The organism is Variovorax sp. 01T432, from assembly GCF_056398605.1.
In genome coordinates, this window is the sequence record NZ_JBFTPS010000023.1 from 1 (window position 1) to 105,913 (window position 105,913).

Below are 105,913 nucleotides of genomic sequence, written 5' to 3' on the forward strand. Positions count from 1 at the left end.
CCTGCATGCCTACTTCGTGACCGGTGCACGCGTTCAGAGCGGCAGCGTCGAAGCCACTGTCGTTCCGCTGAAGAAAGGCTGAGCGCCATGGCCTTCGGAACTCAAGACGAACCCGATGAGGTGATGAACGAGATCAATATGACGCCGCTGGTCGACGTCATGCTCGTACTCCTGATCATCTTCATCATCACAGTTCCGGTGATGAAACACGCGGTCAACATCGACCTGCCTCGCGCCAGCAGCGAACCTGAGCAAACCAAACCCCAGAACATCCTGTTCAGCGTCGCTGCGGATGGCAGCTACTACTGGAACGACCAGAAGATCGGGGATGCTGAACTCAAGTCGCGGCTTGCCGCCGAGGCCGCCAAGGAACCCCAACCCGAGTTGCACATCCGCGGCGACAAGGCGGTGCGCTACGAGCGCGTCGCCCAAGTTATGACGGCGGCGCGCGAAGCTGGCGTTCGCAAGATCGGTTTCGTCACGGAACCGGAGCCAAAGTAAGGGGCGGGCGCAAGGCTCAAGGACGGGCTTTGCCGATTGACTTTCAAATGATAATGATTATCATTTGATCACCGCCCAAAGCGCAGAAAAGGATTATTGATGCCCGCCACCTCCAACGTCTTCACTGTCTTGAGCCGTCCTTCCGTTGACCCTGGCGGCGCTGGCTGTTCGCCAAATGAAGCATCCCGTCCAACTGCACTCCTCGAAAGTGCAGAGCTCCTGAAGGGAAGTAAGACCGTGGGCATCCTGCACAATGGCTCGCTCTACCGCCTCCAGGCCACCAAGCTTGGCAAGCTGATCCTCACCAAGTAGCAAGCGATCAGCCTGACTCTCGCGCAAGTTCATCGTGGGCGACTCGAGGAGATTCATCTCTGAAGGGTCGATTTTGCTAGCCAACGGTTCGCCAACTAGCCAAGCCTTTTTTCACCTTGTGCCATCAGAAATGCCAACCTTCAGGTTGGCGTTTCGCTTCCAGCGCTCACTGGATCAGAGGCCGAGCGCGGCAATACCGGCCTTTGCAATCTGAGCGTCTTCGTTCGATTTGACGCCACTGACGCCAACCGCACCGATGACGTAGCCGTCCTTGACGATAGGCACCCCCCCTTCTAGCAGCCCCTCAACGGCAGGCGCTGTCAGGAATGCGGTGCGGCCGCCATTGATCACGTCCTCATAGGTCTTGGTTTCGCGGCGTCCCATTGCTGCCGTGTGGGCCTTGGCGGGCGCGATGTGCGACGACAGCGCCGCCGCGCCATCCAGTCGCTGGAGCCACAGCAGATTGCCGGCATCGTCGGCGATGGCGATCGTCACGGCCCAGTTATTCTTGACGGCTTCGGTTTCGGCTGCCGCAGCGATGGTCTTGACGTCGACGAGTTCGAGGAAGGACTTGGTCTTCATGATCTTCAAGGAAAGTTGTGTAATCTTGAAGCATAGCGTCCGCCCCCGCCAAGGGTGGCTCCGACGCGTAGGAACGTCCCCGTGCGGGTCTTTGTCGAGCCCCCTCTTGCGCGCCCTAGAATGCCCCCCAACTGCATCCTGCAGTAAACATCAGGAGCTTCAGCAATGGACGACCGCGTCAACACCCTCGACACTTCCGTCGGCTATGGCCAGACGCTGCCGCAGGCAGAGCGACAGCGCGTTCTGCGCAATACCTACTGGCTGCTCGCCCTGAGCCTCTTGCCCACAGTGATGGGCGCGTGGCTCGGTGTCGCCAGCGGCGTGACGCGTTCGCTCACGGGTGGACTCGGTCTCGTCGTCTTCATGGGCGGCGCCTTCGGCTTCATGTTCGCCATCGAAAAGACCAAGAACTCCGCCGCCGGTGTGCCGGTTCTCCTGGGGTTCACGTTCTTTATGGGGCTGATGCTGTCCCGGTTGATCGCAATGGTGCTGGGTTTCAAGAACGGCTCAGAACTGATCATGACCGCGTTCGGGGGCACCGCAGGCGTGTTCTTCGTGATGGCGTCTCTGGCGACAATCATCAAGCGAGATTTGTCAGGGATGGGCAAGTGGCTCTTCGTCGGCGCGATGGTGCTCCTGTTTGGCGCGATTATCAATGTCTTCATCGGGTCTAGCGCCGGCATGATGGCCATCTCGGTTGCGGCGATCGGCATCTTCTCCGCTTTCATGCTGCACGACCTCAAGCAGATCCTGGATGGCGGCGAGACCAACTACATCAGTGCGACGCTCGCTCTGTATCTGGATCTATTCAACGTATTCCAGAGCCTGCTGGCCCTGCTTGGCATCTTCGGGGGCGAGCGCGACTGAACGCGCAATATCTCCCAGCAAGAAAAGAAGGGCCAATGGGCCCTTCTTTTCTTGCCTCTTCATTCCCGATCAAACACTGCGATCGATTCAATATGGGCCGTGTGAGGGAACATATTGACCACGCCCGCAAAAGCACAACGGTATCCCGCCTGATGTACGAGAAGCCCAGCATCGCGCGCAAGCGTTGATGGGTTACAACTCACGTAGACGATACGTTTCGGCGGCGCCCATCCATCCTTGTTCGGCTCCGCCTGCTGATGGAGATCGGCGAGCGCCTTTGCCAAGGCGAATGCGCCTTCGCGCGGTGGATCGACCAGCCACTTCTCGGCCGCCCCGTCCGCCACCAGCATCTCTGGCGTCATCTCGAACAGGTTGCGAGAGACGAAGCTTGTCTGGGCCAGCGCGCGACGACCAACTGCTGCCGGACGATTTCGCCCAAAATTCTCCATCGCGCGTGCGACCAGCGTGTCGCTCCCCTCGATGCCCAACACCTCCCGCGCGCGGCTCGCGAGCGGCAACGTGAAATTGCCGAGCCCGCAGAACCAGTCGATCACTCGTTCGTCCGGCTGCACGTCGAGAAGGCGCAGCGCGCGGCTGACCAGCATGCGGTTGATGTGCGGATTGACTTGCGTGAAATCAGTGGGCTTGAACGGAATCGTGACGCCAAATTCCGGTAGCTCATAGGAGAGCGTCGGTCCGCCTTCCTCAAGAAGCCGGACCGTTTCTGGACCCTTGGCCTGCAACCACCACTGGACGCCTCTGTGCTGCGCGGCGAAGGCCTTGAGCCGTGCGATGTCTGCGACCGACAGGGGCGCGAGATGCCTCAGCACCAGCGCAACGACGCCAAGGTCGGTGATTCCGTCGAGGGAATCCCCACAGGCTAATTCGATCTGCGGACAGGTTTCGCGCGCGTCCATCGATCCAATCAGCTCGCGCAACGGCATGAGCATCCCGCTCACCTGCGACGGCAACACCGGGCACACTTTCATATCCGCCAGGTAGCGGCTCTTGCGCTCGTGAAAACCGATAAGGACCGTTCCCTTCTTCGCGACATACCGCACGGAAAGACGGGCCCGATAGCGATAGTGCCATGCGGGTCCCTCAAGTGGACGCAGCATGTTCTCTGGACGCACTTTGCCAAGGTGCCAGAGGTTGTCTTCGAGCGCGCGCTGCTTCACCGCGACTTGCGCAGCCGCATCGAGGTGCTGCATCTTGCAGCCGCCGCAGGCGCCGGTGTGCAGGCCGAAGTGAGGACAGCCTGGTCGAACGCGCTGCGACGATTCGCGGCGAATCTCGGTGACCGTGCCCTGCTCCCAGTTGTTCTTCCTGCGATGCACGTTGAAGCGCACCTCTTCGAATGGCAAAGCACCTTCGATGAACACCACCATGCCATCTGCCTTGTGCGCCACGCCTTGAGCGTCGAGATCGAGCGACTCGACCTTCAGCCATTCATCAAGAGGTTGCGGGGCTTCTCTAGTTTCTGTCAGATCCGTCATGCCCGGATTGTCTCAGGGCCGGGGCGCTCATCCCGCGCCAGCCCTAAAGCAGCGCGTCGCGCCCTACCCCTGCGCGGGTCAGTTGCCGCCGCATCTTGGCAAGCGCCTCGTTCTGGATTTGGCGAACTCGTTCGCGCGTGAGGCCCAGCCGCACGCTTAACACTTCAAGCGTTTCCGGATCGCGATCGTGCAAACCGTAACGGCCTTCCAGCACTTCGCGCTCGCGTTCGTTGAGAACGAGGATCCACTGGTCGAGAAGCTTCTCGACCTCATGCGTCTGCGTGACCTCCGTGGGGTCACCGCCCTCATCTTCCGAGGCGACCGTATCCGCGAGCGTGAAGCTCTCGTCGCCTCGCTCGCTGGCCGCGTCGAGCGAGCGCGGCGCTTCGGAGAGCGCCATCAGTTCTGCGACCTCTTCCACCTCACGCCCCAGCAGAGCCGCGACATCCTCGACTCGCACTCCATCGGGCCGGCGGGCTATGAATTCGGAATCGCCTTCTAGTGTGCGCCGTGCGCGAATGACTTGTTGCAATTCGCGGACCACATGCACCGGCAGGCGAATCGTGCGCGCCTGCATCATTGCCGCTCGTTCGATCGATTGCCGGATCCACCAGGTCGCATATGTCGAGAAACGGAATCCCCGCTCCGGCTCGAACTTGTTGATCGCATGCATCAGGCCCAGGTTGCCTTCCTCGATCAAATCTGCGAGTGGTACCCCTCGCCCTAGATAGGCCTTGGCGATATTGACGACGAGCCGAAGGTTGTGTTCGATCATCGATTGCCGCGCTGCGAAATCACCACTGCGCGCCGCACAAGCGGTCCGATATTCCTGATCGGGAGTGAACAGTTGAGTGCGGCGGATCTCGCGCAAGTAGAGCGTCAGCGAATCACCGCCTTCGCTTACGAGCTCGGCCGGGACCGGATCGCGCGGATGCTGTTCGGGAAAGAACTCTTCGCCAATGCGATCTGCCGGCTCGTCACTGGGGATGGCGGCAGGCGCCGCAGGCCACGTCGTCGCCTTGAACACTGCTGCGCCACCGTTGCCCGCCCCGCCCCGCACGACCGGGGTGCGACGCGGGCGGGAGCCGGCCATGGCACTAGCGCGCGGGCAGGTAGCGAGCCGGATCGACCGGCTTTCCCTGGCGGCGGATTTCGAAATGCAGTTTCACCCGATCGGCATCGCTATTGCCCATTTCAGCAATCTTCTGGCCCTTCTGCACGGACTGGTCTTCCTTCACGAGCAACGTGCGGTTGTGCGCATAGGCAGTGAGGTAGGTGTTGTTGTGCTTGAGGATGATCAAATTGCCGTAGCCACGCAAGCCTGCTCCGGCGTAAACCACGCGGCCATCCGCAGCGGCGAGTACTGAATCGCCAGCCTTGCCGCTGATGTCCAGCCCTTTGTTCTTGGCCTCGTCGAAGCCCGCGATCAGGGACCCCTGCGCCGGCCAGATCCAGCCCACATCTTCATCGCCCGAAGTTGCTGCGGCTGCGGTTGCCGAGGGTGCAATCACCGTCGGCGTAGGCTTGGACTGCGCACTTGCCGCGGGTGCGGGCGCCGTGGCCGGCGCAACCGTCGTCTGCGTGACTGGCCGAGTCACGACGCCCGACGAAGTTTCGGTGGTGCTGGGAGCCGTCGCAGGAGCCGCCGCGATGCTACTGCCACCGACCGGCGGAACGACGCGCAGCACCTGCCCAACCTCTATCAGATCGGGATTGTCCAGATTGTTCCAGCGCGCAATATCACGCCAGTTCTGGCCGGTTTCGGTCCCAATGCGGCGGATCGTGTCGCCCGGTCGAACGGCGTAGTAGCCAGGCTTTCCATAGTTCTCAATGCCTGGCAGGGGCTTGCCGTTGGCATCGGTGGTGATGGGAGGCAGCCCAGCGCCGTTCGGCGCGGTACCAGGTGCACGGGCCATGGTGCCACGGTCCTCGACCGGCACAGGACCGCGTGGTGCGCCGCACCCCGCAATCACGAGCGTCACCACCAGCGTCACGCCGGCAAGCCAGCTCCGATTGCCAATACCCTGCATGTGTTCTTCCTTCAAGCGATTCCCGATTTTAGGGGGACAAAGTGGACCGCCTCAAGAATGCGACGCTCCAGCCCCCGTGTGGTTTTGTCTATGACGACCAGGGCTTGGCCGCCTGCCGCCGAGTGCGTCGGAGCCACGATTCGCCCTCCTACTGCGAGCTGATCGATCCATGCTTCAGGCACCGCCTCTCCACCAGCCGCAGCGATGATCGCGGCGTAGGGTGCGCCCTTCGGAAAGCCAAGCATGCCGTCCCCGAGGAGCAGATGAACCGTCGCGAAGCGGAATGGACGCAGGTTGGCGCGCGCCCGCTCGTGCAGGCCGCGCAGCCGCTCGATGCTGTAGACCTCCTGCGCCACATGGCTCAACACCGCTGCCTGGTATCCGCAGCCCGTGCCGATCTCCAGCACTCGGCCCAGACGATGGTCAGGTTTGTTGGCCAGCGCGGGGGCACCGAGAAGCAGTTCGATCATGCGTGCCACGACATTCGGCTTCGATATCGTCTGGCCGAGTCCGATCGGAAGACTGGTGTCCTCGTACGCCTGATTGACAAACGCGCTGTCAACGAAAAGGTGGCGTTCGACCGCACCCATCGCCCGCAGCACCCTGCCGTCGGCAATGCCTTGCGCCGCGGCGAGCCGTTGAACCATGCGCGCGCGCACAGCATCTGAAGCCATCGGCGGCGTGCTATGGACGATCGGCTTCGCAGGCACCGCTGGCATCCGCCCTCGCGTCGCGGCGGACGCCGTGGGCGTCAACTGCACGGGAAATCCGGGACGCTGGCTCGCCATGTCAGGAGGGCTCACGCAGGCGAGCCACCGTCTCGCGCCACTGTCCAAGATTGGCGTGGTCGGTCAGGTCGATCTGCAATGGCGTGAGCGATATGTGGCCCGCTGCGGTCGCATGGAAGTCAGTACCTTCGCCGCTGTCCTTCGCACCGCCTGCACCGGCGATCCAGTACATGGTCTCGCCCCGCGGACTGTCCTGCGTGATCACCTTTTCAGCGGCATGGCGTCGACCAAGTCGGCAGACCTTGAGCGCCTTCAGCTCGTCGAACGGCAGGTTGGGCACATTGACGTTGAGGAGAAATGCGCCGCCCTCGAGCATGCGTTCGCGTTCGATCTGCTCGACGAGGCGGCGGGCGGCGCGCGCTGCTGCATCGATGTGGGCCCAGCCTTTCTCTATCTGTGAAAACGCGATGGCAGGAATGCCGAACAGGTAGGCTTCCATGGCTGCGCCAACGGTGCCCGAATAGATCGTGTCATCACCCATATTTGCACCGTTGTTGATGCCGGAGACGACGAGGTCGGGCCTGTAGCCAAGCAAGCCTTTCAGCGCGATGTGCACGCAATCCGCCGGAGTGCCGGTCACATAGCGAAATCCGTTGTGCGCGGAATGCACGTAAAGCGGTGCCGCCAGCGTCAGCGCATTCGACTTGGCGCTGTTGTTGTGCTCGGGCGCGACCACCTCGACCTCCGCCACATCCTTCAACGCATCATGCAGCGCAACAATGCCGGGAGCCTGGTATCCGTCGTCGTTCGAAATAAGTATCTTCATGGCGTCTGTCAGTGCGCGCGATTGTAGGCGGCAGGGACGTCACGACAGGGACAATGCCGCTGGAACAGCCCGCCTATCATGGCCCGCCTACATTGCCCCCAGACCCGTCCAAAGGAGACACGAAGCATGCATGCATGGCTCTGCGAAAACCCCATCGGCGTCGACGCGCTGACCTGGAAGGAACTCCCGACACCGAAGCCGGGCCCCGGTCAGGTACTGATCGAAATCAAGGCCGCGAGCCTGAACTTCCCTGATCTTCTGATCGTGCAGAACAAGTATCAGATCAAACCTCCATTGCCCTTCGTTCCAGGATCTGAGTATGCAGGCGTCATCGCTGCCGTGGGCCAAGGCGTGACACACCTTCGGGTCGGCCAGAACGTCGCCAGCCTTTCGGGCACAGGCGGTTTCGCGACCCACACGCTCGCGGCGGCAGCGCTTTGCATGCCATTGCCGGAGGGATTTGGGTATGTCGACGCCGCGGCATTCATCATGATCTACGCGACGTCATGGCACGCGCTGATGGACAGGGCGCAACTCAAGGCGGGTGAAACCGTATTGGTGTTGGGCGCCGCGGGCGGCGTGGGGACCGCAGCAATCCAGATTGCAAAGGCGGCGGGTGCCAAGGTAATCGCGGCTGCATCGACCGATGAGAAGTGCGAACTTTGCAAATCCATCGGCGCCGATCTGACAATCAACTACACGACGCATAAGTTGCCCAATGGCTTCCGCGATGCAGTGAAGGAGGCAACGGAAGGCAAAGGGCCGGATGTCATTTACGACCCGGTCGGCGGTGAATTTTCTGAACCCGCGTTCCGCTCGATTGGCTGGCGTGGGCGCTATCTTGTGGTCGGCTTTGCCGCAGGCCCGATCCCATCGCTGCCTTTGAATCTGATGCTGCTCAAAGGTGCTTCGCTCGTGGGTGTGTTCTGGGGTGATTTCGCCAAGCGCGAACCCAAAGCCAATGCGCAGATGATGAACGAATTGGCGAAGTGGTATGGCCAGGGCAAGATCAAGCCAGTGATCGATCAGACCATGCCGATGGCTGAGCTGAGAGCAGCCTATGAGCGAATGGGTTCGCGCAGCGTCAAGGGCAAACTCGTCCTGATCAACTGAAGGCCTGCACCAACGCTAAAAAGCCCGCAAAACGCGGGCCTCTTGCTTTGAGCGCCAAAGCGCTACTTGATCTCGAAGTCCGACAGCGATTTGCCGGCCGCGATCGCCTCGGTAATCCAGCGAGGCTTGCGACCGCGGCCGCCAGACCATGTTTCCCCCGTCGGGCTGCGATACTTGGCCGCCGCTTTTGTGGGGGTCACACTTGCGCTGCGCTTTCCGCCACGGGCGGAGAGTTTAAGGTCCGCCGCAGTCAAACCATATTCGGCGATCTTCTTGCGGAGCTCCTCGACCACGCCCGCGCGCTCTTGATTGCGCAGATCCTCGGCTTGCTTGCGCAATTGCGCAATCTGCTCGTCATGCTTCTTGATCTGAGAATTGATGTCGGCAAGGGTTGAGGCCATTGGTGCGGCTCCTCCAAATTGGAAAGTGAAAATTTTAATTCAAAATTCAATTGTCGCAAGTACTTGCCCCCAAAAAAGACGGCGACCGAATGGGCGCAGCGCATTTGCTCAACGCGGTTTGAGGGCGTCCAGCCGGGCACGAATCCACCACAACCCGAATCACGAGCCAGGGCAAGAATCGAGGCCTCATGCAGGTCGGACCGATGTGCATTCCACGGGCTTCGGCCCAATGCCCTGCAGCTGTTCGTCATTCGCCCGCCTGCGGAATTTGCCACCGAGAGACCGCAGTTACGCTCAAACCCACGAACTGACCAGAGCCCGACGCCAACGCAGCTATAGCCAACGATTGCCCTCGCCATGCGAAATATTAGGGGTCAAGGAAGGCAGCGCGGGCCCGGCACGGGCTGTCTTTCACAGCAACAGCCAGTAGACGTCGGAGGTATCAGGAAACTGGCTTGATCAGCCGGACGATCCCAACATCAATTTGAAAGGCGTGAGGCGGACACAGTCATGGCGGTGCCGTAGGTTATCGCCGACTCCAAGCGGCCGCAGAAGAAGGCCCGCGACTGAACCAGCGCCCCAATGAAGTAAATGGCATCAAGTGGGAAGAATCGCAAACATGGTCCACCATAGAGTGGCCGCGCCTCGATTAATGCCCCCCCTATTCGTGAAGAGGCCGTGCGGGGGAGTGATGAAAACGACGAACAATCGGGATTGCAGAGACGCAAATTCCGCTTCACCAGACGAGCAGCCATAGCTCGACTGCAAAGGCTCTCCACGTGGGCGAACTGCCCGAATTGCACGCACCGCCAAATCGCTATCAGCTTGATAGTGAAGAATTGGGCTATACGTTGGGGTGGCTGATGGGACTCGAACCCACGACGACCAGAATCACAATCTTAGCATCGAACCCAGCATCCATGCGGGTTTGCGCGGTGTTCGTGGGAATTTTTGACCTCCCCCGAGCCACGTGTGCATGCGGTCTGTCGCGGTGTCGTTCCCACGCGATGAGGGGTTGGAAAGCCCCCTCATTCAAATCGGACACCCTCAACAGTAGGGTATGCCATGTTGGGGGATTGGAGCAAGGGGACCAAGAAGCGCACAGCGTTGGCTTGGATAGTCGGGATCTACATCGCGTTGCTGCATGCGGCCGTCGTCGCCCTGGTCGTGCAGTTCGACGTGCTGCCAAAAGCGATCGAGCGCATCCAAATGGAACTCGCGCGCCGTCGGCACGCGAAAATCATGGAGCGCTACAACAAGGTAATTGACCGGCCAGTGGTTCTGCTGGGCGATAGCAATATCTGGCTCTTCGGGCCGACACCGCACAGCGTCAATTTCGGCGTCTCCGGAGAGGTCACGGAAGGCCTCCTCCGTTCGATGCCGCGCTACGCGCCATCGGTGCGCAAGGCCGGCGCGGTGCTGCTCATGATCGGCATCAACGACCTGTGGGCCCACAAGACGAACGGCCTTGCAGAGCGCTTCGGCCGGATCGCCTCGGCGGTTCCCGCGGACGTGCCCCTGGTGTGGAACTCGATCGTGCCGGCCGAGGACTTCCGCATTGACCCGGCCGACATCAAGGCCGCGAACGCCGCCATCGCCGCGCTGTGCCGGGCCCGCAGTGGCTGCACCTACGTGGACACGTGGAGCTTCCTCGCCAAGGACGGCAAGCAGATCCCGGGCCTCTTCCGGGCTGATGGCGTGCATTTGAGCGCTGAGGGCTACAAGCAGTGGAGCGCGGCGCTCCGTGGCGCCCTGGTGGCAGCACCGGGGGGCAGCGCCGACCAATAGCCCCTACGGGGCGATCAAGGCGTCGTAGCTGCGCTCGCAGAGCTTTCCGGCGACTCGGGCACGGTCAGCATAGGCAGCCAGGAATCCCGCTCGGCGGTCAGCGCGTCCGAGCACGTCGGCCAGCACGCCAAGGGGATCGGCTCCTGCCGCGCTTCGCTCGAGAGCGGCGGCACGATCGCTCGCTGCACGGGCGGCGGCGGCGTAGCGCTCGGCCTGGAGGCGCACGCGCTCATGAGCAGCATCAGCGCGAGCGCGGCCAGCCTGGGCAGCACGGGTTTCATTCGCGGCTTCATCAAGGGCCTTTCGTTGGGCGGTGTTGCGGCGCGCCTCCTCGAGGCGCTCCGCGCGTTCAGCCAGGCGCGCCGTCTCGGCGGCCGTGGCCTTGTAGTTGGCAAGGTCGAGGCGCGCATCGGAGGTTGCAGCTCGAGCCGTACTGACTTGGACCTGCTTGACGCCGATCAGCGCCAGGGCGCCGGCCAGCAGCAGTGCCCATAGCGCGCCGGGCAGGAGGTCGAAGGCCCCCAGGAAGGCCTTCACTCGTCGTCCCCTGGGAGGTCGGGCCAGGAGAACGGGTCCATCGCGCACATCCACATCAGGGGCCAGAAGATGATCAGCATCAGGAGGGCTCCTTCTTCGAGGCAACGTAGGTGGCAACCCATTCGCCGGCCTTGGCCGTGACGTTGAAGCCGCAGTAGAGCCCGAAGATCCACTTCAGGTAGTCCACCAGCAGCGGCGTGAGCTTTCCGGCCAGCTCCAGGCCGACGCCGGCCGCCACCAGCAGCAGCGCAAAACGCCACTTGCGCGAGGCGTAGCGGCTCGCCGCGGGGTCCGGCTTGGCCGCATCAGTCACGGGGTCAGACATAGAGCCTCCTCTGCGGCGCGGCGCCGCGTCAGTCCTGGCAGGGTGATGAGCGCGCCGGCGACGGTCGCCTTGTCCCACCGCGGAAGCTGGCGGCAGGCCTCGAGCCACTGGCCCGCCTTGAGCAGGCGCGCGGCCGTCGACCGCTTCAGGTCGCACACAAGGTGGTCGCCCAGGTTGTAGATAGCGCTGGCCCAGGCCGCGAGCATGTTCACCGGCAGCCCGGGCACGCAGCGCTCCACGGTGACGACGCGCTCCCACATTTCCGCGCCGAGCAGCTTCTTGCACTCATCGGTGGTCTTGTAGTCGCCGAGCTTGACGCCCCGAACGCTGCCCATGCAGATCGTCGGGATGCCGGCCGGGTCGAGATAGGCGTAGTTGCGCAGGCCCTCGAAGCCGCCCGCGAGCGCGGTGGCGATCGCGAGCGCGGCAACTCCGCGTTTGCCTGGGGCGATCATCAGTCTTCGGCCCCGAGGTCTTCGAGCGGCATGCGGCCCGAGTCGCGCGCCAGCTTGCGCATGCGCGCCAGGTGCTCGGCCTGCTCGCGCTCGTCCTGGCGGCGCTGGAAGTCTTGGTCGCGCCGGTCCTGGCGCCGCTTGAAGTACCAGTTCACCAGCAGGCCGGCCACGCCGAGGAACAGGCCCGCCAGCACGCCAAACTCGGACGAGAGGATCCAACTGGCGACTGTGGCGCCGGCGCCGGTGTAGGTGACTTTGCTGCTGACGGCTGCCACGCCGGCCTCGATCGTGTCGCGGCTCATGGCAGAAACCCCCAGGGCTGGGGGTTGAGGTTGACGGATGCGGCCGTCGCCGTGGATTGGGTGGGCATGTGGGTCCTTGGTGGACCGCGTGCCCCGGTAGGTGTGCCCTGCGTTTATAGGTGCAGGGCTATGCCCCGATCAAGGGGGGTCGCTCTTGTCGGGCCAATACCACCACACCGCCCCCAGGATGACCGCCCCCACGGTGACGCGCCAATCGACGGTCACCGCCATCACGATTCCGAGTACCACGCTTGCTGCTGCCCACATCAGTTCGCCCCTTCTTGAAGCTGTGCCTTCACATCGGCCCGGATGGCTTTCGGCGCCGCGTGAGCGAGCCGGGTAGCGCGGTCCTGGCGCATCGCCATGACACGACGGCGGACGCCGGCCATGTCGATGGTCATCGGAGAGTGTGGGTTTTTGCGGTTCCACTCGCGCACTTCATCGCGCACCGCTTGCTGTGCTGCAGCATCCTTCTCATAGACCGCTTGCGCCATGTCTGCCGCGAAGTCCTGCTTGACCATGCGATTTTGCGACACCATCGTCTGCGTCGTAAAGGCCCTCTCGGATTCCTGCGCCACCGCGGCGGGCTGGAACCCGAGCATCTTGACGAGGCCCTCCGTCGGGGTCGCGTCCATCACCTTGCGGCCCTTGGCGTCCTTGTATTGCCCCTCCACCATGACCTCGAGGCCCTTGCGCACGTTCTCGGCCGCCTTGGGGAGCATCCCCACGACACCCTGCACCGGCTTTCCGTCGAGCACCATGCCGGCGCCCTGGTAGCCGCGCTGCACCAGATCTGCGGCCGGCCCGAGGAGCTCGGTGACGTCCTTGGTGTGGTCCTGCTTCTTCACCAGCAGGCCGGTACCGGGGATGAGGTTGCCCATGCCCAGCCGGCCGGCAACGTCGATCGGCACGCCCGGGACGCCGGACACGCCACGCTCCACGAACTCGGCCGCGCCGGCGCCCAGCGTGTCGATCAGGAACTGCCGGCGCGCCTGCTTGGTCGAGAAACTGTAGCCCAGGCGCTGCATGATCCCGTCCACGACGTCTTCGGCATCGCTCATGAACGGCACGCCGCCCGCGCCGGACATCAGGAAGAGCATCGCCAGGGCGAAAAGCGCCGCCTTCTTGCCCTCGGGCCCGCCCTGGGTTGCCATGCGGTGCAGGAGTTCGACGTAGCTGATGCTGTACTGCTTGAACGTGAAGACGACACCGCCGACAGCGCCGCGCGCCCACTGAGGCTTGTTCCCCTTGTTGTAGACGAATTGCGTGTCGGCGATGGCCTGCTCGGCAAACTTCGCCGGGTGGGGAATGCCCTGCTCCACCGCCGTGCGGTAAGCCGCGATGAAGGTCACGCGCCGATTGAACTGCTCGGCCAGGCTGAAGGGCTTCCCCCACGCCACCATGACCTTGGACGCGACGTTGCCGGCCATCGCCCGGGCGTCACCCAACCGGGTGCCGTCGCCGGCCTTGAGCGCGCCCTGGCCGCGCGCCTGCGCGAGCAGCTGATGCACTTCCTGCGGCGCCACGATGCCCTCGGCCTCGGCGTGCTTGAGCGCGGCGTCGAGGTTGGCGTCCCCGGTGGTCTTCTTGATCACGTCGGCCACGGCCTGCTTCATGCGGGCTGCCGACTTGGCGATGCCGCCGTACTGGCTCAGGTAGGGCATGGTCACGGCGAAGGGCTGCGTCATGTTCACCATCGCGGAGGCGATCGACCCGCCGATGTACTGCGCGAAGAGCATGCCCCGGATCTGCTGTGCCTCTTCCTGGGGGTTGCGCACGTAGTCGGAGAGCTTGACGGCCATGTCCTTGAGCTGCCCTTCGCTCTTGGGAATGTCCTGCGTGGCCTGCGCAATCTCGCCAGCGTGCAGGTTCTGCGACGTCAGCCGCGCATTGGAGTAGACGAAGCCCGCCAGGACCCGGCCGGCGTCCTCGTTGAAGCCGGCGATGCCCTTGCGCTCGATGAGGCGCTTCATGGCCGAGCGGTTGCTCTTCGCCAGCTTGAGGTACTGCTGGAACATCTGGTGTTGCACGTCGTCGCCGTCGGACTCCAGGCCCACCATTTCCCCGAACAGCTCGAGCGTCTCCGGCGTGATGCCGTTGAAGAGCTTGTAGCCCTGCTCGCTGACGGTGCCTTGGTTGATGGTCGCGTCGGGGAAGTTCTCGCGCATCTTGCGGGCCATGGCGCCGCGCTCGAGCCGGCCCTCGAACATGCCGAAGTAGACCCGCTCGCCGTTCGCGTCCACCACGTCGAGCGTGTACTGGCCATAGCGCGACAGCGGCGCGTAGCCGCGGTCGATCAGGGCCTGAATCTTGTCGCCCTTCTCCACCATCTTGTTGGCGGTGTCCATGAGCACATCCCGGCGCTCCGGCTGCTCGTCGGCGAGCGCCATCAGGTGGTCGCGCAGCAGGATCGAGGCGTCGGCGGCCGTGGGCGCGTCGAGCACCATGTCGCGCAGCGCGGCCGTGTCCTTGCCGCCGAAGCGCAGCATTTCGGCCACGCCCAGGCGGTTCAGGCTCTTGTCGATCGCGGCGCGGAACTCCTTGTAGAGCCCGATGTGCTGCGGGGTCGAGCCAAACGTGGCCTTGAGCTCGGCGTCGGTGAACACCACGCCGGGCTTCAGGAATTCTGCCTCGAAGCGGTTGCGCACCGCGCCCTCGTACACGTCGATCTTGGAGGCCTGCCAGCGTTGGAGCTGCTCGGGGGTCACGATCCGCTTGCGCAGCAGCATCTGCGCCTTTTGCTCGGTCGACAGCGCCTCGTAGCGCTTCTGCAGATCCTCCATCTTCACCAGCCGGCCGGCCTCGTCGCGCCCCCACACCAGCGTTCCCTCGAAGACCGGGCGGCTCAGGCCCTTCGTGTCTTCGGCGGACAGCGCGCCCTTCTTCAGGTCGCGGAGGGTTTCGAGCTTGGGCAAGATTCGCGGCGCCAGGTCGGCGGCTTCCGTGGCGTAGTAGCTCACGTCCTGAAGGAAGGTTTGCACCGCGTCGTAGACCCGCTTGAACGCGGGCGAGCGCTGCGCCAGATCGTGCATGGTGCCGACGGTCTTGTGCCACCAGCCCACCACGCCCGGCGACTTGAACAGGTCCGAGGCCAGATCGTTGGCCTTGGCGCGCCAGTCGCGCGTGTCGTTCAGGCCGGTACGGGTTGCCCCTGTTGCGCCCGGAACTGGGCCAGAAGCTCCTGCCTGCGCAGTGCGCCCAGTCGCCCGTGCTCCGTCCTCGTCGCCTTGAATTCCGCCGCCAGCCGCTTGGCTTCGGCTGTAGAAGATTCGTTCACGAGGCGCGTTGGATCCGAGCCCGGTCGCATGACGAAGAAGCCCCCCCAGTAGCTCATTGGGTCGCCCGTCAGAGCGTGCTCCCGCGCCGCCTTCTCCGCGTGCCAAGGCACGGAAGACAGCAGTTCGCGCGACAGTTCGCCAGCCAGATTCACCAGCTTCTGCCATGCGGCCTCTTGCAGCGCTTCCGTCGGCGTCGGATTCTCCCAATCCGGCAGCCAGTTGTCCTCTAGAAAGCGCTCTTCCGGTGTCGGTGCGTTGGAAAGTTCCATTTGCGGCGTCGAAGGTGATGCGTTTCGAGTTGGGATAGGCATTATCCATACCCTTCACCGAAGCGGCAATCATCCGCTCCACGTTGCCCACATCGTCCCCGTAGACCCACTTCAGCCCCGGGACGCCCTTGCCGCCGCGCACTTGGTCGGGGTGCGGCGCCAAGTGGGCCGTGGTGCCGAACTTGAGCGCGCTGGAAATCATCTGCTCCAGTCGCCGGCGCAGGGCATGGTCGCTCAGGCCTGCCGGGTCGCCGATGAAGATGCGCCCGGTGTTGTGAGCGTAGGTGGCCGCAATGTTGTAGACCTCGGACCCAAAGGAACTCCCGCCGCGATCGAGCAGCGAAACGTCGATCCACACATCACCCGTCGGCGGCACGTCCTCGGGGTTCTCGCCAGGGCGCTCGGTCAGCTGCCCGTTCATCTCGCCGTCGAGCACGTCATAGCCGTAGAGGCTCGGCCCGTAGGGGTTGGGCTCCCGCACCATCAGGCGAGCGGTCATGCCATCGGGCGCCGTCAACTGGTAGTCGGTGCGGCCGGCGAACGGCGGCAGCTTCCGGACCTTGATCCCAGGGTCGTTGTCGGCCGCGATTCCCTCCACGGTGGTCTTGTCGGACTTCGGCAGCGCGAAAAGGTCGTCGGCCTTGCTCAGTTCGGCCAGCGCGGCCGCGCCGGCAGCCGGCTCCTTGCTGTACGCGATCGTCTCGGTGCTCGGCGCCTGGCTGGCTTGGCCGCGCTCCACCCAGTCGCGCGCCGGCAGGATGTAGTTGCGCAGGATCTCCCCGTCGGTCAGCTCCAGGCCCTTGAACATCGGGACGTGGGCGCGCAGCCACGTCCGGATGGCGGCGATGGCACGCTGCACGAAGCCCGCTTCAGGGTGGGTCTGCGCCATTTCGGCGAGAACTTCCTCGGCAGCCATCAGCCGATCGCGCTCGTTGTTCATGTCGAGCCCGTACTGGCGGGCCTTCTCTGCCACGTCCCCACGGCGCATTGCCGCCAACTGCTGCAGGATCGGCTTCAGGTTCTCCCCGAACACGCCGCGCAGGCCGAAGTGCCCCAGGGCTTCGTGGAAGAGGACGCGCGCCACGTCCTCTTCGGTCGTCATCTTGTCGGCCAGGATGTAGACCGTCCCCTTGTAGAAGAAGGCCTCCGGCTCGCCCTCGGCGCCCTGGGCGTTCTGGCCGGCGTTGTGTCGGCGCACGGCCTCGGGCACTTCAGGATCGCTCATGCTCGCGGCGATCACGATGGGGGGCGGGTTCGTCCACTGCGACACCATCGCGTCCACCGCCCGCTTCACGCCGGTGACGGACATCCCGCTACCGTTGCCCAGGCTGAAAGCCGGCGCCGCTTCGGGCGCCGCGCCCCCGGGGGCCTTCCCAGCCAGGCGGCCGAGCACTTCCTTGTGCTTCGCACGGGCCTGCTCGAGCTTCGGCTGATCGGGCCATTCGCCCATGTCGTCAGTCTCGGCGAGGTCTGCCTGCTCCTTCTGCGCCTGCGCGAGCTGCCGCTTCAGGTAGTTGTGGTCGCTGGGGATGCTGTGCAGCATGCCGCCCACGAGGCTGACGACGCGCTCCGGCGCCTTGCCGGTGTCCTGCACGTGGAAGTCCCGGGTTGCGACGGTCTTCCCGTCCTTCGAGAGCGTCACGTCCATCATGACCGTGCCGGCCTTGTCCATGGAGCCTTCCACGGCGACGTCATAGCCGGCGATGGTGCCCACGGGCTTCTCGGTCTGGTCCGCGATCGCGTCGATCACGCCCTGGCGGATGGCGGTGCCGATCTTCGAGCGCCGGCGATAGTCCTCGCCGTTCACATTCCAGACGATCGGATCCACGTCACCGCGAAGCTCGGCGAAGGCGTCGGCCATCGCGGCGCGCGCCGTGTAGGTTTCCCCGTTGATTTCGACGGAGATAGGCGCGGCCCGCTCAACCTCGTTGCCTGCCTTGTCGACCGTCTTGACCGTCGATTCGTCAATCTCGCGCAAGCGCGCCGCGGCCTCGCGCCAGTCGGTGTATTCCTTCCCGTCGATGGTCGCCTTGAACGAGTCGAGGCGCGCCTGGGCATCTTGGGCATAGGCGTTGACCTGCTCGGCATTGGCCTCGCCCTTCTTGATCTTGGCCGGCAGCTCGGCCAGCCGCTCCGCGTTGCGCCGGCGCCGCGTCTCCAGCTCGTTGCGGTTGGCGTCGAAGGAGCGCTTGCGCTGCTCCAGCTTCTTCACGTCCGCGCGCAGCTGAATCTCGTGCAGCAGGTCGATATTGCCCGTGGCCGCAGCCTGCATTTCGCCGGCCGACAGCTCCAAATCCTCGAAGGCGTTGTCAATCTCGCGGCCCACCTTGCGGGTGCGCAGCTGGTTGATCATCTTCAGCTTCGTCTCTTGGACCTGCCACATGCGCATGTCCAGCGTGTCCTTGGTCACGTAGGCTAGGATTTCGACCTCGAAGTCTGCAAGCTCCTTCATCAGGGCATTGCCCTGGCGGATGATGCGGCCCTCGCGCTGCTCCACGTCCGACGGCCGCCAGGGCACGTCAAGGTGGTGCAGCGCCACAAGGCGCTCCTGCACGTTGGTACCGGCGCCCATCTTCGGGGTCGAGCCCACCAGCACGCGAATCTCGCCGGCGTTGACCTTGCGGAAGAGCGAGGCCTTCTGGTCGTCCGTGTTGTAGTCGTGGATGAAGGCGATTTCCGCCTCCGGGATGCCCTTCTCGATGAGCGCCGCGCGCAGGTCGTCGTACACGCTGAAGCCGCGCTCCGCAGCCTTCACGGCGTCCAGCCAGTCGGGGCCCTTGTTGTCGAGCTCTTCCTGGGCTGCCTCCGCATCCTCCGCGATCGCCATCGCCGCCTCGTTGCCGAGGGTCGCCGAGGCCAGCACATCGTCGGTGGCCAGCGCCACGCGCGCGCGCAGCGCCTCGTACTCCTTCAGTTCGGCCTTCGCATGCTTGATCGGCGTCCCCAGGTCGGAGAACACCAGCTGCGTGCCCTTCACGGCTTGGTACTTGCGGTACCGCTCCAGAATCGCGTCGCTCGAACGGTCGATGCGCCCGCCCGGCTCCCGCTCGGTGCGGTCGAGGTCGACCAGCCGGATATCCATGGCAGCCTTGCGGCCGTCGCCCATGATGACCAGCACGTTGTCCTCGCCCTTCTTCGGCGGGCCCTTGCGTGCCTCGAGGATCTTGGCGCGCTCGGCCAGCTCCTGCATGTAGGCTTCCTGCGCCGGCGTCTTGTCGAGCGACACCGGCGTGCGGCGGTCGCCCTTGAGCTTCGGGATAGGGAACTCGGCGCCGTCGTTCTCCTCGCGGTACGCCGCCTTGATGTCGTCCATCGTCACCGTGTCGCACACCTGGTCGAACATCTTCAGCAGTTCGGGGGTGTTGACGAAGTTGCTCATGCGGCTGGAGGCCTTGAAGCCGTCGCCGCTGGGCTTCTGCATCCAGACCTGCTCCACGCTCGCGAAGGTGTTGGCCCAGGCGTCGAAGCTCTCGAAGCCGAGCTCCTTCATGGCCGTGGGCATGAGGTACCGCATCATGTGGTACATCTCGGCCAGCGAGTTCGACACCGGCGTGCCGGTTGCCGCGACAAAGCCCTGGTCGCGCCCGTTCTTCGCGAAGATCTGGTTGATCTTCACGTACATATCGTAGGCACGCTGGCTGCCCGCCGCGTCGCCAAGCCCCTGGACGTTCTGCATCTTCGTGCTGAACATCAGGTTCTTGTACATATGGAACTCGTCGACAAAGAGCTGGTCGACGCCGATCTGCTCGAAGTCGAGCAGGTCATCCATGGGCTTGTCGCGCAAGGCCTTGATGCGGTTTTCCAGCTTCTCCTTCGCTGCCTCGAGCTGCTTGATCGTGCGCTTCTTCTGCGGCTTGTCGCCGTCGCCCTCTTCGACCGCGTTGATGGTCGCGACGATCGTCTCAATCTCGCGGCGATTGAACGCGGCCTCGAACTCGGGAGCAGGCTTGATGAAGCCGAACGACGAGTGCGCGATGACCACGGCATCCCAGTCGCCGGTGGCGATCTTGGCCAGGAATTTGCGGCGGTTCGCCTTCTCGAAGTCCTTCTTCGTGGCCGTCAGGATGTTGGCGCCAGGGTAGAGGCGATAGAAGTCCGCGGCCCACTGCTTCACCAGATGGTTCGGCACCGCCACCATGTTCTTCGCAGCCAGGCCCGTGCGCTTGAGCTCCATGGCGCTCGCCACGACGGTGAAGGTCTTTCCGGCGCCGACCACGTGGTCATAGAGCGCCGTGCGGTCCTGCACGGTGCGCGCGATCGCGTTGCGTTGGTGGCGGCGGAACTGGATGATTTCATCGGGCACCTTGCCCGGGAAGTCCATCATTGAGCCGTCGTAGACGCGCGTGACGTAGTTGTTGTTGGTATCGTTGTAGGCGCGCACCAGCTTCTCGGCGCGCTCGCCGTCGGCGAAGAGCCAATCCCCGAACTTGTCGCGCAGTTCCTGGGCCTTCGCGTTGGCGAGGTCGGTCGCCTCCACGTCGGTGTGGGTCTTCCCCTCCGAGTCGCGATAGGTGACCTTGATCGCGCGGTTGTTCATCAGCGCCGCGAGGATCTCGCCCCCGTTCATCTTCGGCGTGCCGAAGGTCGTGCGCCACGCGACGTCGTTTGCCGGCGTGATGTCGACTTGGAAGCTGCTGTTGAACTTCATGTAGCGGACGCGCGCCTTGGTGCCCTCGCCGAAGAGCATCATGGCGAAGTCCTCGTAGGCGGATTCGGGCACCCAGGGGGAGCCCACACGCGCGACGATCTGGCTTGCGCCCACGTCCTCGGGCTGCACTTCCTCCAGGGCGCGCGCGTTGGCCGACATCCCCGCTTCGCGGGCCTGGGCCAGCTTGGCGCGCACGTTGCCGGACAGATAGGCGTCCCGAAGCACGTACTCATCAGTCGCCGGGTCGCGGAAGAGCGCGGGTTTCTCGCCGTTGCTCAGTTCGCGCAGCACGTCGTCGGGGTCGCGGCTCAGGAGCTTGCCGATGTAGGCCGCGTCCAGCTTGCCGCGCTCGGCCATGGAGACGGCGAGCGCATCGGCGGGCGTCTCCACCTTGCGCACCTGGGTGCGGGCGGCGACCACGCGGCGGTCGAAGATGGGAGCCTTCTTCGCGGTCGACTTCGTGGGCTTGATGCCCTGGCGCTTCGCCGCGGCCGGGCCCACGCCGGGGGTGTAGTTGTGCTCGAGCGAGGCCAGCAAGGGGAAGTCAGGGTCATCGTCGAACACGCGCAAGGTGCTCGGGTCGTTGATGAGCCCGTGCTCCTTGCGGTAGGCGTCGTACTGCTGGTTCAGGGTGGCGCGCAGCTGGCCCATGCCCTTGTCGTCGTCGGCCATTTCCGCCGCGATCAGGCCGCGCAGGGTCGAGCGCATGTCGGCCAGCGCCTTGATGCGGGCGAAGCCGGATTCCCCGAGCGTGGTCTTCTCGGTCCACTGCGTCGACGGGGTAATTTCGGTGCCGCGCGCCTCGCCGCCCAGGTCGGGCAGGCGCTGCATGAGTTTGCCGCCCTCGTTGAAGAATCCGCCCTCCTGCACCGTCGGGTTCTTCAGCGCGACGATGGCAGCCTTGGTCTTGTCGGCAGAGCCGGTGTCAGCGATGGAACGATAGACGCCCTCGGGCAGCTTGCCCACGGACTCCTTCAGCATCGCGAGCGTGTCCTGGCCGGCGCGCGCGACGAGCGCCGGCTGGTCGGGCCCGTACATGGTGCCGAAGGCGCCGAAGTCGCCCAGCATCATGTGCGGGTTGTCGATGAAGTACTGGTTGAGCGCGACCTGCTTGCCCTGGCGATCGGTGTACGTGCCGGTGTTCAGCCAGCGCTTCGCATCCAGGCGCGCGGCCTTCCCGCCAACCTCCGAGTCCGGACGCTTCTGCAGGAAGATGATGTCCGTCGTCACTTCCGTGTTGGCGTTCTTGGCGAAGGCGCTGTTGGGCAGCCGGATCGCGCCCAGGAACACGGTGCGGTCGCTGATGTACTTGCGCGCGGCGTCGGTCTTCGCATCGAGGAACGAGTTGGTGACGACCTGGGCCATCACGCCACCCTCGCGCAGCATGTCGACGGCCTTGGCGAAGAAGTAGTTGTGCAGGCTCAGGCCGGAAAGGTGCTTGCGCCCGCTCTGGTCGGTCTGCGGATCGCTCGCGAACGGGGGGTTACCCACGGCCGCGTCGAAGTAGGCATCGTTGCCCTTGAACTGCGTGAAGTCCTCGCGCAGCACGATCTGGCGCGGGTACAGGTGCTTCGCGATGGCACTGGAAAACGGCTCGCGTTCGATGGCCGTGAAGCGGCCGGCGCTGCGCATGTCGGCGGGCATGAGGCCCAAGAAGTTGCCAACGCCGGCGCCGGCCTCCAGGGTCTTGCCGCCACTGAAGCCGAAGCGGCGCAGCGCGGCGTAGATCCCGTCGACGATGATGGGGCGCGACGTGTAGTGCGCATACCTGGTCGAGCGCCGCGCGTCGGCCAGATCCTCCGGGCTCAGGAGGGACGTGAGTTCGGCGTGCTCCTTGGCCCAGTCGGCATTCTTCGGGTCGAAGGCCTGCGGCAGGCCGCCCCAGCCGACGTACTTGGCGAGAACCTTCTGCTCTTCAGGAGTCGCCAGTCGGCCGGAGGCCTCGAGGTCGGCGAGCAGCCGAATCGCGGCGACATTGTTGCGGTACTTGGTCTTCTGGCCACCTTCGCCCAGGCCGAGGTCATCCTCGATGGTGAAGTCTTCGGCCTTGATCTGCGGCGCCGCGATCGGGGGCGCGTTGGGGGCCTCATTCGGCCCCGTTTCAAGGTTCAGTCCCGCTTGTTGGGGTCGAAGTCCGACTTTGCCTGCATCAGCTCGCGGTGCGCTAGGTAGCCTTGGCTTCTTCGCATCCGGGGCTGCTGCTCGGGTTCCTCCGGCAGGAACAGATACGTCTCCCGAACCTGCTCCCACGCTTCCTGCCAGGTCGCGCCCTGCGTCGTCAGCACGCGCATCCCCGCCGCCGTCGCGTCCGCGGCGTCCGTCAGCGCCTTCTCCAGCTTGCCCGCCTTCTCCAGCCGGGCGTACATCTTCGGAAGGTGCTCCTTCCAGTGCTCCCTGGCCTGGGCGATCCACGTTGCGTGCTGCATTTCCATTCTCCTTGCCTCCAGTATCAGCGGCCGGCGCCGCAGGTTCAATGCTGTCTACATCCACAGCCTCAACGGCTGCAGCACCATCCAAGCCTTCCAGGGCGGTCGCGCGCGGGTCGAACTTGAGCGCCATATAGAGCTGCTTGAGGTAGGGGCGAATCCCCTCCCCCATGTCCTCGAGCATGGCCTTGGCGTAGGCGGCGAAGGTGCGCGCGCCGCGCTCGATGTGATACCCGGCGAGCGTGATGCCGTCCTGCAGCAGCTCGGGGTCGATGCCGCTGTTGACGGTGCCGAGCTTCTTCTTCATGCGGGCGCGCGCGGCAGCCGCGGCGTCCTCGGTGAAGATCTTGTTGGCCGATGCGGCGGGCGCTGGCGCGGCGGCGGGTGCGTCGGCCGGCGCCTTTTTCTTCGTCAGCACCACGCCACCATCGGCGGTCGGCTTCATGGTGTAGCCGGGGTCCGAGCGCCGGTCCGTCTGCGCGCGCAGGATCGCCTCGGGCACCTCAATGCCCTTGGGCACCGTGACGGATTCCGTCTTGCTGCCAGGCGCCAGCATTTCAGCGACCTGGGCTTCGATGTCGGGGGCGTCCGGTGCCGGCGCCGCGCCGCGCTCGGCCGCAATGTTCGCCTGCGCCTTCTTCCACAGCGCATCGTGCTTGATCTTCAGGCCCGCGCCGAGCCCGGGCCCGCTAACGGTCGTCTCGCTGTCCTTGTTGAACGGAGCGCCGCCCACCTGAAAGGTGTGCTTGCCGGACATGCCGGGCATCGGCTTGCTGGCACCCTCGCGGGCCTGCTTCTCGAAGAACTTCAGGAGCGCGCCTTCAGCGTCGGCTTTCTGCTGCTTTGCATCGACGATCGGCGCTGCTTCCGTCGCCGGCGCAGCCTCGGGCGCGGAGTCCGCGTGCGAACTCTGTTCAGCGGCAGCGAGAGGCGGCAGCTGCTCGAGGTGCTTCTCGCGAATGAACCAGCCCTTCCCCTTCACGCTCCACGTCGAGGGGTCGATGGCCTTGGCCTGCGCCTCGTCGAGGTCGGCGCGCCACACGCCGCGCAGCACGCGGCCGCGCCCAGTCGTGTGCTCAACAACCTCGCCGCGATCGGCTATTGCGGCCGGCGCGGCAGGAGCATCAGCGGCCGGTCGAAGTGCTGCAGCACTGCCGCTTGGTCCAGCAGCGAGTTCTTCAGCTCGGGGCTGAACAGGGGCTGGCGCCGGGGCGGGCGCTTCGATGGCCTTTTCGGCGGGAGCGGTTGCAGGTTGGGTTTGGTCACTCTTTACCTCTGGTTGTGCGGCCGACTTGCGCACCACGAAGCCACCTTTGACGGCCACAACCTCGTGGCCCGGGCCGGCCTTCTTCATGGCGTTGGTCGCCGGCAGCTTGATCGTGAAGGGGGCGCCCTTGCCGTTCAGGATGTCGCCGTCGAGGATGCCCGCGTCAGCGCGCGCCTTGGCCGCGCGGCGCTCGTCGCGCAGCTTCTCGCCGTCGGCGTATTCCGGGGTGCCGCGCGCCGCCAGGATGAAGCCGCCCTCCGTGGGCACGGGCAGCGCCGTGATGGTCGCGCCGCGCGCCTTCTGCTCCTTGCGGAAGGTGTCAGCCTCTTCGTAGGTGGGGAACACCTGGGGCGCGGCCGGCTCGGCAGCCGGCGCCGGCGCTACAGCGGCAGGTTCGGGACGCTGTTCAGGAGCTTGGTCAGCGCCGACGGCCGGCCCTTGTCCCAGCACGCCCGGCGCCACGCCGTCAGCCACGACGGGTTCTGCAGCTGCGGCAGCAGCGTCCGATAGCTGCGCTCCACCCGCACCGGGAAGCAGTTGGCCGACTTCATCAGCCGGCGCTTGATCGCCCGCACTTTCACTGGGGACTCCTTGGGGGTTGATGGTCGCGGCGGCCTTCGCGAGCGCGCCCGCGGGCTTCGCCTCCACGTCAATGACTTCGCCGGTGGCGGTCTCTGCAGCTCGAGCCAGCGGCCCCTTCTCAATGATGTTGCCCGCGCGGGCTGCGCGGTCGGCCAGGACCGAGTTGCGTTGATCGGTCGTGGTCGCGGTGCCGTCGGCGCCGACATTGATGGTTGGCGCCGGCAGCGCGAAGGTCGGGCTGTTCGCGGCCGGTACTGCGGTGTCGCTGGGATCGTTCGCAGCGCCCGCGTGCTGGTGGCCCCCGCCGAGCACGTTGGCCCCGCCGCCCATCGCGGCGCCGGAGAGCAGGCCAAGCACCGCGGCCTGGTCAACGCCGTCGTCCAGCGGCTTTCCGAGCGCTGCGTTCTGGAGCACTTGCTCCTGAATGGACTGCGGCAGCTCTTCTAGGATGCCTTCGGACATGGCGCCCTCAAGCACGCGACGCACGACGCCCTTCGCCTTGGCCGGGTTCTGCACCGCACCAACGAGCATGGTGTCGACGTCGTGGATACCAAGGGCCTTCGCCACCTTGCCGCCGAGCACGGAGAACGCCGTGGTACCGGCGCCGGATGCGACGGAGAGGCCCGCCTGCGCCGGCGTGAGGAGACCGTCGGGAGTCTGCTGGCGGGTCTGCTCGGCCGCGCTGCCGCCACCTACGACACCCTCGCCGAGCGCCCCCGCCACTGCGGCACCGACGCGCGGCGCGACGGCCAGGACGCCACGGCCGACGACACCACCAGCACCCATGCTCGGCAGCGATTCGACCACGCTGTGACCGATGACCGACGGGTTTTGCAGCGCCGCGACGAAGGTGTCGCCCACGCCCTGGGCATCGTTGACGGCCTTGAACGCCTGCTTCTGCTGGTCGGTGTAGCCCCGGTCCAGCATGGCCTTGGCCTCCTTCGGCCGAAAGCCGATGGTGCCGCCCTCGTTTTCGAGGAACTTGCCCACCGCGCCGCCCGTCGGGATGTCGAGCAGGCCCACCGCAGCTTCGGGTACGCCGATCGCACCCTTGAGCGCGCTGATGCCGACGTCGGCGGCGATACCGCCCAGGCCGCGTGGCTTCACCGGCGCCACGGGCGCCTGGGCGCCAATCGCCTTCGCGATCGCCTCCGGGGCCATGTCTTGGTAGTAGACCTGATGCAGCACATTGACGATCTGCTGGTCGTCGAGGTTCGCCCACTCGGGCTGCTGCGCGCGGATCTCTTTGATGTTCATGAGGTTGGGTGCTGGGGTTGATCGGGGCTACTTCGAGGTCGCGATGAGCTCGCGAGACTTCTTCTCGGCGTCCAACTTCTCGCGCTGCAGGAACGCGGTCTGCGCGGCGTTGAAGCGGCGCTCTTCGTCCTTCGCCGCGCGCTCCTTGTCCTTCGAGGCCTCGGCGTCCTTGGTCTTGCGCCAGTTGGAGACGTCCGGGCTGAACTCCACGCGGGTTCCTCGGTTCATCTCGGCGACTTGGCGCTTGTAGAGAGCCTCCATCGGGTCCGCGGCGCCCTGCGTCGCGGCGAGCGCACTGCTGGTCCGCTGCGAATAGTTGCGGTTCTCGGCGGTACCGTTGGTGCCCTTCTCGGCCGACACGCCCCCGTTGAAGCCCGCCATCGCCTTGTCCCACGAGCCCGTGCGGTCGTAGCTCTCCTTCAGGTGGTAGGCAGCCGCGAGCGCCTGCTCGTTGGGGTCGGTCGAATAGGCGTCGACGCCGTACTTCTTCTTGAAGGCTTCGCGCGAGCTGGGGATGAACTGGTAGACGCCCTGCGCGCCCGCCGACGACACCTGATTGCTGTTGCTGCGCTCGCCGACGGTGCGGATGATGCGCATGACCTCCGTGGGCACGCCGGTCTTCTTCGAGGCCTCCGATTCGGCCGAATCCCACACCGGGTCCTTGTAGCTGGCCGGAACGGAGCCGCGACCCGAACCGCCGCCCTGCCCGCCATTCGCGCCGGCGTTGCGGCCCTGCGGCTTGAGGTTGAAGGGGTCGGTGGCGGCCGCCTCCTTCATGTAGGGCTGAAGGTGCTTGCCGATCTGCGCATTCACGATCGCCTGCCGCTCGAGCAGGGCCTTCGCGCCAGGTGCATCCGGCTGCCAGCTGCCGTCGGCCTGCGCCTTGGCGATCGCCGAGCTGATGGTGTCCTGCTCCTTGCGCAAGCCATCGACCTGCAGCTTCACGGCCTGCGGGATCTTGGCGCCGCGCAGCGCCTCTTGATAGGCGAGGTCTTGCGTCTTGATCTGCACTTCGGCCAGCTTGTCCTGGCGGTCGGCCGAGCGCGATTGAAGTCCGAACGACTGGTTGAACTGGCTGGCCTGCTGGTTGAAGGCGCGATCGGAGTTGGCCTGCGCTTGCGCGCGCTGCTGCTGCTGGTCCAGATGCGCCATGCGGGCCGACGGGTCCACAGTGCGGTCGAGCATGTACGCGGCCTGGACGAGGCCATTCTGGTCGTTCGAGAACTGCGGCAGGCCTGGGATCGGCGCGACGTTGCCATCCTTGTCGACGGCCGAGTACGTCACGGTCTTTCCGTCCTCGCTGACGACGGCCTGCACGTTCATGCCCTTCATGGGTCCGGCCTCCGAGGAGGTCGCCAACGAAGCGAGCCCGGCGTGGCCGTTGCGCATGGCGCCGCCCAGGTCGCGCTTCCACTGTGCGTCGGCGAGCTGCATCTTCTGAAGCTCGGCCGTGCGTCCGCCAGCCTCCATCGCCATCGCCTTGTCGAACTGGCCGGCCCTGCGGTAGGCGCCCGCGACGCGCCCATTCACCGCGTCGGGCGAGTTCTCGGCCGCCGCTGCGGTATCAGCAGCAGCGCGGTCGGCAAAGGCCTTGCCGGCGACGGAGAAGCCGCCTTGCTGAAGGCCCTGGTTCGGCAGCGCAGCGTTCTCAGGCAGGCCCACATCACGGTTGTCCATGGTGTCGGGCTTGACCATGCCGCCCGCGCCCTCGGTCACGCCGACGGTCGCGCCGGCACTCTGCAAGTCGCGGTCGAGCGAATCCTGCTTGGCCTCGTCCTTGCGCACGCGCGCGCGGCGCTCGTCGCGCCATTCCTTCTCGTCCTTGCGGTCCTGCTGGTCCTCGACGATGTTGGTTCCCTTCAGATAGCCGCCCACAGCAGCTGCGAGTGCGTTGCCCCATCCCATGTCAGTTCTCCAGTTCGCCGGCCAACGTCGCGGCCTGATGGTTGATTTCGTCGCGGATGAGCTGCAGGCGCACCGCGCGCTTGGCGTGCTGCTCAGGGTGATGTCGCCGCAGGTACTGGGTCAGGCCATCGCCCCACCACGCCGTGCATGTCATGCAGTCGCTGGCCCGCGTGATGCCTTCGCGGTAGAAGTCGGCCACCGGCAAGCCGTTGGCGCGCAGGTAGTTCTCGACGTCATCGCCGGTCCAGTGCTGGATCGGGTACAGGACCTCAAAGCCATCGGCAGCCTGGCCGGAGCGCAGCGGGGGCGCGGCGTAGTCCTCGTCGCGCTGCCCACGAACCAGCAGGGTCACGCCGTCCGCCTCCATGCGCGCGTGCAGCGGGTTCATCACGACGGCAGTGCAGCATTCGTAGCGGCCGATGATCTTGATCGACCGGCCCGACACCATGCGGCCGATGTGCGTGTTGTCGGCCGGCACCAAGTCGCTGGCCAGCCCGTGAGCCTCGCGCAAGGCCTCCACGTCGCTGCGAATGATCGTGATGGGCACGTCCCGCGCCACGCGGTCGACCACGGCGCGCGTCTCGGGGAACTGGTCGCCGCTGTCCACGTGGTAGACCGTCAGGCGGTCCCAAAACGGCCGCAGCAGGTACAGCGTGGCGGTGGAATCCCGCCCGCCAGAGAACTGAAGCGCGATGTTCTCGTGCCGACGGAATGCCGCCACCACCGCGCGCGAGTCGATCGTGGGGTGCGCCATCGAGGTCATCAGATGGCAACCGCCGCGATGGTGGCGATCGCGCCGATGCCCGCGCTCGTGTTCGCGCTATCCGCGTTGGCTGCGGACTGCTGCTGCGAGGCGATGTTGCCGTACATCTGGCCGGCGCTCGCAAGCCCTTGCTGCGCGCCCTGGAAGCCGGCCTGCATGCCGTTGACGCCAGCCGAGGCCGCGTTCAGCGAAGTGGTGGAGTTCCCGACGGAGCTGTTGCCCTGCTGCATGGCCAGGGCTGCATTCGTGGCCTGGCTGGATGCGATGCCCCGGCCGAGGTTGACGGCATCGGCCTTCTTCGCCGCACCGATCGTCTCCACTTGGCGCATGGCCGTGTTCGCCGCGCCCGCCTTGACCTTGGCCGCGCCCAGGTCGATCCCGCTCTGCATGGCGATCGTCCGGCCGCTGGCGGGATTGACGCCGGCACGCTCCATCTCGCGCATGGTGGCGCCGCGCTGCGCGGCGATCGCCGTCTCGGCGTCGGCCGAAGCGGCAGCCGCAGCGGCCGCGCGCCGCTCGGGCGTGTCGTAGTTCTTCGCCTCCTCCACCATCGACTGCTCGAGCGGACGGTAGGTGTTGTTGTAATCGTCCTGCGCCTGCCGGGCGATGGCCGTCTGCTGCTGGGACTGCTCGAGCTGCGAGCGCGAAAGCTGGTTCGCCAGGTCGGACGTCGTTGCGCGCTCGTCGGCCGTGCTGGCGTAGATTTCCTTCGCCCAGTCGAGCTGCTCGCGCGAAAGGTCGGCCTGCATGCGCGCGGCGTAGTTCTGGCCGCTGTTGTCGACGCTGCCGCCGCCGCCCATCGGCGTGAGGCGGTAGCCCGCGCTGTGTCGCTGTTCAAACGAAAGAATCACGAGAGACCTCCTTGTGCCGGGTAGGCACGTCGGCGAAGTTCTCGCCGTCGTGGGTCTTCGTAACCCTGTTGGAAACACTGCGGTAGCCGAGGAACTTGGCCATGCGGTCGGCGCCGTTCTCGAGCCGGAAGTGGAACGTGGCTTCGCGCACCCCCAGGGCGAAGACGCAACGCTCGGCGTACTGCACAAGATGAAGCCCGACCAGCCCGCCGCGGTGCGCGCGATCGACATACAGCAGGTCGTCGGTCACGGCGAGCCGGCCGGTGTCGATGTTGTCGCCCACCAGCAGCCATACGCTGCCCACGAGGGTTCCGGTCGACGTGCGCACGGTGAAGATGACGAGGCGCCCCTGGCGGGACATTTCGATGAGGCGCGCCCAGTTCGTGCGGATCGGAGCGCCGTCGCTCGTCTCGTAGAGGTAGCTGGCGCGCTGCTGGCGAAGCTCGAGGCCCCCGTCCATCAGGCGCTCACACTGGAAGACGTAACCGCCCTTGTGCTCAGGCTCGAATTGCCACGGGTCAATGCTCAGGTCGGGGTCGCTGCAGGCCTCCCGCGCAATCTCGCAGGCGAGCTCAGGCGTCAGGACATTCCCGATCTGCTTCGCCAGCGCCACCGCGAGCATTGCACGCACGTTCCAAGCCCCTCAAGTTGAATGCCCGCAGCTCGGGCCGAACGAGCGTAAAAGGCGGGTATTGGGAAAACAAGGGGGGTCGAAAACCCGGTTACTCCGGCCACCGGATGGCCGCGAGCCCGTCCATAGATGACTCGTCGATCTGGTCGCGCAGCCCGCGGGCGATGTCATACGCATGGTTCACGTGGCCGAGCACGGCCAGCGCGACCTCCCTGAACTGGTCCTTGGTCAAGGTGATGCTGCTGTTGTCGAAGCGGGTCCAGACTACGGTCCAGTCCTCGGGCAGGGCATCGAGCGCGGCGTAGGTCCCGGTGATGTTGACGGCCGCGCTGGGATCGGCGTCGAAGCGACCGAGGGCGCCCACCACCACCCCAGCGGCGATGAAGCGCGTGCGAGCGGCCTTGATTTCCTCCCACTTCTCGGCCTGGAGCACGGCGAGGGAGCGGCGATCGACCCAGGCATGGATCGACCAGTCGTACTCATGCACGGGGCTCGGCTGGGCCGGGATCTTCACCCAGGACTCGCCGGAGCGGTAGGTGTCGAGCGGCGCCTGCTCCTCGATGACACGCTGCCCAGGCGCGAGCGGGATGTCCAAGTGCTGCGTGATGCCGGTCATCATGACCCGGCCCCACTCGTCGAGAATCGTGAATTCCATGTCAAGGCCTCCGGGCAATGCTGCACACGAGGGTGGCGTCACAACCGCTGTTGGTGTTGGCCGTGACGATGTAGTAGCCGGGCCCGAGCGCCAGGAGCGAGGTCATCGTCACGGGTGGTACGGTCCATGTCGTCGGGCCGAATCCGCCAGAATCGCCGCCGTTGCCGTCCTGCGTGTACGTCGTCGGGATGACGCTCTGGTCCGGGACACCCGTGAGGGTGAACACCGATGGCCCGATGTACTGGTTCGGAAAGCCTTGGCGGGCCTGCCAGGAAGCCGTGCAATGGACGTAGTGAACTTCGCCAGCTGGCACCGAGATTCCGACTTGCGCGAGCTGGACACCACGTGCCCAAGCCATCGTGGTCACGGCGCCGCCCTGGATCTGCGCCGTGCCGATGATGTTCGCGGCGTAGACGGTCATGACCCCGTTCTGCACGTAGAAGCCTGGCGCGTACAGATTGCCGCCGCGGTCGACTTGGAAGTACTGCCCGGTGTTGTAGTTGCCGAGCAGGAGCCCATTGGGGCCGAGGTAGAAGCCCCCGTCGCCGTTGGTGGGCCAGCCATAGCCCGTGTACGACCCCCCGCGCAGCGAACCGGCATAGCAGTCCCCCAGGATCGCATTCAGGGCCGCGAGGCTCGGCGTGCTGATACCCCCGGGCGTGATGACCGTTCCGACGCCGCTGGGCGAGTAGTCCGAGAACGCCGTCTGCTTGGTGCGTGCGAGGCCCACGAAGGGCTGCAGCCAGAAGCCATAGCTGCTCGTCTGCCCGGCGCTGGTCTGCCCCTTGATGAGCCGGATGACCCCGTAGGAGGCGGTGCTCGGCGCCACGCCGAAGCAGCCCACTTTTTTGAACTGGTCAAACCGGGTGCCGCCGCCCAGGCCGACATTCAGCCCGTTGTCGTTGGTGACTTGGTTGTCCGACGAGGTGCCGAGGGAGGCCTGATTGCCGTCGAACCACTGGATGTCGACGTAGCAATTGCAGCGGTGCGAGCCGTTGAGCGCATGGGCCTCGTAGCGCCGGCCTGGGATGGCCGGGAAGCTGCATTGCGCGAGCATGTAGGCGTTGGCGATCGGGCCATTCGAGGCCTCCATCACGAGCCCCTGAGCCGATGGCGGGCACCACGTCGGGAAGCTCACAGGGGAGCGATAGAACTGCGGCACCGACTCGGCGTTCCCGGTGGCCCAACCGATCGGGATGGCCGCGTTCTGCCCGCCCCGGTCGATCCACGTCGAGTTGTTCAACAGGTTCGCGCCGTTGCCCACGTTGAGCTGCTGCGCGTTGACGGAGCCGCCCGGCAGGTCCAGCGTGCCATCGGCGCCCAGGCGGAAGCCGGTGCCCGTGCCGTTGTAGTTGCTCGATTGGATGTAGTCGGGGGCAACCAGAATGCCACCCACCGAGCCGTTGCCGACGAACGCGCTCCCTCGGAAGACCGCGCTGTTGAACTCCACATTGCCGATGCCGTTGATCTTCCAGCCGCTTTGGCCGGCGACATAGTTGGTCGACTGGATGTACTGGCCAATGGCGATGGTGCCGGCCGTGATCTTGTCCGCGCTGACGTTGGCGACCTTGAGGTTGTCGATCGCGCCGTTGGCCACCTTCAGGTTGGTGATGGTGCCGTTCTGGATGAACGCCTCGCGCAGGTAGACGCCGACGGGCACGGCCACGCCGTTGAGCGTAATCGGCGAAGTGACGACGCTGAACATGGGCGCGGCGGCCGGGTCGAGGTCGCTGGCCACATAGAACTGCGTGGCCCGGAAGGTGACGCGGGAGTATGGCGAGGTCGGATTCGTCGCCGCCGCCGTGAGCGCATCGAAGAGCAGCCGCACGTCCTGCCCGGTGACCGCCACCAGACCATTCGTGCCGCCTGCGGGCGCGGGCGACTCCACGCCATCCTTCGTCACCCAGGTAATCCACAGGTGCCACGTCGTGTTGGGGTCCGTGGGATAGGCATAGACCGTGCCCCCGAAGGTCGAGAGCAGCACGGCATCGGAGAACGTCGGCACGGGCCCGCCCGTGCGCTTGGCGCCGTAGAGCTTCGTGGTGCCATGCCCATGGCCCACGGTGTAGACCTGATTCGCGCACTCGATGTAGAGGTAGCTGATGCCCGCGCCCACCGTGAACCCGCTGGGGCTCGGCGGTGGCGTCAGGTCCGGCTCGTAAGTGTCGCCACCAACGACGATGGTCCCGCCCGAGCCCGGCGTGCCGATGACGGTGTTGACGCGCCCGATGGGGTTGCGTGAGCCCCCCGCAAGGTAGGTCTTGCTCACGTCGATCAGGCCCGCGTTCGCAAGATCCCGCACGGTGATGCCGCGGTCGAGCTTGTCGCCCTGGAGCCCGAGGTAGGTCTGCACGGACTCGCGCAGCGTGTCGAGGATGTTGCCGGCCTTCGTGCCCGGCAAGCTCTTGCGGTTGTCGGGCTTCATAGGGGCGCCAGCTCCCCCATGCTCTGCACCATCGCGAACTGCTGCACGGGCTGCGTGGTGGCGAGCTCAACCTGGCACCGAAGTGCCTCGAACTCGCCCGGCAGCCGGAAGGGCTCGCCGTCGATCACCGTCTTGGTGTAGCGCAGGGTCGTGGCATCGGGGCTGGTGAAGAGCCCGGGACGCCGCGCCATCACCTTGGGCACCAGCTCTGCATCAACCCCAAGGTAGTCGATCTTGACGGTCACGGGGAAGGCATCGGCCACGACGCGCGCGCTCGAGAAGTTGGTGCGGGGATGGCGAAGCACCCCCGAACGGAAGGTGGCAGTCATCACGTCGGGGCCTGCGTCCCACTTGCGTACGGTCGAGCCGTCCAGCACGTAGAGCGCGTCCTGCAGCTCATCGAAGTAGAGCGCGTCGTAGCCCTTGTCGAGGAAGAACAGGCCCGTCGGGTTGAGCGGATCCACCAGAAAGCCCTTCGTCACCCCGCCCTGCGTGAAGAAGCCGATGTAGGCGCCCTCGTAGCAGCCGCCGACGATGCTCTCCGGGTTGATCGCCTGCCAGTCGTCGCGGGTCATGAGCCCTGCGGTGATGATCTTCGCGCCGCTGGCACCGTAGTAGGCGAGGCCATCGGGGCATGCCCAGGCCACGCCATGGCCCAGGCTGACGACGGAGCGCGGCGCCACGCACGCCTCGGCGAACTGGATCGGCTCCTCGGACAGGGAATCGGGAGACGCGCCCGACACCAGCACCGGTTTGGCGGTCGTGAGCACGAGCAGCGCCTGGCCGAAGCGCCCGAGCGCCACGGCCTTTGCGTCCGGAGGCAGCGTCTCGAATGCCGGGGGCCACGCATAGGGCTTGTAGGCCACGCAATACCGCACCGAGCCGCTGCTCGCGTCGATCGCCGCAGCCATGCCGTTCCACATCGGCGTGAGGTAGCTCAGATCTGCCGGGGGCGGCAGCCAACCGTCCGTGGGCAGCACTTCGCCGAGCGCGCGGCCGTCGTCGGTCGTCGTGTCGAGGGTGGAGACGATTTCGCGCAGGAAGAAGAACTCGGTGTCGCCCTGCTGCCCGGTCTGCGTGCGGTAGATCCGGATGCGGTTGATGCCATACGGGCCCGAAGGAGGCGCGGCGAGATTGCTGATCGTCCAAGTCGCGTCGGTCTTGCCGCTCACGGGCAGCGAGACGGGGCTGGGAGCGCTCTCTTCGCCCTTGTCGGTCACATAGGTGAAGACGTAGTAGCGGATTTCCGTGTCCGTGGCCGCGCCGGCGTCGAGGACCGTAAGCGCGGGGACGGCGGTGGGCACCGGGACGCCCAGCGCGCGCCAGGCGGTCGGATAGGGGGTCGAGGCGAGCGCGATCGTGTTGTCGGTCTGCTTCGGGATGCCGTCGCCGGTGTAGAAGGTGCGCTCCGTCGTGTCCTCGGTGATGAAGCCGCGCATGGCATGCACCACGCCGGTCCACGAGAACCAGTAGTCGGCATCGCTCGCCACGTCGCGCCCCATGCGGTAGATGGTCGAGCGCCCCGAAGGCACGGTGGCGACGTCGAGCGGGTTGCGCAGCGGCCGCAGGTCGCCGCGCCCCGGCTTCTGGTTGCGCGAAGACACGCCCGCGCCTTCCGGGAGCAGGGTCGGGTGAACGGCCCGATTCTCCCCAGTGAAGCCCGCCAGGACAATCTTCATGCGGAGGTCCCCCTGACCTTCAGGACGAAGTGGTCCACCAGAATCCGCCCGCCCGCGCTGGTGGCCACCACGGTGATGAGGTAGTCCTTCTTGTCGGTGCCGTCCGCCAGCCACACCTTGGAGCGGCGATTCGAGAACGTCACCACGCCCACGGTCATTGCCGTGTTGGTGAGGTCGCCGATGCACTGCGCCGTGGCCTGAGCGTCGGCGATGCTGTCGCTGGCCGGCAGCTCGGTCGTGGGGTAGGCGATGTCGTAATCGAAGACCTCGCCCGGGTCCTTCGTGAATCTCGCAAGAATGGTCATCGTGTGCTCCGAAAATCAGGTTTTGACCATCACGCGCTGCTGCTCAGGCCGCGTCATAAGTCGGGGCTTCTGCGGCCGATACATCGTGCGCAGGGCCGGTGCCGCCAGGAAGGTGCCGCCCGCGCCCGGGGGAGTTCCGCCGTTCGCGTTGAAGACCAGCTCGAGCACCGCCTCGGCTACAGCGCTGCGGATCACAGAGAGGCGGAAGTCCGCATCGGCCTGGGCATCGAGACTTGCGGTACCGGCGTTGATCGCCCCGCCTTCGGCGACGAGCCCGCCAATGGCATCGAGGACGCCAGATCCGCCAGCGATGCCAGTCGCGATGAAGGCAACGTCGGCGCTCGCCCGCATGTCGAACTCGCCTTCGGTGCCCACGATGGCGTTCGAGTTGAACGCGCCCGCGGCATCGGCCGAGGCCTCCCAAAGTGCCGAGGCGATCGCGCCACCGGCGCCGGCGCCCGGCGCATCGCCCGTCAGCGCGCCAACGGCGCCCGCGATCGAGGTTGCGGTGAAGGCAACGTTGTTCGGCCCGCCTCCCCCGCCGATGTCTCGCAGGAACCGGGTTCCAGGGATCACGCCGCCGTCGAGCCACGCGAACTGCGTCGTGCGCACGTCATCGCCCAGGTCATAGGTGCCCTTCGAGTCGTAGCGCATCGCACTGATGGGCTTCTGCCAGTTCGCCTCGGCCTCCGGGAAGGAGGAGTTGACGGCCAGCATCGAGAGCCGCGTGGGATACACGAGCAGGTTGCCGAACGGCACATCAATCGAAGTGCAGTTGAAGACCGCGCCGCCAATGTAGTAGGCATTGCTGAAAGGGACGTTGGCCAAGTCAAAGAGAACGGCGTTGCCTGCGCCGCGCGAGAGCGTGCAGCCCTCGAGGATGGCCGACGGCGAGACGAGCGCCGTGTTCGCCGCGCTGCCCACGATCTGGCAGCCCACCAGCATGACCTGGTTGAGCTTCGCGTCGACGGCCACCGTGCCGCCGTTGTTGATGAAGGCGCAGTTCGTGAAGGTCGGGTAGTTGTGCCCGCCCACGAGCATGACCGCGCTGCCGGTGTTGTCCTCGAAGTAGCACTCGGTCCACGTGTTGAGGTTGTCGGCGCGGCCGCACTCCATGTCCAGCGGCAGCCCGCAGCTCGTCCACTGGCACCGGAAGAAGTTCGTCTTGTCGATGTAGGCGATGGTCGGGCCGGTGCCGTCGCCGATGGTCTGCCGCTGCTTGACGCCAGCGCCGCAGTTATGGAAGTTGCAGTGCTGGAACCAACCGTTGTCCCAGGCGTAGGCGTTGTCGAGGAAGGTGCCCGCCTCCACCATGTCGCGGAAGGTGACGTTGACGAACCAGAACTCGTTCAGCTGCGTGTTGCCCTCGGACTGGTGCAGGCCGTTCTTGCCGCCCTGCATCACGAGGTCAATCATCGTGAGTGCCGCCGTGTAGGGCGAGGCCAGCGCAGAGCCATTGCCCCAGTTCGTCTCGATCATCTGGAGCGAGCTGTCCTTGGCGACGAAGGCGGTTTGCCCGGCCACGCCGTTGAAGACCTGGTTCGGGCGCACCTTGAGGGTCGAGCCGAAGTAGTAGATCCGCGGTTCGAGCTCAACCACCAGACCGGCGTTGCACAGCGCCTGGAGCGCGGGCACGTCGTCGGCCTTGCCGGCAAGCCCCACATTCCAGTTCGGGCCGGCTGGGTCCGGCACTGGCCGGCGCTGCGGCCCGCCCCAGGCCACGGAAGTGGGGGGTAGCGGCGGGACGAAGTGCGCCAGCGCGGCAGCGCTCGTCAGGCTCGCCGGCGTGATGCCGTTGGCCTGCAAGGTGAAGTTGGCCGTCTCCGTCACGCGCAGCGCGCCAACGGCCGCATCGGCGGGCGCCGAGTTGTTCGTGCGCCACCATGCGGCCGACGCTGCCTCGGCCTGAAGGCGAATGCGCTTCCCGCCCGAAGTCGCGGTCTGCTGGTGATAGATGATGTTGGTCTTGTCGGCGCCCGAGTCGACGCCATCGTTGCCGTACACCACGCCGCCCACACCCATGACGTTGAGCGTGCCCACGTCGCGCGCCACCAGCGAGGCCTTGCCGTCCGCGTGCGGCGCATAGCTCTCCTCGTCGAAGCCCACGACGCTGAACGTGTCCTGGCCGCTGACCTCGAGGCCGGCGTTCACGGCGCCCAGGGTGTTGAAGCCGACGATCGTGTTGTTGAACGAGGTCCGCCCAGCGCCGCCCTTGAGCAGGAAGCAGGCGAGGCCGTCGCCGCCCAGGCCGTGGGTGTGCGTGCGCACCCATCGGTTGTTGCGGGCGTAGCCGCCTCCGCTGTTGTCGATGCGCACGACGCCGTTCGAGCTGGCAATGAGGTTCTGCTCCAGCGTAGCGCCGGTGGCGATCATGTCGCCGCGGATCATGCCGAAGGCGTTCTTGACGGTCGGCGTGCTGGAAGTGGGGAAGTTGAAGCTGTCGCCCGAGGTCACTCCCATGACGGTCGCCGCGCTGCACCCAGCCTGGATCGTGATCTTGGGGACGATCGACACGCCGGGGATGCCGATGAGCTTCTGCCCCGGCTTGATCACGACGTTCGCCGGCCCCCCGGTGTAGTAGTCGCCCGCGTCCAGCCGCACGACGCCATAGGTGTCGAGTGCGGTCTGCATCTGCGCGCGATTGGCGACGGTCAGCCGGTAGGCGCCGGGCGGGAAGTAGGCCGCAGGGTCGCCATAGGCGGGCACATAGGGCAGGTTCTGGTCGGCGATCGTGGCGACGGCGCCGAGCAGGAGCTGGCTCCCCGCCGCTGCCTGGCCGTCGGCGGTCGCTGCGCCGAGGCCCGCCACGATCTGCGCAGAGCCAGCCGAAGCCGAAGCATCAGCGGTGACGGTGGCCGAGGCCTCCACGATCGTGCTCCCGCCGCCGAGCACATCGTAGGGAGACGGCATCGTGGCGATGTCGGCCCAGGCCCAGCGGCTGCCGCCAGAGGTCACGCGCACACCACCGAACTTGCCCACGAAGCGCCGGTTGGCCGGGTCGAAGCCCTGGCGGCCGAGCAGCACGGCCCCTGCCGTCAGGTGCAGGTTGGTCGAGTCGGCGACATCGCCGTAGGTGAGGTACTTGACCGCGCCGCCATTGCTCCCGAAGAAGACGCCCACGCGCGTGCCGATGCGCTGGAAGCAGACATAGCAGAGTCCCGCATTCTTGAAGTTGAGGCCCAACGGCGAGAGAAAGGTCTCAAGAAACAACCCGCCGTTGCTGTAGATGAAGAGCGAGGGGTTGCTGCCGCCCGCGGCCATCGCCAGTCGGTAGCCGCCCACGCTGTCGCCGTCGGACGCATCCAGCAGCGCCACATCGTCGGCGCTCGTCTCGAACCACACTTCCACGGCGAAGTCGCCAGCGCCGAGCTTGTGCGCGGCGCCAGCGTCCGACGTGAAGTAGTCGCCTGCCGCAGCGCAGAGCCCGCTCGCCGGCGCGAACAGGGGCGAGGTAGTGGAGAGCTTTGCGCCCCCTCCGCTCGTCCAGGCGTTACCCAGCGTGTCGCTGAACGACGTCGCGTTGTTCGCGCCCGCGAACGTGAGGCAGGCTTTGACTTTGGGATCGGCCAATCACGCGCCCTCGCTCAGGCGGTAACGAGGGTGATCGTGCTCGTGGACTTCACGCGCGGGGTGACGCCAACCGCAACGACGATGTTCGGCGTCAGCGTGCCGCGCACCAGCACCTTGCCGGCGCCAGCCGCCGCGGTGCCGACGGAAATGTGCGTGACGGTGCCGCCTGCGCCCGCAGTCATTTCGCCGAAGTCGACGTTCGCGGCCGGGCTCACGATGTTGCCCACGACCGTCCATCCCGCGGCCGTGCGCACGATGGCCATACGCGCATAGCCGGTGTAGGCAATCTCGTTGGTGATCTGCGTTCCACCGGCGCCAGGGTCTGCGGTGTGCAGGCCGAGATAGAGCGTGGTCAGCGGGCTCGATGCCGCGTTGTCGGCGAGGCCGGCGATCGCAATGGCCTGAAAGATGAGCTTCGCCAGGTCGTTGGCAAAGGTGGCGTTGAAGGACATTTCGGTACTCCCTTGAAGGTCAGGTGTTGGAGAGGAGGAAACCTTGCGTACCGATCGCGTCGCGGAAGTCCACGCCGGCGAGGGTGATGGTTCGGACGCCGCTGGCCAGCGCGAACGTCGCGCCCGTCAGGGGCAGGCCCATGTAGCTGTCGGCGCCGCCGCTCGTGGCGCCACCCTCGATGCCAGGAAGGCAGAGCAGGTCGCTGGTGGTTGGGACGTGGGAAGTGCCGGTGTCGCCCGAGACGGCGCCGACCTCGCCGCCCACGCCCCGGTACTGGAGCGAGCCGTCAGCGGTCGCCACGACGGTGATGCGGTAGGCGTTCTTGAACGCGCTCTGCGCCTGCTCGATGGTCCCGCGCTTGAGCTTGAAGTCGTTCCACCGCGCCGCGATCGAGCCCGCGTACTTGCTGCGGTAGACCACGCCGGTGTCGCCGACACCGTTGGGCGACGGGAAGCCCTTGTTGGACCAGTCATCGCCGTCGTAGATCCGCAGCAGGAAGCCGGCGGGGTTCTGGTTGGGGTAGCGCTTGACGGTATCGACCTTCGTCGGCGTGCTGGCCCACACCACCTTGTCGCCCAGGCTCAGGCCGGGAGGTGTGGCCGAGCCCAGCGCCACGTCGCCCACGCCGCCCCATGCGTGATTCACGCTATTGTTCGTCGGGCCCAGGATCACGTCCCAAAACACCGAGTTGCTGTCGACGGTGGTGGTGTAGGCGCGCTTGTACTCGGTGCCGTGCTTCATCGCCTCCGGGTCGGCGATCGCGGTCCCCGAGGCAAGCGCGCGCTCGAAAGCTGCTGCCTCGGCCGCCTGCTCTGCGGTGGCCAGCGTGTTCGTAGCCGGGCCTTCGAGGAGCGCACCGACGAGCATGAGCAGGTTGATCTTCGCGGGGAAGGTCGGATGCAGGCCGTCGTTGGGCTGGTTGATCAGCGTGGAGCTGTTCGCCGGCTGCAGCGGGAACAGGCTGGCGAGCGTGTCGACCACGAGCACGCCGTCGGCGAACGTCTCCGGGCTCGGCACGCCCAGCGCCGGGTCACCGCGATAGGACAGGCGCACGAGGTTGTTCAGGTGCAGCGGCTGCACGCCGTTGGCCATGTAGGCGCAGTTCGGCGTTGCCGTGTTCGGCATCACCCACACGATCACGCAATTCGGGTTCTGCGCCCTGAGCCGGGTGATGACGAACTGCATCCAGAACTGGAAGACGAGCGCCATCTGCACCATGCCCGGCTGGCCATAGGCCACGCGGTAGTCGGGATAGTTGCCACCCAGGGGGTTGCCGGCGCCGCCCGGCGTGACGCCGCCGCGGAAGTCGTTCAGTCCGTAGGTCCCCAGGTACAGGTCCGCCTTGCGGGCGGCCACCGTGTCGATTCCGGTGTAGAGGAGAGAACCGTTCTGGTCGTGGTCGCCTGGAGCGACGAAGCCGCTCATGGTCTGCCCGTTCTTGCCGTGGTTCGATTCGAGGCACGAGCGCAGCGCCGGGTAGATCTGGCCCAGGCGCCCGATCGGCCCTTTGTCGACGGCAGTGAGGCCATCGCCGATGAGCTGCTCGCGCGTCGAGTCTCCGAACCAGCAGATGTGCTTGCCGGCCACGCCACCAGCGTGCCACTTGGCGAGCTTGCGCGTGTCGACCACGCTGGAGCCGCCGCCCGAGGCCGTGGCGCCGCCGTTGCGAGTGGGGTAGAGCGTGACAGTCATCAGGCCCCCACCAGTGCGGAGACAGAGGCACCGGTGCCGCTGATGCTGTTCACGCGCGCCCACAGAAGGCGCCACGGCGCGGTGCTCGCGAAGCCCTCGCCCTTCGGCACGGTGCCGAGCGTGAGGCTGATGGTGCCCAGCAGCACGGCCTCGTTCACGTCGTCGCTGTTGCTGCCCAGGATGTCGACCTCGGCCGCGCCGGCGCCGGCCGTGGTCTTGCCCACGACTTGGAAGGTGCGGGACGGCCCCTCGGGCGACATGGCAATCTGCGACGTGGCCGGCGCCGTGGCACCGCGCAGCAAGAAGAGGGATTTGACGTTCTTGTTCATGGCGCCTCAGAAGAATTGCGCTCGCGCGCGTGGACGGACGGCCGCATTGCCGCGCCAGAGGCGCGTCTTGATGCGGGCGACCTGGTTGTCGTAGTCGTCGCGCTTGGTCGGGTCGCTGGTGAGCTTCACGACGGCGCCGAGCGCGATGACGGCGGCGTAGCGGTCATAGAGGGCGTCGTCGACACCCATGGCGCTGTTGCTCGGCGTGACGCTGCACGTGAGGACCAGCGGCAGGCCCGGCTCCGGGTTCTCCGCGAACATCACGGTCTTGCCGTCGGGCGTGTAGACGTAGCGCCCACGCGGGCTGTCACCGGCGCGCCAGATCGCGTAGTCCTGGCCGTTGAGCGTGGCACTCTCCAGCCGCACGACCTCGGCGTTGTCCAGATCGAGGTCATAGGAGGTCACGCCCTCCTGCGTCGTGATCGGGTCCAGCAGCACCTTCCACGCGCGCGTCTCGGTGCAGAAGGTCTGAAGGGCGCGCAGGATGGCGTGCTCGATGACGGGCTCGGCCTTGCCGGGCGCATCGGGACGCACGTCCTTGAGGAAGGAAGACCACGGCTTCATTTGCGGGCAGGCGTCGAGGCCTGGTCGGATTGGGTCTTGCCCGTCAGGGCCTGCATGAACGTGGCGAGCGCATTGGCAGCGCGCGGCGCGTCGGTGGAGTTGTCGCCGTCCTTGATCCAGGCGCGGTAGCACACCCAGTCGATGAGCGGCCCCTCGTAGATCGGGTCGAGGTCGATGTCGTTGTCCAACGTGGGGCAGTCGGTGGGCACCGCGGCGTAGAGGATGCGCACCTTGTTCCCGGCCGTCGCGGGCGGATAGACCTCGAACGACTTGGGATCGCTCGCGTCGAAGGTGTAGTGCTTCTGCTGGTCGGTCGGATCGGCGATGTACCAGTCCGGATCGAACTCGTTGAGCTGGTCCCGGTTGATGAGCGTGATGGCGCGGCCCCCGACGTTGCGAATCACGTCCAGCAGCCGCGTGCCGCCCGCGGGGATCCGCTGCTCCACGCCCTCTTCCAGCGTGAGGTCGGCTTTCGTGGCCTTCGCGTCCGGACGCACGGCAACGATTTGCAGCTGCGCGCCGTTGAGCCAGCCGAGGAGCTCGGCGTCAGTCCAACGCACGGCGTCCGCATCCTTCAGCAGGATGCGGGCTTGGCCGATGACGCGAGAGGCCTTCATGGCATCAGGCCTGGAGTGCCTTCGCCACCATCAGGCGCAGGTCGCCCACCTTGGTGCTGTTGCCGCCCGGCAGTTCGATGTCGTTGGCCGCGGCGAACTCGCGCAGCTTGGTCGCACTCAGCGTGCCCAGGTCGAGCGTCTGCTCGCCGTTGGTGATGATGAGCGGGTTGACTTCGGCGGCAGGAGCAGAGGCAGCGGGCGCCAGAGCAGGCGCGGCGGCTTCGGCAGCCTTCGCGGCCTCTTCCTCGGCGGCCGTGATGAGCTTAACCACTTCGCCCTCGATGAGCGCTTCGCGATCGTCCTCGTCGTTCAGGTTCCACTCTTCGCGGTCCATGCCGCTGCGAGCGAAGGCTAGAGCCACGACCTGGGCCTGCGTGTAGGTGACGCCGAGCACGTCGAAGGTCGGCGGCAGGGACTCGGAGCCGAGCAGCACCGTGTCGAACACCTTGTCGCCCTCGCCTTCATCGCCACCACCGGGAGGCGCGGCAGGCGTTGCGGTGGGCACAGCAGGTGCGGCGACGGGCGCTGCCGGAGCCGGAGCGGGCACGCCTTCGCCGCTGTACGGGCGGTAGGCATCGGAGATCTCGAGCAGGCGATTGATGGCGCGCTCGTCTTCTACTTCGCACACGACGTCGCCGGCCGAGTTGGGCACGAACGCGAGGCTCAGGCCGAACAGTTCAACAGGCGTCTTTGCGGTGCGGCGGTAGGCATGGATTTGCATCTTGCAGTCCTGGGGGTTGGGTTGAGGTCAAGAAAAAGGGGCCACACCGCTGCGGCCCCTTGCACACGAACCGGGGCGCGCGATCAGCCTTTGAGGGCGAGAAGAACGGTCACGGTCTTGCCCGCGCCAGCCCAGGTCGCGGCGATCGTGGTCACCTTGAGGGCGATCTTTCGGGCGACGGAGTTGTCAGCGTTGAGGGCAACGGCATTGCCGCAGCGCGACACCGAGCCGTTGGCCGTGCGGCCGGGGGTCAGGCCGGCCTCGTAGACCACGCCCAGGTCATCGCCAGCAGCGTTCTCGCTGCCGATCGAGAGCGCGAGCGCGGGAGCGCCATTGCTGTCCAGCTGCGGCGCGAACACGTCGTAGTCCACCAGCGTGACGCCGGGCGGCAGCTGGATCAGGCTCAACAGGTCGCCGGCAGCCAGCGCGGCGACGGGCAGGACGATGGATACGGGGACGCGATCGACATCGGCGTCGTCCGGTTGGGGGACCGAGCGCTTGCCGGTCATGATTTCGGAGAGGAACTTGGCCATGGTGGGCTCCTGATATGGGTGAGAAGTGGTCGAACGTGCTGAACCGACACCCCGGGGTGAGCCGGGGCGTCAGGTCATCAGGCGTTGGGGTCGACGTTGTAGGTGTCCATGGCCACCACGCCGAAGTCGCGGACGGTCGCGCCGTCCTTGGACTTGTAGGTAGCCTTCTTCACACCCATGATCGAGTGCGTGCCGATGGCAACGGAGTTGCCGTGGTCCTTCGTCTCTTCGGTCCAGCGATACCGGGTGCCGGTTTCGTTGTCACCGAAGGCCACGAGGGCAGCCTGCGAGCCCAGGAACAGGGCACGAGCGGCCGGCAGGTTGGCGCCAGCGCCGTAGTCCGAGAACCGGATCACGTTGCGGTGCTTGTGCAGGATCACATCGTTGTACATGCCCATCGCGCCCGTGAAGATCGGGTTCTTCGCACCTTCGGCAGCAGCAGCGGCCTTCTGGATGTCGAGCCAGCCGCCCGTGCCGGCGTCCTTGCGCATCGCGTCCGCCTGGTAGGTGTGCATCAGGGCGATGTAGTGGTCGCCGCCCTCGATCGACACCGGGATCATCGAAAGCTCGTCCGAGCCGTCGCCGCCCATCGTCTCGGCCTTGGCCACGGCCTTATCGATCAGGCGCAGCGTGAAGCCGTCGGCCGTGGTCAGCGAAGCCTTCGACGTGGCGGTGCCGCCATACATCTGATGCATCGCGTCGGGCGCGGTGAGCGCGTTGACGTTGAAGATGGGGTTGCCGGCGCTCCACACCATGCCGCCGCCCGTGCCGCGAGTGCCCGAGAGGTAGATGAAGTAGAGCTCGTCCTGCAGGCGCTTCCACCAGTCGGTGGACACGCGCTTCGCGTCCTGGCGCAGGTTGCGCAGGGTGCGCTTCTTGGTCATGCGCGAGCCGAGGTCGGCGCCACCGCGCACCTGGTCGATGCGCAGGCGGTCGGTGAAGTACTTCAGCGCCTGCTCTTTGCCGTCGAGGGTTTCGTCACCGATCAGCGGCTCCATGTTCATGGGCATGAGCAGGTCAACCATGACCTCATCGCCCGCGCCGGATTCGAGGTCGTCGATGCGCTGGATGGGGAGGCGAGCGTCCTTGCCCTCGCCGACGAACTTCTTCGCCCAGTAGGACGCTTTGTTGATGGCGACGGCCATCAACGAGGCCCACTTCTTGACTGCTTGTGGGTCGTTGACCCCGATCAGAGTACGCACAGTACACGCTCCTTTGCCGACTCAGCGGCGAGGTAGCGCGTCTTGCGCATAACCCGGGACAACCCCCGGTGGCCTGAGCCCGCTCCCGCTTGCGCGCGTCTGCGGACTCAATTGCTCAGTAGCCTATATCAGACTTTTCTAAAATCAACACCCCTCGGGGATCGCTGCTGCAGAGATGGGGACTCGGCAAAACGCGCCCGGTACTCCGCAGCGAGAGCCAATTCACAATACGAGCGGAGTTCTGGCAACAGCCGCAGCAGGTTCGAGATACATCACCCACTGTCAGTCCAAACGCGCATTAATGACCGGCCAGTCAGAAATAAGTACTGGTTTCTACGGATAATAATCACTGGATGCATGAACAGGCCTCATAATCCTGGAGGCCAAAAAAAATGCCGCACCCATTAAACAATGGGTGCGGCATTTTTGAAGCTACGAGGTGCCCGCTTGAATCTTGGCGGATGGGCGGTCACCACTTGTTTGTGCGCCTGTGATTATATGAATCCCGGAATCCGGGGTCAACGGCTGTTACACGACGGCCGCAGGCGCTAGCATTGTTAAGGATGCCCTGATGCGCCCAGAACTCCCAACGGCACTTGAAGCCGACGCCACGATCCATCTCATCGCTTACTGTCCCTTCGAGTCCCAGTTTCGATCCCCCGTGGCCGACGTCGTTATTCAGGTCGAAACTACGGAAGCGTTTGCTCTCAGGCCGCTCTACTCCAGCGCATTGGTGATTGCGCCGGACGAGTTTGGTCAGATCTTCGGCAAGTACGAACTCCCCGAGGCGGAATCCTCTTGGGCAACGTGCGGATTGAACGGGTGCACGAAGCGCCATCGCTTCGGCTACCTAATCCGAAAGACGAACGGCCAGGAAACGAACTGCGGTCAGGACTGCGGTCTGCGCAAATTTGGCGTCAAGTTCACCGAAGTGGTCGCGCAAATGGAGCGCCAGTTCAGCGAGCAAGCCCGCCAGAGAGTGCTGGTCGATTTAATTGAGCAGCGAGCGACTCTGGTTAGACGAGCGGAGCTGCTGTTGCCGCGAGTCAAGTCTGCCGCAGAGGCGATGCGGAAGTTCTTCGCCGATTTCCAGAGTAAGGATCGATTCTGGGCGCAGCTCCAGGGAGTTGCTCGGCTGAATGGCGAGATCCGAACGGCCCAAGACGAAACGCAGCGAGGTGGGTCGGGCCGCGCCGCAGTGTCGATGGTGACGATCGGTCGCCTAGAAGGCGCGTCGGTGCTCCTGTCGTCGAATGTGCAGGGCCACGAACGCGGCATCGCCTTCCGGGTGCTCCCATGGCTTCGAGACGTCCTTGGCGCGCCCGGCATCGAATTGCTTAATCAGGATGCGCTGGAGAAGTTGCTTGGCGACGCCGGCCCGATGCGGGACGTGCTGACGGGGGCGGAGGATTTCATCGCGGAGTCGGCACGCTTTCTCCAGCCCAGAAACCTTGCCCAGCTGGAGCTGATCAGGACACACCTCATGCCGAGCCATGGCGAACAGAAGGCGCTCAAGCGCGCGGTGAAGCGCTGGGTTGAAGGCATTCGGGAGCCGTGAAGGGCAAAATCTGCGCGGATCAAAGGAGACTCTTTCGGACGACGGCAATTTGCTCGACCCCGACTATTTCTCGACGCTAGCTGGCCTACATGCAGATCCCAGCCAACCTACCGGCCGTCAAAGCGGAGCGCATAACACGGCACGCCGGCAAGCACGAAGGGTCCCTCGGAAGATGCTCAGAGGCGGCATGGGCCCATGCCTACCCTTCATTTCTGCCGATAGCTGCCGTTCGCCGACGGGTCCGGGGTCGCTCAGTCACAGGCCGTCGATCACGCCTCGCGCGCTGAAAGCAGCAACCCGTTCTTCGGCTCGTCGTTGGCGCTCACGCTGGGCTTGTCGACCACCACGTCCTCAGCGAGGGTCAGCTTCAGCCGCGCGGTGCGGCCTGACTTGTCCTCGAGGCTGAGCGAGATGCGTCCGTTGTCGAACGAGACGCGCTCGCCGGAGCGCAACCTGCGAGTGAGCGTGTGCGTCTTCGCGCGGTCGCCGGGCTCACAGGCCGACGCTTGCTCGCCGTGAGGGCGTATCACCAGCGATCGAAGAGTACTTTGCGGAGTTCTGAGCGTCGCCGATTCGTATCCCCGACGCTGCATGACCCTTTGGCGTCACACGCATTACCGTGGCGTGGCCCGAATACTTGGCATGACCCCGCGCGCCCAAGAAAGTGGAATAAGGAGGGATATCCGCCTCAATCAGTTCGGCGGCGCGAAGCGCGCAGCATTTCTCAATGTCATCGTCTTCCTCGATCTTCATGGGAAGCTGAGCGCAGCAGAGTTGCGCTAACAAATGCATGGGCATTGATCGCCTCCTGATTCTGACCTTGCTTGGATTCCCATTTCGCGACTACTAGGCCGACCACCGCCTGACTTTCTCTCAAGCGCCCTGCCTCCTCAGAATGCGTGCAATGGAGGCGCCAGTGTTCGCCTCGACTCGAGTCGGCACTCATCGCCAAGCTGCTCGGCGCTCGCCCTGGCGCCGATCTCATGAGCCTAGATTCAGGCCTTGCTTGCCCCCGCGGAAACGTATTGCCGCTCTGTGTGATCTGAGGGGTGGCGTGCATGGGCCTCCAACGTCAAGCAGGATGCCGACGGAAATCGCTCGGGGGTGGACTCCCTTGGGCTAGGTGAGCATGCTGGCCGTGGGCAGAACCGCCGACGACGTGCGTCAGAATTGAGTGGCGGCCGGCGAAGCCGGCTCTGGCGAAGGTTCCCGGCGCAGGGATGCGCTCTTGACATGGGCCGCAGCTGCACTCCCAGACTCGCTTTAGATTCCTTTGTCAGTCGAGCCTTGAAGCAGGCGCTGCATCCATTCGCCGAGTCTTGCTAGGCGGCCTCTGACAGTGGCCGCAGCCGCCCTCCGAGATCGGTGCGCTCGGATTTCGTCACAAAGCGCGGCGTTGAGGTTCTCGAGGCTCTCGGAGTTGCGCGTCCAGACCCCATATACCGTGAAATTGCCTCGATTTGAGGGCTCGGTACTGGGGATGATATTGATCTGTTGTGCACCGATCCGACGCAGGAGATGGGCACGGGCGCTCGCGACCTTGAGGATGTCGTCGTGCGTTTCAACGGGCGACCTCAAAGAAACCCTGATCGTCGCTACTGTCGCGAAATGGTTGGCCAAGAATGCGACTATCTCAACGACCACAAGATTTCTCGACACCCGGCTCTGGCGCATTGATAGGGCTGCGGGTACGAAGCGATCGATATGAACGTCGTGCCCATCCCGTAATACGGTCACGGCTTCGACGGTCCCGACATGTGATTCGCCATCGTACAAGTACATGGGCTTCCCGAGTTGGTACGGAGCAAACTCAGGCCCTGCAATGCGGAGCTCGGCGAGGGTGAGAGCCTGCCCTGCACGCGAGTTCCCGGCGACCCGTGAAGGCATGTCGGTCAACCTCGCCCTGCCTGGCCCGCGGCGGTCTTCTTCATGGTTCCTGCCTAGTGAGGGAATCGCCAAAAAACAAACCCCGCAGAAGCGGGGTTGGGTGAACTTGCACTGACTGGCGTTCTGCTGATGATAGGCCATCTTCGGCGAAGCGCTCCTCAGTTGCCGAACGCCCCGCCTCGACGCTTCTCACCTGCTGAAGGCAACGGTTCGTCGTTTGCAGCGGCCCGTGGCTTGTCGACCACGACATCCTCGGCAAGGGTCAGCTTCAGGCGCGCCGTGCGCCCTGATTTGTCCTCCAGGCTGAGCGCAATGCGTCCGTTGTCGAACGAGACGCGCTCGCCGACGCGCAGCATCCGAAAGAGCGTGGTCTGCTTTCTCATGCTCCGAGGTACCGCTCTTGAGCCTCGGGCGACAGCTTCGCGAGCTCGCGCTCGAGGGCCGCGGGCTCGGTGATGCCTTCGAGGTGTGCGAACTCCGACGTGATGCGCGCATCCGCCGCGGCAGGCACGCCGGCCAGGGTGACACCGAGCTGCGAGCGATCGGGCGCCGGGCGGGGCTTCGCTGCGGGCGGGGCTGGAGCGGGCGCAGGAGCCGGTGCAGGCGCCGGAGCTGCCGCAGTCTTGCCGTGGCGGCGCAGCATCAACGCATGGGCCTCGGCCAGCGCCTGCTTGCTGTTGGCGAGGTCGCCCGGCTTGTCGTAGATGCCCTGCTCGGCAAGCTCGGTCGAGAACATGCGCACGGCGCGATCGAACTGCGTTTGCAGCTTCTCGTCCTTCACGTAGTCCAGCCCCGCCGCCTTGCCGAGCTTCACCGTCTCGCGCAATTCGACCTGGTAGACCTTCATCATCTCGTTCTGCTGGATCTGCTGGGTCGCGCGGTCGGTCGCCTCAGCCACCAGCAGTTCATCGAGCTTCGCGCGAACCTCGTTCTTGACCTTCGAGTGGTCTTCCTGGGTGATTTCGCCGTCCAGCAGCTTCTGCATGGACTCGTCCTCGCGGGCATTCAGGGCCGCGCGCTGCTCGGCGATGTCGGCGGGCGCCGCACGCGGGGCCACGAGGTCGGCTTCGGGCTCTTCCTCGGTCTTGGCGCCCTCCCCCTCGGCGGTGGTGGTGGCGGCTTCGCCTGCCGGCTTGTCGGGCGTGGGCGGCGTCGTGGTTGCAGCGGCGGCGGCAGCAGCAGCGTCGTCGTCATCGTCCGTTTCCGCGCCATCGCCAGGCACGGTGGTTTCCTTGCCGGCAGCCGGTGCGGGTGCGTCAGCGGCGCCGCCGAGTTCGCGCGCGATGTCGCCGTCGGTGTCATCGGCCTCGGCCGCGATGAGGGTTTCGCGTTCAACGGCGCTCAGGCCACGCAGGTCATCTTCAGAAATTGCCATCTTGGCTCTCCAGGTTGTGATTGGTGCCCGAATCAGCGGGCGGTGGGGGAACGTTGTCGGTAGGGATCTGCGTCTGCATGCCGCCCTCCACACCAAGCAGCGGGCTCGGGGGAGCGCCGGGGTCGGCCGCGGGCGGGGCGGCATCGGCGGGTCCAGGCACGGCCGGCTGCGCGCCGCCCATCACGCGCTGCGCCATGGCGGCGGGCGCGGGGATGCCTCCGGGATGCTGGTCTTCGAGGCCGGCGCTCTTCGCAATCTCGTCGGCTGCCGGCGTGACGCCTGGCGTGGTGGCGACGATCTGCGCGGCCTGCAGCGCGGAGTACATCGCCTCAACGCGGCCGAGCACGCCGTCCACGTCCAGCTTCGTCATCTGAGAGCGCAGGAGGTCGACCTTCGCCTGTATCTCGGCGAGCGCCGCCTTCGCGGTGTCGGTCGCAAGCTGCTCCTGTTCCTGCTGCTTCGCGATGGTCGCCTGCTCGATCTGCTGCTCTTCGGGCGTCGGCGGCTTGCTCGGGTCGCGCTGGCCGGTGAGCTTGCGGATCCGCGCAACCCACTCGTCCTTGTCCTTGATTTCAGCGCTCTCCACCACGAGGTCCAGCACGTTGAGAACAACCTGGGGGGCGAACACGGCGATCTTGCCCAGCAGGTCGAACATCTGTTCGAGCGCCGACTGCGCGAGCGAGGCGCGGTAGTCCTGGGTGTCGACGATGAAGTCGGCCTCGCGGGCGGTGACGTCGTTGAGGATCTGGCCGGTCGCGGGGTCCAGCTTGTTGACCTGCAGCCACTCGATGGGCCGGCGCTTGCCCACGATGCGCACGGCCTTCTCCTCGGTCCAGAACTGCTCGATGTGGGAGAGGCGCAGCTTGCCGGCTTGCTGGATGGCCAGGAGCAGGTTGTCGAAGAGCTCGCCGGTGACGAGGCCGCCTTGGTCCTGCTTCAGGCCGATGGCCTTTCCGGACTGAGCGTTGGTGTCCTGGCCCAGGTTCTCGTTCGTGACGCCACCGGCGTTGCGCATGAGCTGGCTGTCCTGAGCGGCCAGCTCGAGGTTGCCCTGGTAGTCGCCCATGGCCTTCTCGAACTTCAGTTCCTTCCCGAAGGTCTTCACGATGATGCCGTCGGGTCGCGCTGCCTCCACGCGCAGATCCTCGATGTCGTCGACCGCGCCATGGTCCATCACGATCTTGTTGGCCGAGAGCGCATAGAGCGCCTTCGAGCGGCGCTTGTTCAGGTCGTCCTGAATGTCGCGCATGCCGCGCATCGGGCCGTAGGCGAGGCCATCGCGGGCGCGGCGGTAGGCGTAGATCGGGACCAGCAGAAAGCGGCCATGCGCATACGGGCTCGCCATGTCGATCATCGGCGCCTGCTTGGTGGCCACCATGAGGCGCATGCGCATCTTGACGGCCTCGTAGGTCGGGACGCGCTCGGCGATGGCCTGGGCGTGGCGCTGGTCCTTGGGGTTCACGATGCGGCCCTGCACCTTCCCGGCCGCGAACACCTTCACGCGCTCAGGCACGCGGTACCAGCACTCCAGCAGCTCAACGGAGCGACGGCGGCTGATGTCGTGATACCCGCTGCGGTGCATGTAGGCCGCGCGCTCGCCGAAGCCGGACAGGTTCGAGGTCCCCCACTCCGTGTCGCTCGCTCCCGTGAGGCGCTCCCCCAGGTACCAGATGTCGTCGCCCTGCTCCATCTCGTCGTGGCGCCCGGCCATGGCGCGCAAGTGGGCCTCGTGGCCTGGCAGGAGCGCGATCGCATAGTCGAGGTCGATCACGCGACGGCGGAACAGGTAGCGCGCGTCGACGTTCATGTCGAGGTTGCGGGAGTGGCTGTCGCGGTAGACGTTGCGCCAGTCCTCCATGCCGCTGTAGACGATTTCCTGCTCTGGGTCGGGGTTGATGCCCTCCTCCAGCCAGGACAGGCCCGCGGTGGCTGCCTGCTTGAACGCCTTCGAGCGGTGCCACTGGGTGAGGTTCACGTCGTCCGTGTACTTCACCAGCTTGGTCTTCAGCTCGGCGCCCTGCTCGTCGTCGGGCTCGCGCGGCAGGATGCGGTAGTCCTTGCGCATGCGCTTCTCGGTGCCGCTGATCCAGTCGATGGTCTGCCGGGCCTCGTTGAAGACGAGCGGCGCCTGCCCGCGCTCCATCAGCTCGCGGGCATCCTCCGGACGCCACTGAAGGTGGTCGTAGTAGTCCTCGTCGATCTGCATCTGGATGCGCTCTTCGGCCTGGCGCTCCGATTCGTACTCCAGCAGGTCCATGAGCACGTGGTGGCGGTGCTTCGCCATCTCGTCGCCGCTCGCGTCATTCGGGTTGGCCGGGCCCTTGAGGGTCTGCGACACCGGGTTTTGCGCAATCTCGCCCTCGGTGGGGGGCGCGCTGGTCGTGCTGGAGAGGTCGTCGAACATCAGATCACCTCGCTATGCAGGGTTTGGCTGCCGTTGCGGGCCGTGACCTCGATCCCGAGGCGGTGGCGCTTGATTTCGAGCGCGCTGGGCTGCTCGGACGGCATGAAGATCAGGTCGGGCATGGCCTCGACGACCAGATCCATCATTCGGAACTGCGCGGCCTTGTCGTTGCGGTCGAAGCCCAGCGTCTCGCAGGCATTGACCACACCGGAGAAGAAGTACGGGGTGGGCTTCCCCTCACGGGCGCCGTAGAGGTAGGCGTAGCGCTGGGGGATGACGTGCGCGCCGGTCTCCAAGCGCCGGAAGGCATGGAAGAGCACCATGCAGGGGATCGGGCCGTCCTCCGGGAAGTTGGGATCGTGGGCCTTGAGGTCGAGCCACTGCAGGCTGCACACCATGTCGCCCTTCGTGTACTGGCGCCAGGCGCGCTCGCCGCCGAGTTCGACCATTGGGGTGCCGCGCGGGCCGAGCAGGGAGACGTTGGTCATACGGGTACTGCCTGATGGGGGAAGAGACGGTTGAAGGTGAGCTGCCACGCACGGGCCTCGGCGCGGCGTTGCGCCTCCTCGGCGGCCGCACGGCGCCAGCGCTCGCGCTCCTCCTCGAGGTCGATCGGAGTTGGGACAGGCGCAAGTGCGGCCTTGAATAGGGATACGGTCATGTCGTCGGCTTCCTTGGGGGTCACACGGTTCTCCATGAGCCCTGGCGCGTGCCTTCGCGCACACGGGGCTTCACGCGGGCCAGGGAAAGGCCCGTCTTCACGAGGTAGCGGGTCGCGTCCATCAGGTGGTCGCGCTCCTTCACGATCCGGCCCTTGTCGTCGCGCCGGTAGATGCGGTACTCGTCGACCCAGTTGCGGCAGGACTTGAAGACCTTGAGCCGGCCGGTCGACAAGCGCTCCCACACGTCGTAGAGGCCCGACTCCACGCCGTTGTCCGCGTTGGCGATGAGCAGGCCCAGGTCGGTGTAGCTCTGGAAGAGCTGCTCGCCGTCCTTCTGCTGGCGGCCGTGGCTCGCGGGGTCGATCGCGCCGTGGATCCAATCGCCACGGGCCTTGATGGCAGCCGCATGCACGCTCGGCTCGGCTTGGCCCCGGTAGTGCTCGGAGTAGAGGTAGGCGACGTCCGCCTCACGATCGAGCGCGGCCCACACTGCAGCGGTGCGGTTCCAGCCCACGTCCAGGCCATAGGCACGCGGCCAGTGGTCCGGGATCGCCATGTCGGGAATCACGATGTCCGTCTCGGCCACCGGGTAGATAGCACCCGAACCCAGCGCGGGGATGCCCTTCGTCCGCGCGTCGCGCTGGTGGGGCATCAGCTTGGACAGCAGCTTCGCCTTCGCGGCCTCGGACAGGTGGGGCACGTCATCCCAGCCGCACTGGATCACGTCGCGGCTGATGGCCGGCTTGTCGGGGTTGTTGCTGGTCAGCGCCTGAACGAGCGTGGTGAGCCCATTGAGCGGCGTGAAGGTCAGCATCGAAATGCCGCCCGTCGTCAGCAGCCGGACCTGCCCTTCTTCATACACGTCCTCGGGGCATTCCTCATCGGGCCAGAACACGTCCAGCTCGAAGCCCTGGAAGATCTTGCGGCCCTGCACGTAGCTGCGCAACCAAAGCTCGCTGTTCTCGCCGCTGACGTGCTTGACGGTGATCTTCTCCACCGCGCCTGGCACGCCCATGCGCTTGGTCCAGCCCTCGATGCAGTCGCCAGGGATCAAGCCGGTCCCGTACAGCGTCTCGTCGGTCGTGCCGCCGAGCATCTTGTCCTGAATGATGTCCCGCGTCGTGTCGTGCGTGTCGCCGCTGGCCAGGGCGCGGATGGCCTTCTTGAAGCGCCGGCCCTGCCACCAGTCGGGATAGCGCCCAGTCAGGTGGTAGGTGAGTTCGGTACCGGCCGCGACGGTCTTCCCAACGCGGTTGCCCGCCATGAAGACGCGCTCGTCGTTGAGCGCGCCCGACATGAAGAACTCAAGGTGCTTCGGGTACAGCTCGCGCCGAAGCGGCCCCGTGTCGGGGAACATCGACTCGATGAGGCGCGTCTTGCGGCGGCGCTCCAGCTCGTCGATCAGGCTCGAAAGCTCCACGCGCTGGTCGTGCGTGAGCGTGGCGAGGTCGAACACCGGCGCCTGGCTGGGTGCAGCGAGTTCAAGCATCGTCGCTCGCCTCCTGCGCCTGCGGCCTGATCGCCGACAACTGGATGCCGAACGCAGCCAGCCGGGCCAGCAGCTGCTCGTCGCTGATGGCCTTGTGGTTGACCGTGCCGCCCAGCTCGAGCTTGTCCCCGTAGGTGCGCGGCTTCAGCTTCGAGGCAGCCCATTTCCGGGCGTCCACGCGCAGCTTGTTCCGCTGAACCGCCGTCGGGTCCAGTTCGAGCACCACCTCCCCGTTCGCCCTGGTCTTCGCGACCACCTCGGTTTCGTCCGAGATAGCCACAATCTCGTCGGCCAGGACATCGGCCCTGTCTTCCCTCCCTCGCGCGTACATCTCACTTCGCGACGGATCGGCGCAGATGAACTTGAGGAAAGTGGTGTAGTTGATCCCCCTTTCCTTGCAGAAAGCGTGAAGGTGTCCGCCCCCCGCGATGTAGCCGATGAAGTCGTCGAAGGACTGGGGGAGGTCCGCCTTGAACTGTTGCCACGGCGTCAGCGGCTCGGGCTGCGGAATGACCATGAGAGCCCGCCCTGGTTCACGGGGAACCTCGGGGGTCTGCTCCGGCTCTGCAGTGGCTGCCTGTGCCTGTGGGGACGCCACGCGCCACTTCGTGGCTTGTGGCGTGGGGGATGCGGGGGCCTTGGGCTTCGGTGCCTTCTTGGCGGGGGATGCCTGCTTACCTACTGGCTTCTTCGGGGATGGCTTCGCCTTCGGCTGGGGCAGTGCCTTTTTCTCGGTTTGAGCGCGGGACGGTTTCTTCTGTGGCAAGAAAAGCCCACCGGCGATTAGCCGGTGGGTGAAAGTGGGCGCGTCGTTCCCACAGACAGCAAGCAATCAAAACGCGCTCGCATTGCAGCAATTGCGCGCGCCGGGCGCAAGGGGGGTCGGGTCAAGCCCGTTTGCCGGCAGCCGGGGTGTCACGCGTCTGATTGGTTTCACCTCCTGCCCCCGGGCCGAAACGCCGCTCATCGAATGGGGGAAGGCCGCGTAGGTGCAACATCGCTGCAAGGCGCACCGCTCGCCTACAGACCGCCGGTCAGCGGAAGCGCAGACTACGCGCCATGAAGGAGCGCAAGTACCGTTCGAGACTTATCCAGGTGCTGTCGGCGTCCGAGCGACTGTGGCAGCCCGAGCCCAACGATTGGCTGAAGGAGCACGACATGGCAGAAGACAGGTCGAAGGTGGGCGGGCAAGACCGCAAGCGCATCAACCTCAACGAGGACTACGAAGTGAGGGACTGGATGAAGAGCCTGGGCGTGACCGAAGAGGAGCTGCGGAAGGCGGTCGCCACGGTGGGCGACGAGGCAGACAAGGTACGCGAGCACCTCGGCAAAAAATGAATCTGGCCCGGCCTTTCGAAGCCGCGGTCGGTGTCCAGCTCACGCACCAGGCTCATGCGACTACGGGATCCTCAGTGGATCCAAGCGTCCTGCAGAAGCCCAGGAACTCTTCCAGCTCGGTGGACTTGTCGAAGATGGCAGTCGCACCCGCATCCATGGCGCGCTCACGGATACCCCGGGGTGCATAGTTTGTGAGCATCGCGAGCGGCAGCACGGGAAGCGTCTGCCTGAACTGTCTCAAGACGCCAAGGCCCGAGCCCTCTCGGAGCAGGAGGTCGATCACAGCCAAATGTAATGGGCCGGCGTGCGTTGCAAGCCAAGCCGCCGCATCGCGCTCTGTCTCGACGAATGCAACGACCTCGACGTCGGAGAAGTCCAGCAATGCGGGTATCAGGCTGGCCCGGATAACAGCACTGTCTTCGACAAGAAACGTTTTAACGGACACGGACTGGCCCAAAGATGAGCCATGAGCATGTGCGTCTTCTACACCAACCCCCGTGGGCCTTCCGCCCCTGGTGTTGTAAGCCTAGGGCTACATCGCACCGCCTTCCGTGAGCCTACGAGCCTTCAATTCGTCGGCCAATTTTTCGTTCACGTCCTCTAGCTTTTCGGCCGCGGTGGAGAGCTGCTTCTCCAGCTTCCTTGCCTTCTCTGCGGCGAGGTCCAGGTCCCCGGGGGGTGCGCCGTTCGGCGCTTGGTCGAGCACCGCGTGCACGACCGCCAGGTTGTCTACCACGTGCTTGACCTCTTCGGTCGCTTCGACATTCTGAGCGAGCGCTTCTTCTAAGGGGGCCGACCTTTCGTAGTCTGGGGTATTTGCCATCGTGGACCTCCGTGAGTTTTGCCGCTAATGGTACTGCGCACCCCTTCGCCCCGGAAGGTGCCTTAATGCTCAGGCACAGTTTCATGGCGCGCCGGGCTCCTGAAGCCGGCCATCGCCGATGTCGCGAGAGGTCCAGTCATCGATCCAAGCCTTGGCCTTTAGCTCAAGCGCAGCTCTTGCAGTTGGCCAATCGCGGTTGGGCGCAGCCAGCACGAGCCTGCATTTGTGCTGGCCGTTGCAATGCAGCTCGGCTCTTCCCGAGATCGTGTCCCCGGCAGCAAGGATTTCGAACGACACCAGCCATCCCTTGTATTCGAGGCTGTCTGGTCCTGGTGGCATCGTCATGATGGAGGATAGGCCATGAGGCTTCGCCTGCTAGACAAACTATCAATCCGTGCGGGATTAAGCCTCCCTACCCCCAGGGCTAAGCCCCATATCGCGATCGCACTGGGTCTGGGCCAAAGTATCGCAGCGCCTTGAGGCCAAGTGCCGTCACGAGATCGACCCGAACAGCCTGAGTTCCGGCCAGCGCGAGTGGGGGAAAGCCACAAATGATGTAGCCGGCGTCGTGAAGAATCCGTAGTTCCTCCTTAACTGCTGGGTTGACAATTTCCAGCGGCAACTCCGCGTCGGCAAGCGTCTGCATCAATTGCATGGGCATCGCGGAACTCCTCAAACGACGGACCAAATCTTTAATCTAGATTAGTCCAAGCAGAACGGAAAGGATAGCGGAACTATCCCCGACTGCATGGAAATGCGACGCCGAAATACTGTATACTTATCCAGTGTTCTGCGTGGTCTTTCAACTCCGTCGCAACGGGGAAAAGCTCCCCGTCGGTATCGTCCGCTCGGGCCCAACGCAGGGCTATCTGGTCTTGCAGCAGCGAGCCGGTTGGCCGATCCACGACGCCATGCTGCTCAAGGCCCGGGGCTCGACAACGGAGCTTCTCCAGCGCCTCGAATATGCCCAGGTGGTCAAGGTCCGAGGCGGCATCCTGATGCGTGGGTTCGAGATCAAGAAGTTCCACGAGAACATCCCCCAGGCTTGGTGGTGTGTGCCTGGCCGGCTGGACGATCTGACGACCGCCCTATAGGGCGGCGTGCGCCATCAGTCGTTGGATGGTCACAGCCAGGGCGTCGAGCTCGTCCATCTTCTTGATGGCCCACATGCGGCGCTGACCGTGCAGCCCCAGGAGAGGGCCGCGGTGGCAACTCGGGCACAGAGCCACGCTGGTCCACCACTGGCCTTGCTTTATCTCATGAGCCTCGCTCGGCCCTGATGCATCGCAAACTGAGCAATCGAGCGCTTTGACCATCTCGATGTGCACACGTTCGGCGGCCGTGGGCCCCTTCTTGTTCTTGGACTGCATCAGCGGGGGTTGTCGGCGATCCAGCCGTTGTAGATCTGGTCGAGCAGTTCGAGCATGCGGGCCTTGTCGAACTGAGGGAGGATGACCTGCAGCACGCCGTCGAGCGCAGCGTCGTAGAAGCGCTCGAAGTCTTCTTGGCCCATGCTCTCGAAGGCGATCGAGTGCGGCACCTTGAGGACTTCCATGGTGGTGGGGTCGATGTGTGGGTCGAAGAAGCCGGCCGCGAGCTTGATGGCCACCAGCGCCTTCTCGGTCGTGTCATAGACCTCGTGGTTCTTCTGGATGAAGGACAGGAGCGCGCCGAGCTTGCGGTGGTGCTTGGGGTGGCGGGGGCTGGACCACTCGAAGCGGAACCAGCGGCCGGGCTTCGACCTAGCGAGGCGGCGTTTGAACTTCTCCCACGCTTCCTGATCGGCCGGCGTCGCGCCGCGCAGGCCCTTGTCGGTGACTTCCAGGATGGCTTTCATGGCAGGCCCACCACGTGGATCTCAACTGCCCACGGACCCTCTCGCTGACCGTAGTCCCAGGCGATGGATGGGTCGGCGTCGTCGCGCCCCAGCCATGCGGCGACCTGATCCACGGGCGCCTTGAGCGAAGCCCGGAGGTTGTCGTGCGCGTCGAGGGGCTTCCACCCAGTTGCCGATCGCGGCGACACCCGCACGAGCAGCACCCGAACGCGGCCAGCGGGCGCCGGGATGCCGTTGAGCATCCATTGGACCGCCTCACGCTCGGACTTCACGCGACGTTGACGGGCTCGGAAGTGCTCGCGGTCGTTCTGCCCTCTTCCGGTCTTGAGGGGCACGCTGACGCTCGCCTGAAAGCTGCATCGAACGGTCATAGGGTGTCGTGGAAGAAGCGTTGCTTGGGGAGTCCTCGGCGCCCCTTCGTGAGCGCTGGCACCTTGCTTGCGGGCTCGGCGAACGGGAGCGGGTACTTGATGCCCCTGGCGATCAGCTCGGCGTCCAGGCGCGCCAGAAGGTCGCCGTGCCATTCGGGGTTGTCCTTCGCCATCCTCCCGGCCTGCCAGCGGGCGTAGGCGACGTCGAGCGGGACCCAGGAGAGGATGTGCCGGAAGGTCGCCTCGCGATGCGCTGCAGGGTCAGGCGCCCGCGCACCTGGGAACAGGAGGGGGTTGCCGGCGTCATCGCGGGGGTAGTCCATCACCGAGCCAGATCCCACACCGACTTCGGCGCGTACTTGATGGCGTGCTGCACGCTGCTGACCGGGACGTAGACCGGCGCGGGCGGCTGCTCGTTGCGGAGGTAGCGCGCCGGGTAGTGGTCGCCGGCCTCACGCACGCGGCCCGCCACGACCAGTCGGCGCATCGCCTTCTGTGCCGACACCCTCTCGATTCCGGCGAGGTCGCCTGCCTCACGGGCGGTGATGGAGGGCTCGGCCAGGGGAACCACGGCCGCCAGGCGCTCGAACAACGTCATGGCGCAACCTCGCCGAGCAGGGCCTCGAAGTCGTTCCAGTACACGTGCCTGCTGCGCATCTTCACGGCAAGGTTGCAGGCAGCGTCGATCAGGCTGTTGTGCTCGAGCGCGGCGATCAGGCGCTCGGCAGCCTCGAGGCCCGACACGATCGAGGCGCGCCGCACGGCCGGGATGTCGGGGTCGCCGGCCTGGTCGTAGACCGCATTGCAGGCACCGCGCAGGATGCGGATTTCCGGCGTGTCGGGGTCCACTTCCTCGGCGACCGCGGCGCCTAGGACCACGTAGAGCACGCGGCCGGCCTTATCGACCATGCCGTTGCTGTTGTCGCCAATCAGGGCGTGGATCTGCGCGGCCACGGTCGTCTCGCGCCACTGCTGGTCGATGACGGCGCGCTCGATGAGGCTCAGGCCGGACTGCTTGCGCTTCACTCCCATGACTGCGGCCTCCTGCGGCGCGTGGCCGTGCCGGCGCGATAGACGCGAGTGCCGCCACGGTGCGCAAAGGTGATGAGCCCGGCTTCGGTTGCTTCTCGCGCCGCGCGCTTGAAGCCTTCCCAGCCCCACCCGCAGCAAGCAACCGCCTGCGCGTGGGGCATCGGCCCGAGGGCGAAGAGTTTGGCCAGCGCCTGCGGGCGCGGTATCAGTGGCGTGGTCATGCTCGGTCGGTAGTGATGGGCGGCTCGTCGTTGGCCGCGGGGAAGAAGTCGGCGAAGACCGCGAACTGGCCAGCGAGCGCGCGGGAGGCCTTGATGGCGTCGGCGAGCACTGCCTTGGACGCGCCGGCGAGCTGGCCTTGGTTCAACCGCGCCAAGCCAACATCGGCGGCCAGTTGCTGCGAGTGCAGCAAGGTCTGAGCGAGGGCAGCCATGGTCACGCGGGCACTCCGGCGCGAAGCCTCGCCAGTTGCTCCAAGGTTTCAAGGCTCGGCGGCTTCGTGATGCGCGCGTCTTCGTCGAGCTTCTGCAGGGCAGGATCGCGGCCAGGGTTGCCCGGCACCGTGACACTCGCAGGCGGGGGCAGCGCGGCCGTGGCAGCATCGCGACGCCGACCCTCTGCGGTGGCAAGGGCGTAGGTGAAAGGCTTCTTGCTCTTCAGCGCATGGGCTGCTGCATCAACGAGTTCGGGGACCGTGATGCCAGCATCCAGCAACGCGATGAGCTTCGGATGCGACGGACTGACATCGGCCATGCCAGCCGCCCGCATTGCTTTGCAGGCTTCGCCTGGCGTTGCGCGCGCCCCCTCTTCTGAATGAAATGAAGAAGAGGAGGTTCCGGTTCCGGTTCCGGTGTCGTTGCTGCCCTGTTGGTCACCCTCTGCTAATGCGTTACCACCGAGTGACTTCTTCCCCTTTGCCTTGTGATTCGCAACGCGCACCGCGTTCTTGCGGCGGTAGTCCAGCATTTCCTGCACGCGCAGGACGATGGTGTCGTGGTAGAGCCTGCCGTCTTCGGCCAGCCACCAGCCGCGCATCAGGATCGGCCTAAGCGAGGGCCACAGCTTCGGCGGGATGCGGCACTTGACGCGGATCAGGTTCTCGTCGGCCGGCATGGACCCGCACGGCACCTGGGTCCACGCCATCATCCACATCATCAGCAGCGCGGGCTGGGCCATGGGGACCTCGGAGGCGAGATCCCAGGTGTCCGACTGCTCCACCTTCTCGTAGTCAATCTCGAAGCGCCAGCCTTTGGCGCGCACGTCGGCGGGATAGGGAACTGGGCGGGTCACGCTGCCTCTCTTTCGAGCGCCGGCTCACGGTAGTTGGCTGCCACGATCGCCGCAGCCAATGGCGGGCACACGCTGTTGCCGCACATGCGCACCTGGGCGGTCTTCGTCAGCGGCTTGCCGTCGGCGCCGTGATCGATGCGATAGGACTCGGGGAACCCCTGCGCGCGGTACAGCTCACGGGGCGTCAGCATGCGCAAGCCGATGTCCACGATCGCGTATTCCTCGCCGCGCACGGTCACGAGACCGAAGCGATGCTTCGTGGTGACGGTATGCAGCGGCTCGTCCAGCTCGGGCGCTTGATCGGTGCCGTAGTACTTGATGAGGAAGGCGCGGACCTCGGCAAAGTGCGTCCCCTGCGCGCTGACCGTGTGCAGCGGTTCATCGACGGCCTGAGCGGTGCTGGTGCCGCGCAACTTCACGAGATTGCTGCTGACCACGCCGAGCGGCACGGACCCACCAGGCCGCTTCACGAAACTGCTGGCCGTCACGGTGTGCAACGGCTCGTTGGCGGGATGCCCGGTGCTGCCCGTGCGGAACTTCGTGATGTGCGCGGTGACAAGGCCCTGCGTGCAGCCCTTCCCCACGATCGTGGATACGGGCTTGCGTGCGTCGTGACCGTCGTTGCCGGTGTTGTGCTGCGCCAGGAATGCAGTCACCAACGCATGCTTCTGGCCATCGACTGCAGTACCCAGTGGCTTCTCAAGGCCTGGCACGCGCGGCGCCTGCCCCGGCCGCTCGCCGTAGCCTGTCTGAATGAGCGTCGGCACCGCCAGCGCGAACTCGCCGCCCTTGGTGCTGGCCTTGATCGTGCGCAGAGGCTCGTTCGATGCGTGCACGCGGTCGGTGCCGTCGTAGTGCGCGATAGGCACGATGAAGGGTTCGGGCGAGTCCACGACGTAGCGCATCACACCCCTCGCGACGCGGCGCAGCGTGGCATCCGCCAGCGGCTTCTTGCGCTCGAAGATCGAAGGGCACGGGATGCTCCAGTCGATGCAATCAGCAGCGGTGCGCCACTTCTTGAGCTTGCGCTGGCGCGTGGGCAGCGCATCAGGGTTGCCGTGAGTGGCCACTGGCCACACGATCGGCAAACTGTCGCAGCGAGCAACGAGGAAGAAGCGCTTGCGAATGGTCGGCGTGCCGAGGTCGCTGGCGCGCAGCTCACGGTGTTCGATCACATAGCCCAGCGCATCGAGCGCGGCCTTCCACTCGCGGAAGGTCTCGCCCTTGCGCGTTGGGTCGGGCATGTCGTTGGCATCGAGCGGCCCCCAGGTCTGGAACTCTTCGACGTTCTCCAGGCAGATGACGCGCGGCCGCACTGCCTTGGCCCACTTCACCACGACCCATGCCAAGCCGCGAATCTTCTTGCTCACGGGCTTTCCGCCCTTGGCCTTGCTGAAGTGCTTGCAGTCCGGGCTCGCCCACAGCAAGCCCACGGGCTGACCTTCAGTCACCGCAACGGGGTCGACCTCGAACACGTCGCTGATGTAGTGCTTGGTCTGCGGGTGGTTGGCTTCGTGCAGCGAAATCGCTTCGGGGTCATGGTTGATCGCGATGTCCACGTGACGACCAATGGCCAGTTCAATGCCCGTCGACGCGCCTCCACCACCGGCGAAGAGATCCACGACGAGTTCAGAAGCGATGCCCAGTTGAAACTGCGGGGTCAGCATGCCTACCCCTTCACCTTCCGGCCATGGGTGACGAGGAAGCGCAGCGTCAGGACGTACTCGCCTGGCGCGAGTTCCCCGTCCTCGTTGACGTTGCGCACCGTGCATTCCGGCGCGCGCTGGCCTTCGATCTTGCGAAGCTCAACGATCTGTCCGGAGGGCAGCTTCCACCACTGGTAGAGCGTGGCGCTGTGATGGATTCGCGGGAACGCGGGCGGCTGGTCGACTTTGATGGTCCGAACTGGAATCACAGGCCCGCCTCCGTCGGCACACTGTCAGACAGGACACTGACCAACCCCAGGCGCTGCTCAAGCACCATGCGGACATGGCCCTTCCCGAAGCAATCCACCGTCGCCAGGTACTCGACGTATTCCGACTCGGATTGGAAGCCGAGGTCCACCCAACGGCGGCGGACCCTCTCCTTCAATTCGTCGGAGACGCGCGCCTCCAACTTGGAGGACTTCTTGCCGCCCAGGATGGAGCGGGCGTACATGGGCAGGCTGCCGGTGCTGTCTTCTGTGAGCATGTCGCTTCGTGCGTTGAGGGCTGGGAGGATTCAGGCGACGGCGAGGTCGGCTGCGCGAGCGGCGAAGGCGCGCGCGAAGATGGCGTGGAGCACCGTCCCCTCGGGGAATGGGTTCACGTCTTCGATGCGCTCCCCACGTTCAGCCGCGTGGGTGGCGAGGTCGATGGTCTCGGCCTCGCTCAGGGCGGTGATGGGCTTGATCTTCATTCAGGCCACCGCTTTCTGCGGGACGGGAGGAGCGCCCTCTTTGCCGACCAACTCAGGCCAGTGGCGGTGCCAGTCGCCCGGGCGCAAGTCCCAGCGCATGACGGACTCCTTCGTGGCTCTCTCGATGGCAACGCAATTCACGGTGTCGGGCAGCCGCCCGCCGTAGCCGTGCTGCCACTGCCGTACCTGGGCATCGCTTTTGACCACAACGCCCTCCGCCAGCAGCAGAATGCGAAATTCGGCGACCGTGGGGGCGCCCTCGGCTTTGAGGAATGAGTTCAGGTCCATGCGCCGATAATAGTAGCAATCGCTACCTATCACAAGTAGCAAATGCCACCAGTAGCGGCTGCTACTATTTGCAGGTGGAGAAACCGACAGCGGACCAACCGCGGATCGACCTGCTGGTGGCAGCGATTGATCGCATCTCAGGAGGCAACAAGACGGCCTTCGGGAAGAAGCTCGGCTACAAAGATGGTGCTTTCGTGAGGCAGATGATTGCGGGCACCCGCCCCCTCACTGAGAAGACCATCCGTCAGATCGAAGAGTTGCCGGAGATGGCTGGCTGGTTCACGGGAAGCCTGGCTATGCCGGTTCCCGGCCCCAGCGCGCCGGGCGCTGCTCCCGCATCCATCGCGGAGGCGCGCGGCCGGCCCAGTCTGAAGACCTCACTGGAGGTGCTTGGCGATCACCTTGAAGCAGCAGATGACGATGCACGCGCTGACGCAACTGCAATGCTCGTGCTGTTCCTACGAAACCCAGCCAAGAACCGCGGCCAAGTGCCGCTCATCGTTGAGCGACTGTCGGGGGAAACGCCCTCCGAGCAGGAGGAGAACAGGCTGCGAGGGCGCGCGGCTTAAGAGGTCCGGCGCGAATCTACCAGTTTCCGCTGAATTCGGTTGCCAATTGATACACTGCCCCTTAATCTAGTCAGCAATTGATCAGCTTTTGTTAGGACTTCCCAGTGGATCGCATCTCGAAAAGGTTTCTCAGCCTCCCTGCGATGGCGCTCTTCCTCTTGGCCGGCTGCACCAGCCCTACGGGGATCGTTCCGATCGGGAGCGGCGTCTATATGTCCTCGAAGCTCGGCGGCATGAGCACTTACAGCGGCGGCGTCGTCAAGGCAGAGCTGTTCAAAGAGGCCGGCGAGTTCTGCGCCAAGCAAGGCAAGCAGGTCCAGGCTCTGAACTCCACTTCACTTGACACCATCGCCTACAACTACGCATCGGCCGAGATCCAGTTTCGATGCGAGTGAGGAAAGCGATCTTGGCCGCGTGCTTGTGGCATCTCGTTTGCACGGCTCAGGCAGGCTTCTATTCCGGCAATGACCTCGTCAAGTGGCTAGACTCGTACGACCGCGTGCAACAGGATCGAGCCAGCGCACAGGACGCGGGCAACGCTTCGACGCTCATGGGCTATGTCACCGGCATCACCGAAGCGCTGCATCGAATGGATGCAACTTGTCCGCCTGGCAACATGCGGATTCGACAGGTGGTTGCGCTGACCAAAGCTGAGTTGCAATCGGCCCCGGAGCAATGGCATGAAGACGGGGACCTGTTCGTAGGCCGCGCGTTGATGAAGGCCTACCCTTGCGTCAAACGTTAGCAGCCCCCTCCGTAGCCCTATAGCCCGCCCCGCGCGGGCTTTTTCTTGTCCATCCCTATGATGTAGTAGCTTTTGCTATTGCAACAATGAGGAGCTATTGCTACTATTCCTCCTGGCCGGCACCGTTACTGCCTGGCAGGAGAAGAGATTGGACAAGCAACACAAGGACTGCGCCGCCCCCAACAAGGCGCAACAACTTCAAGCAGCCGGCACGCAGGCAATCAACGTCGTCCTGACGATCTTGCTGATCGCCGTGTGGCTTGGCTTGACCGCATATCTGGACGTCAAGCCGTCCGACACCGACGCCCTTCAGGCCTCGGCCGACAACTTCAACGACGCCCTGCGCGATGCCCGCATCGCGAAGCGTGACGCCGCGCGCGAGAAGCGCCACCCCTTCACCACCACCACCGCAGAAAGCCAACCATGACATCAACAAGCAAGCTCCCGCCTGACGTCAGCACGCCCCGCGTGCTGGAACTCCAACCCCTCCCCTACGGAGAGCGCCCTTCGTTCAGCGCGGTCCCTGAAGGCGAGTTCGTCTTCATGTGCGTCACCCGGCGCGCCGCCAACGAGGCGCATGCGCCGGACGGGGCATCGCGGCTGAACGTCGTGATGCTGGCTTGCGCCCTTTCCGCGCTGCTCGCCCTGGCAGCCGTTGGCGCCGCGCTGACGGTGTTCAGCGTCAGCATGCTCGAACAGATCGCGCGCCTGATGCACACGGCGCCGGAGCCCGTCGGCTATGGCCTGCTGACCTCCCTGTGCTGCGTGCTCGCCGTGGCCATGTACTTCCGCGTTCGCGGCTACACCGATCACGGGGTGCTGTCATGAGCGCGTCCCAAATGAGCGACTACTCAGCGCTGCCGAAGGTCGGCTCCGCGCCTGACGCAACCGCCACGCCGCCCTTCGACGTGGACACCCCGGCAGCCAACCAGCCCGACGTCGACCCCGCCACCGCTGCGGCAGAGGCGAAACCCACGGCCACCGCCCTGGCGCTGCTCGAAGTCACGAACAACATCGCCGAGTTCGATTCGGTTGAGGCCGGGCTGCAGGCCATCGAGAAGAAGTACGGCGGTGTCATGTTCGATGTGGAGACCCCCAAGGGATTCGCCGCCGCCAAGGAGGCGCGCGCCGAAGTCCGCAAGCCGCGCTATGCGGTGCAGAAGGCCGTGGAGAACGCCAAGGCCCCGCTGAACACGCTCAAGGCTGCCATCAAGCTGCGCGGCGACGACATCATCAAGCGCATCGCGGCCGTGGAAGATCCGATCGACCAGCAGGTCAAGGCCGAGGAGAAGCGCCGCACCGAAGAGAAGGAGCGGCTCGAGCGCGAGGCCGCGCAGAAGAAGGCCGAGATTGACGGCGCGATCTTGGAAATCACCAGCCGCGTTGAGGCCTGCATCGACCAACCCGCCGACTTCATCGGCGAGACGATCCTCTGGCTGGACAACACGGAGATTACCGAGGAGGACTTCGGCGACCGTGCCGACGAGGCGCGCCGCGCCTTGCAGGCCACGCGCGACCGGCTCGTAGGCATGAAGGCCACTGCCGAAGCCGCCGAGCTGGCGGCAGCGAACGCGAAGATCATGGCCGACCAGTTGAAGGCCCAGCAGGAAGAACTGGCGCGGCAGAAGGAGGCGCTGGATCGCCGCGAAGCGATCGGCAACCGCATCGACGCCATCCACGCCACGCCCGACGTCTTGGTCGAGGCCTCGGCCGAGCAACTGCGCTCCGCGATCGCCACGCTCGAAGCGCTGGACCCGGAACTGTATGGCCCTCGCTTGCGCGAGGCGCAGCGCGCCGCCGCCGCGGTGCTGCCCGATCTGCAGGCGCTGCTCGCGGCGGCCGAGGAAGAGGAGGAAGAGGCGGAAGAGCCCGTCGAGGTCGAACCGCCCCCGCCCACTGCGCCGACTCCTGCGCCCACACCGGCGCCCGCCCCGACCTACAGCTACGGCTCCCCGCGCAGCGCCCCGGTCAGCCTGGGCGATGCCCCCGAGGTCGCCGCGCCCGCCCCGGTGTCGGCGCCCACCGCGCGCACCTACGCGGCGCCGACCCGCCCCACTGATGACCAGATCGTCAGCGTCCTCTCGCTGTACTTCCGCGTCCATGAAAGCAAGGTCATCGAGTGGCTTCTGAGCTTCGACGCGATCGCCGCAAGCAACCGCCTCACCCAGGTCGACGACTAAGCCGACCTCCCCTTCTGACCCCTCCCAACCCTCACCGGAGATTCCAAGAATGACAGCAGCAACAGCAGAGCGCGTGGACGTGCAGTCCATCCTCACCCCGCACGCCTCGTTCCCCGCCCCGACCGTTCGCACTCACAGCGGCGTGTCGATGGTCGATGAGCACGGCATGACCGCGCTGATCCGTGTCGCCGAAATCATGGCCTCGGGCCGCGCCACGGTGCCCAGGCATCTGCAAAACAACGTCGCCGACTGCTTGGCGATCGTGATGCAGGCGCAGCGCTGGGGCATGGACCCGTTCGTCGTCGCGAAGAAGACCTACGTGGTCGACGGCAACCTGAGCTACGAGGCGCAGCTCGTCGCGGCCGTGATCAACACCAGCAGCCTGATCAACGGGCGCCTGAGCTACGAATGGTTCGGCAAGTGGGAGAACATCGTCGGCCGCTTCAAGCAGGTCGAGAGCAAGACCAAGAAGGACGACTACGGCAACCCGAAGAAGTACATGGTGCCGGACTGGCGCCTCGAGGATGAGCGGGGCCTCGGCGTGCGCGTGACCGGCCAGATCCGCAGCGAGAGCAAGCCGCGCGAGCTTGAGATCCTGATGACTCAGGCACGCACGCGCAACTCCACGCTGTGGGCCGAAGACCCGAAGCAGCAGATTGCCTACCTCGCGACCAACCGCTGGGGGCGTCTGCACACCCCCGAGTTGATCCTCGGCGTCTACACGCCGGACGAACTCGCCATGTCGACCAGCGTGTTCATGGGCGCGGCCGACGTCGTTGAGCCCGAGCGTGCTGCGGCGCCGCAGTCGCTGAAGGACGCCGCGCACGCAGCGGCGGGCAAGGGCCGCGATGCGTTCGGCGTCTACTGGAAGGAACTCCTGCCGGCCCAGCGCAGCCTCCTGGCCGAAGAGCTGGATGCGCTCGCGAAGGTCGCCAACGAGGCAGACAAGAACCGCACGGTCGACAACGGCGCCGCGCCAGCGCAACCGGCCGCAACTTCCGCCGCTGCTCCGGCAGCGCAAGCCACCGACGCGACCGCGAAGCCCGCGCGCACGCGCCCCCCGGCACCGCCGCCGAAGCCCACGGCCGCGCCTGCGGCCCAAGCACCGGCAACGACCGGCGCGCCCGTCTTCACCGCCGAAGCGGTCAAGAAGCGCCTGGCCGATGCCTCGGATCTCGATGCGCTCTACATCGCCGCCGACCTCATCAACGCCGTGGCCGACGAAGGCGCGCGCGCCGCCCTGGAGGCCTTCTTCGACGAGCGCAAGGCCGCGTTCGAGCAGTAACCCCTCAACCCCAGGAGAACACCATGAGTTTTCGCGTCATCAACTGCGAGCAGGGCTCGGACGAGTGGCACAAGGCCCGTGCCGGCGTCATCACCGCCAGCAACTTCAAGCTGGCCCGCCAGCGTGTCGGAGGCCTGGACGATCGCCAACAGATCTACGTCGAATCGATCCGCAAGGGAATGTCGGAACTCGAAGCGCGTATCGAAGCGGGCTACAAGGCCGCACCCAAGGCCGAAGTCGTGCAGCGCGCACTGGACGGCGAGAAGGTCGGCGAGCTGTCCGACACCGCGAAGAACTACGCCTTCCGCGTCGCCTTCGAGCGCATCAGCGGCGAGCCCATGGACGAAGGCTACGAGACGTGGCAAATGGCCCGTGGCCACGAGCTGGAGCCGGAGGCTCGCGCCGAGCACCAGATCCTCGAAGGCGTGATCGTGGAGCGCGCCGGTTTCGTGGTCACCGAGGACGGCATCTTCGGCGCAAGCGCCGACGGCCTGATCGGCACCAAGGGCGGCAGTGAATACAAGTGCTTCGTGTCGCCGGTGAGCCTGCGCCCCGTCCTGCTGCTCAACGACGTGTCGGAAATCATGGACCAAGTGCAGGGCTGCATGTGGGTCACCGGCCGCGAGTGGTGGCACCTGGGCTTCTATTGCCCCGCGCTGCGCGCGATCGACTACCCGCTGCACCTTGTCCGCATCAAGCGCGACGACGACTACATCGCCGCGATGGAGTCGGACCTGCTGGAGTTCAAGGCCGAGGTCGATCGCCAGGAGCGCGCCCTGCGCGCGCTCGCCGCCGCCAACGCCCCCAGCTTCTCCCAAGCGGCCTAACCCTTTCCCTCAACCACTCTCCCAAGGAGTTTCATGTTCGCTTCCCTCAACACCACCAAGGGCCAAAGCGCGCTCGCCGCAGCGCTGCTCATGGCGCTGATCGACAGCCCTCTCAACAAGGACGGCAAGCCCACGCTCGCGGCCGAACTCGAAAGTCTGTTCCCGCCGTGCGACGACCCCAACTGCGAAGCCTGCGCGGCGCGCCGCAAGGCAGACGCAGCCAAGGCACAGCCCGAAGCGTCCCCTGCCCCCAGCGATGCGAAGGCGCCCGATGCGGGCGAGGTCAACCTCACGACGGTGCTCAGTGAGTCCGCCGTCGCCCTGGTCGGGCTCAACGCGGGCGATGGCGGCAGCGTGCAGCGGATGAAGGCGTCCATCGGCGCGTTCATCACCATGGCCGAGAGCCGGCGCGGCGAATTGGACCCGGCCAGCCGGCGCCACCGCGCGCTGGACCTCGCCATCAAGAACGCCGCCGCCGCGCTCGAGCTGGCACTGATCTGACCGGCCGCTAGAGCCGCACGGAAGCCCTTTTGCTGTCACGCATCCCAACCTCAACCAAGGAAACCATGAAGTGAAGTCTTTCACCCTCCTGCTCAACGAACTGAACGATGGCAGCACGCAAGCCGCGCTGACCGCCGATCTGAAGGAGCTTCTTCAGACCGTTCAGAACACCGGCCGCGCCGGGTCGATCACGCTGAAGCTGAAGGTCGCACCGACCATCAAGGGCAACGGCTACGTCGACAAGGTGACCATCACCGCCGAGCGGAAGCTCGAACTGCCGAAGCCCGAGCAACCCACGGACTTCTTCTTCCTCACCGACGACGGTGAAACCACGCGCCAACACCCGCGGCAACACAGCCTCGAGCTGCGCGAAGTCGCTCCCGCCACCCCCCTGCAATTCAAGGAAGCCTGATCCATGTCCGACGCCATCAACAGCGCAACCGCGCAAATCGTCTCCGGCCTGACCGCCGCAGGCCTCGCCACGAAGGTGATTGAGAAGACCCAGCACGTCGTGGTGCCCGAGCGCTACCAGCTGCTCGACCTCACCGCAGCGGTGGAGAAGGCCGAGGCCGCGCCCTACCGCAAGAAGGGCACCATCGTGCTCGGCGACGTCGCGAGCCTGCTGTCCTACTGCGCCGATCAGGCCGCGCAGTCGACCGGCTACATCTACGCCGACACCGACAGCCGCACCCTGACGGCGGTCTTCAACGACACCAAGGCCGGCGCCGGCTGGCGCGACCATCGCGCAACGTTCAAGGCGGAACTCACGCCCGAGGCCAAGCGCTGGATCGAAAAGGACGGCGTGGCTTTCGGTCAGACCGAGTTCGCAGAGTTCATCGAGGACAACTTCGCCGACCTGCAAGGCGAGGATGCGAAGAACCTGCTGACGGTGGCCACCACCATTCAGGCAACGAGCGGCATCAACTTCTCCAGCGCGAAGCGCCTGCAAGACGGCCAAACCCAGCTCGTCTACAACGAGACGATCGACGCCACGGCCGGCGCCAACGGGGAATTCAAGATCCCGAAGACCTTCACGCTGGGCCTGCGCCTGTTCAAGAACGGCGGCGGCTACAAGCTCACGGCCCGCCTGAAGTACCGCCTGCACAGCGGCAAGGTGCAATTCACCTACGAGCTGGAGCGCCCCGAGAACGCCATCGAGGACGCCTTCAAGGGCTACGTCGCCCAGGTCGCCGAGCAGAGCGGCTACACGGTCCTGACTGGCAAGGCCTAGCCCATGACCACTGGCACGACGCCAGAGAGGAAGCGCGAGCGGCGCCTGCGAATGCTGCGCCGCCGCGCTGACCATCTGGAAGGACGAATCGCGGCCAACCCCGACAAGCACCTGAGTTTCGACAAGGCCGAACTGTCGGCCCTGCGCTGGGCGGTGTCAGTGTTGGATCCACAACCAGAACCTGAGAAAGGCACCGGTGAATGACGTCATCCACCATCAAATTCGAACGCCGTCTTACAGGCTTCGCAACGTGCCGTCCCCAGGTCACGGACGCTGAGCAACGGCACAAGGCGCTCTACCCGCCCATCAAGAAAGCACACAGGGCAAGGCAGCGGTTCGCCGGGCAGCGCAACTGCGCTGTACCAGGCGTCCTCCCACGCTCTGATCAAGAACTCCGTGGCGCCCTCATCTTTCAAGAAGCTGAGCAGTTCGTGATGCAGGCGTTCCAGTGCCATGGCGCCCTCCGGTGGTTGGTTGACCAAAGTATCAGCGCGCGGGGGTACCCAGTTCAAGGCGGTTCGATCGAAATGATGACCAAGCTCAACATCGCGCGCGCTGCCGCGCAGAAGGAACGCTCATGAGCCTCGAACAAGCCACCTCAGATCTCATCGCTCGCGCGCACGCCGAGGGCCAAGTCGTAACGGTCCAGCCGCTCGCGAGCCACCAGCTCATCTTGCGCATGCTGCGCCTGGAGCACTATCGCGCCTACCTGCGAGCCCGGGCAGAGGAAGACGACGCCAGCGGGTATCTCTCGCGCGAAACCGCGCGCCACAAAGCCAACCGGCACAACGAAATCGTCGCGGCCTTGAGCAGTTGCTTTCCTGTCGGTGACACAGCCGAGCGCGATGCACGGAAAGGGGCGACCCATGCCTGAGCCGCTGACCCTCTCCCGCGAGGAGATTCAGGAAATCACCGGCCTGCAAAAGTTCAGTGCCCAGGCGCGCGCCCTCAAGCGCATGCAGGTACCCTTCGAGCGCCGGCCCGCCGACGGCTCCCTCATCGTCGGCCGGGACGCCATGAAGAAGGCACTGGGATACCCTACGCAACGCGACCCCAGCGAGCCGGCCGCGAACGGTCTGAACTGGAGCAAAACCGCATGAGACATCGCGATCGCCAGTCAGCCCTCGGGCTGCTCCCCCGCATGGAGGCCCGCCCTCGCAAGGACGGCAGCGTCACCTACCGCTACAAGCCGATCAATGGAAAGCCGATCAATCTCGGCCAGGACAAGGGCGCGGCGCTGCGCCGCGTGCTGGCGATCGCCGGGATTCAGTCGAGCGACGAAGGCACCTTCGGGCGCCTGTGGCGCCTGTACCAAGACCGCCCGGAGTGGAAGCGCCTTGCCGAGAGCACGAAGGCGCAGTACCGCGACAACTGGAAGGAGCTCGCCAAGGTTTTCGAGAAAGGCTTTGTCTCCCTCGTCAAGCCGCGGGACATTGCGAGGTACCTGCGCGTCCACCGCGCCGAAGCGCCGATCGTGGCGAATCGCGAGGTCGCGCTGCTCTCCAACCTGTTCAATCTGGCCGTCGAGCTGGGCGACATCGACCGCAACCCCTGCAAGGAGGTCCGGCGCAACCCCGAAGAGCCGCGCGAGCGCCTGGTGGAGCAGAAGGAACTTGATGCCTTTGTTGCGTGGGCGCTACAGCAGGGGCCCAGCGCGGTCGTTCTGGTGTCGATGGCACAGTTCGCGGCCCTGGCCGGGAACCGCCGCGCGGAGTTCCTGAAGCTGCACTGGCCCCAGGTCGACGACGAGGTTGTGCGCTTGCAGCGAGCCAAGCAGCGGGGTAACAAGAGCAAGCGGGAATTGGTTTGCGTGAGCACCGCACTTCAGGAGGTCATTGACCGCATGCGTGCATTGCCGGGCTACTCGCCTATGGGCGCCGTATTCCGCGCGCCGCGCACCGGCAACCCTTATTCGGAGTCCGGCTTCAAAGCAATGTGGGCGCGCCTAATGGCAAAGGCAATTGAAGAAAAGATCATTGAAGATCGCTTTACGTTTCACGATCTTCGCGGGCACTACACCACGTACTTCAAATTGAAGTTTGGCAATTTGCCCGAATTGCACGCTGACCCGGCGACCACCGCGAGTGTCTACGATCGCACAAGGGAGGTCCGCCGAGCGGCGCTATGATATTCCCGTTTTGGGGATTTTGGCCCTCTGGCGCTATCGTTTCGATAGCAGCAGAGGCTTATAGACAGTGGGGTGGCTGATGGGACTCGAACCCACGACGACCAGAATCACAATCTGGGACTCTACCAGCTGAGCTACAGCCACCACTTAGCTTGCAATTGTAGCGTCAAAAATCTACCTTCCTCCGCCCGGGAGCGAATCCGCAGGCCTTGGCACCAGAATTTCTGCCTTGAACTTGTCTTTCAGCAAGTTGTAGTACGCCACGCTCTCGGCCGCACCAACCGCCTGAGCGAACTGCTCGGTCTCCTGCCGGGCAGCATCGGCAGCCGGTGGCGTGCGGGGCACCACCTTGCTGATGCGAACCACGGCATATCCCTCCGCGCCGAGATTCACGCCAACCAGGGCGGGAAGCTTGCTGGTATCCGCGCGCAGGGCGCCTTCGATGACAGGTGCCGGCTGCGACTGCGTTTCGAGCCGAGAAATGGTGAGCGAAGGGCCGAAGGCAGCCTCAGGCGCACTCGATTTCCATGCCGCGAGCTTCGCCTCGCCTTCCGCCTTGGCAAGCGAGGCCGCGCGCTCGGCGACAAGCTGGGCACGTACCTTGTCCTTGACCTCATCAAATGATTGCACTCGCGCTGCCGAATACTGAACCAAGCGCCCCGATGCGAGCTGGTTCGGTCCCACCTCGATGGCTTCGGTGTTGTGCTTACGCTCCAGCGAATCCGCTGCGAAGAGCGCGTTCAAGAAGTTACGGCTCGCCAGCGCACCCGTAGCGCCCTGCGCCGGGAGCCGCCCAACGTTGCTCGCAGTCTGGATCGCAAGCTTCAACTTGTCGGCCGCCGGCTTCAGACTGTCTGGCTGCTGGTAGACGAGGTCGGTGAAGGTTTCGGCGGCCTTGGCGAACTCCTGCGTGGCTTGCTGCCCACGCACCTCGTTCTCAATGGAAGCTCGCACTTTCTCGAAAGGTGGCACCACGGCTGGCTTGATGTCGTTGAGCTGGATGATGTGATAGCCGAACTCGGTTTCGACGACATCGCTGATCTCGCCCTTCTTCAGCGCGAACATCGCATCCTCGAAGGGCTTGACCATCGCGCCGCGCGTCACGAAATCGAGGTCGCCGCCCTTCTCCGCAGAGCCGGGATCTTGCGAGTTCTTGCGCGCCACGTCAGCGAAAGTGGCGGGCGCCTTCCTCACCTCGGCCAGAATCTCCTGCGCCTTTGCCCGTGCCTTCTCGCGCTCGGCAGCCGGCGCGCTCGCTGGCGCCGCAATCAGAATATGGCTTGCGCGTCGTTCTTCCTTGGAGCCGAATCGTGCCGTGTTCTGGTCGTAGTAGCTCCTGAGGTCGGCCTCGCTGACCGCGATGTTCTTCTTGGCCGCGTCCAGGTCGAGCACCAGGTATTCAATGCTGGCTTTCTCTGGCTCCTGGAACTGCGCAGTATGGTCTTTGTAGTAGGCCTGGAGGTCAGCATCGTTGATGCTGACCTTCGACGCAAAGTCGCCAGCTTTGAAACGCGCAATCTGGACTTCGCGGCGATCATAGAAAGCGTTGAGCGCCACCGCCGTCTGCGCCGCGGTGGCGAATGCCGTCCCCGAAACGCCGAGCAGCACCTGCTGAGTCGCCAGATCGGAGCGCACCGAAGCCTCGTACTGCTCGGGTGTCCGACCGGTCGCGCGCATGAATGCTTCACGATCGAACTTTCCATCGGCGGTTCGGAAAGACGCGAGCCCTGTGTCTTCTGCAAATAGGCGCGCGAGCCGCTCCTCGGACACGGTCATGTTGGATTTCGCAGCCGCAGCCGTCAACACGCGATCACGCACCATGCGCTCCAGCGTGGTGTAGCGCGCGGCGTCCGAATCCAGCAAGGCCGGGTCGACGTTGGGCGCCTGCTGACGGATTCTGTCCACCTCGTTGCGGTGCTGCGCATCCCACTCCGGCCGCGTGATGTCGTTACCCGCGACGCGCGCGACCTTCTCACCTCGGCCACCCCCCTGGTAGCGATCGACGCCGAACAAAATGAACGACGGGATGATCAGCAAGAACAAGAGCACCATGATGATCTTGTTGTACTTGCGGAAGGAGTCAAACATGCTTGAACACTCTCTGTGACGGATGACGGGACAGCAACAAAAAAGGCGAACAACTTGTTCGCCTTTGCTTCGGGTGGTGGGTGCTGAGGGGTTCGAACCCCCGACCTACGCCTTGTAAGGGCGCCGCTCTACCAGCTGAGCTAAGCACCCCACCGGAAAACAGTGTCTCAGTTCAACGCGTCTTTCAACGCCTTGCCTGGACGAAACTTCGGGATCTTGGCGGCCTTGATTTTAATCGCGTCGCCGGTGCGTGGATTGCGCCCGGTCCTGGCCGCACGCTTGCCGACCGCAAAAGTACCGAAACCGACGAGCGACACGGAGCCGCCTTTCTTGAGCGTTGTCCGAATGGCGCCGATGGTCGATTCGAGTGCGCGCGTGGCAGCGGCTTTGGAAATGTCGGCGTTCTTTGCGATGTGCTCAATCAGTTCGGTTTTGTTCACAAGGGCCCCTTGCAGGAAAAATTGTTGGTCGGTGACGTCAGAACGATCCCATCCCCATGGCCCGTGCCATGAGGTTGGGTAGGGAGAAGGGTGGCAATTCTGACGCGCCGGCAGCGCACTGCCGACAAGGATTACAACCACTGGTCTACGGGGTGTCAATATGACACTCACCCGCAYGACGAAGTGAGGACCGCGATTTTAGTGGCGTTTTGCGAAGTCTTTTTTCAAAGAGCCTGCGCGATCACCTTGCCGAGGTCTGAAGTACTCCCCGTTCCACCGATGTCCGGCGTGCGCGGCGCGCCGCTGGAAGGCGCCAGCACCTTCTCGATCGCCGCCAGGATTGCATCGTGCGCGGCTTTGTGGCCCAGAAACTCCAGCATCATCGCGCCGCACCAGATCTGGCCGATCGGGTTGGCGATGCCCCGCCCTGCGATGTCCGGTGCCGAGCCGTGCACGGGCTCGAACAACGATGGCGTGGTTCTTTGCGGGTTGAGGTTGGCGCTGGGCGCGATCCCGATCGTGCCGGTGCATGCAGGGCCCAGGTCGGAGAGGATGTCGCCGAACAGATTGCTCGCGACCACCACGTCGAAGAAGTCGGGACGCTGGACGAAGTGCGCGGTCAGGATGTCGATATGGAACTTGTCGAGCTTGACACCCGGATAGCTCTTCGCCATCTCGGCGACGCGCTCGTCCCAGTACGGCATCGTGATCGAGATGCCGTTGGACTTGGTCGCACTGGTCAGGTGCTTCTTGGGCCGCGACTGCGCAAGCTCGAAGGCAAACTTGAGCACGCGATCCACGCCGATGCGCGACATCACCGTTTCCTGCACGACGATCTCGCGCTGCGTCCCTTCGTACATGCGCCCGCCGATGCTGGAGTACTCGCCCTCCGTGTTCTCGCGCACGATGTACATGTCGATCTCGCCCGGCTGGCGCGGCGTGCCGTCGCGCCGCACCACCGGCGCCACGATGCCTGGCATCAGCCGAGCCGGCCGCAGATTGATGTACTGATCGAACTCGCGGCGAAACAACAGGAGTGAGCCCCAAAGCGACACGTGATCCGGAATCTTCTCGGGCCAACCGACGGCGCCGAAATAGATGGCGTCGTGGCCTCCGATCTGCTCCCTCCAGTTGTCGGGCAGCATCTTCCCGTGCCTTTCGTAGTAGTCCCAGCTCGAGAAATCGAAATGGTCGAAATGCAGCTCGATGCCAAACTTGCGCGCCGCGGCGTCGAGCACTCGCAATCCCTCCGGCATGGTTTCCTTGCCGATGCCGTCGCCGGCAATGACTGCGATTCGTTGGGTGCTCATGTCTCGATCCTCAAGGGGTAGCGTTGAAAAAAGGCAGCGCCTCGGCCAGCAGATGAAGCGGCGCCTCCTCGGGAATATAGTGGCCGCAGGGCAACGGCCGGCCCGACACGTCATCGGCACGTCGGCTCCATTGCGCCAGCACGTCGAAGCATCGCCCCACAACACCATGCTCACCCCACAGGACGCGCAGCGGCTGCGCGAGCTTGCGGCCGGCCGCGATGTCGCTGCGGTCATGCTCGAGATCGATGGTGGCCGAGGCCCGGTAGTCTTCGCAGATGGCATGAGCCGTGCCCTCGATCGCTGCACAACGCTCGTACTCGGCCATCGCCTCCGGCGCAAAGGGCGCGAGGCCCGCGTGCCGCCCTCCCATGACGCTGCGCACATAACGCACCGGATCGGTTTCGATGAGCGCCTCCGGCAGCGGCGGCGGCTGGATCAGGAAGAACCAATGCCAGTAGGCGCGCGCAAAAGCTTCCGAAGTCTGCTCGTACATTTCGAGCGTCGGCGCGATGTCGAGCAGCATCAGGCGCTGCACCGCCGCCGGGTGGTCCGCCGCGAGTCGGTGCGCAACGCGCGCGCCTCGATCATGGGCCAGCACACCGAAACGATCGAAGCCGTGGTGCTGCATGACCGCCAGTGCATCGAGCGCCATTTCGCGCTTGCTGTAGAGCACATGGCCTCCATCACCCGCCGGGCGCCCCGAATCGCCATATCCGCGCAGATCGAGCATGACGACCGTGAAATGCGCAGCCAGCGCCGGCGCCGTGCAATGCCAGATCGCATGCGTCTGGGGATGACCGTGAAGCAGCAGCAGCGGCGCGCCGTGACCACCGATTCGGCCATGCATCCGCACGCCATTGCGGAAGAGGTCGAAGGTGGAGAAGGATTCAAGCACGCGGCGATTGTGCGTTGCGCGCAGATCCTCATCAAGCAACAATCAGCCAATTCATACTTTCCCATATGGCAGCAATGGCAACGCCCTGGACCCTCCGCCACGTGAAGGATGGCGGTACGGCGCGCGTCCGCGTGCGCGGTGCGCTGTCGAGCAACTGAGGGGAAATGGTCCGGGACTGATGCCTGGCCGGCCACGGCATCATGCTGCGTAGCCTCTGGGACATCGCACCTCGGCTCGCATCGGGAGAACTGGTGCGTGTGCTCCCGCAGCCAGTTTCGCGGCGAACCCTGGAAGGCCGATGGCCGGCATCCGCGCTGAACGGCATCAGCGCCCGCCGCGCACGACCAGACTCACGCCCAGCGCCGTCATCGCGATTCCCGCCAATGAGAGAGCGGTGATCGGCTCGGCGAACAACAACCACGCCATGACGGCCGTGCATGGCGGCACGAGATAGAGCAGGCTTGTCACGGCCGTCGCCGTACCGCGCTGAATGAGCAGGTAGAGCAACGAACTGCCGCCCAACGAAAGGACGAGTACAGACCAGGCCATCGCCCCGCCCGAAGCCAGATTCCATTGGATGCTCTCGGGCTCGAACGCCGCGAACGGCAGCGTCACGAACAAGGCCGCGGCGATCTGCACCGCGCTCGCGCTGCGCACATCGCAGGGTTCGAGGAAGCGCTTCTGGTAGAGCGTGCCGCCCGTCATCGAAAAGAGCGCCATCAGCGCCAACCCCATCGTCAGGACACTGACTTCACCGCCCTGCCCCAGCTTGCGCGAGACAACCAGCACCAACCCCGCGAACCCAAGCATCAATCCCGCCCACTGTCGGCGCGTGGCCGAACCGCCATGCATTGACATCCACAGTGCCGTGAGTACCGGCTGGATGCCGACGAGCAATGCGACCAGCCCGGAGCCCATGCCAGCCTTCACGGCCGCCCAGACACCGCCGAGGTACCCAGCCTGCATGAGGATGCCCAACACTGCGAGATGTCCCCACTGCGCGCGCTTGCGCGGCCAGGCCACCCCCGCCGCCTGCACCCACAGCACAAAGCACATCAAGGTGAGCGCATAGCGCACCGCCAGGAACTTGAGCGGCGGCGCGAAGGGCATGCCATAGCGCGCCACGATGAAGCCGGTGCTCCAGATCAGCACGAAGACCGCCGGCATGGCTCGCATCCAGCCCGTCGAACGGGCGTCGGCGCTCATTTCGCGCGTGCCCGGATCTCCGGAATGGCTTTTTGCAGGTAGTAGACCATCGACCAGACGGTGAGAACGGCGGATATCCAGATCAGCCACTGGCCCCAGGCCCCGGTGTCGATCGCACCGAACAGCATGCCGTTGAAGAGCAGGAACGGGATCGCGACCATTTGCACCACGGTCTTGATCTTGCCGATCATGTGCACCGCGACGCTCTTGCCGGCGCCGATCTGGGCCATCCATTCGCGCAGGGCGGAGATGGCGATCTCGCGCCCGATGATGATCAGCGCCACGAAGACGTCGGCCCGGTTCAGGTGAACCAGAACCAGGAGCGACGCGCAGACGAGGAACTTGTCGGCGACCGGATCAAGAAAGGCACCGAAGGCAGAAGTCTGATTGAGTCTGCGCGCCAGAAAGCCATCGAGCCAGTCGGTTGCCGCGAACAGGATGAACATCACCGTGGCGGTGAGGTTGCGCATCGGCTCCGCGATGGGCAGGTAAAACACGCCCACGATCAACGGGATCGCGACGATGCGCGTCCAGGTCATGATCGTAGGGAGCGTCCAGAACATTGCGACGAGTATATGGCCCGCTCCCAGGCTTGCTCGCTTCGCGTAGCCGCCTTCCCCCTCAAGGGGGCGCGGCCGGCGGACCGGCGGAGCCGGTTCCGCGGTCGCTCCCGCGTGGAGGCACCGGCACTCTGGCCAGTTCATTTCCACGGATACCGCGGAATCGGCTTCGTCGGCCCTGCCGGTATTGCCCCCTGAAAGGGGGTAGGCGAACCGACACGAAGTGCGGGAAGCCTGGCGGTATGCTCAATGCAATGCGCGATAGATCTCTTCGGCGAGATCGAGCGCGATGCCATCGACCGAAGCGATGTCTTCCACGCTGGCCGCCGCGACGCCACGAATTCCGCCGAACCGTTGCAGCAAGCGCGCGCGGCGTTTCGGGCCGATCCCGGGGATGTCTTCGAGTTGGCTCCCTCCCACGCGGATCTTGGCCCGCTTGGCGCGCATGCCGGTGATGGCGAAGCGATGGGCCTCGTCGCGGATCTGCGCCACCAGCATGAGCGCCGCGGAATCGCGGCCGAGGTAGACCTTGTCACGGCCATCGGCGAAAACGAGCTCTTCGAGTCCGACCTTGCGCCCCTCGCCCTTCTCGACGCCGACGATCAACGACAGCGGCAAGCCCAGTTCGCTGAACACCTCGCGCGCCATCGACACCTGGCCCTTGCCTCCATCGACCAACACGAGTTCCGGCATGCGCGCGCCGCGGGTCTTCGGCGCAGCGTCCATGCCCGCGCCGCCCGCATCACCCGCGGGCGGTGCATCGGTTTCCGCAGCCATCGCCTCCGCCAGCTTGCCGTAACGGCGATGGAGCACCTGGCGCATCGCCGCGTAGTCGTCACCCGGCGTGATGTCCTCGATGTTGTAGCGTCGGTACTCCCGGTTCTGCATCGCGTGGTGCTCGAACACCACGCAGGAAGCCTGGGTCGCCTCGCCCGCGGTGTGCGAGATGTCGAAGCATTCGACGCGGAAGTTGTCGAGATCATCTGGTGCCAGTTCGAGCGCGTCGACCAGCGCTCGGGTGCGCGCCTGCTGCGACCCTTCTTCGGCCAGCAAGCGCGCGAGTTGCAGGCCGGCGTTCGTGAGCGCCATTTCGAGCCAGTGCCGACGCTGCTCCCGCGGCTGGAAGACAGCTGTGATGCGTGTGCCGGCCTGCTGCGACACAGCCTCGATCAGCTCGCGCCCCACGAGCTCGCTCAGGACGAGCGTGGCCGGGACGGGCACGTCCATATAGTGCTGGGCGATGAAAGCCTCGAGTACCTGCACCTCGACGGAAGCGTGGGGCGCCTCCGCGCCCTCTTCTTCCGCGTCAAACTCGCCATTCTGGATCTGCGCCGCATCCTCCACATGGACCGGGAAGTAGGCTCGATCCCCCAGATGGCGCCCCCCTCGCACCATCGCCAGGTTGACGCAGGCCTTGCCCCCCTGCACCTTCACCGCCAGGATGTCGACGTCCTTGTCCGATGCAATCTCGATCGACTGCTGGTGCAGCACGCGCGACAGCGCCGACATCTGGTTGCGCAATTCGGCCGCCTGCTCGAATTCCAGCTTCTCGGCATGGCTCATCATGCGCGCCTCGAGATGGGTGAGCACGGCCTGCGTGTCGCCCATCAGGAACGCCTCCGCATTGGCCACGTCGTGCGCATAGTCTTCAGGCGTGATATAGCCCACGCAGGGTCCGCTGCAGCGCTTGATCTGGTAGAGCAGGCAGGGCCGCGTGCGGTTGCTGTACACCGTGTCTTCGCAGGTGCGCAGCTTGAAGACCTTCTGCAGCAGCTGGATCGATTCCTTCACCGCCCACGCGCTGGGGTAAGGCCCGAAGTAGCGATGCTTTCGATCGACCGCGCCGCGATAGTAGGCCAGCCGAGGGAAGGCATGCGACGCGATCTTGAGATACGGATAGCTCTTGTCGTCGCGAAACAGGATGTTGTAGCGCGGCTTGAGCGTCTTGATCAGGTTGTTCTCGAGCAAGAGCGCCTCCGCCTCGGAGCGCACCACTGTGGTCTCCATGCGCACGATCTTCGAGATCATGTGGCCGATGCGCGTACCGCCATGGTTCTTCTGGAAATAGTTGGCCACGCGCTTCTTGAGATTGCGCGCCTTGCCCACGTAGAGAACCCCCCCCGCCGCGTCGAAATAGCGATAGACGCCAGGCAATTGCGGCAATGCTGCTACTTCGCTGAGCAGCTGATCGGAATGCGTTTCAGACATCGCTTCTATTGTGCCGGCGCCATGAACATGATCGGCTCGGAGGGACGCTGTCTCGTGGCGCTGCGAAGATTGAGCTGTAGAGTATCTCGCGATGCGATGGGACATTTTCTGCAGGGTGATCGACAACCACGGCGACCTGGGCGTTTGCTGGCGGCTCGCCTGCGGACTGGCGGCGCGGGGCGAAACCGTGCGGCTGTGGGTCGACGACCCCGCGGCCCTGGCATGGATGGCGCCGGGAGGTTGCCATGGCGTCACGGTCATCGCCTGGGAAGAAGCGACCGCCGGAACGCACGCAGCTGCCGCCGCGGCACCCGACGTGCTGATCGAGGCCTTCGGCTGCGATCCCGCGCCGGAAGCCGTCGCACGCTTTGCCGGGCAAGCGGGCAGCCGCGCGTGGCTGAACCTGGAATATCTTTCGGCCGAACCGTACGTCGAACGACTGCACGGCTTGCCCTCGCCGGTATTCCGAGGACCGGGGAGCGGCTTGACAAAGCACTTCTTCTACCCGGGATTTACCGACGCGACGGGCGGTCTGCTGCGAGAAACCGATCTCCTGGCACGCCGCGCAAGCTTCGATCGCGGCGCCTGGCTCAAGAGGCAGGGCATCGCCTGGGGTGGGGAGCGCCTCATTTCACTCTTCTGCTACGAGCCGCCGGCCCTCGAGGCCCTGCTCGCGCAGCTTGAGGGGGCGGAGCAGCCATCCCGACTGCTGGTGACCGCCGGGCGCGCAACCCGCGCCTTGCCGCCGGGTCGGGCGCAGCGCGGCGCACTTTCGATCGTTTGGCTGCCGTACATGCCGCAGCAGGACTTCGACCACCTCCTTTGGTCCTGTGACCTGAATTTCGTGCGCGGAGAAGACTCATTGGCCCGCGCTCTATGGGCCGGCGCGCCTTTCGTCTGGCAGATCTACGAGCAGGACGACGATGCCCACCACGTCAAGCTCAACGCTTTCCTGGACTGGCTGGACGCCCCTCGGACGATGCGCGACTTTCATCACCGCTGGAACGGCATGGCCGAGGGCGCATTGCCGGTACTCGATGCGCCGACGCTCGAATCCTGGCACGCCGCGGTGCTTGCCGCCCGTGATCGGCTCCGCGTCCAGGACGATCTTGTGACCCGGCTTCGGCGATTCATCGGCCAAAAAAGCTAAAATAGCAGGCTTTGCGGATTTCCGGCCGGGTTTCACCCCGTCAGCCGCACCTTCCGCTGAACCCGCCGCGGTGAATGCGCCATTGAGCTTGAACGTACCTGAACATGCGTATAGGCTTGCAGACGCACCGAGCGGCCAACATCCAGAGACCCTGTTTATGAAAATCGCTCAAGAAATCCGCGCCGGCAACGTGATCATGCACGGCAAAGACCCGATGGTCGTCCTCAAGACCGAGTACAGCCGCGGCGGCCGCAATTCCGCCACCGTGCGCATGAAGCTCAAGAGCCTGATCGCCAACTTCAACACCGAAGTCGTGTTCAAGGCCGACGACAAGATCGACCAGATCGTGCTCGAGAAGAAGGAGTGCACCTATTCCTACTTCGCCGACCCGATGTATGTCTGCATGGACACCGAGTTCAACCAGTACGAAGTCGAAGCCGAGAACATGGGCGACGCCCTGAACTACCTCGACGACGGCATGCCCGTCGAAGTGGTGTTCTACGACGGCAAGGCCATTTCGGTCGAACTGCCCACCAGCGTCGAGCGCGAAATCACCTGGACCGAGCCGGCCGTCAAGGGCGACACTTCGGGCAAGGTCATGAAGCCGGCCAAGATCTCCACCGGTTTCGAAGTGGGCGTGCCGCTTTTCGTCGCCCAGGGTGACCGCATCGAAATCGACACGCGCACCGGCGAATATCGCAAGCGGGTCTAAGCGACTCGCGCTCCCAAGGAAGGCTCCCGCGCGGAGCCTTTTTTGCGTACGCTTGTCGCCATGACAACCTCCGTCCGCACCGACATCGATGGTCCGGTCAGCACCATCGTCATGAGCCGCCCACGGCAGCGCAACGCGGTAGACCGCGAGATGGCCAACCGATTGCGCGAGGCCTTCGAGCGCTTCGAGGCCGACGGCAGCCAGCGGGTGGCGGTGCTTTGGGGCGATCATGGCGTGTTCTGCGCCGGTGCCGATCTCGGCGCCCTCGGCGATCCGGCCCGGCGCAACGAACTCGACCCCGAAGGCGCCGGTGCAGGGCCGATGGGCCCGAGCCGCATGGCGCTTTCCAAGCCGCTGATAGCCGCCGTCAGCGGCCATGCCGTGGCGGGCGGCCTCGAACTCGCCCTGCTGGCCGACCTGCGCGTGGCCGAGGCCGGCGCGGTGTTCGGCGTGTTCTGCCGCCGTTGGGGCGTGCCCTTGATCGACGGCGGCACCGTGCGGCTGCCTCGCATCGTCGGCATGGCCCGGGCGCTCGACCTGATTTTGACCGGCCGAGCCGTCGCCGCCGACGAAGCGCTCGCCATGGGCCTCGTGAACCGCGTCGTGCCCGATGGGGATGCGCGCCGCGCGGCAGAACAACTGGCGCACGAACTCGCGGCCTTTCCCCAGCAATGCATGCTGGCCGATCGCGCGTCGGCCTACAACCAGTGGAACCTGCCGCTGGCGGAAGCGCTCAGACAGGAAGGCCGTCTCGGCGTGCCGATCGTCCTGGCCGAAGGCGCAGCGGGAGCCGCTCGTTTCCTCGGCGGAGCCGGCCGCCATGGCCAGTTCTGAACCTCCCGATTCCGACCGGGCCCGGACACTGCAGCGCGCACAATCCCAGACTGCGACCTACTTTCCTGCCAGACCATGCTCAACAGCACACACGACCTTCACAACAAGCGCCTCGCCGACGCCTGGGCCACTCTGCAGGCCCACTCGGACAAGGGTCTTCCGCTTCACCCGGATCCTTCGCGGCTCGCCTTTGCCGATCCCGAGTTCCTGCTGCGCCGCGAGACGCGAGGCCTGCGCATGCAGCTTGAACTGATGAAGCCCGACCTCGAAATGCGCGCGCACGGCATCGAGAACACCGTGGTGGTCTTCGGCAGCGCCCGCTTTCGCAGCGAAGAGGAGTCCGGCGCCCTGATCGCCCAGGCCGACGCCGCCGGCGACACGGTCGCCGCGGCCCGCTGGCGCAAGCTGGCGCGCAGTTCCCACTACTACGAAAAGGCGCGCGCCTTCGGCAAGCTGGTCGCGCAATACAGCGACGACAAGGAACCGGAAGACAAGCTTTTCGTCTGCACCGGCGGCGGCCCCGGGATCATGCAGGCGGCCAACCGTGGCGCCTATGAGGGTGGCGGCATCTCGGTCGGCCTGGCAATCGCTTTGCCGATGGAAGAGGAAGCCAACCCTTACGTCACACCGGCCCTGAGCTTCAGGTTCCACTACTTCGCGATCCGCAAGATGCACTTCATGATGCGCGCGAAGGCGCTGGTGGCCTTCCCCGGTGGCTTCGGCACCCTGGACGAACTGTTCGAGGTCATCACGCTGGTGCAGACGCGCAAGGCCAAGCCGGTGCCGATCGTGCTCTTCGGCGCCGACTATTGGAAGCAGTTGCTCGACTTCGACTTTCTTGCGGAAGAAGGCGTGATCTCTCCCGAGGACGTGAAGCTGATCGAATATGTGGACACGCCGCCGGAGGCGTGGGACGCGATCAGGCGCTTCTACAAGATCTGATCGGCGGGCTGCGGCACGGTCAAGCCCCACACGGCACGCGTGCCCAGCGCCACCACGCCACCCACGACCCAGAACACCCCCCCGATGCCGATCAGCGCGCCGACGGAGCCGAACAACATCGGCATCGCGACGCTCGACGCGTTGATGGTCATCAGCCGCAGACCGAGCGCCTCGCCGTGGCGCGCGTGCGGCGTGATCTGATGCAGCATGCTCATCACCATCGGCTGGACGGCGCCGAGGGAAAAGCCGAGCACCACCGAACAGACTGCCATTGCAAGTGCTGACGACAGGAACGGATACACCGCAAACACCAGTGCGGTGACGACCGTGGACGTTGCGATCACGTTGCGCTCGGACGCGCGCGATGCCACCATGGGCAGCACGACGCGTATCACCGCCGCGGCGATCGCGAAGGCGCCGAGGATGGAGCCGATCACCGAAGCACCCAGGCCGCGTTCATGCCCAAGGATCGGCAGCACGAAGGCGTGCACGTCCCAGCTGGAGGACTGCAACCAGTTCACGAACAGCAGCCGCCGGAACATCGGCTCGCGCAGCAGGTGCCACGCACGTGGCCTCTTGCCGCCCTCATGGTGAACGGGCACCTGCGGCAGCTCCCGCGTGTCGCGGGCGAAGAACCAACCGGCGAGCGGCAACAGGGCCAGCGCCATGAATGCGATGCGAAAGCCCGACGGATCGGCCGGGACGGATCCTGCATGGTCGATCAGCAACCCCGCGCAAAAGGGCCCGACGAAGTTCGCCACCGCTGGCGCGATGGCGAGCCAGCTGAATACCTGCTTGAGCTGGGTCGGGTTGGCGGCGGCACGTCCAACGTGGCGCTGGAGCGCGATCACGGTCGCGCCGGTCGCACCTCCGGTCAGCAGCGCGCCGAGGCACATCATCGGAAACACCGGAAAGGTCGCCGCCAGGCCGGTACCCGAAGCAGCCGCGATCACCGATAGCATCAACGGCCGCTTGAGACCGTGCCGGTCCGCGAACCGGCCGGCCGGCAACGCCAGAAAGACCTGCGTGAGCGCAAACAGCGCGATCAGCAGGCCCACCGCCGCCGCGCTGTAGCCCTGCTGAAGCGCCAGGAGCGGGGCCGCCAGGCGCATGCCGGCCATGGCCGCGTGAAGGCATATCTGGGCTGCAATGAGCCGCAGCAATTCACCCGTCACAGCGCCACTTCGTCGTCGGCCGCCGGCAGCATGGCCTGCGATTCGGCCTCCGGCAGCGCTTCGACCTTGCGCAGCGCCAGCCGCATCTGCCGGGCGCGCGTGTCTGCCTTGTCGAGGGTGTCGGAGGCCTTCGCCACCTGCTCCTTGATACGTGCCACCCATTCGCCGTAGCGCTCGAACTCGGTCTTGACCGCGCCCAGCACCTTCCATACTTCCGAAGCCTGCTGCTCCAGCGCCAGCGTGCGAAAGCCCATGTGCAGGCTGTTGAGCATCGCCAGCAGCGTGGTCGGACCGGCCAGAGTCACGCGATGCTGACGCTGGATTGCATCCATCAGGCCGGGCCGCCGCAGCACCTCTGCATAGAGACTCTCGACTGGCAGGAACAGGATCGCGAAGTCGGTGGTGTGGGGCGCGGCCAGATAGTTCTCGGCAATCGCGCGGGCTTCGCTGCGGATGCGGGCTTCCAGCGCCTTGGCGGCCAGTTCCGCGGCGGCAGGGTCGGCGCGCTCGTGCGCGTCGAGCAGGCGCTCGTAGTCATCGCGCGGAAACTTGGCGTCGATCGGTAGCCAGACAGGCGAGCCATCCTCGCCGCGACCGGGAAATCGGATGGCGAAGTCCACGCGCTGGCCGCTGCGCGGTCGGGTCTCGATCTGCTTGGCGTACTGATCGGGCGTGAGCACCTGTTCGAGCAGGGCCTCGAGCTGGACCTCGCCGAACACGCCGCGCGTCTTCACGTTGGTCAGCACGCGCTGCAGGCTCCCGACGCCGACAGCCAGCGTCTGCATCTCGCCAAGGCCCTTGTGCACCTGCTCCAGTCTGTCAGCCACCTGCTTGAAGCTCTCGCCCAAGCGCGCTTCGAGCGTGCTCTGCAGCTTTTCGTCGACCGTCTTGCGCATCTCGTCGAGCTTGGCGCTGTTGCTCTGCTGGAGCTGCGCGAGCTGCGTTTCCATCGTGGCGCGCACCTCGGCAAGGCGGCGGGCGTTGGATTCGCTCAGGCCCTGCAATTGCGTGTTGAGAGTGTCGGCCAGCGTCTTTTGCAGCAGCGTGAGTTGCTGCGCGAAAGCATCGATCTGGGCGTTCTGGGTGCGCGTCGATTCCGCACCCTGTTGCACCAGCGCCTGCTGGAAGCTTGCGAATGCCTGCGCCGTCTCCTGACGCACTCCGCGGGACGATTCCGAGATTTCGCGGCGCAACTCACGTTCGATGCGCTCATTGGCCGCACCGAGGGTGGCGATCAGCGGGCCGTGGTCGGGGGCCGGCGGCCTGCGCAGCAGGAGCCAGAGGACGAAGATGAAATTCAGCGCCGCGAGGCCAAGCAGTACCCGGAGTTCAAGCACAGGATCGGTCACTTACTTCGAGGCAAGCACGGCCGGATTGACCGGTGTCACTGCCTGGTTTCGGGTCAGGAAGCCGATGAGGTTGTCGGTCGCGAGGTCCGCCATGGCCCGGCGCGTGGGCACGGTGGCGCTCGCGATGTGGGGGGTCAACACCACGTTCGGGACCGTGAGCAGATCGGGATGCACCTTGGGCTCGCCCTCGAACACGTCCAGCCCCGCCGCGGCGATCCGCTTGTCGCGCAACGCCGCCGCGAGCGCCTCATCGTCGACGATGCCGCCGCGAGCGATGTTGACGAGCGTCGCCGTCGGCTTCATCAACGCCAGTTCGGCGGCGCCGATCGTGTGATGCGATGCTGGCGTATAGGGCACCACGAGCACGACGTGGTCCGCCGTCTTCAGGAGTTCCTCCTTGCTCACATAGCTTGCCCCACAATCGGCTTCGAGCTTGGGATCGAGGCGCGAACGGTTGTGATAGATCACGTTCATTCCGAAGCCCTTCGCGCCGCGCCGCGCAATGCCCTGCCCGATGCGCCCCATGCCGAGGATGCCGAGCGTGGAGCCGTGGATGTCGGAGCCGGAGAACAGGTCGTAGCTCCACTTCGTCCACTTGCCCGCGCGCAGGAAATGCTCGCTCTCGGAGATGCGCCGCGCGGTCGCCATCAGCAGCGCGAATCCGAAATCGGCCGTGGTCTCGGTCAGCACGTCCGGCGCGTTGGTGCCCAGCACGCCGTGCGCGGTCATCGCGTCGACGTCGAAATTGTTGTAGCCCACCGCCATGTTGGCGCAGATCTTCAGTTCCGGGCAGGCGTCGAGCACGTCGGCATCGATTCGCTCACTGCCGGTGGTGAAGGCGCCCTGCTTGCCCTTGAGCTTTTCGATGAGTTGGGCCTTGCTCCAGATCTCGTCGCTCTGGTTGGATTCCACCTCGAAGTGCTCTTGCAGGCGGGCAATGGTCTCAGGAAAAATCGAACGGGCGACGAGAACTCTGGGCTTGCTCATGATCAACGGAAGAAGATGAAGGTGGAAAGAACGAACAGCGGCACCAGGATGGCGCCCGACCACAGCATGTAGCCGAAGAAGCTCGGCATGCGCACGCCTCGGCTCTCCGCGATGGCCTTGACCATCAGGTTGGGGGCGTTGCCGATGTAGGTGTTGGCGCCCATGAAGACGGCGCCGGCGGAGATGGCGGCCAGTGTGGTCGCGTAGGTGGTCATCAGTGCCTGCGGATCGCCGCCGGCGGTGTTGAAGAACACCAGGTAGGTCGGTGCATTGTCGAGAAAGGAGCTCAGGATGCCGGTGGCCCAGAAGTACATCGCCGGGTCCGGCTGGCCGTCAGGCCGTGTGACGGCCGAGACGACGGCACCGAAGGGCCCGTTGGCGCCCGCCTTGAGCATTGCGATCACCGGGATGATGGTCAGGAAGATGCCTGCGAACAGTTTTGCCACCTCGGCCATCGGCTCCCAGCCGAACTGATTGTCGGCATGCACCTTCGCGGCGGTGATCTTCAGCGACACCAGCGTGAGCGCGATCAGGCCGAGATCGCGCACGATGCCGGGCAGGCCCACCTCGGCGCCATGGATCTCGAAAGTGACAGAAGACTTCCAGAATCCGCTGAGCAGCACGAAGAAGACCACTCCGCCCAGGAGCCAGAAGTTGCGCGCACCGTCGAAGCCGACGCCGCGGGTGTCGGGCGTCGGGTCCACGGGCAGGACGCCCTCCTTGCGGTAATACCAGGTGTCGATGGCATAGAAAAGCGCCAGCAGGACACCCACGACGAAGAGCGTATCGGGCAGGATGTTCTTCGCGGTCCAGAAGAAATCGACGCCCTTCAGAAAGCCGAGGAACAGCGGTGGATCACCCAGCGGCGTGAGCGACCCGCCGACGTTCGACACGATGAAGATGAAGAACACGACCACGTGCGCCCGGTGGACCCGGTTGTCGTTGGCGCGTATCAGCGGGCGAATCAGCAACATGGATGCGCCGGTCGTGCCCATGATGCTCGCGAGCACCGCGCCGATCCCGAGGATTGCCGCGTTGAGCCCCGGCGCGCCATGCAGGTTCCCGCGCACGTGGATGCCGCCAGCGACCACGAAGAGCGTCGTGAGCAGGAGGATGAACGGGATGTATTCGGCGACCAGCGCGTGCACGAGCTGCTCGGCCGCCAGCGAGGGCCCGAAGCTCGCCGCAAAAGGCAACAGGAAGGCCAGCGCCCAGGCGGCCGACACCTTGCCGTAGTGGTGGTGCCAGAAGGACGGTGCCACTAGCGGCATCAAGGCGATCGACAGCAGGATGCCGGCAAAAGGCACGCCCCACAGCGGTGACAGGCGCGCGCCGTCGAAGTCTGCGGCGAAGGCCATCGCCGGGACCATCATCGACAACATTGCGATCGCCAACAGGCGAAGGAGTGCGCGCGCAGGCATCGGCCTTGTCATGCCGCAGGCTGCGCAATCTCGAAAACCTGCCTCAGATAGGCCAGATACCGTTCGTCTTCGCACATGTTCTTGGACGGCGTGTCGGACAACTTGGCCACCGGCTGATCGTTGCAGCGAATCATCTTGATCACGATCTGCAAGGGCTCGTAGCCCAGGTCATTGGTGAGGTTGGTGCCGATGCCGAAGGCCAGCTGGCAACGCCCGCGGAACTGCTGGTAGAGCTCGATGGTCTTGGGCACCGTGAGCCCGTCGCTGAAGATCAGCGTCTTCGTGCGCGGATCCACCCGGTTGGCGACATAGTGGGCCAGCATGCGCTCCCCCCACTGGAAAGGATCGCCGCTGTCGTGGCGTGCGCCGTCGAAGAGCTTGCAGAAGTAGAGGTCGAAGTCGCGCAGGAAGGCGTTCATCCCATAGACATCGGACAGCGCAATACCCAGGTCGCCCCGGTATTCCCGCGCCCAGGACTCGAAGCCGAAGACTTGGCTGTCGCGCAGCCGAGGCCCCAGCGCCTGGCATGCCTGCAGGTACTCATGCGCCATGGTGCCGAGCGGAATGAGACCGAGCTTCATGGCGTACAGCACATTGCTGGTGCCGGCGAGTTGCGGCAGCCTTGTCGGCGATCGAGCCTGCACGGGCGCGGTGACGGCGCCGAGCTTGCCGCTCAGGGTGCGCAGCACTTCCTCGTGCCAGTCCTTGGAAAAGCGGCGGCGCGTGCCGTAGTCGGCGATCTTGAGGTCCGCCAGGCCATCCTCCTGCAACTGCGCGATCTTCGTCTCCAGTCGCTGCCGCCCTTCGCTCAAGTCCGGCTGGGGCTGGGTATTGCGAAAGTAGACCTCGTTCACGATCGCGAGCACCGGGATCTCGAACAGGATCGTGTGCAGCCAGGGCCCTTCGATGCGAATCTCCAGCTCGCCCGAAGGCTTGGGAACGATGTGGATGCACTTCTCGTTGAGGCGAAAGAGCCCGAGGAAATCGACGAAATCGCTCTTGATGAAGCGCATCGACCGCAGATAGGCCAGTTCGGCATCCTTGAACTGCAGCGAGCACAGATGGCGCACCTCGTCGCGGATCTGGCCCGCGAATCGGGCGAGGTCGATGCCCGGGTTGCGGCACTTGAAGCGGTACTCGACGCGCGCGCCGGGAAAGTGGTGAAGCACCACCTGCATCATCGTGAATTTATAGAGATCGGTATCGAGCAGGCTTTGGATGATCATGGTGCGGGCGCGCTGGTCTCGGAGTTCTGCGTGCGGTCGATTATCACGGGCGGCGTCGGCATGTGCCTACGACCCCTTCCCCGGGCGTCCTACCGGAGGACCCGGGCCCGGACGCGACAGTGTCTTCACGCCGGCCGGAACGAATCCAGACCGGCGGTGAAACACCCATCTGAAGGAGATTAGGTCATGAACAAAGACACCATCGAGGGCAACTGGAAGCAGCTCAAGGGCAAGGTCAAGGAACAGTGGGGCAAGCTCACCGACGACGATTTCGATGTCATCGCGGGCAAGCGCGACCAGCTGCTCGGCCGCATCCAGGAACGTCACGGCATCAGCCGCGACGAAGCCGAAAGACAAGTCAGCGAATGGGAAGCGCGCGATGGCCGCACGCCTGCGCCGCTCTGGTTCGAAAAATACTGAACATCTCCCCCCTTTTCACACTGCTCAAAGGAGTACACCCATGAAGAAACACCTGCTCATGCTCGCCCTCGCCTCGTCCTGCTTCGTCATGGCGCAAGCCAGCGCAATGACCAAGGACGAGTACAAGGTCAGCAAGGAAAAGATCGAAGCCGACTACAAGGTTGCCAAAGCCCAGTGCGACACCCTGAAGGACAACGCCAAGGATGTCTGCATGAAGGAAGCCAAGGGGAAGGAAGACGTCGCCAAGGCCGAACTCGAACAGCAGTACAAGCCCAGCGACAGCAATGCCCGCAAGGTCGAGGAAGAGAAGGTCAAGGCCAACTACGAAGTCGCCAAGGAAAAGTGCGATGACCAGAAGGGCGATGCCAAGAGCGCTTGCGAAAAGCAGGCCAAGGCGGATGAAGCCAAGGGCAAGGCCGACATCAAGGCCATGAAGAAGATGTAGTCGACCCCCGAACGGGTTGACCCTCGACAAACGGCGCCCCAGGGGCGCCGTTTGTCTGCCTCAGACCCGAAGTTCGGCGACGAGCGATTGCAGGGCGGGCGACAATTTCACTGGCCGCTGCGTCGCGCGGTCGACGTAGACATGAATGAAGTGGCCTTGCGCGGCAGCCGTCTCGGCGCCCTCGGCAAATAGCGCGATCTCGTAGCGCACGCTGGAGTTGCCGGCATGCGCGACCCGGATGCCCGCCTCCACCATCTGCGGAAAGGCGAGCGGCGCGAAGTAGTTGCACTGTGTCTCGACCACGAAGCCCACCATCGTGCCGTGATGGATGTCCAGGGCGCCCCGTTCGATCAGCAACGCGTTGACCGCGGTGTCGAACCATTCGTAGTAAACGACGTTGTTGACATGCCCGTACATGTCGTTGTCGGCCCAGCGCGTGGGGATGCGGCGGAAGGCGCGGTAGCTGCTTCTGATTTCGGGCTTGGGTCTGGCGCTCATGGCGCGGCATTTTGCCAGCGACGCCAGTATTCGAAGGCCACCTGGAAGGTGCCCAATTGCACCCGCACGGTCTCGGCGATGTCGATCGCATAGCCGCCCGCCATGGCGAAGGCCAGGGGAATCCGCCGTCGCCAGGCGAATTCGAACACCCGCCGATCGCGCGCCTCCAGACCGTCGAAGCTGAGCTTGAGGCGGCCGAGCCGGTCACGCTCGAAAGGGTCCGCGCCCGCCAGATAGATGATCAATCCGGGTGCAAAGCGCCGCTCCAGTTCGTCGAGCGCCTGCTCAAGGGCCGCCATGTAGTCGGCGTCCGCGCAACCATCCGGCAGTTCGACATCGAGGTCGCTCGTCTCCTTGCGGAATGGAAAGTTCTTCTGACCATGCAGGGACAGCGTGAATACGCTCGGGTCATCGCGAAAGATGCGCGCGGTGCCGTTGCCCTGGTGGACGTCGAGATCGATGATCGCCACCTGGAGCTGCGCAAGTCCCCGACGTCCCACTTCCGCCTGCATGAGCCGTGCCGCGACCGCAGCATCGTTGAAGACGCAGAACCCTCCGCCCTTGTCGGCGCTCGCGTGGTGCGTGCCGCCTGCCATGTTGGCGGAAACGCCCTCCTCCAGCGCCGCGCGGCAAGCGGCGATAGTGGCTCCGGTCGAACGGCGCGAGCGTTCCACCATCGCCTCGCTCCAGGGAAATCCGATCTCGCGCATGGCCTGAGGGCTCACGCTGCCGTCGCTGATCGCCGCGATCCATTGCGGCGAATGGGCCAGCGCCAACTCGCCATCACTGGCCCTGGGCGCCTCGAGCATTCGCACCCCCTGCAAGCGACGCAGCAACCCATCGCGCAACATGGCGTACCGCCCCATCGGGAAGCGATGACCAGGGGGCAGCGGCAACACGAATTGGCCCGAATAAAAGGCACGCATCGGCACATTGTCGGCGCCACAGCTTTTAGAAGACACGTTCTAAATTGCTGCATAGCAGCAAAAACCGCTTGCTGGATCAATCTGGCTACATATACTTCAAGCCATGCTGCACCGCACAAAAAGTCAAGGGTTGCAGCTCGATGTCAAACCGACCCTTTTCTATCAACTGGAGCACCCACATGGCCCTCACCGCTGACCAACTCATCGCTTCCCAAAAAGCCACCATCGAAACCCTGTTCGGCCTCACCACCAAGGCTTTCGAAGGCGTCGAGAAGCTCGTAGAGCTGAACCTGACCGCTTCCAAGGCTGCCCTGACCGAAGCCGCCGGCACCGCCCAAGCCGTGCTGAGCGTCAAGGACGCACAAGAGTTGTTCGCCCTGCAAGCCAGCATCTTCCAGCCCATGGCCGAAAAGACCGCCGCCTACAGCCGTCATCTCTATGACATCGCTCAAGGCACCAGCGCCGAATTCACCAAGGCCTTCGAAGTCAAGGCTGCCGAAGCCCAGCAAGCTTTCGTCGGTCTCGTCGACAGCGCTGCGAAGAACGCACCTGCCGGCTCGGAAACCGCCGTCGCCGTGATGAAGAGCGCCGTGGCTGCCGCCAACAATGCTTTCGAGTCGGTGCAGAAGGCCGTCAAGCAAGCGTCGGACGTCGCCGAAGCCAACTTCCAGGCCGTGTCGACCACCGCAGTGAACGCTGCCAAGAGCACCGCTCAAACCGCCGCTCGCAAGCGCTGAATTTCAAAGCCCGCTCGAAGCGGGCGCTGATTGTCTCCTTGGGTCCTTCGGGATCCAATTCAGGGGCCTCGTTTTCGGACGAGGCCTTTTTTTTGTTGCTCGCCCCCTGGCTTCGGGCGCCCGTGCGCGGCGGCGTTCTCGCCTTTGCGCCGGGGGCTGCGGGGCTGCGCGTCTTTGATAATGGCTGCTCACACATTCAGGAGAAAGAACATGCAGATCGACGGCAAGGTTTTCATCGTTACCGGCGGGGCTTCGGGACTCGGCGAAGGTACGGCGCGCATGCTGGCGGCAAATGGCGGGAAGGTGGTCATCGCCGACATGCAAGTTGAAAAGGGTGAAGCGATCGCCGAGGAAATCGGCGGCGCATTCGTCAAGTGCGACGTCACCCAGGAAGCCGACGGGCATGCGGCGGTGGCTGCAGCCCTGAAGCTCGGCAAGCTGGTCGGGCTGGTCAGTTGCGCGGGCATCGCGCCGGCGGAGAAGACCGTCGGCAAGAACGGGCCGCACGCGCTCGCGGTGTTCAGCAAAACCGTCACGGTCAACCTGATCGGCACTTTCAACATGATCCGCCTCGCAGCCGACGCCATGAGCCGGAACGAACCCGAATCCACCGGCGAACGCGGTGTGCTGATCTCGACCGCCTCGGTCGCGGCCTACGACGGGCAAATCGGCCAGGCCGCGTACAGCGCCTCGAAGGGCGGAGTGGTCGGGATGACGCTGCCGATCGCGCGCGACCTGGCGCGCAGCGGCATTCGCAACATGACGATCGCACCGGGCATCTTCGGCACGCCGATGCTGTTCGGGATGCCGCAGGAAGTCCAGGACGCACTGGCCGCCAGCGTTCCCTTCCCTTCCCGCCTTGGCACTCCCGAGGACTACGCCAAGCTCGCGAAACACATCATCGAGAACGACATGCTCAATGGCGAGGTGATCCGACTCGACGGCGCGATACGGCTCGCACCGCGCTGATCGTCGCTTCGGGCTCGCCGCCGATCGCACCCTCGATCGGCTCCGCGTTGCCCGTGCGCTCCAGGCGCTCGTACTGCGAGATCACCTGGGCGCCGAACAACACCAGCGTGGCGGCGATCTCCAGGCTCAGCAGCACCACGATCGCCGTCGTCAGCGAGCCGTAGACGACATTGACCTGCGAAAGCGTCGCAAAGTAGAGCACCAGCACCCGGCGCGTCACCTCCCAGAGCAGCGCCGCCGTCACCCCGCCCAAGAGCGCATGGCGAAGGCGCAGACGTCCCACGGGCATCACCAGGTAGAGCGAGGTGAGCATGAAGATCTCGCCACCCAGCCCCAGCAAGTACAGCAGTACGCCTGAGACGCCCGACAGCGACCAGGCGTGACCGAACAATTCGACGCTTTCCTTCCCGATCACCTGCAGGGCGCCCGATACCAGCGTGACCAGCAGCAGCCCCATGCACAAGCTCAGGATGTACAGGTAGGGCATCACGGCCGAGATCAGGAAGTGGCGCTTGTGGTCGGCTTTTCGGTGATGAAAGATCACCGCCATAGCGCTCTCGAGCACCGTGAACCCGAGCGAACTGAAGAAGATCATCGTGACCAGGAGCACCGGCCCCATCACGTCGCGGTGGTCCAGGAAGTTCGACAGCTCCCCGACGATCGCCTGCGACTGGCCCGGCAGCAGCCACGCCAGATAGCGACCGACCGCGCTCAGGAGTTCGACCTCGTCGATGAAATGCGACAGCGCGATCACGCTCACGATCAGGAGCGGAACGATCGACAGCAGCGCGTAGTAGGCCACAGCGCCCGCCAGCAGCAGGCCCTGGTTGGCGCGAAAGCACCTCAGCGCCTGCCAGAGGAAACGCAGGGGATGGCGCAGCACGGGCGCGGCGTGGATGATGGTGCGGCGGATCATGGGTCGAACTTCTTGCCGACCAGTATGCCGCCTGCCCGTGACCACCTGGAAGCTTGCGTATGATTTGGCGCTCCCCGCCTACATGACCATCCCCGCTTCATTCATCCAGGAACTGCTCGCACGCGCCGACGTGGTGGAAATCGTCGGCCGTTACGTTCAGCTCAAGAAGGCCGGCGCCAATTTCATGGGCCTGTGCCCGTTCCACGGCGAGAAATCGCCGTCCTTCTCGGTCAGCCCGACCAAGCAGTTCTATCACTGCTTCGGCTGCGGCGTGCACGGCAACGCCATCGGCTTCCTGATGGAGCACGCCGGCATGGGCTTTGTCGAGGCCGTCCACGACCTCGCCGGCCAGTACGGCATGCAGGTGCCCGAGGACGACGCTTCGCCGGAAGAACGTGCCCGCGCCGCCGGCCAGCGCCAGAAGCAGGCCACCCTCTCCGAGGTGCTCGAGAAGGCCGGCGAGGCCTATCGGAAGCACCTGCGCCAGTCGCCTGGCGCCATCGACTACCTCAAGGGCCGCGGCGTCTCGGGTGAAGTCGCGAAGCAATTCGGCATCGGCTACGCACCCGCCGGCTGGCGGACGCTGGCTAGCGTGTTCCCGGAGTACGACGATCCGCTCCTGGCCGAAAGCGGCCTGGTGATCGCCGGCGAACCGGACGACAGCGGGGAGGCGAAGCGCTACGACCGTTTCCGCGACCGCGTGATGTTCCCGATCCGCAACGTCAAGGGGGAATGCATCGGCTTCGGCGGCCGCGTCCTGGGCGACGAAAAGCCGAAGTACCTCAACTCGCCCGAGACACCGGTCTTCAGCAAGGGCCGTGAACTCTACGGACTCTATGAGGCGCGGGCGGCGTTCCGCGATCGAGGTTACGCGCTCGTGACCGAGGGCTACATGGATGTGGTCGCCCTTGCCCAGCTCGGCTTCCCCAATGCGGTCGCGACGCTGGGCACCGCCTGCACGCCGGAACACGTCCAGAAGCTCTTCCGCTTCACGGATTCGGTGGTATTCAGCTTCGACGGCGATGCGGCGGGACGCCGCGCAGCGCGCAAGGCGCTCGACGGCGCCCTGCCCTATGCCAGCGACGTGCGCAGCATCAAGTTCCTGTTCCTGCCGGCCGAACACGATCCCGACAGCTTCATCCGCGAATACGGCGCCGACGCCTTCGCCCGCTTCGTGAACGAGGCCACGCCTCTGAGCCGCTTCATGATCGAAGCCGCGCGCGACGGCTGTGACCTCGGGACGGCGGAAGGCCGGGCGCATATGGCGAGCAACGCGCGCCCCTTGTGGAACGCGCTGCCCGAAGGAGCCCTCAAGCGACAGCTGCTGGGAGAAATCGCCGTCACGGTCCAGCTCAGCGGCCAGGAGCTCGGTGAGCTGTGGGCCCCCGCGGCGCCACGCCCCCCCGCGCCGGCGCCGGCGCTCGTGCCGGCGCCTCGGCAGACCCGCGACTGGAGCGACGAAGGCTACTCGCAGCCGGCCGAGAGGCGTTACAAGTCTCGCCGCCCCGCGGCCCCGCCGCGCTCGCATGGCCGCCACCTGCCGACGAGCCGACCGGATGTGGCGGCACGGCTGCTCTTGTCCAACCTGGCGGAATGGGAAGGTCTGTCGCACGAACTGCATGCCATGCTGTGCGACCTGCCCGGCGACCATGGGCAGCTCTTCGCCTGGCTCGACAGCCAGATCCATGAGCACGGGGTGCAGCCGTGGGCGGCATTGCGCGAAGGGTTTCGGGGAATGCCATTCGAGGCGCTCGCCGAGCGCGTGATGACCGGCCCCGACGGCGGGCCCATCGGCGACGTCGAAGGCGAACAGGCGGCCGACGCCGCCCGCGAACTGCGAAACGTGCTCGACCACATGCTGGACGAGCTGCTGAAGGCCCAGCAGAGCGAGGCCATCGCGGCGGTAGGGACCGATCCGCGGGCCCTGGAAAGGTACAAGGCGCTCGAAGCGCGCCGGCTGGAACTGCGCAATCGCCTCAAACCAAGTTCAAACTCTGCTTGAAAAAGTAGCTCCGCGCTATAATGTAGGGCTTCGCTGAACGCGAAAACTGACAAGAGCGACAGCAGCACCTCCGGGCCGGCCCCATGCGCAATGCACTTCCCAATGGGAAACGGGCCAATACACCGCAAGGACTGCACACCAAATGTTCGCCCGACATCTTGTCTTTTGAAGAGTGCTGGAGGATTCAATTCCTTCAGGGCCCCGTGTCTGTGCCCCTGCCCGCGCCGGGTTCTTGGCGCCTGTGATTCCGCTTGTCCATTCTTGTTGTACCGAGGTCGTATGCCCAGTTCAAAGAAGCCTGCAGTGTCCGCCGCCAAGAAGTCTGTCGCAGAGAAACTGTTGAAAGTCGCCGCTCTGACGGCAACTAAGACGGGTGCCGCCGCGTCCAAGGCGTCTGCCGCAACGAAAGTGAAAACCGTGCCCACGAAATCGACCACCCTCGACGAAACCCTGAAGCCCGCCGCCAAGAAGGTGGGCCGTCCTCCCAAGGCCGCTGGGGCCGCCGGCGCGCCCGCAGCCGCCAGCGGCGCCAAGCGCGGCCGCAAGCCCAAGGCCAGCAACGACGCGCCGACGAGCGACGTCGACCTGTCTGACATCGAGGACGACCTGGCCGGCGAGGAACCGGCGGTCACCACGACCGAGGAAAAGGTCAAGCCGCTGCGCATGAAGATCAGCAAGGCGAAGGAACGCGCCTTGATGAAGGAGTTCGGCCTCGACGAGACCGTGCTCTCCGAGGAAGACCTGGCCAAGCGCCGTTCGCGCCTCAAGACACTGATCACGCTCGGCAAGACGCGCGGCTACCTCACGCACGGCGAAATCTCCGACCACCTGCCCGACAAGCTCGTCGACGCCGAGACCATGGAAGTCGTGGTCACGATGCTCAACGACATGGGCGTGGCCGTCTACGAGCAGACGCCGGACGCCGAAACGCTGCTGCTGAACAACACCGCGCCCACCGCGACCACCGTCGAGGAAGCCGAGGAAGAAGCCGAGGCGGCCCTCTCGACCGTCGACAGCGAATTCGGCCGCACCACCGACCCGGTGCGCATGTACATGCGCGAAATGGGCACGGTCGAGCTGCTGACGCGCGAAGGCGAAATCGAAATCGCCAAGCGCATCGAAGGCGGCCTGATGGCCATGATGGAGGCCATCTCGGCCTCCCCGGCGACCATCGCCGAGATCCTGCGCCTGGCGTCCGACATCCGTGAAGGCAAGGTGGTCATTTCGACCGTCGTCGACGGCTTCTCGAACCCGAACGAGGCCGACGACTACGTGGCCGAAGAGGACTTCGACGAATTCGACGAGGAAGACGACGACGACGGCAAGGGCGGCTCCAAGGCCCTGACCAAGAAGCTCGAGGAACTCAAGCGCGACGCGCTGGAGCGATTCGATCGCATCGCCTCGCTGTTCGAGAAGGTCCACAAGATCTACGACAAGGAAGGCTACGGCACCCCCGCCTACCACAAGGCCCAGCACGCGCTCTCCGAAGAGCTGATGACCATCCGCTTCACGGCCCGCACGATCGAGAAGCTGTGCGACCTGGTGCGCACGCAGGTCGATGACGTCCGCAAGAAGGAGCGCGAACTGCGCCGCATCATCGTGGACAAGTGCGGCTTCCCGCAGGAGGAGTTCATCCGCGACTTCAGCGGCTACGACAAGAACGGCAACCGCATCGCTTCCAACCTGCTCAATCTCAAGTGGGTCGAGAAGCAGGCCGCCGCCGGCAAGCCCTGGAGCACCGTGCTCGCGCGCAACATTCCACCGGTGCAGGAACTGCAGCAGCGCCTTGCCGACATCCAGTCGCGCGTGGTGGTGCCGCTGCCCGAGCTGAAGGACATCAACAAGCGCATGAACGAAGGCGAATCGTCTTCGCGCGATGCCAAGAAGGAAATGATCGAGGCCAACCTGCGCCTCGTGATTTCCATCGCAAAGAAATACACCAACCGCGGCCTGCAGTTCCTGGACCTGATCCAGGAAGGCAACATCGGCCTGATGAAGGCGGTCGACAAGTTCGAATACCGCCGCGGCTACAAGTTCTCGACCTACGCGACGTGGTGGATCCGCCAGGCCATCACCCGCTCGATCGCCGACCAGGCGCGGACCATCCGCATCCCGGTCCACATGATCGAGACCATCAACAAGATGAACCGCATCAGCCGGCAGCATCTGCAGGAGTTCGGCTTCGAGCCGGATGCCGGCATCCTGGCCGCGAAGATGGAGATCCCCGAGGACAAGATCCGCAAGATCATGAAGATCGCGAAGGAGCCGATCTCGATGGAAACCCCCATCGGCGACGACGACGATTCGCACCTGGGCGACTTCATCGAGGACAGCAGCAACACGGCGCCGATCGAGGCCGCGATGCAGGCGGGTCTTCGCGACGTGGTCAAGGACATCCTCGACAGCCTGACGCCGCGCGAGGCCAAGGTGCTGCGCATGCGCTTCGGCATCGAGATGTCGACCGACCACACGCTGGAAGAAGTCGGCAAGCAGTTCGACGTCACGCGCGAGCGGATCCGCCAGATCGAAGCCAAGGCGCTGCGCAAGCTCAAGCATCCGAGCCGCTCGGACAAGCTGCGCTCCTTCATCGACACGCTGTAACCTAGGCACACCCCCAGGCTGCGCGCACTTCGTGTCGCTTCGCCTACCCCCTTGCAGGGGACAACACCTGCGGACCGGCGCAGCCGGCTCCGCGGTGTTTCTGAATTGAGGAAGTGCCGGCATATTCATGAATCCTGACGCGGACAAACTCTGGCAGGCTCCGCGTTGGGCGCTGGCCGTGCTGCTGGCGGTGCTCGGCATGCTCGGGCCTTTCTCGATCGACACCTACATTCCCGCCTTCTCGGGCATTGCGCATTCCATCGGCGCCACGCCGGTCGAGATGCAGCAGACGCTCTCGGCCTATTTGTTCGGCTTCGCATTCATGAACCTGTTCCACGGCGCGCTGTCGGACAGCTTCGGGCGGCGCCCGGTCGTGCTGTGGGGCCTGGCCGTGTTCACCGCCGCGTCGCTGGGATGCGCGCTGTCGCAGACCATCGGGCAACTCGTCCTGTTCCGGGCGCTGCAGGGCCTGTCGACCGGCGCGGGCATCGTGGTCTCCCGCGCCGTGATCCGCGACATGTTCCCGCCGGCCCAGGCGCAACGCGTCATGAGCCAGGTCACGATCTATTTCGGCATCGCACCCGCCATCGCGCCGATCGTCGGCGGCTTCCTTTTCGTGCACCTGGGCTGGCATGCCGTGTTCTGGTTCCTGGTGGCCGTCGGCGTGGTGCTGTTCGCCGCCAACTACAAGCTGCTGCCGGAAACGCTACACCTGAGCCAGCGCCAACCCTTCCAGGTGCGGCACCTGCTGCGCGGGTACTGGGATCTGTGCTCCGATCCGCGCTTTCTGCTGCTCGCGCTGGCGAGCGGAGTGCCCTTCAACGGCATGTTCCTCTATGTGCTGGCCGCGCCCGCCTTCCTCGGCGAGCACCTGGCGCTCGCACCCACACAGTTCTTCTGGTTCTTCCTGCTGACCATCGGCGGCATCATGAGCGGTGCCTGGGCCAGCGGCCGCATGGCCGGCAAGGTGGCGCCCAAGCGCCAGATCCGCGACGGCTTCCTGATCATGCTGGCGACCTCGCTTGTCAACGTCGTGGCCAACGCGCTCTTCACGCCGCATGCGGCATGGGCGCTGTGGCCGCTGGCCGTGTTCGCCTTCGGCTGGGCGCTGATGGTGCCGGTGGTGACGCTGCTGGTCCTGGACCTGCATCCCGAGCGCCGCGGCATGGCCTCGTCGCTGCAAGCCGTGATCGGCTCGACCGCCAACGGCATCGTGGCGGGCGTGATCGCGCCGATGGTGATGCATTCGACGCTGGCACTCGCCCTGACCTCGATCCTGATGCTGGGCATCGGCCTGGTCGCCTGGGCCTGGCTGCACCAGCGCTGGCCGACGATCGGGCGCATCGTCGCCTCGGAGGCCTGAAGCCATGGAGGGGCTCGCATCGCTTCGCTCCTACGCGCGGACATGGCTGCCGGGCCGCACACGCGTCAACACGCGCGAGCGACTGCGCGCCGTCGCCGGCGCGGCGCTGGGCCTGCTGATCACCGCGCTGCTGTGCCGCCTCGCGACCGCCGCCGCGCCCGGCGCGGTATGGATGGTCGCACCCATCGGCGCCAGCGCGGTGCTCGTGTTCGCCCTGCCCGCCAGTCCGCTCGCCCAGCCCTGGCCGGCCATCGCCGGCAATACGCTGTCGGCGCTGGTCGGCATCGCCTGCGCGCGGTGGATACCGGATGCCGCATGGGCCGGCGCGGCCGCCGGCGCCGGGGCCATCGGCCTCATGTTCGCCCTGCGCTGCCTGCACCCGCCGGGCGGCGCCGTCGCCTTGCTCGCGGTGCTCACGCACGCGACTTCGTTCTCCTTCGCCCTGTTCCCCGCCCTCGCCAACTCCGTGCTGCTCGTGCTGGCCGGCGTGGTCTACAACACCCTCACCGGGCGCCGCTACCCCCATGTGCAGATCGCGCCGCGCCCGGGGCCGGCCGATGCGAACGCGCGTTTCAGCCAGGCGGACGTCGACGCGGTACTGTCGCGTTACAACCAGGTGCTCGACATCAGCCGGGACGATCTCGAAGCGCTGATCCGGGAGACCGAACTCGAATCGTGGCGCCGCCGCCTGGGCACCGTGCACTGTGCAGACATCATGTCGCACGAGCCGCTGACGGTCGAATTCGGGACGCCTCTGCAGGAGGCATGGTCGCTGATGCACGAGCGGCGCATCAAGGCGCTGCCCGTCACCGACCGGACGCGTCGAGTGGTCGGCATCGTCACGCAAGCCGATTTCTTTCGGCAGATCGACCTGCAGCACCACGACGGCATCGGCGGGCGGCTGCGCGACTTCATCCGCGCGACGCGCACCGTGATGTCGGAGAAGCCCGAGGTCGTCGGCCAGATCATGACGCGCCAGGTGCGCGTGGCGAGCGAGGACCGGCCGATGGCCGAACTGATCACCCTCTTCTCCGAGGAAGGCCACCACCACATCCCCATCATCGATGGCGAAAAGCGGCTCACGGGGATGATCACCCAGTCCGATTTCGTGCGCGCGCTGTATCGCGCCGCCGGGCCAGAGGCCTGAATCCGGCCGCTGCGGCTATTCCAGGGTCACGTTCGCCTTCTTCACCAGGGCCGCGTATTTCGCGGCCTCGCTGCGGAAGTACTTCGCCGCCTCTTCCGGCGTCCCGGGCTTGATGATGTTCCCCTGTTTGTCCATCGCGTCGCGCACCTCGGGACTCGAAAAGGCGGCCACGATGGCATCGTGCACGCGCTTCACTTCGGCGGCGGGCAGTCTGGCCGGCCCGATCACGGCGAACCATCCTTCGACGCTGTAGTTCGGCAGGCCCTGCTCCGCGATCGTCGGAATGTCCGGCGCGGCCGGCGAGCGCGTCGGCCCGCAAAGCCCGATCGCGCGCAGCGAGCCGGTCTTGATGTGAGCCTGGGCGGCAGGCAAGGCGACCACACCCATTTCGATCTGACCGCCGATCAGATCGGTCACCATCGGGCCGGTGCCCTTGTACGGGATATGCCGGACCTTGAGGCCGGCCTCCTCGACAAACATCTCGCCTGCCAGGTGAATGATGGTGCCGTTGCCGGACGATGCGTAGTTGAAGGTGTCGGGCTTGGCCTTGACCAGCGCCACCAGCTCCTGAACATTCCTCGCCGGCAGTTTGGGGTTCACCACCAGCACCAGCGGCGTCGCGCCGATCACGCTGATGGGCGTGATGTCGTTGATCGCATCGAAGGGCATCTTCTTGTAGACGCTCGGGTTGATCACGTGGTTGTTCGACACCATGCCCAGCGTGGAGCCATCCGGCGTGGCCTTGACGACGACCGACGCGCCGGTGATGCCACCCGCGCCCGGCAGGTTCTCGATCACCACGGCCTGGCCCAGCGCCTTGCCCAGGGCCGGCGCGGCCGAACGCGCGATCGTGTCCACGCCAGAGCCGGCGCTGATGGGCAGGATCAGGCGCACCGGCCTGTCGGATGCCGACTGCGCGAAGGTGGGCAGCGTCGCCGCGGCGGCGGCCGATGCGCCCAGGCCGAGCACCGTGCGGCGCGAAATGAAGGGGTTCATGCTTGTCTCCTGGTGTTCTGTACGAAGTCAGGCCGGGCGCTTCGAGAGGGCAGAATCGCGGCCCTCGGCGCCTTTCCTTGTGTCCAGACTCTAGAGATTCCGGATCAGCTCCGGAAGCGGTAATGTGGAACGACCAACGTTCCAAACCGGAATGCATCCGCAATAGCTGAGGCGCTCCTAGTGCCGCCGCGTCCTGACGGACTGAACCGAGGGCGGCCAGTGTGCTGCGTCGGCGAAGCGGTCCACCAGAAAATCCAGCATCACCCGCAGCGACGCTGGCATCTGGCGCCGCGATCCGTACAGGCCGTACACGCCCAGGCCCTGCGGAACCGCCTCCGGCAGCAGCGCGACCAGCCGCCCCGCGGCGATCGGCGCACTCGCCGAATACACCGGCTGCATCGCGATCCCGGCGCCCTCCACGGCCGCGGCAAGGAGCACCTGCGACTCGTTCGCGCTGAGATTGCCGTTGACCGGAATGGCCATGTGCTCACCCGCCTGTTCGAACTCCCACAAGCTCTTGCCGAAGTACGAATAGGTCAGGCAGTTGTGATCGGCGAGCTCCCGCACGCTCCTCGGCGTGCCATGCGCGGCAAGGTAGGCGGGCGAGGCGCAGACAACGGATGCGCAATGGCCGAGCGGCCGCGCGATCAGATTCGGGTCCAGATCATTGGTGATGCGGATCGCGAGGTCGATGCGATCCTCCACCAGATTCACAGGCCGGGCGCCGATGTGCAGGTCGATCGCCGCGAGCGGATAGCGTCGCAGGTAGTCCGTGACCGCGGAGGCCAGGATGTCCTGCGCGAGCGACTGCGCGCAGGCCACCCGAAGCAGCCCTCGCGGCACATCGGCCTGCGCTCCGGCCGTGACCGCCATGTCAGATGCCACTTCGAGCATGCGGCGGCAGCGCGAGAGCGTTTCCTCGCCCGCCTCGGTCAGGCTCTGGCGCCGCGTTGTCCGATGCAACAGGCGCGCACCGGCCCACTGCTCCATCTGTGCGAGGTAGCGCGTGACCATGGCGCGCGACATGTCCAGCGCATCGGCCGCCGCCGTCATGCTGGCGCGCTCTGCGATGCACACGAAGACCTCGGCGGCAGTTATGCGGTCCATATTCGATCGATTCGAGCAACAAAGATGCGCATGCTAGTGTAGTGTTGCATTCTTGAGGGAACTTAAATGATTGCCTCGCTTCCAATGCTCTACTACGGGCGGAAACGGGGTTTGATCGTGCGAGTTGCCATCGAGATTGTGCTGACGGACGGGGAACGGGCAGAGCTGACCGGACTCGTGC

Annotated in this window: 110 protein-coding genes, 2 tRNA genes and 1 pseudogene; 36 read left to right on the forward strand and 77 right to left on the reverse strand. The window is 65.3% G+C overall.

What is annotated here, in order from left to right; genetic code table 11:
* Positions 1–87 precede the first annotated feature (87 nt).
* Together AC1DNF_RS18095 and hemP are read left to right on the forward strand one after the other, a co-directional pair.
* The gene (locus AC1DNF_RS18095) at positions 88–501 is read left to right on the forward strand and encodes an ExbD/TolR family protein (RefSeq protein WP_478149993.1); all 414 of its coding nucleotides are present in this window, start codon (positions 88–90) and stop codon (positions 499–501) included.
* A 99-nt stretch (positions 502–600) separates the two neighbouring features.
* On the forward strand, positions 601–813 hold the full coding sequence (gene hemP, locus AC1DNF_RS18100) for a hemin uptake protein HemP (RefSeq protein ID WP_478149994.1): 213 nt from the start codon (positions 601–603) through the stop codon (positions 811–813).
* A gap of 174 nt (positions 814–987) precedes the next feature.
* Here the strand turns inward: hemP and AC1DNF_RS18105 are convergent, their stop codons facing one another.
* Entirely contained in the window at positions 988–1,395 is a 408-nt protein-coding gene (locus AC1DNF_RS18105) for a GlcG/HbpS family heme-binding protein (RefSeq protein ID WP_478149995.1), read from the reverse strand.
* Positions 1,396–1,560: 165 nt separating this feature from the next.
* Between AC1DNF_RS18105 and AC1DNF_RS18110 the strand changes: the two genes are divergently transcribed.
* Positions 1,561–2,262: a Bax inhibitor-1/YccA family protein gene (locus tag AC1DNF_RS18110; RefSeq protein WP_478149996.1), complete on the forward strand. Its 702-nt coding sequence runs from the start codon at positions 1,561–1,563 to the stop codon at positions 2,260–2,262.
* Between the two features lie 59 nt (positions 2,263–2,321).
* Here the strand turns inward: AC1DNF_RS18110 and rlmD are convergent, their stop codons facing one another.
* The 5 genes from rlmD to surE are packed head-to-tail and all read right to left on the reverse strand — an operon-like array spanning position 2,322 to position 7,342.
* On the reverse strand, positions 2,322–3,758 hold the full coding sequence (gene rlmD / locus AC1DNF_RS18115) for a 23S rRNA (uracil(1939)-C(5))-methyltransferase RlmD (RefSeq protein WP_478149997.1): 1,437 nt from the start codon (positions 3,756–3,758) through the stop codon (positions 2,322–2,324).
* Between the two features lie 43 nt (positions 3,759–3,801).
* Positions 3,802–4,851, reverse strand: coding sequence for a sigma-70 family RNA polymerase sigma factor (locus tag AC1DNF_RS18120; RefSeq protein WP_478149998.1), 1,050 nt, complete (start codon positions 4,849–4,851; stop codon positions 3,802–3,804).
* A 4-nt stretch (positions 4,852–4,855) separates the two neighbouring features.
* Entirely contained in the window at positions 4,856–5,788 is a 933-nt protein-coding gene (locus AC1DNF_RS18125) for a peptidoglycan DD-metalloendopeptidase family protein (protein ID WP_478150096.1), read from the reverse strand.
* A gap of 11 nt (positions 5,789–5,799) precedes the next feature.
* A complete protein-coding gene (locus AC1DNF_RS18130; protein WP_478149999.1) occupies positions 5,800–6,576 on the reverse strand; it encodes a protein-L-isoaspartate(D-aspartate) O-methyltransferase in 777 nt (258 codons plus the stop codon).
* 1 nt (position 6,577) lies between these two features.
* Positions 6,578–7,342, reverse strand: a complete 765-nt coding sequence (gene surE, locus AC1DNF_RS18135) for a 5'/3'-nucleotidase SurE (RefSeq protein ID WP_478150000.1) — start codon at positions 7,340–7,342, stop codon at positions 6,578–6,580.
* Positions 7,343–7,468: 126 nt separating this feature from the next.
* Here surE and AC1DNF_RS18140 point away from each other — a divergent pair, with 126 nt between their 5' ends.
* Positions 7,469–8,455: an NADPH:quinone oxidoreductase family protein gene (locus tag AC1DNF_RS18140; protein WP_478150001.1), complete on the forward strand. Its 987-nt coding sequence runs from the start codon at positions 7,469–7,471 to the stop codon at positions 8,453–8,455.
* Between the two features lie 62 nt (positions 8,456–8,517).
* Here the strand turns inward: AC1DNF_RS18140 and AC1DNF_RS18145 are convergent, their stop codons facing one another.
* The gene (locus AC1DNF_RS18145; RefSeq protein WP_478150002.1) at positions 8,518–8,856 is read right to left on the reverse strand and encodes an H-NS histone family protein; all 339 of its coding nucleotides are present in this window, start codon (positions 8,854–8,856) and stop codon (positions 8,518–8,520) included.
* Between the two features lie 1,065 nt (positions 8,857–9,921).
* On the opposite strand from AC1DNF_RS18145, the gene AC1DNF_RS18150 reads away from it, so the two are divergent.
* Entirely contained in the window at positions 9,922–10,644 is a 723-nt protein-coding gene (locus tag AC1DNF_RS18150; protein WP_478150003.1) for a GDSL-type esterase/lipase family protein, read from the forward strand.
* 3 nt (positions 10,645–10,647) lie between these two features.
* On the opposite strand, the gene AC1DNF_RS18155 is transcribed toward AC1DNF_RS18150, so the two are convergent.
* The 23 genes from AC1DNF_RS18155 to AC1DNF_RS18265 form a co-directional block, all read right to left on the reverse strand.
* Positions 10,648–11,181, reverse strand: coding sequence for a DUF2514 family protein (locus tag AC1DNF_RS18155; protein WP_478150004.1), 534 nt, complete (start codon positions 11,179–11,181; stop codon positions 10,648–10,650).
* A 79-nt stretch (positions 11,182–11,260) separates the two neighbouring features.
* Positions 11,261–11,506, reverse strand: coding sequence for a hypothetical protein (locus AC1DNF_RS18160; RefSeq protein ID WP_478150005.1), 246 nt, complete (start codon positions 11,504–11,506; stop codon positions 11,261–11,263).
* Complete coding sequence (locus AC1DNF_RS18165; protein ID WP_478150006.1) at positions 11,491–11,961, reverse strand: glycoside hydrolase family protein; 471 nt, start codon at positions 11,959–11,961, stop codon at positions 11,491–11,493. The genes AC1DNF_RS18160 and AC1DNF_RS18165 overlap by 16 nt, the downstream gene beginning before the upstream one ends.
* Positions 11,961–12,263 carry a holin gene (locus AC1DNF_RS18170; RefSeq protein ID WP_478150007.1) on the reverse strand — a complete coding sequence of 101 codons (303 nt, stop codon included), beginning with the start codon at positions 12,261–12,263 and terminating at the stop codon, positions 11,961–11,963. The genes AC1DNF_RS18165 and AC1DNF_RS18170 overlap by 1 nt, the downstream gene beginning before the upstream one ends.
* A gap of 138 nt (positions 12,264–12,401) precedes the next feature.
* On the reverse strand, positions 12,402–12,530 hold the full coding sequence (locus tag AC1DNF_RS18175; RefSeq protein ID WP_478150008.1) for a hypothetical protein: 129 nt from the start codon (positions 12,528–12,530) through the stop codon (positions 12,402–12,404).
* Positions 12,530–25,990 carry a PLxRFG domain-containing protein gene (locus AC1DNF_RS18180; protein WP_478150009.1) on the reverse strand — a complete coding sequence of 4,487 codons (13,461 nt, stop codon included), beginning with the start codon at positions 25,988–25,990 and terminating at the stop codon, positions 12,530–12,532. Before AC1DNF_RS18180 ends, AC1DNF_RS18175 begins: the two co-directional genes overlap by 1 nt.
* Before the next feature lie 27 nt (positions 25,991–26,017).
* Positions 26,018–27,895 (reverse strand): transglycosylase SLT domain-containing protein, encoded by a 1,878-nt coding sequence (locus AC1DNF_RS18185; protein WP_478150010.1) that lies wholly within the window; start codon positions 27,893–27,895, stop codon positions 26,018–26,020.
* Position 27,896: 1 nt separating this feature from the next.
* Positions 27,897–28,649, reverse strand: a complete 753-nt coding sequence (locus AC1DNF_RS18190; protein ID WP_478150011.1) for a phosphoadenosine phosphosulfate reductase domain-containing protein — start codon at positions 28,647–28,649, stop codon at positions 27,897–27,899.
* An 8-nt stretch (positions 28,650–28,657) separates the two neighbouring features.
* A complete protein-coding gene (locus AC1DNF_RS18195) occupies positions 28,658–29,509 on the reverse strand; it encodes a hypothetical protein (protein WP_478150012.1) in 852 nt (283 codons plus the stop codon).
* Positions 29,493–30,131 (reverse strand): GNAT family N-acetyltransferase, encoded by a 639-nt coding sequence (locus AC1DNF_RS18200; protein WP_478150013.1) that lies wholly within the window; start codon positions 30,129–30,131, stop codon positions 29,493–29,495. The genes AC1DNF_RS18195 and AC1DNF_RS18200 overlap by 17 nt, the downstream gene beginning before the upstream one ends.
* Positions 30,132–30,231: 100 nt before the next feature.
* Positions 30,232–30,795, reverse strand: coding sequence for a DUF4376 domain-containing protein (locus AC1DNF_RS18205; protein ID WP_478150014.1), 564 nt, complete (start codon positions 30,793–30,795; stop codon positions 30,232–30,234).
* Position 30,796: 1 nt separating this feature from the next.
* Positions 30,797–33,220, reverse strand: a complete 2,424-nt coding sequence (locus tag AC1DNF_RS18210; protein WP_478150015.1) for a phage tail tip fiber protein — start codon at positions 33,218–33,220, stop codon at positions 30,797–30,799.
* Positions 33,217–34,899, reverse strand: a complete 1,683-nt coding sequence (locus tag AC1DNF_RS18215) for a hypothetical protein (RefSeq protein WP_478150016.1) — start codon at positions 34,897–34,899, stop codon at positions 33,217–33,219. The genes AC1DNF_RS18210 and AC1DNF_RS18215 overlap by 4 nt, the downstream gene beginning before the upstream one ends.
* Entirely contained in the window at positions 34,896–35,204 is a 309-nt protein-coding gene (locus AC1DNF_RS18220; protein WP_478150017.1) for a phage fiber-tail adaptor protein, read from the reverse strand. Before AC1DNF_RS18220 ends, AC1DNF_RS18215 begins: the two co-directional genes overlap by 4 nt.
* A gap of 15 nt (positions 35,205–35,219) precedes the next feature.
* Positions 35,220–38,774, reverse strand: a complete 3,555-nt coding sequence (locus AC1DNF_RS18225) for a right-handed parallel beta-helix repeat-containing protein (RefSeq protein WP_478150018.1) — start codon at positions 38,772–38,774, stop codon at positions 35,220–35,222.
* A 14-nt stretch (positions 38,775–38,788) separates the two neighbouring features.
* On the reverse strand, positions 38,789–39,226 hold the full coding sequence (locus tag AC1DNF_RS18230) for a phage tail fiber protein (protein ID WP_478150019.1): 438 nt from the start codon (positions 39,224–39,226) through the stop codon (positions 38,789–38,791).
* A gap of 19 nt (positions 39,227–39,245) precedes the next feature.
* Positions 39,246–40,919 carry a hypothetical protein gene (locus tag AC1DNF_RS18235; protein ID WP_478150020.1) on the reverse strand — a complete coding sequence of 558 codons (1,674 nt, stop codon included), beginning with the start codon at positions 40,917–40,919 and terminating at the stop codon, positions 39,246–39,248.
* Entirely contained in the window at positions 40,919–41,248 is a 330-nt protein-coding gene (locus AC1DNF_RS18240) for a hypothetical protein (RefSeq protein ID WP_478150021.1), read from the reverse strand. Before AC1DNF_RS18240 ends, AC1DNF_RS18235 begins: the two co-directional genes overlap by 1 nt.
* Before the next feature lie 6 nt (positions 41,249–41,254).
* Positions 41,255–41,812, reverse strand: coding sequence for a hypothetical protein (locus AC1DNF_RS18245; RefSeq protein ID WP_478150022.1), 558 nt, complete (start codon positions 41,810–41,812; stop codon positions 41,255–41,257).
* Entirely contained in the window at positions 41,809–42,429 is a 621-nt protein-coding gene (locus AC1DNF_RS18250; protein ID WP_478150023.1) for a phage adaptor protein, read from the reverse strand. Before AC1DNF_RS18250 ends, AC1DNF_RS18245 begins: the two co-directional genes overlap by 4 nt.
* Before the next feature lie 4 nt (positions 42,430–42,433).
* Entirely contained in the window at positions 42,434–43,150 is a 717-nt protein-coding gene (locus tag AC1DNF_RS18255) for a hypothetical protein (protein ID WP_478150024.1), read from the reverse strand.
* 83 nt (positions 43,151–43,233) lie between these two features.
* A complete protein-coding gene (locus AC1DNF_RS18260) occupies positions 43,234–43,683 on the reverse strand; it encodes a hypothetical protein (protein WP_478150025.1) in 450 nt (149 codons plus the stop codon).
* Between the two features lie 77 nt (positions 43,684–43,760).
* Positions 43,761–44,885: a N4-gp56 family major capsid protein gene (locus AC1DNF_RS18265; protein WP_478150026.1), complete on the reverse strand. Its 1,125-nt coding sequence runs from the start codon at positions 44,883–44,885 to the stop codon at positions 43,761–43,763.
* Between the two features lie 571 nt (positions 44,886–45,456).
* Here AC1DNF_RS18265 and AC1DNF_RS18270 point away from each other — a divergent pair.
* The gene (locus AC1DNF_RS18270; protein WP_478150027.1) at positions 45,457–46,443 is read left to right on the forward strand and encodes a hypothetical protein; all 987 of its coding nucleotides are present in this window, start codon (positions 45,457–45,459) and stop codon (positions 46,441–46,443) included.
* A 269-nt stretch (positions 46,444–46,712) separates the two neighbouring features.
* On the opposite strand, the gene AC1DNF_RS18275 is transcribed toward AC1DNF_RS18270, so the two are convergent.
* From AC1DNF_RS18275 to AC1DNF_RS18315, 9 genes are all read right to left on the reverse strand, one after another.
* A complete protein-coding gene (locus tag AC1DNF_RS18275) occupies positions 46,713–46,895 on the reverse strand; it encodes a hypothetical protein (RefSeq protein WP_478150028.1) in 183 nt (60 codons plus the stop codon).
* 40 nt (positions 46,896–46,935) lie between these two features.
* A complete protein-coding gene (locus AC1DNF_RS18280) occupies positions 46,936–47,196 on the reverse strand; it encodes a hypothetical protein (RefSeq protein WP_478150029.1) in 261 nt (86 codons plus the stop codon).
* 1,292 nt (positions 47,197–48,488) lie between these two features.
* Complete coding sequence (locus AC1DNF_RS18285; protein WP_478150030.1) at positions 48,489–48,713, reverse strand: hypothetical protein; 225 nt, start codon at positions 48,711–48,713, stop codon at positions 48,489–48,491.
* Positions 48,710–49,705 carry a hypothetical protein gene (locus AC1DNF_RS18290; protein ID WP_478150031.1) on the reverse strand — a complete coding sequence of 332 codons (996 nt, stop codon included), beginning with the start codon at positions 49,703–49,705 and terminating at the stop codon, positions 48,710–48,712. Before AC1DNF_RS18290 ends, AC1DNF_RS18285 begins: the two co-directional genes overlap by 4 nt.
* Complete coding sequence (locus AC1DNF_RS18295; RefSeq protein ID WP_478150032.1) at positions 49,692–52,109, reverse strand: portal protein; 2,418 nt, start codon at positions 52,107–52,109, stop codon at positions 49,692–49,694. The genes AC1DNF_RS18290 and AC1DNF_RS18295 overlap by 14 nt, the downstream gene beginning before the upstream one ends.
* On the reverse strand, positions 52,109–52,597 hold the full coding sequence (locus AC1DNF_RS18300) for a hypothetical protein (RefSeq protein WP_478150033.1): 489 nt from the start codon (positions 52,595–52,597) through the stop codon (positions 52,109–52,111). The genes AC1DNF_RS18295 and AC1DNF_RS18300 overlap by 1 nt, the downstream gene beginning before the upstream one ends.
* Complete coding sequence (locus tag AC1DNF_RS18305) at positions 52,594–52,794, reverse strand: hypothetical protein (RefSeq protein WP_478150034.1); 201 nt, start codon at positions 52,792–52,794, stop codon at positions 52,594–52,596. The genes AC1DNF_RS18300 and AC1DNF_RS18305 overlap by 4 nt, the downstream gene beginning before the upstream one ends.
* Positions 52,791–54,260 (reverse strand): terminase large subunit domain-containing protein, encoded by a 1,470-nt coding sequence (locus AC1DNF_RS18310; protein WP_478150035.1) that lies wholly within the window; start codon positions 54,258–54,260, stop codon positions 52,791–52,793. Before AC1DNF_RS18310 ends, AC1DNF_RS18305 begins: the two co-directional genes overlap by 4 nt.
* Positions 54,253–54,777 (reverse strand): terminase small subunit-like protein, encoded by a 525-nt coding sequence (locus AC1DNF_RS18315; protein WP_478150036.1) that lies wholly within the window; start codon positions 54,775–54,777, stop codon positions 54,253–54,255. Before AC1DNF_RS18315 ends, AC1DNF_RS18310 begins: the two co-directional genes overlap by 8 nt.
* A 542-nt stretch (positions 54,778–55,319) precedes the next feature.
* Between AC1DNF_RS18315 and AC1DNF_RS18320 the strand changes: the two genes are divergently transcribed.
* A complete protein-coding gene (locus AC1DNF_RS18320) occupies positions 55,320–55,598 on the forward strand; it encodes a DUF3606 domain-containing protein (protein WP_478150037.1) in 279 nt (92 codons plus the stop codon).
* Between the two features lie 52 nt (positions 55,599–55,650).
* Here AC1DNF_RS18320 and AC1DNF_RS18325 read toward each other — a convergent pair whose 3' ends face one another.
* The 4 genes from AC1DNF_RS18325 to AC1DNF_RS18340 form a co-directional block, all read right to left on the reverse strand.
* Positions 55,651–56,043, reverse strand: coding sequence for a response regulator (locus tag AC1DNF_RS18325; RefSeq protein WP_478150038.1), 393 nt, complete (start codon positions 56,041–56,043; stop codon positions 55,651–55,653).
* Positions 56,044–56,130: 87 nt separating this feature from the next.
* Entirely contained in the window at positions 56,131–56,421 is a 291-nt protein-coding gene (locus AC1DNF_RS18330) for a hypothetical protein (protein ID WP_478150039.1), read from the reverse strand.
* 81 nt (positions 56,422–56,502) lie between these two features.
* Positions 56,503–56,766 carry a hypothetical protein gene (locus AC1DNF_RS18335; RefSeq protein ID WP_478150040.1) on the reverse strand — a complete coding sequence of 88 codons (264 nt, stop codon included), beginning with the start codon at positions 56,764–56,766 and terminating at the stop codon, positions 56,503–56,505.
* A 79-nt stretch (positions 56,767–56,845) separates the two neighbouring features.
* Positions 56,846–57,082, reverse strand: coding sequence for a hypothetical protein (locus AC1DNF_RS18340; protein WP_478150041.1), 237 nt, complete (start codon positions 57,080–57,082; stop codon positions 56,846–56,848).
* Between the two features lie 133 nt (positions 57,083–57,215).
* On the opposite strand from AC1DNF_RS18340, the gene AC1DNF_RS18345 reads away from it, so the two are divergent.
* Positions 57,216–57,515 (forward strand): hypothetical protein, encoded by a 300-nt coding sequence (locus AC1DNF_RS18345; RefSeq protein ID WP_478150042.1) that lies wholly within the window; start codon positions 57,216–57,218, stop codon positions 57,513–57,515.
* Here AC1DNF_RS18345 and AC1DNF_RS18350 read toward each other — a convergent pair.
* From AC1DNF_RS18350 to AC1DNF_RS18415, 14 genes are read right to left on the reverse strand one after another with little or no spacing between them, the layout of a single operon-like run.
* Positions 57,510–57,791 (reverse strand): hypothetical protein, encoded by a 282-nt coding sequence (locus AC1DNF_RS18350; protein WP_478150043.1) that lies wholly within the window; start codon positions 57,789–57,791, stop codon positions 57,510–57,512. The genes AC1DNF_RS18345 and AC1DNF_RS18350 overlap by 6 nt on opposite strands.
* Positions 57,791–58,258, reverse strand: coding sequence for a hypothetical protein (locus AC1DNF_RS18355; RefSeq protein ID WP_478150044.1), 468 nt, complete (start codon positions 58,256–58,258; stop codon positions 57,791–57,793). The genes AC1DNF_RS18350 and AC1DNF_RS18355 overlap by 1 nt, the downstream gene beginning before the upstream one ends.
* A complete protein-coding gene (locus AC1DNF_RS18360) occupies positions 58,255–58,629 on the reverse strand; it encodes a hypothetical protein (RefSeq protein ID WP_478150045.1) in 375 nt (124 codons plus the stop codon). The genes AC1DNF_RS18355 and AC1DNF_RS18360 overlap by 4 nt, the downstream gene beginning before the upstream one ends.
* The gene (locus tag AC1DNF_RS18365; RefSeq protein WP_478150046.1) at positions 58,626–58,955 is read right to left on the reverse strand and encodes a hypothetical protein; all 330 of its coding nucleotides are present in this window, start codon (positions 58,953–58,955) and stop codon (positions 58,626–58,628) included. Before AC1DNF_RS18365 ends, AC1DNF_RS18360 begins: the two co-directional genes overlap by 4 nt.
* Positions 58,952–59,227: a hypothetical protein gene (locus tag AC1DNF_RS18370; RefSeq protein WP_478150047.1), complete on the reverse strand. Its 276-nt coding sequence runs from the start codon at positions 59,225–59,227 to the stop codon at positions 58,952–58,954. The genes AC1DNF_RS18365 and AC1DNF_RS18370 overlap by 4 nt, the downstream gene beginning before the upstream one ends.
* Complete coding sequence (locus AC1DNF_RS18375; protein ID WP_478150048.1) at positions 59,224–59,661, reverse strand: hypothetical protein; 438 nt, start codon at positions 59,659–59,661, stop codon at positions 59,224–59,226. The genes AC1DNF_RS18370 and AC1DNF_RS18375 overlap by 4 nt, the downstream gene beginning before the upstream one ends.
* Positions 59,652–59,882, reverse strand: a complete 231-nt coding sequence (locus AC1DNF_RS18380; protein WP_478150049.1) for a hypothetical protein — start codon at positions 59,880–59,882, stop codon at positions 59,652–59,654. The genes AC1DNF_RS18375 and AC1DNF_RS18380 overlap by 10 nt, the downstream gene beginning before the upstream one ends.
* Positions 59,879–60,094, reverse strand: a complete 216-nt coding sequence (locus AC1DNF_RS18385) for a hypothetical protein (RefSeq protein WP_478150050.1) — start codon at positions 60,092–60,094, stop codon at positions 59,879–59,881. The genes AC1DNF_RS18380 and AC1DNF_RS18385 overlap by 4 nt, the downstream gene beginning before the upstream one ends.
* 2 nt (positions 60,095–60,096) lie before the next feature.
* Positions 60,097–60,951: a hypothetical protein gene (locus AC1DNF_RS18390; protein ID WP_478150051.1), complete on the reverse strand. Its 855-nt coding sequence runs from the start codon at positions 60,949–60,951 to the stop codon at positions 60,097–60,099.
* Positions 60,948–62,618, reverse strand: a complete 1,671-nt coding sequence (locus AC1DNF_RS18395; protein WP_478150052.1) for a DNA cytosine methyltransferase — start codon at positions 62,616–62,618, stop codon at positions 60,948–60,950. Before AC1DNF_RS18395 ends, AC1DNF_RS18390 begins: the two co-directional genes overlap by 4 nt.
* Positions 62,619–62,620: 2 nt before the next feature.
* Entirely contained in the window at positions 62,621–62,866 is a 246-nt protein-coding gene (locus tag AC1DNF_RS18400) for a hypothetical protein (RefSeq protein WP_478150053.1), read from the reverse strand.
* Complete coding sequence (locus tag AC1DNF_RS18405) at positions 62,863–63,141, reverse strand: hypothetical protein (protein ID WP_478150054.1); 279 nt, start codon at positions 63,139–63,141, stop codon at positions 62,863–62,865. The genes AC1DNF_RS18400 and AC1DNF_RS18405 overlap by 4 nt, the downstream gene beginning before the upstream one ends.
* 30 nt (positions 63,142–63,171) lie before the next feature.
* Positions 63,172–63,348: a hypothetical protein gene (locus AC1DNF_RS18410; protein WP_478150055.1), complete on the reverse strand. Its 177-nt coding sequence runs from the start codon at positions 63,346–63,348 to the stop codon at positions 63,172–63,174.
* On the reverse strand, positions 63,349–63,636 hold the full coding sequence (locus tag AC1DNF_RS18415) for a YdaS family helix-turn-helix protein (protein WP_478150056.1): 288 nt from the start codon (positions 63,634–63,636) through the stop codon (positions 63,349–63,351).
* A gap of 74 nt (positions 63,637–63,710) precedes the next feature.
* Here AC1DNF_RS18415 and AC1DNF_RS18420 point away from each other — a divergent pair, with 74 nt between their 5' ends.
* The 12 genes from AC1DNF_RS18420 to AC1DNF_RS18475 all read left to right on the forward strand — a co-directional run bounded on the left by AC1DNF_RS18420 (position 63,711) and on the right by AC1DNF_RS18475 (position 71,178).
* Positions 63,711–64,205 (forward strand): hypothetical protein, encoded by a 495-nt coding sequence (locus AC1DNF_RS18420; protein WP_478150057.1) that lies wholly within the window; start codon positions 63,711–63,713, stop codon positions 64,203–64,205.
* A 104-nt stretch (positions 64,206–64,309) separates the two neighbouring features.
* Entirely contained in the window at positions 64,310–64,600 is a 291-nt protein-coding gene (locus AC1DNF_RS18425; RefSeq protein ID WP_478150058.1) for a hypothetical protein, read from the forward strand.
* Positions 64,601–64,611: 11 nt separating this feature from the next.
* A complete protein-coding gene (locus AC1DNF_RS18430) occupies positions 64,612–64,950 on the forward strand; it encodes a Rap1a/Tai family immunity protein (protein WP_478150059.1) in 339 nt (112 codons plus the stop codon).
* A 148-nt stretch (positions 64,951–65,098) separates the two neighbouring features.
* Complete coding sequence (locus AC1DNF_RS18435; protein WP_478150060.1) at positions 65,099–65,377, forward strand: hypothetical protein; 279 nt, start codon at positions 65,099–65,101, stop codon at positions 65,375–65,377.
* The gene (locus AC1DNF_RS18440) at positions 65,374–65,778 is read left to right on the forward strand and encodes a hypothetical protein (protein ID WP_477925162.1); all 405 of its coding nucleotides are present in this window, start codon (positions 65,374–65,376) and stop codon (positions 65,776–65,778) included. The genes AC1DNF_RS18435 and AC1DNF_RS18440 overlap by 4 nt, the downstream gene beginning before the upstream one ends.
* 11 nt (positions 65,779–65,789) lie before the next feature.
* The gene (locus AC1DNF_RS18445; protein WP_478150061.1) at positions 65,790–67,130 is read left to right on the forward strand and encodes a hypothetical protein; all 1,341 of its coding nucleotides are present in this window, start codon (positions 65,790–65,792) and stop codon (positions 67,128–67,130) included.
* Between the two features lie 49 nt (positions 67,131–67,179).
* Positions 67,180–68,415 (forward strand): RecT family recombinase, encoded by a 1,236-nt coding sequence (locus AC1DNF_RS18450; protein WP_478150062.1) that lies wholly within the window; start codon positions 67,180–67,182, stop codon positions 68,413–68,415.
* Positions 68,416–68,438: 23 nt separating this feature from the next.
* On the forward strand, positions 68,439–69,242 hold the full coding sequence (locus AC1DNF_RS18455; protein WP_478150063.1) for a lambda exonuclease family protein: 804 nt from the start codon (positions 68,439–68,441) through the stop codon (positions 69,240–69,242).
* A 33-nt stretch (positions 69,243–69,275) separates the two neighbouring features.
* The gene (locus tag AC1DNF_RS18460; RefSeq protein WP_478150064.1) at positions 69,276–69,743 is read left to right on the forward strand and encodes a hypothetical protein; all 468 of its coding nucleotides are present in this window, start codon (positions 69,276–69,278) and stop codon (positions 69,741–69,743) included.
* Between the two features lie 70 nt (positions 69,744–69,813).
* Entirely contained in the window at positions 69,814–70,155 is a 342-nt protein-coding gene (locus tag AC1DNF_RS18465) for a hypothetical protein (RefSeq protein WP_478150065.1), read from the forward strand.
* 3 nt (positions 70,156–70,158) lie between these two features.
* Positions 70,159–70,974 carry a DUF2303 family protein gene (locus AC1DNF_RS18470; RefSeq protein ID WP_478150066.1) on the forward strand — a complete coding sequence of 272 codons (816 nt, stop codon included), beginning with the start codon at positions 70,159–70,161 and terminating at the stop codon, positions 70,972–70,974.
* 3 nt (positions 70,975–70,977) lie between these two features.
* Positions 70,978–71,178: a hypothetical protein gene (locus AC1DNF_RS18475; protein WP_478150067.1), complete on the forward strand. Its 201-nt coding sequence runs from the start codon at positions 70,978–70,980 to the stop codon at positions 71,176–71,178.
* Positions 71,179–71,180: 2 nt separating this feature from the next.
* Here the strand turns inward: AC1DNF_RS18475 and AC1DNF_RS18480 are convergent, their stop codons facing one another.
* Positions 71,181–71,429: a hypothetical protein gene (locus AC1DNF_RS18480; RefSeq protein ID WP_478150068.1), complete on the reverse strand. Its 249-nt coding sequence runs from the start codon at positions 71,427–71,429 to the stop codon at positions 71,181–71,183.
* Positions 71,430–71,551: 122 nt separating this feature from the next.
* Here AC1DNF_RS18480 and AC1DNF_RS18485 point away from each other — a divergent pair, with 122 nt between their 5' ends.
* Genes AC1DNF_RS18485 through AC1DNF_RS18495 form a run of 3 tightly spaced genes read left to right on the forward strand, consistent with a single transcriptional unit; the run spans position 71,552 to position 73,102 of the window.
* Positions 71,552–71,848 carry a hypothetical protein gene (locus AC1DNF_RS18485; protein WP_478150069.1) on the forward strand — a complete coding sequence of 99 codons (297 nt, stop codon included), beginning with the start codon at positions 71,552–71,554 and terminating at the stop codon, positions 71,846–71,848.
* Entirely contained in the window at positions 71,841–72,074 is a 234-nt protein-coding gene (locus tag AC1DNF_RS18490; RefSeq protein WP_478150070.1) for a DUF4224 domain-containing protein, read from the forward strand. Before AC1DNF_RS18485 ends, AC1DNF_RS18490 begins: the two co-directional genes overlap by 8 nt.
* Entirely contained in the window at positions 72,071–73,102 is a 1,032-nt protein-coding gene (locus AC1DNF_RS18495) for a tyrosine-type recombinase/integrase (RefSeq protein ID WP_478150071.1), read from the forward strand. Before AC1DNF_RS18490 ends, AC1DNF_RS18495 begins: the two co-directional genes overlap by 4 nt.
* 68 nt (positions 73,103–73,170) lie before the next feature.
* Here AC1DNF_RS18495 and AC1DNF_RS18500 read toward each other — a convergent pair.
* The 6 genes from AC1DNF_RS18500 to AC1DNF_RS18525 all read right to left on the reverse strand — a co-directional run bounded on the left by AC1DNF_RS18500 (position 73,171) and on the right by AC1DNF_RS18525 (position 77,787).
* Positions 73,171–73,246 (reverse strand) — tRNA-His (locus AC1DNF_RS18500).
* A 30-nt stretch (positions 73,247–73,276) separates the two neighbouring features.
* Positions 73,277–75,190, reverse strand: a complete 1,914-nt coding sequence (locus AC1DNF_RS18505) for a SurA N-terminal domain-containing protein (protein ID WP_478150072.1) — start codon at positions 75,188–75,190, stop codon at positions 73,277–73,279.
* Positions 75,191–75,264: 74 nt separating this feature from the next.
* A tRNA-Val gene (locus AC1DNF_RS18510) sits at positions 75,265–75,340 on the reverse strand.
* Positions 75,341–75,357: 17 nt separating this feature from the next.
* Positions 75,358–75,630: an HU family DNA-binding protein gene (locus tag AC1DNF_RS18515; RefSeq protein ID WP_007830705.1), complete on the reverse strand. Its 273-nt coding sequence runs from the start codon at positions 75,628–75,630 to the stop codon at positions 75,358–75,360.
* A 224-nt stretch (positions 75,631–75,854) separates the two neighbouring features.
* Positions 75,855–76,940: a tartrate dehydrogenase gene (locus tag AC1DNF_RS18520; RefSeq protein WP_478150073.1), complete on the reverse strand. Its 1,086-nt coding sequence runs from the start codon at positions 76,938–76,940 to the stop codon at positions 75,855–75,857.
* Positions 76,941–76,950: 10 nt separating this feature from the next.
* Positions 76,951–77,787, reverse strand: coding sequence for an alpha/beta fold hydrolase (locus AC1DNF_RS18525; RefSeq protein WP_478150097.1), 837 nt, complete (start codon positions 77,785–77,787; stop codon positions 76,951–76,953).
* Between the two features lie 134 nt (positions 77,788–77,921).
* On the opposite strand from AC1DNF_RS18525, the pseudogene AC1DNF_RS18530 reads away from it, so the two are divergent.
* Positions 77,922–78,233 (forward strand): annotated as a pseudogene (locus AC1DNF_RS18530) (LysR substrate-binding domain-containing protein); the annotation flags it as partial.
* On the opposite strand, the gene AC1DNF_RS18535 reads toward AC1DNF_RS18530, so the two are convergent.
* From AC1DNF_RS18535 to uvrC, 3 genes are all read right to left on the reverse strand, one after another.
* Positions 78,160–79,041: a DMT family transporter gene (locus AC1DNF_RS18535; protein ID WP_478150074.1), complete on the reverse strand. Its 882-nt coding sequence runs from the start codon at positions 79,039–79,041 to the stop codon at positions 78,160–78,162. The pseudogene AC1DNF_RS18530 and the gene AC1DNF_RS18535 overlap by 74 nt on opposite strands.
* A complete protein-coding gene (gene pgsA, locus AC1DNF_RS18540) occupies positions 79,038–79,604 on the reverse strand; it encodes a CDP-diacylglycerol--glycerol-3-phosphate 3-phosphatidyltransferase (RefSeq protein ID WP_478150098.1) in 567 nt (188 codons plus the stop codon). The genes AC1DNF_RS18535 and pgsA overlap by 4 nt, the downstream gene beginning before the upstream one ends.
* Positions 79,605–79,847: 243 nt before the next feature.
* Complete coding sequence (uvrC, locus tag AC1DNF_RS18545; protein ID WP_478150075.1) at positions 79,848–81,809, reverse strand: excinuclease ABC subunit UvrC; 1,962 nt, start codon at positions 81,807–81,809, stop codon at positions 79,848–79,850.
* Between the two features lie 91 nt (positions 81,810–81,900).
* On the opposite strand from uvrC, the gene earP reads away from it, so the two are divergent.
* The 4 genes from earP to AC1DNF_RS18565 all read left to right on the forward strand — a co-directional run bounded on the left by earP (position 81,901) and on the right by AC1DNF_RS18565 (position 85,447).
* Positions 81,901–82,959 (forward strand): elongation factor P maturation arginine rhamnosyltransferase EarP, encoded by a 1,059-nt coding sequence (earP, locus tag AC1DNF_RS18550; RefSeq protein ID WP_478150076.1) that lies wholly within the window; start codon positions 81,901–81,903, stop codon positions 82,957–82,959.
* A gap of 157 nt (positions 82,960–83,116) precedes the next feature.
* The gene (gene efp / locus AC1DNF_RS18555; protein ID WP_214693349.1) at positions 83,117–83,671 is read left to right on the forward strand and encodes an elongation factor P; all 555 of its coding nucleotides are present in this window, start codon (positions 83,117–83,119) and stop codon (positions 83,669–83,671) included.
* 60 nt (positions 83,672–83,731) lie between these two features.
* A complete protein-coding gene (locus tag AC1DNF_RS18560) occupies positions 83,732–84,505 on the forward strand; it encodes a crotonase/enoyl-CoA hydratase family protein (RefSeq protein WP_478150077.1) in 774 nt (257 codons plus the stop codon).
* Between the two features lie 75 nt (positions 84,506–84,580).
* Positions 84,581–85,447: an LOG family protein gene (locus AC1DNF_RS18565; protein ID WP_478150078.1), complete on the forward strand. Its 867-nt coding sequence runs from the start codon at positions 84,581–84,583 to the stop codon at positions 85,445–85,447.
* Here the strand turns inward: AC1DNF_RS18565 and AC1DNF_RS18570 are convergent.
* The 5 genes from AC1DNF_RS18570 to pncB all read right to left on the reverse strand — a co-directional run bounded on the left by AC1DNF_RS18570 (position 85,435) and on the right by pncB (position 91,605).
* Positions 85,435–86,568, reverse strand: a complete 1,134-nt coding sequence (locus tag AC1DNF_RS18570; protein WP_478150079.1) for an MFS transporter — start codon at positions 86,566–86,568, stop codon at positions 85,435–85,437. The genes AC1DNF_RS18565 and AC1DNF_RS18570 overlap by 13 nt on opposite strands.
* Positions 86,569–86,618: 50 nt before the next feature.
* The gene (locus AC1DNF_RS18575) at positions 86,619–87,959 is read right to left on the reverse strand and encodes a DNA recombination protein RmuC (RefSeq protein WP_478150080.1); all 1,341 of its coding nucleotides are present in this window, start codon (positions 87,957–87,959) and stop codon (positions 86,619–86,621) included.
* Positions 87,960–87,971: 12 nt separating this feature from the next.
* A complete protein-coding gene (locus AC1DNF_RS18580) occupies positions 87,972–88,958 on the reverse strand; it encodes a 2-hydroxyacid dehydrogenase (RefSeq protein WP_478150081.1) in 987 nt (328 codons plus the stop codon).
* A gap of 2 nt (positions 88,959–88,960) precedes the next feature.
* Positions 88,961–90,316 (reverse strand): sodium:proton antiporter, encoded by a 1,356-nt coding sequence (locus tag AC1DNF_RS18585; protein ID WP_478150082.1) that lies wholly within the window; start codon positions 90,314–90,316, stop codon positions 88,961–88,963.
* A gap of 71 nt (positions 90,317–90,387) precedes the next feature.
* Positions 90,388–91,605: a nicotinate phosphoribosyltransferase gene (gene pncB, locus AC1DNF_RS18590; RefSeq protein WP_478150083.1), complete on the reverse strand. Its 1,218-nt coding sequence runs from the start codon at positions 91,603–91,605 to the stop codon at positions 90,388–90,390.
* A gap of 186 nt (positions 91,606–91,791) precedes the next feature.
* Between pncB and AC1DNF_RS18595 the strand changes: the two genes are divergently transcribed.
* Both AC1DNF_RS18595 and AC1DNF_RS18600 read left to right on the forward strand, forming a co-directional pair.
* Entirely contained in the window at positions 91,792–92,025 is a 234-nt protein-coding gene (locus AC1DNF_RS18595) for a CsbD family protein (RefSeq protein ID WP_478150084.1), read from the forward strand.
* Positions 92,026–92,065: 40 nt separating this feature from the next.
* Positions 92,066–92,470 (forward strand): hypothetical protein, encoded by a 405-nt coding sequence (locus AC1DNF_RS18600; protein ID WP_478150085.1) that lies wholly within the window; start codon positions 92,066–92,068, stop codon positions 92,468–92,470.
* Between the two features lie 60 nt (positions 92,471–92,530).
* On the opposite strand, the gene AC1DNF_RS18605 is transcribed toward AC1DNF_RS18600, so the two are convergent.
* Together AC1DNF_RS18605 and AC1DNF_RS18610 are read right to left on the reverse strand one after the other, a co-directional pair.
* Positions 92,531–92,968, reverse strand: coding sequence for an acyl-CoA thioesterase (locus tag AC1DNF_RS18605; RefSeq protein WP_478150086.1), 438 nt, complete (start codon positions 92,966–92,968; stop codon positions 92,531–92,533).
* Positions 92,965–93,894, reverse strand: a complete 930-nt coding sequence (locus AC1DNF_RS18610; protein WP_478150087.1) for a histone deacetylase family protein — start codon at positions 93,892–93,894, stop codon at positions 92,965–92,967. Before AC1DNF_RS18610 ends, AC1DNF_RS18605 begins: the two co-directional genes overlap by 4 nt.
* A 179-nt stretch (positions 93,895–94,073) precedes the next feature.
* Here AC1DNF_RS18610 and AC1DNF_RS18615 point away from each other — a divergent pair, with 179 nt between their 5' ends.
* Together AC1DNF_RS18615 and AC1DNF_RS18620 are read left to right on the forward strand one after the other, a co-directional pair.
* Entirely contained in the window at positions 94,074–94,631 is a 558-nt protein-coding gene (locus tag AC1DNF_RS18615) for a phasin family protein (RefSeq protein ID WP_478150099.1), read from the forward strand.
* A 210-nt stretch (positions 94,632–94,841) separates the two neighbouring features.
* Positions 94,842–95,600: a 3-hydroxyacyl-CoA dehydrogenase gene (locus tag AC1DNF_RS18620; RefSeq protein WP_478150088.1), complete on the forward strand. Its 759-nt coding sequence runs from the start codon at positions 94,842–94,844 to the stop codon at positions 95,598–95,600.
* Here the strand turns inward: AC1DNF_RS18620 and AC1DNF_RS18625 are convergent.
* On the reverse strand, positions 95,548–96,516 hold the full coding sequence (locus tag AC1DNF_RS18625; RefSeq protein WP_478150089.1) for a YihY/virulence factor BrkB family protein: 969 nt from the start codon (positions 96,514–96,516) through the stop codon (positions 95,548–95,550). The genes AC1DNF_RS18620 and AC1DNF_RS18625 overlap by 53 nt on opposite strands.
* Before the next feature lie 82 nt (positions 96,517–96,598).
* On the opposite strand from AC1DNF_RS18625, the gene dnaG reads away from it, so the two are divergent.
* The 4 genes from dnaG (at position 96,599) to AC1DNF_RS18645 (ending at position 103,629) form a co-directional block, all read left to right on the forward strand.
* Positions 96,599–98,518 carry a DNA primase gene (gene dnaG / locus AC1DNF_RS18630; RefSeq protein ID WP_478150090.1) on the forward strand — a complete coding sequence of 640 codons (1,920 nt, stop codon included), beginning with the start codon at positions 96,599–96,601 and terminating at the stop codon, positions 98,516–98,518.
* Positions 98,519–98,797: 279 nt separating this feature from the next.
* Positions 98,798–101,119, forward strand: coding sequence for an RNA polymerase sigma factor RpoD (gene rpoD, locus AC1DNF_RS18635; RefSeq protein WP_478150091.1), 2,322 nt, complete (start codon positions 98,798–98,800; stop codon positions 101,117–101,119).
* Positions 101,120–101,246: 127 nt separating this feature from the next.
* Complete coding sequence (locus tag AC1DNF_RS18640; protein WP_478150092.1) at positions 101,247–102,482, forward strand: multidrug effflux MFS transporter; 1,236 nt, start codon at positions 101,247–101,249, stop codon at positions 102,480–102,482.
* Positions 102,483–102,486: 4 nt separating this feature from the next.
* Positions 102,487–103,629: an HPP family protein gene (locus tag AC1DNF_RS18645; RefSeq protein WP_478150093.1), complete on the forward strand. Its 1,143-nt coding sequence runs from the start codon at positions 102,487–102,489 to the stop codon at positions 103,627–103,629.
* A 15-nt stretch (positions 103,630–103,644) separates the two neighbouring features.
* Here the strand turns inward: AC1DNF_RS18645 and AC1DNF_RS18650 are convergent, their stop codons facing one another.
* Together AC1DNF_RS18650 and AC1DNF_RS18655 are read right to left on the reverse strand one after the other, a co-directional pair.
* Complete coding sequence (locus tag AC1DNF_RS18650) at positions 103,645–104,625, reverse strand: tripartite tricarboxylate transporter substrate binding protein (protein WP_478150094.1); 981 nt, start codon at positions 104,623–104,625, stop codon at positions 103,645–103,647.
* A 177-nt stretch (positions 104,626–104,802) separates the two neighbouring features.
* The gene (locus AC1DNF_RS18655; protein ID WP_478150095.1) at positions 104,803–105,732 is read right to left on the reverse strand and encodes a LysR family transcriptional regulator; all 930 of its coding nucleotides are present in this window, start codon (positions 105,730–105,732) and stop codon (positions 104,803–104,805) included.
* Positions 105,733–105,913: the final 181 nt, after the last annotated feature.

Excerpts from the sequence above, each read along its gene's own strand:
- AC1DNF_RS18095 (WP_478149993.1), top strand. The coding sequence starts at position 88 with ATGGCCTTCGGAACTCAAGACGAACCCGATGAGGTGATGAACGAGATC.
- hemP (WP_478149994.1), top strand. The coding sequence starts at position 601 with ATGCCCGCCACCTCCAACGTCTTCACTGTCTTGAGCCGTCCTTCCGTT.
- AC1DNF_RS18105 (WP_478149995.1), bottom strand. The coding sequence starts at position 1,395 with ATGAAGACCAAGTCCTTCCTCGAACTCGTCGACGTCAAGACCATCGCT.
- AC1DNF_RS18110 (WP_478149996.1), top strand. The coding sequence starts at position 1,561 with ATGGACGACCGCGTCAACACCCTCGACACTTCCGTCGGCTATGGCCAG.
- rlmD (WP_478149997.1), bottom strand. The coding sequence starts at position 3,758 with ATGACGGATCTGACAGAAACTAGAGAAGCCCCGCAACCTCTTGATGAA.
- AC1DNF_RS18120 (WP_478149998.1), bottom strand. The coding sequence starts at position 4,851 with ATGGCCGGCTCCCGCCCGCGTCGCACCCCGGTCGTGCGGGGCGGGGCG.
- AC1DNF_RS18125 (WP_478150096.1), bottom strand. The coding sequence starts at position 5,788 with ATGCAGGGTATTGGCAATCGGAGCTGGCTTGCCGGCGTGACGCTGGTG.
- AC1DNF_RS18130 (WP_478149999.1), bottom strand. The coding sequence starts at position 6,576 with ATGGCGAGCCAGCGTCCCGGATTTCCCGTGCAGTTGACGCCCACGGCG.
- surE (WP_478150000.1), bottom strand. The coding sequence starts at position 7,342 with ATGAAGATACTTATTTCGAACGACGACGGATACCAGGCTCCCGGCATT.
- AC1DNF_RS18140 (WP_478150001.1), top strand. The coding sequence starts at position 7,469 with ATGCATGCATGGCTCTGCGAAAACCCCATCGGCGTCGACGCGCTGACC.
- AC1DNF_RS18145 (WP_478150002.1), bottom strand. The coding sequence starts at position 8,856 with ATGGCCTCAACCCTTGCCGACATCAATTCTCAGATCAAGAAGCATGAC.
- AC1DNF_RS18150 (WP_478150003.1), top strand. The coding sequence starts at position 9,922 with ATGTTGGGGGATTGGAGCAAGGGGACCAAGAAGCGCACAGCGTTGGCT.
- AC1DNF_RS18160 (WP_478150005.1), bottom strand. The coding sequence starts at position 11,506 with ATGTCTGACCCCGTGACTGATGCGGCCAAGCCGGACCCCGCGGCGAGC.
- AC1DNF_RS18165 (WP_478150006.1), bottom strand. The coding sequence starts at position 11,961 with ATGATCGCCCCAGGCAAACGCGGAGTTGCCGCGCTCGCGATCGCCACC.
- AC1DNF_RS18170 (WP_478150007.1), bottom strand. The coding sequence starts at position 12,263 with ATGAGCCGCGACACGATCGAGGCCGGCGTGGCAGCCGTCAGCAGCAAA.
- AC1DNF_RS18175 (WP_478150008.1), bottom strand. The coding sequence starts at position 12,530 with ATGTGGGCAGCAGCAAGCGTGGTACTCGGAATCGTGATGGCGGTGACC.
- AC1DNF_RS18180 (WP_478150009.1), bottom strand. The coding sequence starts at position 25,990 with ATGAACATCAAAGAGATCCGCGCGCAGCAGCCCGAGTGGGCGAACCTC.
- AC1DNF_RS18185 (WP_478150010.1), bottom strand. The coding sequence starts at position 27,895 with ATGGGATGGGGCAACGCACTCGCAGCTGCTGTGGGCGGCTATCTGAAG.
- AC1DNF_RS18190 (WP_478150011.1), bottom strand. The coding sequence starts at position 28,649 with ATGGCGCACCCCACGATCGACTCGCGCGCGGTGGTGGCGGCATTCCGT.
- AC1DNF_RS18200 (WP_478150013.1), bottom strand. The coding sequence starts at position 30,131 with ATGCTCGCGGTGGCGCTGGCGAAGCAGATCGGGAATGTCCTGACGCCT.
- AC1DNF_RS18205 (WP_478150014.1), bottom strand. The coding sequence starts at position 30,795 with ATGGAATTCACGATTCTCGACGAGTGGGGCCGGGTCATGATGACCGGC.
- AC1DNF_RS18210 (WP_478150015.1), bottom strand. The coding sequence starts at position 33,220 with ATGAAGCCCGACAACCGCAAGAGCTTGCCGGGCACGAAGGCCGGCAAC.
- AC1DNF_RS18215 (WP_478150016.1), bottom strand. The coding sequence starts at position 34,899 with ATGAAGATTGTCCTGGCGGGCTTCACTGGGGAGAATCGGGCCGTTCAC.
- AC1DNF_RS18220 (WP_478150017.1), bottom strand. The coding sequence starts at position 35,204 with ATGACCATTCTTGCGAGATTCACGAAGGACCCGGGCGAGGTCTTCGAT.
- AC1DNF_RS18230 (WP_478150019.1), bottom strand. The coding sequence starts at position 39,226 with ATGTCCTTCAACGCCACCTTTGCCAACGACCTGGCGAAGCTCATCTTT.
- AC1DNF_RS18235 (WP_478150020.1), bottom strand. The coding sequence starts at position 40,919 with ATGACTGTCACGCTCTACCCCACTCGCAACGGCGGCGCCACGGCCTCG.
- AC1DNF_RS18240 (WP_478150021.1), bottom strand. The coding sequence starts at position 41,248 with ATGAACAAGAACGTCAAATCCCTCTTCTTGCTGCGCGGTGCCACGGCG.
- AC1DNF_RS18245 (WP_478150022.1), bottom strand. The coding sequence starts at position 41,812 with ATGAAGCCGTGGTCTTCCTTCCTCAAGGACGTGCGTCCCGATGCGCCC.
- AC1DNF_RS18250 (WP_478150023.1), bottom strand. The coding sequence starts at position 42,429 with ATGAAGGCCTCTCGCGTCATCGGCCAAGCCCGCATCCTGCTGAAGGAT.
- AC1DNF_RS18255 (WP_478150024.1), bottom strand. The coding sequence starts at position 43,150 with ATGCAAATCCATGCCTACCGCCGCACCGCAAAGACGCCTGTTGAACTG.
- AC1DNF_RS18260 (WP_478150025.1), bottom strand. The coding sequence starts at position 43,683 with ATGGCCAAGTTCCTCTCCGAAATCATGACCGGCAAGCGCTCGGTCCCC.
- AC1DNF_RS18270 (WP_478150027.1), top strand. The coding sequence starts at position 45,457 with ATGCGCCCAGAACTCCCAACGGCACTTGAAGCCGACGCCACGATCCAT.
- AC1DNF_RS18280 (WP_478150029.1), bottom strand. The coding sequence starts at position 47,196 with ATGAAGATCGAGGAAGACGATGACATTGAGAAATGCTGCGCGCTTCGC.
- AC1DNF_RS18285 (WP_478150030.1), bottom strand. The coding sequence starts at position 48,713 with ATGAGAAAGCAGACCACGCTCTTTCGGATGCTGCGCGTCGGCGAGCGC.
- AC1DNF_RS18290 (WP_478150031.1), bottom strand. The coding sequence starts at position 49,705 with ATGGCAATTTCTGAAGATGACCTGCGTGGCCTGAGCGCCGTTGAACGC.
- AC1DNF_RS18295 (WP_478150032.1), bottom strand. The coding sequence starts at position 52,109 with ATGTTCGACGACCTCTCCAGCACGACCAGCGCGCCCCCCACCGAGGGC.
- AC1DNF_RS18300 (WP_478150033.1), bottom strand. The coding sequence starts at position 52,597 with ATGACCAACGTCTCCCTGCTCGGCCCGCGCGGCACCCCAATGGTCGAA.
- AC1DNF_RS18310 (WP_478150035.1), bottom strand. The coding sequence starts at position 54,260 with ATGCTTGAACTCGCTGCACCCAGCCAGGCGCCGGTGTTCGACCTCGCC.
- AC1DNF_RS18315 (WP_478150036.1), bottom strand. The coding sequence starts at position 54,777 with ATGGTCATTCCGCAGCCCGAGCCGCTGACGCCGTGGCAACAGTTCAAG.
- AC1DNF_RS18320 (WP_478150037.1), top strand. The coding sequence starts at position 55,320 with ATGAAGGAGCGCAAGTACCGTTCGAGACTTATCCAGGTGCTGTCGGCG.
- AC1DNF_RS18330 (WP_478150039.1), bottom strand. The coding sequence starts at position 56,421 with ATGGCAAATACCCCAGACTACGAAAGGTCGGCCCCCTTAGAAGAAGCG.
- AC1DNF_RS18335 (WP_478150040.1), bottom strand. The coding sequence starts at position 56,766 with ATGACGATGCCACCAGGACCAGACAGCCTCGAATACAAGGGATGGCTG.
- AC1DNF_RS18340 (WP_478150041.1), bottom strand. The coding sequence starts at position 57,082 with ATGCCCATGCAATTGATGCAGACGCTTGCCGACGCGGAGTTGCCGCTG.
- AC1DNF_RS18350 (WP_478150043.1), bottom strand. The coding sequence starts at position 57,791 with ATGCAGTCCAAGAACAAGAAGGGGCCCACGGCCGCCGAACGTGTGCAC.
- AC1DNF_RS18355 (WP_478150044.1), bottom strand. The coding sequence starts at position 58,258 with ATGAAAGCCATCCTGGAAGTCACCGACAAGGGCCTGCGCGGCGCGACG.
- AC1DNF_RS18360 (WP_478150045.1), bottom strand. The coding sequence starts at position 58,629 with ATGACCGTTCGATGCAGCTTTCAGGCGAGCGTCAGCGTGCCCCTCAAG.
- AC1DNF_RS18370 (WP_478150047.1), bottom strand. The coding sequence starts at position 59,227 with ATGACGTTGTTCGAGCGCCTGGCGGCCGTGGTTCCCCTGGCCGAGCCC.
- AC1DNF_RS18375 (WP_478150048.1), bottom strand. The coding sequence starts at position 59,661 with ATGGGAGTGAAGCGCAAGCAGTCCGGCCTGAGCCTCATCGAGCGCGCC.
- AC1DNF_RS18380 (WP_478150049.1), bottom strand. The coding sequence starts at position 59,882 with ATGACCACGCCACTGATACCGCGCCCGCAGGCGCTGGCCAAACTCTTC.
- AC1DNF_RS18385 (WP_478150050.1), bottom strand. The coding sequence starts at position 60,094 with ATGGCTGCCCTCGCTCAGACCTTGCTGCACTCGCAGCAACTGGCCGCC.
- AC1DNF_RS18395 (WP_478150052.1), bottom strand. The coding sequence starts at position 62,618 with ATGCTGACCCCGCAGTTTCAACTGGGCATCGCTTCTGAACTCGTCGTG.
- AC1DNF_RS18405 (WP_478150054.1), bottom strand. The coding sequence starts at position 63,141 with ATGCTCACAGAAGACAGCACCGGCAGCCTGCCCATGTACGCCCGCTCC.
- AC1DNF_RS18410 (WP_478150055.1), bottom strand. The coding sequence starts at position 63,348 with ATGAAGATCAAGCCCATCACCGCCCTGAGCGAGGCCGAGACCATCGAC.
- AC1DNF_RS18415 (WP_478150056.1), bottom strand. The coding sequence starts at position 63,636 with ATGGACCTGAACTCATTCCTCAAAGCCGAGGGCGCCCCCACGGTCGCC.
- AC1DNF_RS18440 (WP_477925162.1), top strand. The coding sequence starts at position 65,374 with ATGACATCAACAAGCAAGCTCCCGCCTGACGTCAGCACGCCCCGCGTG.
- AC1DNF_RS18445 (WP_478150061.1), top strand. The coding sequence starts at position 65,790 with ATGAGCGACTACTCAGCGCTGCCGAAGGTCGGCTCCGCGCCTGACGCA.
- AC1DNF_RS18450 (WP_478150062.1), top strand. The coding sequence starts at position 67,180 with ATGACAGCAGCAACAGCAGAGCGCGTGGACGTGCAGTCCATCCTCACC.
- AC1DNF_RS18455 (WP_478150063.1), top strand. The coding sequence starts at position 68,439 with ATGAGTTTTCGCGTCATCAACTGCGAGCAGGGCTCGGACGAGTGGCAC.
- AC1DNF_RS18460 (WP_478150064.1), top strand. The coding sequence starts at position 69,276 with ATGTTCGCTTCCCTCAACACCACCAAGGGCCAAAGCGCGCTCGCCGCA.
- AC1DNF_RS18470 (WP_478150066.1), top strand. The coding sequence starts at position 70,159 with ATGTCCGACGCCATCAACAGCGCAACCGCGCAAATCGTCTCCGGCCTG.
- AC1DNF_RS18475 (WP_478150067.1), top strand. The coding sequence starts at position 70,978 with ATGACCACTGGCACGACGCCAGAGAGGAAGCGCGAGCGGCGCCTGCGA.
- AC1DNF_RS18480 (WP_478150068.1), bottom strand. The coding sequence starts at position 71,429 with ATGGCACTGGAACGCCTGCATCACGAACTGCTCAGCTTCTTGAAAGAT.
- AC1DNF_RS18485 (WP_478150069.1), top strand. The coding sequence starts at position 71,552 with ATGAGCCTCGAACAAGCCACCTCAGATCTCATCGCTCGCGCGCACGCC.
- AC1DNF_RS18490 (WP_478150070.1), top strand. The coding sequence starts at position 71,841 with ATGCCTGAGCCGCTGACCCTCTCCCGCGAGGAGATTCAGGAAATCACC.
- AC1DNF_RS18495 (WP_478150071.1), top strand. The coding sequence starts at position 72,071 with ATGAGACATCGCGATCGCCAGTCAGCCCTCGGGCTGCTCCCCCGCATG.
- AC1DNF_RS18505 (WP_478150072.1), bottom strand. The coding sequence starts at position 75,190 with ATGTTTGACTCCTTCCGCAAGTACAACAAGATCATCATGGTGCTCTTG.
- AC1DNF_RS18520 (WP_478150073.1), bottom strand. The coding sequence starts at position 76,940 with ATGAGCACCCAACGAATCGCAGTCATTGCCGGCGACGGCATCGGCAAG.
- AC1DNF_RS18525 (WP_478150097.1), bottom strand. The coding sequence starts at position 77,787 with ATGCATGGCCGAATCGGTGGTCACGGCGCGCCGCTGCTGCTGCTTCAC.
- AC1DNF_RS18535 (WP_478150074.1), bottom strand. The coding sequence starts at position 79,041 with ATGAGCGCCGACGCCCGTTCGACGGGCTGGATGCGAGCCATGCCGGCG.
- pgsA (WP_478150098.1), bottom strand. The coding sequence starts at position 79,604 with ATGTTCTGGACGCTCCCTACGATCATGACCTGGACGCGCATCGTCGCG.
- uvrC (WP_478150075.1), bottom strand. The coding sequence starts at position 81,809 with ATGTCTGAAACGCATTCCGATCAGCTGCTCAGCGAAGTAGCAGCATTG.
- earP (WP_478150076.1), top strand. The coding sequence starts at position 81,901 with ATGCGATGGGACATTTTCTGCAGGGTGATCGACAACCACGGCGACCTG.
- efp (WP_214693349.1), top strand. The coding sequence starts at position 83,117 with ATGAAAATCGCTCAAGAAATCCGCGCCGGCAACGTGATCATGCACGGC.
- AC1DNF_RS18560 (WP_478150077.1), top strand. The coding sequence starts at position 83,732 with ATGACAACCTCCGTCCGCACCGACATCGATGGTCCGGTCAGCACCATC.
- AC1DNF_RS18565 (WP_478150078.1), top strand. The coding sequence starts at position 84,581 with ATGCTCAACAGCACACACGACCTTCACAACAAGCGCCTCGCCGACGCC.
- AC1DNF_RS18570 (WP_478150079.1), bottom strand. The coding sequence starts at position 86,568 with ATGGCCGGCATGCGCCTGGCGGCCCCGCTCCTGGCGCTTCAGCAGGGC.
- AC1DNF_RS18580 (WP_478150081.1), bottom strand. The coding sequence starts at position 88,958 with ATGAGCAAGCCCAGAGTTCTCGTCGCCCGTTCGATTTTTCCTGAGACC.
- AC1DNF_RS18585 (WP_478150082.1), bottom strand. The coding sequence starts at position 90,316 with ATGGCCTTCGCCGCAGACTTCGACGGCGCGCGCCTGTCACCGCTGTGG.
- pncB (WP_478150083.1), bottom strand. The coding sequence starts at position 91,605 with ATGATCATCCAAAGCCTGCTCGATACCGATCTCTATAAATTCACGATG.
- AC1DNF_RS18595 (WP_478150084.1), top strand. The coding sequence starts at position 91,792 with ATGAACAAAGACACCATCGAGGGCAACTGGAAGCAGCTCAAGGGCAAG.
- AC1DNF_RS18600 (WP_478150085.1), top strand. The coding sequence starts at position 92,066 with ATGAAGAAACACCTGCTCATGCTCGCCCTCGCCTCGTCCTGCTTCGTC.
- AC1DNF_RS18605 (WP_478150086.1), bottom strand. The coding sequence starts at position 92,968 with ATGAGCGCCAGACCCAAGCCCGAAATCAGAAGCAGCTACCGCGCCTTC.
- AC1DNF_RS18610 (WP_478150087.1), bottom strand. The coding sequence starts at position 93,894 with ATGCGTGCCTTTTATTCGGGCCAATTCGTGTTGCCGCTGCCCCCTGGT.
- AC1DNF_RS18615 (WP_478150099.1), top strand. The coding sequence starts at position 94,074 with ATGGCCCTCACCGCTGACCAACTCATCGCTTCCCAAAAAGCCACCATC.
- AC1DNF_RS18620 (WP_478150088.1), top strand. The coding sequence starts at position 94,842 with ATGCAGATCGACGGCAAGGTTTTCATCGTTACCGGCGGGGCTTCGGGA.
- AC1DNF_RS18625 (WP_478150089.1), bottom strand. The coding sequence starts at position 96,516 with ATGATCCGCCGCACCATCATCCACGCCGCGCCCGTGCTGCGCCATCCC.
- dnaG (WP_478150090.1), top strand. The coding sequence starts at position 96,599 with ATGACCATCCCCGCTTCATTCATCCAGGAACTGCTCGCACGCGCCGAC.
- rpoD (WP_478150091.1), top strand. The coding sequence starts at position 98,798 with ATGCCCAGTTCAAAGAAGCCTGCAGTGTCCGCCGCCAAGAAGTCTGTC.
- AC1DNF_RS18640 (WP_478150092.1), top strand. The coding sequence starts at position 101,247 with ATGAATCCTGACGCGGACAAACTCTGGCAGGCTCCGCGTTGGGCGCTG.
- AC1DNF_RS18645 (WP_478150093.1), top strand. The coding sequence starts at position 102,487 with ATGGAGGGGCTCGCATCGCTTCGCTCCTACGCGCGGACATGGCTGCCG.
- AC1DNF_RS18650 (WP_478150094.1), bottom strand. The coding sequence starts at position 104,625 with ATGAACCCCTTCATTTCGCGCCGCACGGTGCTCGGCCTGGGCGCATCG.
- AC1DNF_RS18655 (WP_478150095.1), bottom strand. The coding sequence starts at position 105,732 with ATGGACCGCATAACTGCCGCCGAGGTCTTCGTGTGCATCGCAGAGCGC.